Source organism: Acidithiobacillus acidisediminis (assembly GCF_023277115.1).
Classification (GTDB): domain Bacteria; phylum Pseudomonadota; class Gammaproteobacteria; order Acidithiobacillales; family Acidithiobacillaceae; genus Igneacidithiobacillus; species Igneacidithiobacillus acidisediminis.
Window position 1 is genome coordinate 908,420 of record NZ_JALQCS010000001.1, and the last position, 111,586, is coordinate 1,020,005.

114 protein-coding genes and 4 tRNA genes (1 of these 118 only partly in view) are annotated in these 111,586 nt (G+C 58.9%); 68 read left to right on the forward strand and 50 right to left on the reverse strand.

The annotated features are described in order from the left end of the window. A protein-coding gene (locus M5D89_RS04650) for a glycosyltransferase (protein WP_248884688.1) crosses the window boundary here: on the forward strand, positions 1-37 show its 3' end. The gene continues 1,097 nt to the left of window position 1, outside the view; the window shows 37 of its 1,134 coding nt (coding positions 1,098-1,134); the start codon falls outside the window, past its left edge; the stop codon is at positions 35-37. Here the strand turns inward: M5D89_RS04650 and M5D89_RS04655 are convergent. The 5 genes from M5D89_RS04655 to trmB form a co-directional block, all read right to left on the reverse strand. Further along, complete coding sequence (locus M5D89_RS04655) at positions 28-1,170, reverse strand: NAD(P)/FAD-dependent oxidoreductase (RefSeq protein ID WP_248884689.1); 1,143 nt, start codon at positions 1,168-1,170, stop codon at positions 28-30. The genes M5D89_RS04650 and M5D89_RS04655 overlap by 10 nt on opposite strands. A gap of 33 nt (positions 1,171-1,203) precedes the next feature. Continuing rightward, on the reverse strand, positions 1,204-1,689 hold the full coding sequence (locus M5D89_RS04660; protein WP_248884690.1) for a hypothetical protein: 486 nt from the start codon (positions 1,687-1,689) through the stop codon (positions 1,204-1,206). 10 nt (positions 1,690-1,699) lie between these two features. Next, positions 1,700-2,386 (reverse strand): MBL fold metallo-hydrolase, encoded by a 687-nt coding sequence (locus tag M5D89_RS04665; RefSeq protein ID WP_248884691.1) that lies wholly within the window; start codon positions 2,384-2,386, stop codon positions 1,700-1,702. A 98-nt stretch (positions 2,387-2,484) separates the two neighbouring features. After that, positions 2,485-3,183 carry a Crp/Fnr family transcriptional regulator gene (locus M5D89_RS04670; protein WP_248884692.1) on the reverse strand — a complete coding sequence of 233 codons (699 nt, stop codon included), beginning with the start codon at positions 3,181-3,183 and terminating at the stop codon, positions 2,485-2,487. After that, positions 3,180-3,875: a tRNA (guanosine(46)-N7)-methyltransferase TrmB gene (trmB, locus tag M5D89_RS04675; protein WP_248884693.1), complete on the reverse strand. Its 696-nt coding sequence runs from the start codon at positions 3,873-3,875 to the stop codon at positions 3,180-3,182. The genes M5D89_RS04670 and trmB overlap by 4 nt, the downstream gene beginning before the upstream one ends. A gap of 38 nt (positions 3,876-3,913) precedes the next feature. Here trmB and purE point away from each other — a divergent pair, with 38 nt between their 5' ends. The 3 genes from purE to M5D89_RS04690 are packed head-to-tail and all read left to right on the forward strand — an operon-like array spanning position 3,914 to position 6,414. Continuing rightward, entirely contained in the window at positions 3,914-4,414 is a 501-nt protein-coding gene (gene purE, locus M5D89_RS04680) for a 5-(carboxyamino)imidazole ribonucleotide mutase (protein WP_248884694.1), read from the forward strand. Further along, positions 4,411-5,535 carry a 5-(carboxyamino)imidazole ribonucleotide synthase gene (locus M5D89_RS04685; RefSeq protein WP_248884695.1) on the forward strand — a complete coding sequence of 375 codons (1,125 nt, stop codon included), beginning with the start codon at positions 4,411-4,413 and terminating at the stop codon, positions 5,533-5,535. The genes purE and M5D89_RS04685 overlap by 4 nt, the downstream gene beginning before the upstream one ends. Positions 5,536-5,538: 3 nt before the next feature. Then, positions 5,539-6,414, forward strand: coding sequence for a fructosamine kinase family protein (locus M5D89_RS04690; RefSeq protein WP_248884696.1), 876 nt, complete (start codon positions 5,539-5,541; stop codon positions 6,412-6,414). On the opposite strand, the gene M5D89_RS04695 is transcribed toward M5D89_RS04690, so the two are convergent. The 4 genes from M5D89_RS04695 to smpB are packed head-to-tail and all read right to left on the reverse strand — an operon-like array spanning position 6,392 to position 9,599. Continuing rightward, complete coding sequence (locus tag M5D89_RS04695; protein ID WP_248884697.1) at positions 6,392-6,919, reverse strand: disulfide bond formation protein B; 528 nt, start codon at positions 6,917-6,919, stop codon at positions 6,392-6,394. The genes M5D89_RS04690 and M5D89_RS04695 overlap by 23 nt on opposite strands. Continuing rightward, a complete protein-coding gene (locus M5D89_RS04700) occupies positions 6,889-7,500 on the reverse strand; it encodes a thioredoxin fold domain-containing protein (protein ID WP_248884698.1) in 612 nt (203 codons plus the stop codon). The genes M5D89_RS04695 and M5D89_RS04700 overlap by 31 nt, the downstream gene beginning before the upstream one ends. Beyond that, on the reverse strand, positions 7,490-9,142 hold the full coding sequence (locus tag M5D89_RS04705; protein ID WP_248884699.1) for an ArnT family glycosyltransferase: 1,653 nt from the start codon (positions 9,140-9,142) through the stop codon (positions 7,490-7,492). The genes M5D89_RS04700 and M5D89_RS04705 overlap by 11 nt, the downstream gene beginning before the upstream one ends. Further along, entirely contained in the window at positions 9,135-9,599 is a 465-nt protein-coding gene (smpB, locus tag M5D89_RS04710) for an SsrA-binding protein SmpB (RefSeq protein ID WP_215872912.1), read from the reverse strand. Before smpB ends, M5D89_RS04705 begins: the two co-directional genes overlap by 8 nt. Before the next feature lie 139 nt (positions 9,600-9,738). Between smpB and M5D89_RS04715 the strand changes: the two genes are divergently transcribed. Together M5D89_RS04715 and M5D89_RS04720 are read left to right on the forward strand one after the other, a co-directional pair. Next, complete coding sequence (locus M5D89_RS04715; RefSeq protein ID WP_248884700.1) at positions 9,739-10,893, forward strand: phospholipase D-like domain-containing protein; 1,155 nt, start codon at positions 9,739-9,741, stop codon at positions 10,891-10,893. 13 nt (positions 10,894-10,906) lie between these two features. After that, positions 10,907-11,362: a type II toxin-antitoxin system RatA family toxin gene (locus M5D89_RS04720; RefSeq protein WP_248884701.1), complete on the forward strand. Its 456-nt coding sequence runs from the start codon at positions 10,907-10,909 to the stop codon at positions 11,360-11,362. A 3-nt stretch (positions 11,363-11,365) separates the two neighbouring features. Here the strand turns inward: M5D89_RS04720 and M5D89_RS04725 are convergent, their stop codons facing one another. After that, positions 11,366-11,701: an outer membrane protein assembly factor BamE gene (locus M5D89_RS04725; protein WP_248884702.1), complete on the reverse strand. Its 336-nt coding sequence runs from the start codon at positions 11,699-11,701 to the stop codon at positions 11,366-11,368. Positions 11,702-11,768: 67 nt separating this feature from the next. Between M5D89_RS04725 and fur the strand changes: the two genes are divergently transcribed. Both fur and M5D89_RS04735 read left to right on the forward strand, forming a co-directional pair. Then, complete coding sequence (fur, locus tag M5D89_RS04730; protein WP_248884703.1) at positions 11,769-12,212, forward strand: ferric iron uptake transcriptional regulator; 444 nt, start codon at positions 11,769-11,771, stop codon at positions 12,210-12,212. Between the two features lie 151 nt (positions 12,213-12,363). After that, complete coding sequence (locus tag M5D89_RS04735) at positions 12,364-13,290, forward strand: cation diffusion facilitator family transporter (protein ID WP_248884704.1); 927 nt, start codon at positions 12,364-12,366, stop codon at positions 13,288-13,290. Positions 13,291-13,297: 7 nt separating this feature from the next. On the opposite strand, the gene proB is transcribed toward M5D89_RS04735, so the two are convergent. From proB to M5D89_RS04765, 6 genes are all read right to left on the reverse strand, one after another. After that, positions 13,298-14,422 (reverse strand): glutamate 5-kinase, encoded by a 1,125-nt coding sequence (gene proB, locus M5D89_RS04740; protein ID WP_248884705.1) that lies wholly within the window; start codon positions 14,420-14,422, stop codon positions 13,298-13,300. Further along, positions 14,419-15,546, reverse strand: a complete 1,128-nt coding sequence (gene cgtA, locus M5D89_RS04745) for an Obg family GTPase CgtA (RefSeq protein ID WP_248884706.1) — start codon at positions 15,544-15,546, stop codon at positions 14,419-14,421. The genes proB and cgtA overlap by 4 nt, the downstream gene beginning before the upstream one ends. A 51-nt stretch (positions 15,547-15,597) precedes the next feature. Further along, positions 15,598-15,855: a 50S ribosomal protein L27 gene (gene rpmA, locus M5D89_RS04750; RefSeq protein ID WP_215872921.1), complete on the reverse strand. Its 258-nt coding sequence runs from the start codon at positions 15,853-15,855 to the stop codon at positions 15,598-15,600. Between the two features lie 14 nt (positions 15,856-15,869). Next, positions 15,870-16,181, reverse strand: a complete 312-nt coding sequence (gene rplU, locus M5D89_RS04755) for a 50S ribosomal protein L21 (RefSeq protein ID WP_248884707.1) — start codon at positions 16,179-16,181, stop codon at positions 15,870-15,872. A 94-nt stretch (positions 16,182-16,275) separates the two neighbouring features. Beyond that, complete coding sequence (locus M5D89_RS04760; RefSeq protein ID WP_248884708.1) at positions 16,276-17,430, reverse strand: D-alanyl-D-alanine carboxypeptidase family protein; 1,155 nt, start codon at positions 17,428-17,430, stop codon at positions 16,276-16,278. Positions 17,431-17,442: 12 nt separating this feature from the next. After that, positions 17,443-18,915: a Do family serine endopeptidase gene (locus M5D89_RS04765; RefSeq protein WP_248884709.1), complete on the reverse strand. Its 1,473-nt coding sequence runs from the start codon at positions 18,913-18,915 to the stop codon at positions 17,443-17,445. Positions 18,916-19,053: 138 nt separating this feature from the next. Between M5D89_RS04765 and mrdA the strand changes: the two genes are divergently transcribed. After that, complete coding sequence (gene mrdA, locus M5D89_RS04770) at positions 19,054-20,904, forward strand: penicillin-binding protein 2 (protein WP_248884710.1); 1,851 nt, start codon at positions 19,054-19,056, stop codon at positions 20,902-20,904. Between the two features lie 218 nt (positions 20,905-21,122). Continuing rightward, positions 21,123-22,361, forward strand: coding sequence for a voltage-gated potassium channel protein (gene kch, locus M5D89_RS04775; RefSeq protein WP_248884711.1), 1,239 nt, complete (start codon positions 21,123-21,125; stop codon positions 22,359-22,361). 9 nt (positions 22,362-22,370) lie between these two features. Here the strand turns inward: kch and M5D89_RS04780 are convergent, their stop codons facing one another. From M5D89_RS04780 to M5D89_RS04790, 3 genes are all read right to left on the reverse strand, one after another. After that, positions 22,371-23,297: a septal ring lytic transglycosylase RlpA family protein gene (locus M5D89_RS04780; protein WP_346347703.1), complete on the reverse strand. Its 927-nt coding sequence runs from the start codon at positions 23,295-23,297 to the stop codon at positions 22,371-22,373. 257 nt (positions 23,298-23,554) lie between these two features. Next, positions 23,555-24,058 (reverse strand): hypothetical protein, encoded by a 504-nt coding sequence (locus M5D89_RS04785; RefSeq protein WP_248884713.1) that lies wholly within the window; start codon positions 24,056-24,058, stop codon positions 23,555-23,557. A gap of 13 nt (positions 24,059-24,071) precedes the next feature. Beyond that, positions 24,072-24,452 carry a YMGG-like glycine zipper-containing protein gene (locus M5D89_RS04790; protein WP_248884714.1) on the reverse strand — a complete coding sequence of 127 codons (381 nt, stop codon included), beginning with the start codon at positions 24,450-24,452 and terminating at the stop codon, positions 24,072-24,074. A gap of 139 nt (positions 24,453-24,591) precedes the next feature. On the opposite strand from M5D89_RS04790, the gene M5D89_RS04795 reads away from it, so the two are divergent. The 3 genes from M5D89_RS04795 to M5D89_RS04805 are packed head-to-tail and all read left to right on the forward strand — an operon-like array spanning position 24,592 to position 26,580. Further along, the gene (locus M5D89_RS04795) at positions 24,592-24,984 is read left to right on the forward strand and encodes a hypothetical protein (protein WP_248884715.1); all 393 of its coding nucleotides are present in this window, start codon (positions 24,592-24,594) and stop codon (positions 24,982-24,984) included. Positions 24,985-24,990: 6 nt separating this feature from the next. After that, the gene (locus tag M5D89_RS04800; RefSeq protein WP_248884716.1) at positions 24,991-25,623 is read left to right on the forward strand and encodes a GTP-binding protein; all 633 of its coding nucleotides are present in this window, start codon (positions 24,991-24,993) and stop codon (positions 25,621-25,623) included. Positions 25,624-25,680: 57 nt separating this feature from the next. Next, positions 25,681-26,580, forward strand: coding sequence for a type IV pilus assembly protein FimV (locus M5D89_RS04805; protein WP_248884717.1), 900 nt, complete (start codon positions 25,681-25,683; stop codon positions 26,578-26,580). On the opposite strand, the gene M5D89_RS04810 is transcribed toward M5D89_RS04805, so the two are convergent. The 14 genes from M5D89_RS04810 to M5D89_RS04870 all read right to left on the reverse strand — a co-directional run bounded on the left by M5D89_RS04810 (position 26,577) and on the right by M5D89_RS04870 (position 42,781). Further along, positions 26,577-28,163: a SulP family inorganic anion transporter gene (locus M5D89_RS04810; RefSeq protein ID WP_248884718.1), complete on the reverse strand. Its 1,587-nt coding sequence runs from the start codon at positions 28,161-28,163 to the stop codon at positions 26,577-26,579. The genes M5D89_RS04805 and M5D89_RS04810 overlap by 4 nt on opposite strands. A gap of 111 nt (positions 28,164-28,274) precedes the next feature. Continuing rightward, positions 28,275-30,623, reverse strand: coding sequence for a 5-methyltetrahydropteroyltriglutamate--homocysteine S-methyltransferase (gene metE / locus M5D89_RS04815; RefSeq protein ID WP_248884719.1), 2,349 nt, complete (start codon positions 30,621-30,623; stop codon positions 28,275-28,277). Positions 30,624-30,728: 105 nt separating this feature from the next. Further along, complete coding sequence (ubiE, locus tag M5D89_RS04820) at positions 30,729-31,508, reverse strand: bifunctional demethylmenaquinone methyltransferase/2-methoxy-6-polyprenyl-1,4-benzoquinol methylase UbiE (RefSeq protein WP_248884720.1); 780 nt, start codon at positions 31,506-31,508, stop codon at positions 30,729-30,731. Between the two features lie 11 nt (positions 31,509-31,519). After that, positions 31,520-32,176 carry a glutathione S-transferase family protein gene (locus M5D89_RS04825; RefSeq protein WP_248884721.1) on the reverse strand — a complete coding sequence of 219 codons (657 nt, stop codon included), beginning with the start codon at positions 32,174-32,176 and terminating at the stop codon, positions 31,520-31,522. Positions 32,177-32,197: 21 nt separating this feature from the next. Next, entirely contained in the window at positions 32,198-32,809 is a 612-nt protein-coding gene (metW, locus tag M5D89_RS04830; RefSeq protein ID WP_248884722.1) for a methionine biosynthesis protein MetW, read from the reverse strand. Continuing rightward, positions 32,806-33,957, reverse strand: coding sequence for a homoserine O-succinyltransferase MetX (metX, locus tag M5D89_RS04835; RefSeq protein ID WP_248884723.1), 1,152 nt, complete (start codon positions 33,955-33,957; stop codon positions 32,806-32,808). Before metX ends, metW begins: the two co-directional genes overlap by 4 nt. A gap of 95 nt (positions 33,958-34,052) precedes the next feature. After that, positions 34,053-34,175: a hypothetical protein gene (locus tag M5D89_RS14220; protein ID WP_283102955.1), complete on the reverse strand. Its 123-nt coding sequence runs from the start codon at positions 34,173-34,175 to the stop codon at positions 34,053-34,055. Positions 34,176-34,408: 233 nt separating this feature from the next. Continuing rightward, positions 34,409-36,025 (reverse strand): ABC transporter permease, encoded by a 1,617-nt coding sequence (locus tag M5D89_RS04840; RefSeq protein ID WP_248884724.1) that lies wholly within the window; start codon positions 36,023-36,025, stop codon positions 34,409-34,411. Further along, complete coding sequence (locus tag M5D89_RS04845; protein WP_248884725.1) at positions 36,022-36,999, reverse strand: extracellular solute-binding protein; 978 nt, start codon at positions 36,997-36,999, stop codon at positions 36,022-36,024. Before M5D89_RS04845 ends, M5D89_RS04840 begins: the two co-directional genes overlap by 4 nt. Further along, complete coding sequence (locus tag M5D89_RS04850; RefSeq protein WP_248884726.1) at positions 36,996-38,093, reverse strand: ABC transporter ATP-binding protein; 1,098 nt, start codon at positions 38,091-38,093, stop codon at positions 36,996-36,998. The genes M5D89_RS04845 and M5D89_RS04850 overlap by 4 nt, the downstream gene beginning before the upstream one ends. Before the next feature lie 267 nt (positions 38,094-38,360). Continuing rightward, complete coding sequence (locus tag M5D89_RS04855) at positions 38,361-38,570, reverse strand: hypothetical protein (RefSeq protein ID WP_248884727.1); 210 nt, start codon at positions 38,568-38,570, stop codon at positions 38,361-38,363. Between the two features lie 107 nt (positions 38,571-38,677). Beyond that, positions 38,678-38,753 (reverse strand) — tRNA-His (locus M5D89_RS04860). Positions 38,754-38,812: 59 nt separating this feature from the next. Beyond that, positions 38,813-39,928 carry a ribonucleotide-diphosphate reductase subunit beta gene (locus M5D89_RS04865; RefSeq protein ID WP_248884728.1) on the reverse strand — a complete coding sequence of 372 codons (1,116 nt, stop codon included), beginning with the start codon at positions 39,926-39,928 and terminating at the stop codon, positions 38,813-38,815. 24 nt (positions 39,929-39,952) lie between these two features. Next, complete coding sequence (locus M5D89_RS04870) at positions 39,953-42,781, reverse strand: ribonucleoside-diphosphate reductase subunit alpha (protein WP_248884729.1); 2,829 nt, start codon at positions 42,779-42,781, stop codon at positions 39,953-39,955. Positions 42,782-42,971: 190 nt separating this feature from the next. Here M5D89_RS04870 and tldD point away from each other — a divergent pair, with 190 nt between their 5' ends. The 22 genes from tldD (at position 42,972) to M5D89_RS04980 (ending at position 64,705) form a co-directional block, all read left to right on the forward strand. Beyond that, positions 42,972-44,414, forward strand: a complete 1,443-nt coding sequence (gene tldD, locus M5D89_RS04875; protein WP_248884730.1) for a metalloprotease TldD — start codon at positions 42,972-42,974, stop codon at positions 44,412-44,414. A 120-nt stretch (positions 44,415-44,534) separates the two neighbouring features. Beyond that, positions 44,535-46,457: an ATP-dependent zinc metalloprotease FtsH gene (ftsH, locus tag M5D89_RS04880; RefSeq protein WP_248884731.1), complete on the forward strand. Its 1,923-nt coding sequence runs from the start codon at positions 44,535-44,537 to the stop codon at positions 46,455-46,457. Further along, complete coding sequence (gene folP, locus M5D89_RS04885; RefSeq protein WP_346347704.1) at positions 46,454-47,299, forward strand: dihydropteroate synthase; 846 nt, start codon at positions 46,454-46,456, stop codon at positions 47,297-47,299. Before ftsH ends, folP begins: the two co-directional genes overlap by 4 nt. Positions 47,300-47,302: 3 nt before the next feature. Continuing rightward, positions 47,303-48,655 carry a phosphoglucosamine mutase gene (gene glmM / locus M5D89_RS04890; protein WP_248884732.1) on the forward strand — a complete coding sequence of 451 codons (1,353 nt, stop codon included), beginning with the start codon at positions 47,303-47,305 and terminating at the stop codon, positions 48,653-48,655. Positions 48,656-48,760: 105 nt separating this feature from the next. Then, entirely contained in the window at positions 48,761-49,525 is a 765-nt protein-coding gene (gene tpiA / locus M5D89_RS04895; protein WP_248886435.1) for a triose-phosphate isomerase, read from the forward strand. Positions 49,526-49,528: 3 nt separating this feature from the next. Continuing rightward, complete coding sequence (gene secG / locus M5D89_RS04900) at positions 49,529-49,930, forward strand: preprotein translocase subunit SecG (RefSeq protein WP_248884733.1); 402 nt, start codon at positions 49,529-49,531, stop codon at positions 49,928-49,930. A 37-nt stretch (positions 49,931-49,967) separates the two neighbouring features. Further along, a tRNA-Leu gene (locus M5D89_RS04905) sits at positions 49,968-50,052 on the forward strand. A gap of 124 nt (positions 50,053-50,176) precedes the next feature. Beyond that, on the forward strand, positions 50,177-50,533 hold the full coding sequence (locus tag M5D89_RS04910) for an NADH-quinone oxidoreductase subunit A (RefSeq protein ID WP_248884734.1): 357 nt from the start codon (positions 50,177-50,179) through the stop codon (positions 50,531-50,533). Then, positions 50,524-51,000 (forward strand): NuoB/complex I 20 kDa subunit family protein, encoded by a 477-nt coding sequence (locus M5D89_RS04915; RefSeq protein ID WP_431307148.1) that lies wholly within the window; start codon positions 50,524-50,526, stop codon positions 50,998-51,000. The genes M5D89_RS04910 and M5D89_RS04915 overlap by 10 nt, the downstream gene beginning before the upstream one ends. A 3-nt stretch (positions 51,001-51,003) precedes the next feature. After that, on the forward strand, positions 51,004-51,606 hold the full coding sequence (locus M5D89_RS04920; RefSeq protein WP_248884736.1) for an NADH-quinone oxidoreductase subunit C: 603 nt from the start codon (positions 51,004-51,006) through the stop codon (positions 51,604-51,606). Continuing rightward, positions 51,590-52,843 (forward strand): NADH-quinone oxidoreductase subunit D, encoded by a 1,254-nt coding sequence (locus tag M5D89_RS04925; RefSeq protein ID WP_248884737.1) that lies wholly within the window; start codon positions 51,590-51,592, stop codon positions 52,841-52,843. The genes M5D89_RS04920 and M5D89_RS04925 overlap by 17 nt, the downstream gene beginning before the upstream one ends. Beyond that, positions 52,840-53,334, forward strand: coding sequence for an NADH-quinone oxidoreductase subunit NuoE (gene nuoE / locus M5D89_RS04930; RefSeq protein WP_248884738.1), 495 nt, complete (start codon positions 52,840-52,842; stop codon positions 53,332-53,334). The genes M5D89_RS04925 and nuoE overlap by 4 nt, the downstream gene beginning before the upstream one ends. Beyond that, complete coding sequence (gene nuoF / locus M5D89_RS04935) at positions 53,331-54,638, forward strand: NADH-quinone oxidoreductase subunit NuoF (RefSeq protein WP_248884739.1); 1,308 nt, start codon at positions 53,331-53,333, stop codon at positions 54,636-54,638. Before nuoE ends, nuoF begins: the two co-directional genes overlap by 4 nt. Further along, entirely contained in the window at positions 54,638-56,956 is a 2,319-nt protein-coding gene (gene nuoG, locus M5D89_RS04940; RefSeq protein ID WP_248884740.1) for an NADH-quinone oxidoreductase subunit NuoG, read from the forward strand. Before nuoF ends, nuoG begins: the two co-directional genes overlap by 1 nt. A gap of 10 nt (positions 56,957-56,966) precedes the next feature. Continuing rightward, on the forward strand, positions 56,967-57,992 hold the full coding sequence (gene nuoH / locus M5D89_RS04945) for an NADH-quinone oxidoreductase subunit NuoH (RefSeq protein ID WP_248884741.1): 1,026 nt from the start codon (positions 56,967-56,969) through the stop codon (positions 57,990-57,992). A 10-nt stretch (positions 57,993-58,002) separates the two neighbouring features. Continuing rightward, positions 58,003-58,494: an NADH-quinone oxidoreductase subunit NuoI gene (gene nuoI / locus M5D89_RS04950; RefSeq protein WP_248884742.1), complete on the forward strand. Its 492-nt coding sequence runs from the start codon at positions 58,003-58,005 to the stop codon at positions 58,492-58,494. A 17-nt stretch (positions 58,495-58,511) separates the two neighbouring features. Beyond that, positions 58,512-59,111, forward strand: coding sequence for an NADH-quinone oxidoreductase subunit J (locus tag M5D89_RS04955; RefSeq protein WP_248884743.1), 600 nt, complete (start codon positions 58,512-58,514; stop codon positions 59,109-59,111). Beyond that, entirely contained in the window at positions 59,108-59,419 is a 312-nt protein-coding gene (gene nuoK / locus M5D89_RS04960) for an NADH-quinone oxidoreductase subunit NuoK (RefSeq protein WP_283102957.1), read from the forward strand. The genes M5D89_RS04955 and nuoK overlap by 4 nt, the downstream gene beginning before the upstream one ends. 1 nt (position 59,420) lies before the next feature. After that, on the forward strand, positions 59,421-61,403 hold the full coding sequence (gene nuoL / locus M5D89_RS04965; protein ID WP_248884744.1) for an NADH-quinone oxidoreductase subunit L: 1,983 nt from the start codon (positions 59,421-59,423) through the stop codon (positions 61,401-61,403). Continuing rightward, positions 61,404-62,894, forward strand: a complete 1,491-nt coding sequence (locus M5D89_RS04970; RefSeq protein ID WP_248884745.1) for an NADH-quinone oxidoreductase subunit M — start codon at positions 61,404-61,406, stop codon at positions 62,892-62,894. Between the two features lie 9 nt (positions 62,895-62,903). Beyond that, positions 62,904-64,349 carry an NADH-quinone oxidoreductase subunit NuoN gene (nuoN, locus tag M5D89_RS04975; protein WP_248884746.1) on the forward strand — a complete coding sequence of 482 codons (1,446 nt, stop codon included), beginning with the start codon at positions 62,904-62,906 and terminating at the stop codon, positions 64,347-64,349. Continuing rightward, positions 64,349-64,705, forward strand: coding sequence for a DUF2818 family protein (locus M5D89_RS04980; protein ID WP_248884747.1), 357 nt, complete (start codon positions 64,349-64,351; stop codon positions 64,703-64,705). Before nuoN ends, M5D89_RS04980 begins: the two co-directional genes overlap by 1 nt. 5 nt (positions 64,706-64,710) lie before the next feature. Here M5D89_RS04980 and M5D89_RS04985 read toward each other — a convergent pair whose 3' ends face one another. Further along, on the reverse strand, positions 64,711-65,964 hold the full coding sequence (locus tag M5D89_RS04985) for a hypothetical protein (protein WP_248883969.1): 1,254 nt from the start codon (positions 65,962-65,964) through the stop codon (positions 64,711-64,713). 141 nt (positions 65,965-66,105) lie between these two features. On the opposite strand from M5D89_RS04985, the gene M5D89_RS04990 reads away from it, so the two are divergent. The 20 genes from M5D89_RS04990 to M5D89_RS05085 all read left to right on the forward strand — a co-directional run bounded on the left by M5D89_RS04990 (position 66,106) and on the right by M5D89_RS05085 (position 84,094). Beyond that, positions 66,106-66,180: transfer RNA gene (locus tag M5D89_RS04990), tRNA-Val, on the forward strand. A 51-nt stretch (positions 66,181-66,231) separates the two neighbouring features. Continuing rightward, entirely contained in the window at positions 66,232-68,163 is a 1,932-nt protein-coding gene (gene thrS / locus M5D89_RS04995) for a threonine--tRNA ligase (RefSeq protein ID WP_248884748.1), read from the forward strand. A gap of 33 nt (positions 68,164-68,196) precedes the next feature. After that, positions 68,197-68,697, forward strand: a complete 501-nt coding sequence (gene infC, locus M5D89_RS05000; protein ID WP_431307171.1) for a translation initiation factor IF-3 — start codon at positions 68,197-68,199, stop codon at positions 68,695-68,697. Positions 68,698-68,707: 10 nt separating this feature from the next. Next, positions 68,708-68,905 carry a 50S ribosomal protein L35 gene (gene rpmI / locus M5D89_RS05005; RefSeq protein WP_215871617.1) on the forward strand — a complete coding sequence of 66 codons (198 nt, stop codon included), beginning with the start codon at positions 68,708-68,710 and terminating at the stop codon, positions 68,903-68,905. A gap of 18 nt (positions 68,906-68,923) precedes the next feature. Beyond that, positions 68,924-69,286 (forward strand): 50S ribosomal protein L20, encoded by a 363-nt coding sequence (gene rplT, locus M5D89_RS05010; protein ID WP_248884750.1) that lies wholly within the window; start codon positions 68,924-68,926, stop codon positions 69,284-69,286. Positions 69,287-69,306: 20 nt separating this feature from the next. Further along, positions 69,307-70,332, forward strand: a complete 1,026-nt coding sequence (pheS, locus tag M5D89_RS05015; RefSeq protein ID WP_248884751.1) for a phenylalanine--tRNA ligase subunit alpha — start codon at positions 69,307-69,309, stop codon at positions 70,330-70,332. Positions 70,333-70,340: 8 nt separating this feature from the next. Beyond that, on the forward strand, positions 70,341-72,701 hold the full coding sequence (gene pheT, locus M5D89_RS05020) for a phenylalanine--tRNA ligase subunit beta (RefSeq protein ID WP_248884752.1): 2,361 nt from the start codon (positions 70,341-70,343) through the stop codon (positions 72,699-72,701). A 9-nt stretch (positions 72,702-72,710) separates the two neighbouring features. After that, complete coding sequence (locus M5D89_RS05025) at positions 72,711-73,007, forward strand: integration host factor subunit alpha (RefSeq protein ID WP_248884753.1); 297 nt, start codon at positions 72,711-72,713, stop codon at positions 73,005-73,007. Beyond that, a complete protein-coding gene (locus M5D89_RS05030; protein ID WP_248884754.1) occupies positions 72,985-73,443 on the forward strand; it encodes a MerR family transcriptional regulator in 459 nt (152 codons plus the stop codon). Before M5D89_RS05025 ends, M5D89_RS05030 begins: the two co-directional genes overlap by 23 nt. Positions 73,444-73,674: 231 nt before the next feature. After that, positions 73,675-74,025, forward strand: a complete 351-nt coding sequence (locus M5D89_RS05035) for a hypothetical protein (RefSeq protein ID WP_248884755.1) — start codon at positions 73,675-73,677, stop codon at positions 74,023-74,025. A gap of 66 nt (positions 74,026-74,091) precedes the next feature. After that, positions 74,092-74,168: transfer RNA gene (locus M5D89_RS05040), tRNA-Pro, on the forward strand. Positions 74,169-74,366: 198 nt separating this feature from the next. Next, the gene (gene rfbA, locus M5D89_RS05045) at positions 74,367-75,245 is read left to right on the forward strand and encodes a glucose-1-phosphate thymidylyltransferase RfbA (protein ID WP_248884756.1); all 879 of its coding nucleotides are present in this window, start codon (positions 74,367-74,369) and stop codon (positions 75,243-75,245) included. After that, complete coding sequence (gene rfbC, locus M5D89_RS05050; protein WP_248884757.1) at positions 75,245-75,793, forward strand: dTDP-4-dehydrorhamnose 3,5-epimerase; 549 nt, start codon at positions 75,245-75,247, stop codon at positions 75,791-75,793. The genes rfbA and rfbC overlap by 1 nt, the downstream gene beginning before the upstream one ends. Before the next feature lie 13 nt (positions 75,794-75,806). Beyond that, positions 75,807-76,688, forward strand: coding sequence for a dTDP-4-dehydrorhamnose reductase (gene rfbD / locus M5D89_RS05055; RefSeq protein ID WP_248884758.1), 882 nt, complete (start codon positions 75,807-75,809; stop codon positions 76,686-76,688). Further along, positions 76,681-77,829: a dTDP-glucose 4,6-dehydratase gene (gene rfbB / locus M5D89_RS05060; protein ID WP_283102958.1), complete on the forward strand. Its 1,149-nt coding sequence runs from the start codon at positions 76,681-76,683 to the stop codon at positions 77,827-77,829. The genes rfbD and rfbB overlap by 8 nt, the downstream gene beginning before the upstream one ends. Before the next feature lie 61 nt (positions 77,830-77,890). Continuing rightward, the gene (locus tag M5D89_RS05065) at positions 77,891-79,771 is read left to right on the forward strand and encodes a diguanylate cyclase (protein WP_248884759.1); all 1,881 of its coding nucleotides are present in this window, start codon (positions 77,891-77,893) and stop codon (positions 79,769-79,771) included. Beyond that, positions 79,768-80,340, forward strand: coding sequence for a heme NO-binding domain-containing protein (locus tag M5D89_RS05070; RefSeq protein WP_248884760.1), 573 nt, complete (start codon positions 79,768-79,770; stop codon positions 80,338-80,340). The genes M5D89_RS05065 and M5D89_RS05070 overlap by 4 nt, the downstream gene beginning before the upstream one ends. Then, the gene (locus M5D89_RS05075; RefSeq protein WP_248884761.1) at positions 80,333-81,667 is read left to right on the forward strand and encodes a sensor histidine kinase; all 1,335 of its coding nucleotides are present in this window, start codon (positions 80,333-80,335) and stop codon (positions 81,665-81,667) included. The genes M5D89_RS05070 and M5D89_RS05075 overlap by 8 nt, the downstream gene beginning before the upstream one ends. Beyond that, positions 81,661-82,041 (forward strand): response regulator, encoded by a 381-nt coding sequence (locus M5D89_RS05080; RefSeq protein ID WP_248884762.1) that lies wholly within the window; start codon positions 81,661-81,663, stop codon positions 82,039-82,041. The genes M5D89_RS05075 and M5D89_RS05080 overlap by 7 nt, the downstream gene beginning before the upstream one ends. Further along, positions 82,025-84,094, forward strand: coding sequence for a putative bifunctional diguanylate cyclase/phosphodiesterase (locus M5D89_RS05085; RefSeq protein WP_248884763.1), 2,070 nt, complete (start codon positions 82,025-82,027; stop codon positions 84,092-84,094). Before M5D89_RS05080 ends, M5D89_RS05085 begins: the two co-directional genes overlap by 17 nt. Position 84,095: 1 nt before the next feature. Here the strand turns inward: M5D89_RS05085 and M5D89_RS05090 are convergent, their stop codons facing one another. The 6 genes from M5D89_RS05090 to M5D89_RS05115 form a co-directional block, all read right to left on the reverse strand. Continuing rightward, on the reverse strand, positions 84,096-84,650 hold the full coding sequence (locus M5D89_RS05090) for a YbhB/YbcL family Raf kinase inhibitor-like protein (protein ID WP_248884764.1): 555 nt from the start codon (positions 84,648-84,650) through the stop codon (positions 84,096-84,098). 75 nt (positions 84,651-84,725) lie between these two features. Beyond that, positions 84,726-85,487, reverse strand: coding sequence for an SDR family NAD(P)-dependent oxidoreductase (locus M5D89_RS05095; protein WP_248884765.1), 762 nt, complete (start codon positions 85,485-85,487; stop codon positions 84,726-84,728). Then, a complete protein-coding gene (locus M5D89_RS05100) occupies positions 85,484-86,038 on the reverse strand; it encodes a DUF3833 family protein (RefSeq protein ID WP_248884766.1) in 555 nt (184 codons plus the stop codon). The genes M5D89_RS05095 and M5D89_RS05100 overlap by 4 nt, the downstream gene beginning before the upstream one ends. Positions 86,039-86,129: 91 nt before the next feature. After that, positions 86,130-86,351 (reverse strand): hypothetical protein, encoded by a 222-nt coding sequence (locus M5D89_RS05105; protein ID WP_248884767.1) that lies wholly within the window; start codon positions 86,349-86,351, stop codon positions 86,130-86,132. 10 nt (positions 86,352-86,361) lie between these two features. Beyond that, positions 86,362-87,417 carry a CoB--CoM heterodisulfide reductase iron-sulfur subunit A family protein gene (locus M5D89_RS05110; RefSeq protein ID WP_248884768.1) on the reverse strand — a complete coding sequence of 352 codons (1,056 nt, stop codon included), beginning with the start codon at positions 87,415-87,417 and terminating at the stop codon, positions 86,362-86,364. An 84-nt stretch (positions 87,418-87,501) separates the two neighbouring features. Next, positions 87,502-88,458 (reverse strand): MerR family transcriptional regulator, encoded by a 957-nt coding sequence (locus M5D89_RS05115; RefSeq protein WP_248884769.1) that lies wholly within the window; start codon positions 88,456-88,458, stop codon positions 87,502-87,504. 85 nt (positions 88,459-88,543) lie between these two features. On the opposite strand from M5D89_RS05115, the gene M5D89_RS05120 reads away from it, so the two are divergent. From M5D89_RS05120 to M5D89_RS05135, 4 genes are read left to right on the forward strand one after another with little or no spacing between them, the layout of a single operon-like run. Further along, entirely contained in the window at positions 88,544-88,942 is a 399-nt protein-coding gene (locus M5D89_RS05120; RefSeq protein WP_248884770.1) for a PAS domain-containing protein, read from the forward strand. Then, a complete protein-coding gene (locus tag M5D89_RS05125; protein ID WP_248884771.1) occupies positions 88,939-89,271 on the forward strand; it encodes a hypothetical protein in 333 nt (110 codons plus the stop codon). The genes M5D89_RS05120 and M5D89_RS05125 overlap by 4 nt, the downstream gene beginning before the upstream one ends. Beyond that, positions 89,268-90,635 (forward strand): AMP-binding protein, encoded by a 1,368-nt coding sequence (locus M5D89_RS05130; protein ID WP_248884772.1) that lies wholly within the window; start codon positions 89,268-89,270, stop codon positions 90,633-90,635. Before M5D89_RS05125 ends, M5D89_RS05130 begins: the two co-directional genes overlap by 4 nt. After that, the gene (locus tag M5D89_RS05135) at positions 90,620-91,351 is read left to right on the forward strand and encodes an SDR family NAD(P)-dependent oxidoreductase (RefSeq protein WP_248884773.1); all 732 of its coding nucleotides are present in this window, start codon (positions 90,620-90,622) and stop codon (positions 91,349-91,351) included. The genes M5D89_RS05130 and M5D89_RS05135 overlap by 16 nt, the downstream gene beginning before the upstream one ends. A 30-nt stretch (positions 91,352-91,381) precedes the next feature. On the opposite strand, the gene M5D89_RS05140 is transcribed toward M5D89_RS05135, so the two are convergent. From M5D89_RS05140 to M5D89_RS05185, 10 genes are all read right to left on the reverse strand, one after another. Then, a complete protein-coding gene (locus M5D89_RS05140) occupies positions 91,382-91,918 on the reverse strand; it encodes a carboxymuconolactone decarboxylase family protein (RefSeq protein ID WP_248884774.1) in 537 nt (178 codons plus the stop codon). A gap of 104 nt (positions 91,919-92,022) precedes the next feature. Then, positions 92,023-92,760: an oxygen-insensitive NADPH nitroreductase gene (gene nfsA, locus M5D89_RS05145; protein ID WP_248884775.1), complete on the reverse strand. Its 738-nt coding sequence runs from the start codon at positions 92,758-92,760 to the stop codon at positions 92,023-92,025. Further along, the gene (locus M5D89_RS05150) at positions 92,757-93,251 is read right to left on the reverse strand and encodes a TspO/MBR family protein (protein WP_248884776.1); all 495 of its coding nucleotides are present in this window, start codon (positions 93,249-93,251) and stop codon (positions 92,757-92,759) included. The genes nfsA and M5D89_RS05150 overlap by 4 nt, the downstream gene beginning before the upstream one ends. Further along, positions 93,251-94,789 (reverse strand): cryptochrome/deoxyribodipyrimidine photo-lyase family protein, encoded by a 1,539-nt coding sequence (locus M5D89_RS05155; protein WP_248884777.1) that lies wholly within the window; start codon positions 94,787-94,789, stop codon positions 93,251-93,253. Before M5D89_RS05155 ends, M5D89_RS05150 begins: the two co-directional genes overlap by 1 nt. A 9-nt stretch (positions 94,790-94,798) precedes the next feature. After that, positions 94,799-95,389: a DUF3833 domain-containing protein gene (locus M5D89_RS05160; protein ID WP_248884778.1), complete on the reverse strand. Its 591-nt coding sequence runs from the start codon at positions 95,387-95,389 to the stop codon at positions 94,799-94,801. Then, on the reverse strand, positions 95,386-96,678 hold the full coding sequence (locus tag M5D89_RS05165; RefSeq protein ID WP_248884779.1) for an MFS transporter: 1,293 nt from the start codon (positions 96,676-96,678) through the stop codon (positions 95,386-95,388). The genes M5D89_RS05160 and M5D89_RS05165 overlap by 4 nt, the downstream gene beginning before the upstream one ends. Continuing rightward, on the reverse strand, positions 96,671-97,219 hold the full coding sequence (locus tag M5D89_RS05170) for a chalcone isomerase family protein (RefSeq protein WP_248884780.1): 549 nt from the start codon (positions 97,217-97,219) through the stop codon (positions 96,671-96,673). Before M5D89_RS05170 ends, M5D89_RS05165 begins: the two co-directional genes overlap by 8 nt. Next, positions 97,212-98,432, reverse strand: coding sequence for an SAM-dependent methyltransferase (locus M5D89_RS05175; protein WP_248884781.1), 1,221 nt, complete (start codon positions 98,430-98,432; stop codon positions 97,212-97,214). The genes M5D89_RS05170 and M5D89_RS05175 overlap by 8 nt, the downstream gene beginning before the upstream one ends. Then, positions 98,429-99,151, reverse strand: a complete 723-nt coding sequence (locus M5D89_RS05180) for a DUF1365 domain-containing protein (RefSeq protein WP_346347705.1) — start codon at positions 99,149-99,151, stop codon at positions 98,429-98,431. Before M5D89_RS05180 ends, M5D89_RS05175 begins: the two co-directional genes overlap by 4 nt. 17 nt (positions 99,152-99,168) lie before the next feature. Beyond that, positions 99,169-100,479 (reverse strand): NAD(P)/FAD-dependent oxidoreductase, encoded by a 1,311-nt coding sequence (locus tag M5D89_RS05185; protein ID WP_248884782.1) that lies wholly within the window; start codon positions 100,477-100,479, stop codon positions 99,169-99,171. Between the two features lie 127 nt (positions 100,480-100,606). Here M5D89_RS05185 and M5D89_RS05190 point away from each other — a divergent pair, with 127 nt between their 5' ends. From M5D89_RS05190 to M5D89_RS05230, 9 genes are all read left to right on the forward strand, one after another. Then, a complete protein-coding gene (locus tag M5D89_RS05190) occupies positions 100,607-100,753 on the forward strand; it encodes a DUF2256 domain-containing protein (RefSeq protein ID WP_248884783.1) in 147 nt (48 codons plus the stop codon). Then, positions 100,750-102,282: a cryptochrome/photolyase family protein gene (locus tag M5D89_RS05195; protein WP_248884784.1), complete on the forward strand. Its 1,533-nt coding sequence runs from the start codon at positions 100,750-100,752 to the stop codon at positions 102,280-102,282. Before M5D89_RS05190 ends, M5D89_RS05195 begins: the two co-directional genes overlap by 4 nt. Before the next feature lie 49 nt (positions 102,283-102,331). After that, positions 102,332-103,333, forward strand: a complete 1,002-nt coding sequence (locus M5D89_RS05200) for a LysR family transcriptional regulator (RefSeq protein ID WP_248884785.1) — start codon at positions 102,332-102,334, stop codon at positions 103,331-103,333. Between the two features lie 96 nt (positions 103,334-103,429). After that, positions 103,430-105,127 (forward strand): proton-conducting transporter transmembrane domain-containing protein, encoded by a 1,698-nt coding sequence (locus M5D89_RS05205; RefSeq protein WP_248884786.1) that lies wholly within the window; start codon positions 103,430-103,432, stop codon positions 105,125-105,127. Next, entirely contained in the window at positions 105,124-107,532 is a 2,409-nt protein-coding gene (locus M5D89_RS05210; protein WP_248884787.1) for a YbcC family protein, read from the forward strand. Before M5D89_RS05205 ends, M5D89_RS05210 begins: the two co-directional genes overlap by 4 nt. A gap of 150 nt (positions 107,533-107,682) precedes the next feature. Further along, positions 107,683-108,576 carry a magnesium transporter CorA family protein gene (locus M5D89_RS05215; protein ID WP_248884788.1) on the forward strand — a complete coding sequence of 298 codons (894 nt, stop codon included), beginning with the start codon at positions 107,683-107,685 and terminating at the stop codon, positions 108,574-108,576. Further along, positions 108,573-109,508 (forward strand): magnesium transporter CorA family protein, encoded by a 936-nt coding sequence (locus M5D89_RS05220; RefSeq protein WP_248884789.1) that lies wholly within the window; start codon positions 108,573-108,575, stop codon positions 109,506-109,508. The genes M5D89_RS05215 and M5D89_RS05220 overlap by 4 nt, the downstream gene beginning before the upstream one ends. Next, positions 109,499-110,455, forward strand: a complete 957-nt coding sequence (locus M5D89_RS05225) for a CorA family divalent cation transporter (RefSeq protein WP_248884790.1) — start codon at positions 109,499-109,501, stop codon at positions 110,453-110,455. Before M5D89_RS05220 ends, M5D89_RS05225 begins: the two co-directional genes overlap by 10 nt. 9 nt (positions 110,456-110,464) lie before the next feature. Continuing rightward, the gene (locus M5D89_RS05230) at positions 110,465-111,379 is read left to right on the forward strand and encodes a CorA family divalent cation transporter (RefSeq protein WP_248884791.1); all 915 of its coding nucleotides are present in this window, start codon (positions 110,465-110,467) and stop codon (positions 111,377-111,379) included. Positions 111,380-111,586: the final 207 nt, after the last annotated feature.

The following is a 111,586-nucleotide window of genomic DNA, read 5'->3' on the forward strand; positions in this document are numbered from 1 at the left end:
TCGGGGCGGCGCCTGGAAGGGGCGCACCTACCCCTGAGGCCGCGGGCGGTAAGGGGCCAGGTAGCGCCACTCGAAAGCCCGTTTGGCGAGATGCCACCACGCGCCGGGCACAACCCGGGCAAGGCTGGGGGAGCGATAGACGAGGTTGCCGCCGTCGAGACTATCGACAATGCAGATGAGCTCCTTGCGAAACTCTTCCTCTGCTCCCTGACCTTTCAGGTAGCGCAAGGCGTTGCGTACAGCGGTTTTCGCCTGCAGGTCGGCACTGTGCCCCTGTTTTGGCAGCCAGTCGGGGCTGGCGCTGTAAGAGGCCGCATCGCCGATTACGTAGACGCCGGGCACCCCGGGTACCTGGCAGTGATTGTCGGCTTGCAGGAATCCTCCGGAGGAGAGGGGTAGGGCGCTGTTGGCCGCAAAATCTGGCCCCGTCATGCCGGGCATGAAGAGGATCAGGTTGGCATCGATATCGCCGCCTCCCGTATGCACTTGTTGCGCATCAAAACCGCTGATCTTGTGCCCGAGGTGGGTATGGATCTGACGTTTTTCCATCTCTGCCAGGAGCCCGGCCACGGCCTCCGCCCCCAGACGGTTGCCGGGCTCGCGCATGGGGTTGAAAAAGGTGAGGGTGAAGGCTTCGCGTCGGCCTTGGCGGCGCAGCCAGGTATCGATGCCGAAGAGCAGCTCAAAGACCGGCCCGCCACGCACGGCACTGGGTTCCTGCGGGTTGCCGGCAAAGCCAAAGGCGATGCTGCCTCCTTGCATGGCATGCAGGCGATCTCGAATCTGCTGCGCCACCTCGATCCCATCACAAATCGCCAGGCTGTGCTCGATACCCGGCAGCTTGCGCAAGCCCCGACCGCCCGCGGCAATGAGCAACACGTCTTGCTCCAGGATCGTGCCGGTTTCGAGGGTCACGCGCCCCTGTGCATCGATGGATTGGACCTTACCGGGGACGAAGTCGATCTGTTGGCGAGCAAAGAAATCACGTAGGTCGATGCGCAGCTCTTCACCCTGGCGCAGACCCGTCGGTACCCAGATCAGGCTCGGGTAATAAATAAACTCGGGTTTGGGCGCGACCAGCCGTATCTGTAGCTCCGGATCTTGGCGGCGCAGTTCACGCACCGCTGTCAGGCCGCCGAAGCCGCTACCAATAATCGTCACTTGGGTCATTGCAAGATCCTCCTTTATCCTGTTCAGGATAGCTTAGCCCAGAACGCGCTGATAGGCCGCCGGTAGGGGACTCTCTTGTTGCGCTTGCGCGCCGCCGTGGGCGACGAAGAGGTTGATGACCTGACCGTGCGCCTGAATCAAGGTGACCACATTCGGATCGTCGCTGGTTTCTTCGATCAAGACACCATCCGGGAGCAGGGTCAGCTCCATGTGAACCTTGCCATGCTGGGCGAAGAGCTCGGCAAAGGCGGGATCCCAAAAGCGCAAGCCAAAGTTCTCTTCCAGACGTTGTTTCATGGAGGGCACATGGTCGTGCAAGAGGGCAACGATTTCCGGATCGTCCGAGCGTGTTCGCGCACGTATGCCATTGGGCAGGTACTCGAGCTCGCGTTGAATGCGCTCATGCAGAGCCAGCAGACGATGAAATACCGCCTGGTCATGCTGGTGCCGGGCAGCCCGAGCCGGGTCGCCGCCAGCACGTCCAGCACCGCGGCGCAGGGGAATCAGAGCTTCGTTCATGGTTTTCTCCTTAGTGTTCCGTGCCACAGAGCCGGTTGGCGGGTACGGCCACGTCAATCAGTTTCGGTTTGGGGAGATCCAGGTTGTGCATGATCTCGATGAATTCCTGTCGTGACTTGCCGGCAAGACGCGGGTTCAGCTGTTTTTCCTCAGCGATGCAGCTCACCCGCCGACCCTGGTAATCGTGCCCGGGATAGACCAGGGTCTCCTCCGGGAGAACAAACAGTTTTTCGGTGATGCTGTCGTAGAGGGTTCCGGCATCGCCGCCTTGGAAATCGGTACGGCCGCAGCCACCAATGAGCAAGGCATCGCCGGTAAAGACCCGATCGTGCCAGCGAAAACTCAACGACTCTGGCGTATGCCCGGGGGTAGCAAGGACGCGGATCACGTCATCGCCCAGGACCAGGAAATCGCCGTCACTCACCTGCAGATCGGCACAGTCGGCCCCGGCAAGCGCGCTCAGGACCACCTGGGCGTCGGTAACCTCGCGCAGCTTTTTCGCTGCGCTGATATGGTCGGCATGGAGGTGGGTCTCGAGGATATGGGTCAGATGCAGATCCTGCTCACGCAGGGTAGCGAGCACCGCATTCGTGGCGTCGGATACTGCATCGATGACGACGGCGTCGCGCCAGGTACTATCGGCGAGGATGTAGGTGTAAGTACTACTCTCGGGATGAAATAATTGGCGAAAGAACATCATTCACTCCTTGCCCAAGGGGCAGAACGCTCTGTGCTTGGGGGCATTGTCCTGCACCTGCCCCTCCGCTGCATTGACAAAAGTCAATCCTGAGTGAATTAGTCGGGTTTGGCTGCGGCAATGTCCTCCAGCCGGCCGCTGGCCAGAATTTCCAATTGATTGCGACTCTCCTGCAGCAGGCCTTGCCGCTTGAACTCCGCCATCAAGCGACTGACGTGCTCCACCGAGAGGCCCAGAAAGGCCGCCAGATCCTGGCGGGTCAACGGAAAGGGAAGGCTACGAAGTTGCGGATAGCGGCTGGCCCACTGCAGGAGAAAGGTGGCCAGACGGGCCTCTGCCTTTTTTGCGCCCAGTTCCACGACGCGCTCCTCACTATCGCGTAATGCCTCCTGCCAACGCCGAAAGATGGCTTCGCGAATTTTTGGCAGGCGCTCGGACAGAACTTGCAGTTCGATCAGGTCCAGGCGGCAGACCTTGCCCTGCGTCAGGCTGATGGCATCGTGGCGATGCAATTCTTCCTGCATCCCCTCAAAGCCAAAGAGATCGCCATGGTGCAGAAGACGCAGGATGACCTCCTGACCTGAGCGCAAGGGCTTGACCAGTTTTACCGCGCCCTCACGCAAGGTGTAGGCATAGCGCGCCGGATCGCCGGTGCGGTAGAGAACTTCTCCAGGCGCGCAATCGAGGTCCTGTACTTCCATGCCCAGAGTACAGAGTTCGACGGGATCGAGGCCGGCGAAGATGCTCTCGCCGCGCATCTGACAATGCAGGCAGTCGGAAAGGCGGGCTGCCTTCATGGCGCCTGCCATTGAAAACGGAGATCGAAAACAGTATGGCCGAGGGCGGTTCCGCGCCGCTCGAAGCGGGTTTGGATGCGGTTTTCCGGTGCCGGGGAGAAATTGCCCGGGCCGGCGAGATTGCGCCAGCCGGGTTCTGCTTCGACGACTTGCAGCATCTGCTGGGCGTAGGGCTCCCAGTCCGTCGCCAGTTGCAGTTCGCCGCCGGGCCGAAGGATATGCTGCAGAATCTGCACAAACTCGGATTGGATGAGGCGTCGTTTGTGGTGCCGTTTCTTGGGCCAGGGGTCGGGGAACTGAATGACGATCATGGCGAAGAGACCAGCGGGAAGGGCGCGCAACCAGGGCACGACATCGCTGTGCACGATCCGCAGGTTCTGCAGCCCCAGTTCTTCAGCCCGTAAGAGTAGCGCACCCACGCCGGGGGCATGGACCTCGGCGCCTACGCAGCCCCAATCTGGATGCTGCTGTGCAAATTGCGCCAGATGCTCCCCATTGCCAAAGCCAATCTCGAGCAGTAGCGGCGTGTTGCTAGGCCAAGGCGAGTGCCAGGGGGACTGCGCATCCACCAGATACGACTCTGCACCCTCCCGCAGGATGCGCGCCTGCGCCGTCGTCAATCGGCCTTGGCGCAGGACGAAACTCCGGATGGGGCGGATTTCGGGCTTGAGACTCTCCTTCATGCCCGGCATTATAACCAGTTTCCGGCACGAGGCCGAAGGAGAAAAGGATGCAGCAAGGGCCGCTCGTCGGCGTGGTCATGGGCAGCCAGAGCGACTGGGACGTCATGCAGCGCGCTACGGAGATTCTCACGCAGTTGCAGATCCCCTTCGAGGCGCGCGTGGTCTCCGCCCATCGCACCCCCGATCTGCTGTTTCGCTATGCCGAAGAGGCCGCCCCGCGTGGCTTGCAGGCGATCATTGCTGGGGCCGGCGGCGCTGCTCATCTGCCCGGTATGCTGGCGGCCAAAACGCTGGTTCCGGTACTTGGGGTGCCGGTCCCTTCGCGGCACCTGCAGGGGCAAGATTCCTTGCTCTCCATCGTGCAAATGCCCAAGGGGGTTCCCGTTGCCACCTTTGCCATCGGTGCTGCCGGCGCCGCCAATGCCGCACTCTTTGCGGCGGCGCAGCTGGCCTTGCAGGATTCCGACTTGCAGCAACGGCTGCAGCAGTTTCGTGCCGCACAAACCGAGCAGGCCTTGCACAGCAAGATCCCGCCGGATCCAGCATGATTGCCCCCGGCAGCACCCTCGGGGTTCTGGGTGGTGGGCAGCTGGGCTCGATGTTCGTCTTGGCCGCGCGGCGCCTCGACTATGCCGTCTGGGTCTTTGACCCCGACCCCCATGCCCCGGCAGCGGAGCTTGCCACCCGGCATTTCTGCGCCAGTTTCACCGATGCGAGCGCTCTGGCTGAATTCTGCGCGGGGGTGGCGGCCATCACCGTGGAGCGCGAGCAGATTCCCCTCTCCAGCCTGGCTTTCTGCGCAGAACAGCGGCCTCTACGGCCTGGCCTGGAGGCACTCCGCATTGCCCAGGACCGCCGCTTAGAGAAAGAATTTTTCCGCAGTTTGGGTTTGCCGACCGCGCCCTTCCTGGTCGTGGAACAGGAAGCTGACCTGCAGAGGGCAACGGGGTTGACCTTTCCCGCTATCCTCAAGACGGCGCAAGAGGGCTACGACGGGAAAGGGCAGATCGGCGTGGACGATGGCCGTGCGCTCGCGTCCGCCTGGCAACAATTGCGGCAGCGGCCGGCAATATTGGAAGAGCGGGTGCAGCTGCAACAGGAATTCTCGGTGATCCTGGCACGCAACAGCGATGGCTTTGTGGTGTTCTATCCCATCGCCGAAAATCGCCATCAGCACGGCATTCTGGACCTCAGTATCGTGCCCTGTGAACTATCTCCCGAGCATCAGGAGCAGGCCAGGGAGTGGGCCTTGCGGTTGGCGGAGGCACTGGATTATGTTGGCGTGCTTGCCGTCGAATTTTTCCTCACCCAAAACGGCAAGTTGCTCCTCAACGAGATGGCGCCGCGCCCGCACAATAGCGGACACTTCACCCTTGATGCCTGCGTCCACAGTCAATTCGATCAGCAGCTACGGGCCCTGGTGGATTTGCCGTTTGGTGATACACGCTTGCTCTCACCGGTGCTGATGCTGAATCTCCTCGGCGATCTCTGGCAGGACTCGGATATCGACTGGCAAAGCTGGCTGCGGCATCCCCAAGTAAAACCCTATCTCTATGGAAAGAAAGAGGCGCGCCCAGGGCGCAAGATGGGGCATCTCAATATCCTGGCCGAAAGCCGTGCGGCTGCCCTGCACACGGTGGCAGATTTGCGTGGCAGCGACGTGACCTAGTCCATGGACCTGGCGCGGCTGCTGGCGGAACGACTCGGTGGCGACTGGAGTGTCGAGGCGAGTGGGGCGAGCGACTTTTTTCGCTTCTATCGGGCGCGGAGTGCGGACCAAACCCTCTTTCTCAAGCTCGGACAGGAGCGTGAGCAGCTCGAAGCGGAGGCGGATGGGCTGCAGGCCCTGCGAGCGGCCGGGGCGCCAGTGCCAAAGTTCTATGGTGTATGGGACAGCGGCGGGGAGGTGGTTCTCGCGCTGCAACTGCTGAACTTCGGGCACAAGGGGCCCGATGCCTGGGGGCAGTTGGCGCGCGTGTTGGCAGACCTGCATCGCCCTGCTTGGCCCTGTTTTGGTTGGTCACGGCACAACTTTCTCGGTGCTACTTCGCAGCACAATGCGCAAACGTCCAGTACAAGCGCTGAGGACTGGATCTCTTTCTTTCGCGAGCAACGCTTGCAGGTGTTATTGGAGCAGCTCGAGCTATCGCGGGCGGAGGAACAGCTCTTCACCGGTCTCCTCGCCGCTCTGCCAGAGATATTGGGCGATCATGCCCCACAGGGGTCTCTCACCCACGGCGACCTCTGGTCTGGCAACTGGGGTGCTGGCGCCGAGGGTGGAATCTGGCTTTTTGATCCTGCCGTAGCCGTAGTCGATCGAGAAATGGATCTTGCCATGCTGGAACTCTTTGCCCAGCCGCCAGAGCTGTTTTGGCAGAGATATAGCGAGCTAGCGGCGCCGAATTTTGTCTTGGCCGCCTACGCGCGCCGTCGCCCGCTCTATCAGCTATACCACTTGCTCAACCATTGGCTGCTGTTTGGCGCCGCGTATGCTGGGCAGGCCCAGGTGGCTGCACGCGCCGCACTCAGCGGCGTCGCTTCTGGGTAAGCACTGCCACCATCAAGAGCAGCGCGCAGCCCAGAAAGAAGGCGACACTCCAGTGCGTGATCGGCCAATGCGCTAGCTTCTGTTGTCCAGCGATGGCACAGGAGCCGTGACCAGCCAGCGCTGCCGTCAGTCCGCCGCTGAGGCTGCCGGTAGAGAAATCCTGACTCGGCCAGAGTTGTATGGTGGCACAGGCCTGCACCCGGTCTGCCGCCGCATTCGCCAGATGCCATTGCCAGCCGGCCAGGGCTGCCCCGCTCAGGGCAGAGAGGCTGGCTAGAGACCAGAGCCAGCGCCGTAGGATAAAAAAACCCAGGAGAATGGCGATCATCATGAGTAAGTCTGCCAGCCGCTGATAGATGCACAGACTGCAAGGCTGGACGGCCTCGGCGAACTGCAGGTACAACACGGCTCCGAGTGCCCCCAAGCCCGCGAGCAGAGAAAGGGTGGCGAGGGCGCGAGAGAGCGCGCCGGGATTCAATGATCCCCGTGAAGGATTTCCTGCCATTGTTGCTGATCCGGAAGGGTGGGGAGATAACGGACCTGCTGTTGGTAGCGATACACCAGCAGCGGAACAGTGACATCACCTGGTGGAACATTGGGCAGGAGGGATTCCTTGCCCCAGAGAAAGGCATAGTTGCGCTGTAAAATGCCAGACTCCTTCTGCACCAGTGCCGGCGCAGCGGGGGCGATGCCGCCCATAGGCTCGCCATTGACGATGGCAAAATCCTCTTCATTTTTCTGGAGAGCGGTGCGGGGATCCTTTGCTCCCAAAATGGCCGCGGCCTTCGCTTGACTGTTCTCTGGCACCAGGAACCCGACGACCACGATGCGCAGGCGTATCTCGTTCTTCGCGACCGGATTCTGCAGCCAGGTATAGAGTTCATGACAGTAGGGACAGTTGGGATCCAGGAACAGATAGACCACCGGCCCCTTCTCACCCTCCTGAATGTACTGGGTGTGGGTCAGGGCCTGCCAGAAAGTGTCGTCATGCTCGGCATCCGCTGCCCAAACGGGAGAAAAAGAAAATCCCGCTAAGAGAACCAAGGTGCTGCAGAGCAGGAGAAGAGGGAGAAGCTTACTTTTCATCGATTCGTACCAGGGTAATTTTTTGTCGACTATAGAGCTCATAGCTGGCGTAGAGTTCCGTGCTGCTTTCTGTTGCCGTCAAATTCCGGCGCAGCGCGGGAAGGTCTTTTTGTGGCAGAACCAGGAACAAGGGTCCATGGCTATGGGCAAGAATCTCCGGGATCTGCTGTTTTGGCCGTTGTATCTGGGTCGCAGTCATGCTGCCACGCCCGGCGTAGAAGAGGTAGCTGGGTTCCCACCAGTTCCAGGTGGCGATCGTATAGGGTGCATTGCCGTCCAGACTATGCACCATTTCCCCCATGGTCACCGAAGGCTTGAGACGATTGAGGGCCGGCATCAATAACAACAGCATGCAAAAAGCCAGAGCCACGGCGCCTGCTCCTAGGCTGCCTATGACCCCGATAAATTGTCGGCGATAGACAAAAACCAGGGCTAGCAACGCGGAACCCAGATAAGGGAGGCCCAGATACGCCACCGAGCCGAGGGGAGGAATCTGTTGCGGGACCAAGCTGGCCCCGAGGCCCAGAAGGATCGCGCCGACGGCAGCCAAGGCGGCCAGGGAGGCGATAATGCCGCGACCAGAGAAGGCATGTACGCCCGTCAAGGCGATATCCATGCGCCAGGCCAGCAGGGCGAGGAGGGGCGGGTACGCCTCCCAGACATAGTTGGGCAGCTTGGTAGCGCCAAGACTGAAAAAAGCGATCCAGATCCCGGCCCAGAGACCAAAAAACAGGAGATCGGGGCGGGAGCGAAAATATTCGCGGCGCTGCAGCCACAGGGTGGCAAAAACCTGGGGAAAAAATACCGACCACGGCAGAAGACCAAGGAAGGTGGTAAAGAGATAATAGACAATGGGCCCTTGATGCCCCTGCATGGACCCCGTATAACGCGCGACATTTTGTTGCGCGAGGAAAAGCAGATCCCAGCGCCAATGGGTTTCGAGGCCTACCGCGATATACCACGGCAGGGTGAGGAGCAAAAAAATCGGCAAGCCCCAACGCAGTTGTCCCTGACGCCACAAATGGGGGAGGTCGCGGCGCAGTAGTAAGAACAGGGTAATGATCAAGCCTGGCAGCAGAAAAAAGATTGGCCCTTCGCTGAGGGTGCCTAAGCCCATGGCGCCATAAGAGAGCAGATATTGCCAGCGCCGCTCTTCGGGATAGCGATAGCCGCGCAGATAACTCAACAGGGCGACGGTGGTGAAAAGGATCACCAAAGGATCGGGTACTGCAGCACGGAAAATGATCTGACTATGTAATGCCGTGGCGGTGAACAGGCCCGTCAACAGGGCCGCACGTGCACCGAGCAGACGGCGCAGCGCCAGACTCAGGTAGAGGACGAGCAATGCCCCCAGGGTCACCGAGCCCATGCGTAGCCCCCAACTGTTCATCCCGAGGCTGCGTACCCCAAGATCCATCAACCAGTAGTTGAGAATCGGCTTGTCCGGTCGCAGATGGCCGTTGAAGGTAGGCACCACATAATTGTTATGGGCAATCATTTCCTTCAGGCACTGGGCGTTATTCGGTTCGTCGATGTCCCACAGGCTGGCATCACCGGTATGAAAGGCGAAGAGCCAGAAAGTAAAGACGAAGAGCAGCAGTGCATGCAGGAGATGCCGATCCGCTTCCTGCGTCTTAGCCATCGCGGGCGCCACCCTTGAGGATGCGGGCCTTGTCGCGTTGCCACTCGCGTTCCTTGAGCGTCGCGCGCTTGTCATGCGCCTGCTTGCCTTTTACCAAGGCGATTTCCGTTTTGGCACGGCCCTGTTTCCAATACATCGCCAGGGGGACGATGGTGAAGCCCTTCCGTTCGACTGCGCCGATCAAACGATTGATCTCCAATCGATGCATCAGCAGCTTACGGGTACGGGTAGGATCGGGCTGAATATGGGTACTGGCGGTGGGCAACGGGCTGACATGGGCCCCGAGCAGCCAAAGCTCACCATTCTTGATGACGACGTAGCTATCCTTGAGTTGCAGGCGACCAGCGCGCAGAGACTTCACCTCCCAGCCTTCGAGGGCAATTCCGGCCTCGAAACGCTCTTCGATGAAATACTCGTGTCTGGCCTCGCGATTGAGGGCAATGGTACTGCTGCTCATGCTATTCCGCATCCCCGCTGTCGAGCCGCGATCTTAGCGCAAAGCGCAGCACGACGCATCGCCGGGGCGCTTGTCTGGTCGCTTGCCAGCGCATCGGCTAGACTGCTCCCTATTCCATGCAGCGATAACGACAGAGCTCATGAACACTGGCAACCCCCGGCGTAGCCCCATCTGGATGCCAGCAGAGGATTGGCTCCTGCTGGCGGAAATGCCCGCAATTGCACGTTCTTTGGTCGCTAGATTACGTGCCGCCGAGCGGGAAATCCTCATCGAGAATTACATCTTTCAGGCTGGCGACTGGCCCGAGGAAATCCTGGATATTTTGTGTGCCAAGGCGCGAGACGGGCTGCGAGTGCACCTGCGTCTCGATGCCGTCGGAAGTTATGGCTTTCCGGAATCCTGGGTTGCGCGATTGCGCGCCGCGGGTGGCGAGTTTGAATGGTATCATCGTCTCGTTTGGCGCAGTTGGCAGAGGAGTCTGCGGCGCAGCCACCGCCGCATGGTGCTGGTGGACCAGGAGTGGGCAGCTGTAGGCGGTTTTGCCTTTGCGGATGCCTGGCTGCGCGGTGATCCCGGGCAAGTCCCCTACCGCGAGCTGCTCTATGCCTGCGCTGGGCCGGTGGTACTCCTACTGCGGCGCCTCTTTCTGAAAAATCGGCCCTTGTCGCGACAGGAACTGCGCACCGTGCCCAGTGCTGATATCGACGTGGGAGCGAATGCCGTTCTGCGCCTGTTGGCGGGGTCGCCGCCAGACCGTTACACCATTCGCCGGCGCTATTTGGCGGCGTTTCGCTCGGCGCGGGAGAGCGTCTGGATCGCCACCCCCTACTTCAACCCCGACCCGATAGTTCTGTCGGCACTCTATGGTGCCGTGCGCCGCGGTGTGGACGTGCGCGTGCTGCTCGCCGGGCGAGTAACGGATCATCCCCTTTTACGCCTGGGTATTCAGGCGTATTATCAAAAGCTGTTGCGACATCGTGTGCGCGTCTATGAATATCAGGAAAGTTTCCTGCACGCCAAATATATTTTGGTGGATGGTCAGTGGGGAACCGTGGGCTCCGCCAATCTCGATTTCTTGAGCCTGTGGTTCAACCGCGAACTGAATCTGGAGCTGAAAGGGCTGATCCCCCTGACCTTGCTGCGCACCCTGTTTCTGCGCGAATTTGCCCGTTCCCAGGAAATTTCTGTGGAGCACTGGCAACGTCGCCCCTGGTGGCGGCGTCCGCTGGAGTGGCTGTTGGCTCAGGTCGATCGTCGCATCCAGGCGCGAGCACTGGGCTCGCGTCGTTATTGAGTCGAGGAGCTCGATGCACCACATCCGTAAGACGGCGGTGCTGCCGTATAGCGCCGAAGAAATTTTTGCCTTGGTAGAAGATATCCGCAGTTACCCGCAATTCTTGCCCTGGTGTGGTGCGACGCGCATCCTCCAGGATCGCGGCGACGAAGTGGTCGCCGAGATTCGCATCGCGCACAATTCCTTTGGCAAAGCCTTTTCTACCCGTAACCGTTATCAGCGCCCGAAGCTCGCTGAGGTCCGTTTGGTGGACGGCCCATTTCGCTTTCTCGAAGGGCTCTGGCAGTTGGAGCCCGTGGACGGCGGCACCCGTGTGACCTTGGACATGCGCTTTGAGTTTGCCAGCCGCCTGATCGGCGCCTTTCTCGAACCGATCTTCAAACAGGCGGCAGAGACCATGGTGCAACGTTTTGGGCAACGTGCCCGTCAGGTTTATGGCAGTGCGCGCCTGGCGAAGAACGAAAACTGAGCCTTAGCCCTTTTCTGGTTTTGCCGCCCGCACGTCGCCATCAATGCTTTGCAGCGCGCCGTCCGCGTTGAAGTGCAAGATGATGTTGCGCACCTTGGTGCTGCCGTAGGCAGGCTTATCACTGTAACTGTACACCCATTCATTGGAGTGCCACGGATCCTGCAATAAAGGTGCGCCCAGAATGGCACTGACCTCGGCTTGGGTCATCCCCTGGTGAACTTGTGCCAGTTCCTTCTGGCTGACGACGTTCCCTTGTTGCACGTTGACGCGATAGATGCTGCAGGCACTGAGTCCGGTGCAGAGCAGGAGGATACTGGCGAGTAGAGAGAGTGTGCGCATGGTCCTTGTCTTGGGCGTACGGTGCCACTATGCTACTAAAACAGAGCGCTACTTGCCATTGGAACGAATGAATAGCGAAGAACTGAAACGCGCTGGTCTCAAGGCCACTCTGCCGCGCCTACGCATCCTGCAGATACTGGAAGCGAGTGATACCCGTCACCTCACCGCAGAAGAGGTGTATCGGCAATTACTCGATGCCGGTGAAGAGGTCGGGCTGGCTACGGTCTACCGGGTGATGACCCAGTTTGAAATGGCCGGGCTGGTGCGTCGCCATCATTTTGAAGGGGACCGCGCGGTATTCGAGCTGAATGAGAGTGGGCATCACGATCACATGGTCTGCACCGCCTGCGGAAAGGTGCTCGAGTTTTACGATCAGACGCTGGAGACTCGTCAACTACAAATCGCTGCTGAGCGTGGGTTTCACATCACCGATCACAGTCTTTCGCTCTACGGAACCTGCAAGGGGATGCAAGAGCGGGGGGTCTGTTCCTTGGAGGGACAAGGGAGCTAACGAGCTTACTCGCCCGCACGTCGGCGTAGAGCAGCGATACGCTCCTCCAGTGGATAGTTACGCATGAATCCTATTCCCTTCTCCTCCTGGGTACCGGAGGCCTGCATCGATTTGGGCAGGTGAGAAAAAGCAGCGCAGGGGAGAGTCAATAATGGAAGCGCACCATGAACACCACCATCACCATGCGCATCATCATGTACCAGGGCATTTTGGACGTGCCTTTGCCATTGGTATCGGCCTGAATCTGTCCTTCGTGTTGGCGGAAGTCGCCTTTGGCATCCTGGGCGGCTCCCTCGCCCTACTGGCCGATGCCGGTCATAATTTCGCCGATGTTTTTGGCCTGATCCTGGCCTGGACGGGCGGCAGGTTGGCGCAGCGTTCTCCCACCCTGCGCTTTACCTATGGTCTACGCGGTGCCTCGATCCTATCCGCCCTGGCGAATGCCATATTTCTCCTCCTGGTGACGGGCGGGATCGTCTGGGAGTCTGTGCTCCGCCTCTTGCATCCCGAACCGGTGCTGGCGTGGGACATCATCATTGTCGCGGCGGTGGGGGTGGTCATCAATACCGCTACCGCCCTGCTCTTCGTGGCCGGGCAGAAGACGGATCTCAACCTGCGCGCGGCCTTTCTGCATATGGCGGGCGATGCCGCGCTTTCCCTTGCGGTGGCGGGCACCGGTGTCCTAATTCTTTTGACCGGCTGGCTCTGGCCCGACGCGGCGGTCAGCATCATCGTCAGTGGCTTCATCGTCTGGTTTACCTGGGGGGTATTGCGGGAATCCATGGGCTTGGCCTTGCATGCGGTGCCGATGGGTATCGACCCTGTCGCTGTGCGCCGATTTTTGCTCAGTCAGCGGGGTGTCGAGGATGTGCATGACCTGCATATCTGGGCCATGAGTACCACGGAGAATGCGCTAACTGCCCACCTCATCATGCCCGGCGGAACTCCGGGGGACGACTTTCTGCATCATTTGGCAGAAGATCTGGACCAGCAATTTCGTATTCATCATCCCACCCTGCAGGTGGAAACCGGGGGGGGCACCCACGACTGCGCCTTGGCCCCCGACGCCCACGTCTAGGGCTCTCTCAGGGTAGAAGTGCCAGGTTGTCGCGATGGATCAGCTCGACAGCCTCCTGCTCGCCAAAGAGCTCGGCAATCTCCGCGCTGTTTTTTCCGAGTCGGGGCAAGACCTCGATGCTGGCAAAATTGATCAGACCACGGGCAATCTCTTGCCCGTTGGGATCGAAGCAGGAGACGAGATCGCCGCACTGAAAACTTCCCTCGACCGCCGTGACGCCCACCGGCAAGAGGCTGGAACCCCGCTCGCGCAAGACCCGGGCAGCGCCGGCATCGAGAAAGAGTTTCCCCATCGGATGTAGTTGGCCCAGAAGCCAGCGCTTCCGCGCCGCGAGTCGGGGGATTTGCGGGTGAAAGCGAGTGCCGAGAACTTCCCCGCGCTGCAAACGGATGAGAACCTCGGGTTCCTGCCCGCTGGCAACAATGGTACTGGTGCCGGAGCGCGCTGCGCGGGCCGCCGCAAGCACCTTGCTGCGCATGCCGCCGGTGCCGACCCCAGTGCCGGCGCCGCCCGCCATCGCCAGGAGTTCTGGATCGCCGGCACGGACTTCGGCGAGCAGTTTTCCGTTTGGGTCCAGGCGGGGATCGGCCTCATAGAGGCCCGCCTGATCGGTCAGGATGACCAGCACCTCCGCTTCGAGGAGATTGCTGACCATTGCTGCCAGAGTGTCGTTGTCCCCAAAGCGCAGCTCGGCACTGGCGACGGCGTCATTTTCGTTGATAATGGGCAAGGTACCCATCTCCAGTAGGGTGCGCAGGGTCGCCCGGGCAGAGAGATAGCGTTGGCGATCACGCAGGTCTTCATGGGTCAGGAGGACCTGGGCACCGAGCAGGCCCCCCTCTTGCAGGAAGCCCTGATAGACCTGCACGAGCGCGGCCTGACCGATGCTGGCGGCAGCCTGCAACTCCGCGAGGGCGCGCGGGCGCGTCTGCCAGCCCAGACGCTCCATCCCTGCAGCGACGGCACCGGAGCTAACCAGAATGATCTCCAACCCCTGTTTGCGGAGCGCGGTCAGCTGTGCCACCCAGGCAGCAATGGCGGGTAGATTGAGGCCTCTTCCCTCATTAGTGAGCAGGCTACTGCCGATCTTGACCACCCAACGGCGGGTCTCGGCGAGTTCTGTGCGACTCATTCCTCTTCCTCGTCCTCCCAGTCGGCGTCCCCCCAATCCTCTTCGTCCCAGTCCTGCTCCTCGGCCATTTCCTCGTCTTCTGCCCAGTCGACATCACTATGGGGTTCCGGAGCCGGCGGTAGATCGGGCAAGGCGCGCCAGATCGCCTGCGCGAGCTCCTTGCAGCCAGCACCAGTTGCTGCAGAGACAAGAAAAGCGGGACCCGCCCACTGGAGGCTTTGGCACAAGGCGCGGAATCGCTCCTCTGCCTCTTCCGGGAGCAATAAATCCGCCTTGTTGCCAATCAGCCAGCGCGGCCGGCTGGAGAGCTCGGCGCTGTACGCCGCTAGTTCTGCCTCGAGGGCGGTCACGCTCGCTGCCGGTTCCGTTTCTTCCAGGGGGGCGATATCGACCAGATGGAGCAACAGGCGGGTGCGGCGCAGATGCCGCAGGAAGCGGGTGCCCAGCCCGGCGCCTTCGGCCGCGCCAGGGATCAGGCCGGGGATATCCGCGAGGACGAAGGATTCGTGCTCGCCTACCCGCACCACACCGAGCTGGGGATGCAAGGTGGTGAAGGGATAACTGGCGACTTTCGGTTTGGCGGCGCTGACGGCGCGGATGAAGGTGCTCTTGCCCGCGTTCGGTAGCCCGAGGAGTCCGACGTCGGCGAGGAGGCGTAATTCCAGACGGAGATTGCGCTCCTCACCGATCCCGCCCTTCTCGAACTGACGCGGCGCACGATTTACACTGGTCTTGTACCAGAGGTTGCCATGGCCACCGCGTCCACCCTTGGCAATCAACAGCCTTTGCTGGTCTTCGCGTAGATCTCCGAGCAACTCGCGGGTATCTTCGTCGTAGACCAAGGTGCCGATGGGGACGGCGATTTCCAGGTCCTTGCCGGCGCGCCCGGTCATCTGCCGTCCCGCCCCGCCGTGGCCATTCTCCGCGCGATAGCGACGTTGAAAGCGAAAGTCGATCAGGGTGTTCAGGTTTTGCTGCGCGACCAGAAAGACATCACCACCGCGCCCGCCATCACCGCCGTCTGGACCGCCGAAGGGAATGAATTTCTCCCGCCGAAAGCTGACAGAGCCGTGCCCACCGTTACCGGCGCCGACCTGGATACGGACTTCGTCGAGAAATTGCATAGAAAAGCCCCGCCCCGCAGAGTCGGGGCGGGGCTATCCCGATGGCTGTTTTCAGCCGTTGATGACGCTGACGGTACGGACCTGGCGCGGTCCCTTGCGCTCGAACTGTACCACCCCATCGCTGAGGGCGAAGAGGGTGTGATCCTTGCCGATCCCGACATTGGCGCCGGGGTGATACTGCGTGCCGCGTTGGCGGATAATGATGTTACCAGCGATGACGGCCTGCCCGCCGTAACGCTTGACCCCCAGTCGCTTGGACTCGGAATCGCGGCCGTTGCGTGAGGAACCGCCTGCTTTCTTGTGTGCCATGGATCTTGTCTCCCTTACGCGTCGATGCTGGTAATCCGTACTTCGGTGAAGTACTGGCGATGACCCTGCCGCTTGCGGAAATGCTTGCGACGACGCATCTTGAAAATATGGATCTTGTCTGCCCGCCCCTGGCTGAGGATGGTCGCCTTGACCGAGGCACCAGCCAAAATTGGCTGCCCGATCTGCACCTCTTCCCCTTCGCCCAGCATCAGTACACGGTCCAGAACCAGCTCGCTACCGGCTTCGGCCTCGATCTTTTCCAAGCGCAGCTTGTCCCCGACCGCTGCTCGATATTGTTTGCCACCACTCTCGAATACCGCGTACATCAGAACCTCCACAGACTGCCGGCGGGCGTTGCCGGAAAAGGTCTAAATCATAGGGAGAAAGCCCTGTGCCGTCAAGCTGCGCTAGCTTGCCAGCTTAGAGGGCATTTTCTGCCTCGTGCCAGAGGGTGCCGACGGTTCCTGCGGGTTTGCTGCTTTGCGTGGCAAGCAGCGGCGTTTCGCCCACGACCTTGCCGTGCAGAGTGATGCGCAGTTGTCCGACGACCCCCCCAGCCGCGACGCCGTGGTCGCCTAGTTTGTCATAGCTGACACTGCGTTGCAGATTTTTCTGCTCGCCGCTGGGGACAGTCACCCAGACGTCGCGCGCCGCCCGTACGGCAAAGGCCTCGGGATCGAGCTGTGGATCGCGGTATTGGCCCAGAATGGTGCCCTCCTTCACGGCCTCCACATCCTGGGTAAAGGAGTAGCCATAATCGAGCAGGGCGACAACGTCATGGACTCCAGCTGGCCAACTGGGGGCCCCCATGACCACGGCGATCAGCCGCCGTCCATCACGAATCGCCGTTGTATCCATGCAATGCCCGGCAGCGTTGGTGTGCCCCGTCTTCAAGCCATCGATGCTTGGGTGCCCAAAGAGAGCGGGATTCCAGCTCCGCTGGGTAATGTGATTGTAGCGGTAATACTTGATCTTGGAGATCTGGATGACCTGCGGGTAATGCTGAATCAGATTGCGGGAGATGGTCGCGATATTGAGGGCGGAAAGGTGCAGTCCGGGATCCGGCAGACCATCGACATCCGTATAATGGGCGCCCTGCAGCCCCATCTTGCGCGCTTCCGCATTCATTTCGTCGACGAAGGTAGCGCGATTTCCTGCTACGGCCTGGGCGAGTGCCACGGCGGCATCGTTACCCGAGTCGATAATCAGGCCATGCATGAGCTGCTCCACCGTTACCGGAAGATTGGGCTGAATGAACATGCTGGATCCGCCGGTGTGCCAGGCGACATTGCTGACCGGAATCCGCTCGTGCCAGTGCAGGCGGCCATCCGCCAAGGCGCGATAGGTGAGGTAAGCCGTCATCAGCTTGGTCAGACTGGCGGGTGGGAGCTGTAGGTTGGGATCCTTCTCCGCGATGATGGCGCCAGTTTGAGAATCCATCAGCACATAGCTTTTGCAGTCTGGAATCGGCGGCGCCGGCGGTTGCAGGTCCGTAGCGCTAGCCAGGGGGCTGGCGAGGGGCAGAAGGGCAAACACAAGAAGGGGCGCCCGCAGGCGCCGCAAGGGGAACAGCATAGGCCGAGATCCTTAGTCTTTAGAAAGATGAATGACCACAAAGAGGCTGTTGTGCCCTTGCCGTACCAAGAGGGAGATCGGTTGGTGGGCGGGAAGTCCTTTGACGATTTCGGCCAACTGTTCTGGAGTATTGACGGGCTGCTGCGCGATCTGCTGGATGGCCATGCCTTCGTGCAGGCCGATCTGCGCTGCCGGGCCAGGATAGACACTTTCGATGAGTACCCCATGGTGGATACCCAGGCTCTTCTTCTCCGCTGCGTCAAGGGTCGTTACCCGCAGTCCGAGACGCCGAATATCGGCGGTTTTTTGCATCTCGGCATGGCGCATCTTGGAGGGCATGGTGCTAATCGTGGCGTTGATGGTTTCTGGCTTGCCATTGCGCAGGATACCGATGGGAACGGTGGTTCCGGGCAGCGTATCGCCAACCAAGGGGGGCAATTCGCCGACACTGTAGACCGGCTTGTGGTCGTAGGTGACGATGACATCACCGGTCTTGAGCCCAGCCCGTGCTGCCGCTTCCCCGGGTTCTACGTTGGCGACCAAGGCACCGACGGGTTCTTTCAGGTGCATGGCCTGGGCAATTTGTGGGGTGACATCCTGAACGTCGACACCGAGCCAGCCAAAACGCAATTTCTGGTGCGCAAGAAAGGCATCGACGGCGCGCATGGCGGTATTGATGGGGATGCTGAAGCTCAGGCCCATATAGCCGCCATCATTGGTGTAGATCTGATCATTGATACCCACTACCTGACCGGACATGTTGAAAATCGGTCCGCCAGAATTGCCAGGGTTGATGGGCACATCACTCTGAATGAAGGGGATGTACTCATCGTCATGGGGCAGGGAGCGGTCCAGGGCGCTGACCACGCCTTGAGTGACGGTATTGTAGAAGCCAAACGGCATACCAATCGCCAATAACCACTGCCCTACCTTGAGGTCTTTGGCGTTGCCCAGTTGCACCGTGGGCAGATCATGAGCATCGATCTTGAGCAAGGCCGTATCGTAACGTACCGAGAGGCCGACGATCTTGGCTGGATAGGCATGATGATTGGTCAGGGTGACAACAATGTGATGCATGCCGCGCACCACATGCCCAGCGGTAACGATGTAGCCGTTGGGCGAGATAATGAAGCCCGATCCCAAGGCTTCCTCCTTTTCCTTCTGGGGCGGCTGCGCACCCGGGAAATTCCGGAAGAATTGGTAAAACGGTGAGTTCTTCGGGAAGGGATTTTGCCCTTGCCCAGCGCCAACGATCTTGGTATCCGAGTCATCGATCTTGACGATGGCATTGCCATATTTCTCTACGATCGGGCTGAAGTCGGGCACGGGTACCATCTTCGGCCCAGGACTATGCAGTATGGGCTTGGGAATAGGCATCCCCTCATTGGCGGCAAAGGACACTCCAGCAGCAGTCAGGCCGAGGGCAAGCACGGCAGTGCTGACACCCAGGAAAATGGAACGGGATTTCACGGCTTTTGCGGTCATAAATCGGCTATTCCTCTTTTTGTTTGACGAAAGCTAAGACGGAATGGCTGCAGGGAAGTTCCCGCAGGCCCTGTTAACGGAGATGAATCTGTGTTGCGTGAGGGAACTCTTTCGCCTGTGGAGCCTCTATCTCTGCACATGGAAACGCACGCAGACGAATCACGTCGCTTTCGCCGACGTCTGGGTTGGGCGGCGCTGACTTTAGTTGCGCTACTTTTGCTGTTGTTGGGTCGGGTGGTCGTGCTGCAGGTGTTCCATTATCAACGTTTCCGCCAGCTGGCGCGTGCCAACCACACCGCGATGGTCCCGCTTGCCCCGCCGCGGGGCCTGATTTTGGCGGATCACGGTCAGATCTTGGCGGGCAATTCCGCCCACTATGTCCTCGAGCTGATTCCTGACGAGGTGCAGCATTTGCGCGCAACTTTGCAGGCGTTGCAACAGGATTTCCCACTGCCACAAAAAATGGTAACGCATCTTCTGCAGACCATTGATGATAAGCCAGCCTATTTGCCTCGCGTTCTCCTACCCAAGTTATCTCCTGCGCTGGTTGCCCGTTTCGCCGTCCGCCAGCAGAATTATCCGGGGGTACGCTTGGCCATTCGCTGGCATCGCTATTACCCCTACGGTAGTCTCTTTGCCAATACGGTTGGCTATGTCGGGCCGGTTACCCAAAAAGATCTGCAGGGCTTTGATCCGCAGCAATATCTATATCGGCGCACCATTGGCGTGAATGGGCTGGAATATACCCTGGAACGGCAATTGCGCGGCCATTTCGGCTACGATATCCGCAGTGTCAATGCCCTTGGGGATCCAGTAGCGCCCTTGCGGCGGGTGGCGCCCAAGGCTGGGGATACGGTACGCACCACCCTGCGACTGCGGGTGCAGAAGGCCGTCGCCCAGGTGATGAAGAAAGAACATTATCGCGGCGCGCTCATTGCCATTGATCCAAATACGGGTGCCATCCTTGCAAGCGTCAGCAAGCCCAGTTACAACCCCAACTGGTTTGTGGATGGCATTAGCGCCAAACATTGGCGTGCTTTGCTGCATGACCCCGATCATCCGCTCGACAACCGCGTCGTGGCCGGACTCTATCCTCCAGGCTCGACGATCAAGCCCTTCTACTCCCTGGAGGCGCTACAAAAAGCGATCATCCCGGCAAACTTCCATACCTATTGCCCGGGATACATCAAGGTGGGTGGGCATGTCTTCTGGGACTGGTATCGTGCCGGCTTTGGCGAGACCGGGCTGCGCAAGGCCCTGGCCTGGTCTGTGGATGTCTTCTTTTATAAATTGGCGATGAAAATGGGCATCCATTTGCAGGACCAGACCCTGTGGCGTTTTGGTTTTGGCAAACCGGCGCCGATCGATCTGGAAGGTAGTGCCCCAGGCTTGGTGCCCACGCCTACCTGGAAGCGAAATCATCTGCATGCCCCATGGTATACCGGTGACACCGTCATTCTGGGCATCGGTCAAGGCTATCTTTTGGTTACCCCAGTGCAACTGGTGCGCGCCGTCGCGGCCATTGCCAACGGCGGTCGCTTACCCTACCTGCATCTGGTCAAGGAGCTGCGCAACCCCAATACGGGTCAGATCCAGACACCGCAATTCCCCGCCGCACGCCAGCTGCATTTTTCCGCTGTGGCCTGGCACGCCGTGCGCGCGGGTATGCGCGCCTGTGTGACCTCGGGAACCTGCAAGACGGTAGCCTATCCAGGCCTTACGGTTGCGGGAAAGACCGGTACGGCAGAGGTGCCCATTGGCTACGCCCATGGGCACACGATCTATAATGACGATTCTCTCTTCATTGGTTGGGCGCCGTATCATCACCCGAAGATTGCCGTGGCTGCCGTGGTGGAGGATGGTGGCGGTAACGCCTGGCAGGCGCTGCCCTTGGCCAAGGCAGCCATCTTGTCCTATTTGCGTCCGAAACTGAAATTGCATACCTTTATTACCAATATCGTAGTCGATCCTGCCCAGGCGTTTGGGTGAGCTGTTAGCCGCGGAACCGAAAACTATAATTATGCTCTAATATGCTTGCACAAGCCACGATCAATAAGCGAGGAGTTCGTCATGTTTTATGCATTATTTATCATTCTCAGCCTGCTCTGGGTCATTGCCATGGTCATGGGGATGAAGAGCACCTTCACCAGCGATGATGCCAGCGATCATTCCTGATTGGTATCGCTCCGTAGCGGGATCATGACTGCATGATCCGGGCTACGGAGCTTTTTCACTTTTCTCCCTGGCAGCGTGCGCGGCGGTGGGGGACACGGGCGCGATCGTTCCTGCGCCTCGACCGTTGGTTCCCACAGATCCCCCTCGCGATCGCCGTTGCTGGCCTGGGCGGGGTACTGATTCTGCATGCACTCCCGGCGCTGCAATCTTTGATTCCGCAGTTGTCGGTCATCACCCCGAGCAGCACCTTGACTGGCCTGCCGGTGATGTCCGATTTGGGTGCCATTCCCTCCTTGGTGGTAGGGATTGTTCTCTTGATCATGGCCTTGGGGCTGTTGTTTCGCTCGCGCCTGTCCTGGGCATTGACGCTAATCATCTCCGCCGTCAGTCTGGCGCTCCTGCTCCACCATTATCAGCGGCTCAGTGTGGCCATGCTGGTTTTCAATGGCGCGATCCTGCTCGCCCTGTTGTTGTTTCGCCGCCATTTCTCGCGCTCGAGTGTGGCCGCAGGTACTCTTTTTGCGTCGTTGTCTATTGTCCTCTTGATGAGTTATGCAGTATTTGGCTCTTATGTTTTGGGGGCGGGCTTCAGTCCCAAGATTAAATCGCTGGAATCGGCTCTGTATTTTGCGGTAGTAACGATGTCGACCGTTGGCTATGGAGATATCACTCCCAAGAGTCCAGAGGCGCGTTACTTCGTCATTTCCATTATCATTCTGGGAATTACCGTCTTCGCCACCTCGATTTCTGCGGTGGTGGTACCGCTGATCAATGGGCGCATGCAGCGGCTGCTCCTGGGGGAGAAAAGATCCGACTGGAGTGACCACTATGTACTCATCGGTGATAATCTCTTTGCGCAGAATACCTATCGTGCGCTGCGCCGGCGACATTTGAAGGTATTGGTCGTCGCTCCGGCGCGCCCGGAGCCCTTGTGGCTACCCGAGGAAGACCTCTTCGTTGGTGATCCTACCGACCCGGCCGTGCTGCTTCGCGCCGGCGCCATGCGGGCGTTGGGAATTCTGGCTTTGCGCAAAGACGATAGTGAAAATGCCTTTATCGTTCTGACGGCAAAGGAAATGCAGATTCCCGGCAAGACCGTAGCGTTGGTGGGAAATCAGCGGCACCTCCAGCGCTTGCGACAAACGGGGGTGGACTTGGTGATTGCGCCTGAAGTTCTCGGTGGACAACTCTTGGTGGATAGTCTCATGGGGGTCGAATTTCAGGGCGATGCCATCTTGGACACCATCTTCAGCACTGGCGCGAAGGCCTGAGTACGTTTTTTAGCCGTCAATCTTCTGACTGAGCTGGAAATTCCCCAAATTGAGCCGTTGCAGGCTGTGCACGTAGCCAGCCGTATTGTCGGTGCTAGCCAAAGGACCAATTTTCACCGCATATCCCGTCGATTGTGGGACCAGGTGCGCGGTGGTAATGCCAAAGGCGTGTAGTTTTTGTTCTTCTCGTTTTGCCTGTTCCAGTTGCATGGGCTCTGCGCTCACCAAGTAAATCACCTTCTCCAACTGCGGACGCGCAAGCACCGCATTGGTAGCTGGTCTTGGCCTCGCCTTCGGCGCGATCGGCGTTGTCGAGATCGGTGCCTGGGGAACTGCTTGCTCGGCAAAAGTATTCGCAACTACGGAGCGCAATTGCGCGCGAGAATATGGGTTGTCGGTATGGGTACGCATGGGTGTAGGGACTGGCGGGGCTGCGGGTTGGGTGTTTTGTACCGGTAGCAACTGCGGAAGGACGGGTGGCTGATAGGGTGTTGGCGTCGGCAAGTTGCCTTGCATCGCCTGGATCCGCACGGATGCCGTGCCTTGATTGACGAGCCCCAGGGCATGGGCGCTGCCAATCGACAGATCCATGATGCGTCCGGGGACGAAGGGCCCGCGATCATTCACCAGTACCAGGATGCTGCGACCATTCTGTAAATTGGTGACGCGCACGCAAGTGGGTAGAGGTAACACGCGGCTGGCAGCCGTCAGTCGGTTGTCATGAAATGCTGTTCCCATAGCGGTGACGTGACTGGATGAGGCGATGTCATACCAAGAGGCGATGCCCGTCTGCGCATAGCCTTGGGCACTCTGCAATGGATGGTACCATTGCCCATTGATCTCATAGGGCTGGTTATATGCCGCCTGTAAATTGGGCGATGGGGCATAGCAGGTGGTGCCGGTGGAGTACGCCATGCCGGCGCGAGCACTGCGCACTGTCGATGCTATCTGGGGCGTGGATACACTGGCACAGCCGGCCAAGGTAGCAAGTCCCGCGGCGAGGCAAGACCAGCGGACAAGGCTCCTGAGTGCTGGCTCCTGCATGAATCTCTTCACCCCCATTGCAAATGACCGCAATTCGCTCATGATGCGTCTGACACAGTACGCGAAGGTTGGAACTTAGTCCAATGAAAGGTAGACGGAATTTTTGATATCTGCAAGCCAAGGTAGGGGGAGATGGTGGCCCGGCCCAGCTATTCGGTCATCGCCCAAAGCTTGCGTCGACTCTGAAGCCAGCTCTGCATGGCTTGCAGATCGCGTCGCAGCAGGCCCGCCATGATGGCGATAGACAAGCAAAATACCCCGAGCGCTGTCCACCAGAGGAAACTGGGCATACCAAAGATCAGGTTGACCAGAAATACGCCGAGCACTGGGCCAAACAGGAATAGACTGAGCATCCATTCGCGCCGCAGTAGCTCTACTCCTGCCCCGAGACGATCCAGTTGAAGTGGGCTACAGCTACCCTGTGCGCTCTTCAGGGCAAGGATTTCATTGGCATGCAGCAACACTTCGCAGGGCTCGGCAGCAGATCGGGAAGCAGCAGCGGGAACCTGCAAGAGCATCTTGCCGCCATTCACCTCTATCTGTGCCCAGCGCAGAGAGCCGGGGCCAGAAATAATGATCCCTCGTCGTTGCCAAAGCGGCACTCGGCCTTGCCAACGAAGTTGCCCGGGAACCCACGCGCTGTGTTGCGTCAATGCCCTGCCGTCCTCAGTTTGGCGTACAGGTATAGCCGGGGGGGCAGGTGGGTGGAGTTTGGTATTGTGGCGCCGTAGGCGTGCAGGTATAACCCGGCGGGCATGGCGTGGGGTTTGCTGGCGCCGCATAGTATCCTGGTTGGGGCGCCTGTGGGACCTGCTGCTCCTGGGAACGGGAGATTCCGTAGCCAGCTAGCCCACCCAAGCCTGCACCAATGGCGGCCCCCGCCAGAGGAGATCCGGTCTGATTGCCAATTACCGCGCCGGCAATCGATCCGAGAAGCGCCCCACCTGTGGTGTTTGCCGTGGTGCCGTTACTGGCGTACGGATTATTGGCGCATCCGGCCAAGGCGATAGGGATGATGATCACTGCCATCCAACGAATTGTTTCCATTTTATTGACTCCCCCAGCATCTTCTAAGCAATTAGATCTAGCGCACAGGAATGTGCTAGTCTTTCGAGTATAGCGCAACCAGAGGCATTTGCGAGCTTCTGTGGTTCGATTATAGATCCCGCGAAGTGAGGATAAGTGCATGAAAAAGAACTTTGTCATGGTGGCACTGTGGTTGGGGGTGGCCGGCCTCCTGAGTGCATGCAGTTCCACGGTTGCGCCGCAAATCAATCCAGTACCCTATTACACTTACTATCCTGCCTCTCTTGCGATGGTAGAGAGTGCGACGGAAAGGGCCCTGCCGGCGGCAGGAATGCATTTTACTGGGTCCAAAACGGTGAATGCGCAAACCGTTGAGCTGCGGGGCTACACCTCTGGGGGCGATGCGATTTTGATCACCCTGCATAGCGTGGGCACGTCGGTGACAAAATTCGAGGCACGCATCGGTCTGTATGGGCACCTGCGCGACGTGCAGGATATTGAGCATTGGGTTGGGAAATATGTAGGGCAGGCAATTTCGGCGCCTGCTGCCTGAGCGAGCATGGGGGCGGAAACCCATCCCTCCGCTTCATTGTCGATGCGCAAGGTACAGAAAATCCTGGTTGCCGGTCATGTGGGTGCGGGGAAAACCACGGTTCTGCAGACACTGTTCGGGGCGCAAGCGCTTACCACGGATGCAAGGCACAGTGAAGCGGTAGCCGACGGAAAGACGACCACCACCGTGGCCATGGATTACGGGGTGGTGGACTGTCCAGCCAGTAATGATCGTTTGCACATTTACGCTATTCCCGGTCAGGAACGATTCCAGTTCATGTGGGAGATTTTGAGCAAAAATGCCAATGGCATGTTGTTGCTGATGGATGCGCGCATTCCCAAGCCGTTGCAGGCCATCCACCTCTACCTAGACCGGATATTACCTTATTTGAATCAACCTGCTGGCGTGGTAGCGCTGAATAAATTGGCGACGGAGGAGCGTGCACAACTGGAACTCCCGCCCTATCTTCGGCATGGGGATCTACGTTTACGCCTTACCAGCACCGACGTGCGGGAATACCAAGAAGTCCTTGCCCTGTTGCGCCTGCTACTGATAGAGATGGGGCGGCGGGATGCGGAGCGTCAGGAACTCATCCCCGACGGCATACGACCATACCGACCCGACTCCACGCCGCGGTAAAATTCTCGTTTTCGACTAAGTGCTCAGCTGTACAGAGTTCAATCAGGAGCGTGATCCGTGCAGGGTTTGATGCTGATCCTGGAAATTGTGGTGGTACTGTTGGTCGCCATCGAGGTGTACATCCGTTTTACTGGGCGGCGCAAGAGCAAGAAGCGTTCGCCCGAGGCCGAATTGCCGCCGCGATCGCGCCCCGTCGAGCCGGCGCCGGCGCCACAAGGCGTGCCCGCTGCACCTGGGCAAGAGGTGCAGGAAGAGGCGCTGAGTGGCGACGATCTGCTGCAAGAGGCAGAAATCTATATGCAGTATGGACACTATTCCCAGGCAGCCACGGTGTTGCGGTGGTATGTAGACTTGCAGCCTGGTAATGGTCGAGCGATCAACCAGCTCCTGGATGCTTACCTCGCCCTGGAAGATCTGAATGCCTATGCACAATTATTGGATAGTCTCGGCGAGGCGGGGGCCGCACCTGGCGACCAGGTTTGGTGGACGCGGCGGGTGGGCGAGGGGTTGCGCCGCGATCCCGGCAACTTGGAGCTTCTCGTCCTCGCGGAAAAGATGGGTATGCCCATCCCCTCTCCGGAAGCGGAGCTGGAGGAGCCCATGACTGCGGCAAAGGCCCTTGCCCTGGTCGCGCGAAATTCCGATCCCCACTATGGTACCGCAATTCTCCTTGCAGCGATTCAAGAGGAGCCGTTGCGCTTGCCGTTGTATGCTGAACTGCTGCGCATTACCCACAAGCAGCGCGATCTTGAAGGCTACCTCAATGCCCTGATATTGATGAACTTGGCGCTGGGGGATGGAGGCCATGGTATTCGCGAACGCATGCTCCGCGCGGGTATGAACCTTGGTCCGCATCCCCTGTGGGAGCGCCTGACCGCTGCTGGAAACAATCCCGCAGCATTGAGACAGTTGGCGGCGGAGCGCAATCTCAAACTGTCCCCCCGCCTTACCCACTAGACTTTTTTCTGCAATATCGGGTTGTCAAAATGTTGTTCGCGCACGCGGATGCGCCGCAAAGACGCGGATTGCTCAAAGTTGCGAATCACCTCCAGCACGTCATGATCGATGAAGTCTACCTGTGCGCCGTCCAGGGTTACCGAGCTACCGCTGGGCAGCGTATCCAGGATGCGCGCCAGACGGGCCTTGTTGACGAAGGTGATTTCTCGCTTGAGGCATAATAGGTATTCTCCCGCCGCCGTTTCTTGCAGATCCAACGCGCTATGGTAATTGGCACGCAAAACGAAAAAGAGGCCGACGACGAGGCCGATGCCAACCCCAATCAGCAAGTCGGTAAAGAGCACAGTAAAGATCGTGATGACGAAGGGCAGGAATTGGCTCTTGCCTAATTGCGCCATATGGCGAAAGACCCGCGGGTGCGCGAGTTTGAAGCCCACCACGATCAGAATGCTGGCCAGGGCGGCGAGGGGAATCTGGTTCAGTACGCTTGCTGCCAACAGCACCGCCAGCAACAGAAAGACGCCATGCAGGAAGGCGGCGGCTTTGCTGCGGCCACCGGCAGCGATGTTGGCACTGCCACGCACAATCACTGCGGTGACGGGTAGGCCGCCAATCAGACCGCTGAGCAGGTTGGCAATCCCCTGGCCTACGAGTTCGCCATCCAGCGGTGTGCGTCGTTTGAAGGGATCCAATTTGTCTGCGGCTTCGATGGAGAGAAGACTCTCCAGGCTGGCGACAATAGCGATAGTGACGCCGACCACCCAAACCTGCTGCTTCTGGAAGGCGCTCCAGTCGGGGAAATGGAAGAGGTTGCCCAGGTCGCTCAGAGAGTGAATGACCGGCAACCGCACGAGGTATTCGGCAGACAGATGCAGCGCCGGAAGAGTGTGGGCGAAGAGGAGGTTCAATAGTGTTCCTGCCAGGACGGCAATCAAGGGACCAGAAAACCAGGTCTGCCGCTTGAGTAGGGGTACCGCATCCCAGACCAGGAGGATGAGCAGGCAGAGCAGGCTAATGAGAAGTGCGCCCCATTCGACATGGGAGAGCGCACTGATGATGCCGGAGAAGGTATTTTCTCCGCTGCCGGTGGCGAACGCCTGACTGCCAAATTGGCCGATATCGACGCCGACGGCATAAGGGAATTGCTTCATGATCAGAATGATACCGATGGCTGCGAGCATCCCTTCGATGACCGCGGAGGGGAAGAAATAGGCAATGCTCCCGGCGCGCAATAGGCCAAGCAGGATTTGTATGCCACCGGCGATGAGCACCGCGAGCAGGAAGGCCGAAAAACTCGCCAGATTCTGGATGGCGACGAGAATGATGGCGGTCAGTCCAGCGGCGGGTCCGCTCACCGAGAGCGGGGATTTGCTGAACAGTGGCACAATGATGCCGCCGATGATGCCGGCGACGATGCCGGCGAGGAGCGGCGCACCTGAGGCGAGGGCGACCCCGAGACACAGGGGGATGGCGACCAAGGCCACTACCAAGGCTGCCGGGACGTCATACCGTAGGTTCTTGAACGGTGATAGCGATACCGCTTGTGCCGGTTCCGCCGAGTTCTCGGCTGGTGTTGTCTGCATTCGTTCGCTCTCTTTGTTGGCTTTATCCGGCGCTTAGACTGTGCGATGACGGGCTGGTTCCGAAAAAAAACCCCCGCAACGCGGGGGTTGATGCCCTTCTACCAGGCTGGATCAGGCCAAGCGCTGGCGGATTTCCTTGGTCGCTTGGACCATGTTCTCCAACGCGGGGGTGACCTCTGCCCACTTGCGGGTTTTCAGGCCACAATCGGGGTTGACCCAGAGTCGCTCCGCCGGCACGACCTTGGCGGCCTTTTCCATCAACTGCACCATCTCCTCCACACTGGGAACGCGCGGGGAATGGATATCGTAGACACCCGGTCCGATTTCGTTGGGGTAGTTGAAGGTGGCGAAGGCGTCCAGGAGTTCCATCTGCGAGCGCGAGGTCTCGATGGTGATGACGTCGGCATCCATGGCGGCGATAGCCGGCAGGATATCGTTGAACTCCGAGTAGCACATGTGGGTGTGGATCTGCACATCATCGGCAGCAACCTGCGCTGAAATGCGGAAGGCACGGGAAGCCCAGGCCAGGTAGCTGTCCCAGTCCTTGCGCTTGAGGGGCAGGCCTTCCCGATAGGCGGGTTCGTCGATCTGGATGATGCCGATACCGGCGTCGATGAGGTCCTTGACCTCGTCGCGGATGGCCAGGGCAATCTGCAGGGCGGTGCGTTCCCGTGGCTGATCGTCGCGCACAAAGGACCACTGCAAGATGGTGACCGGCCCGGTGAGCATGCCCTTCATCGGCTTGCTGGTGAGGGACTGGGCGTATTTGGCCCATTCCACGGTCATCGGGTGGGGACGGGACACATCGCCAAAAATGAGCGGCGGCTTCACATAGCGGGAACCATAGCTCTGCACCCAGCCGTGGCGGGTAAAAGCAAAGCCGGCCAACTGCTCGCCAAAGTATTCCACCATGTCGTTGCGCTCTGGCTCGCCGTGTACCGGCACGTCCAGGCCCAGGCGCTCCTGCTCCTTGACCACCAAGGCCACCTCGGCCTCCATGGCTTGGTGATAGTCGGTTGCTGAGAGCTCGCCTTTGCGATGCTGCATCCGCGCCTTGCGGATCTCTGGGGTTTGGGGAAAGCTGCCGATGGTGGTGGTGGGGAAGGGGGGCAGCTTGAAGCGCGCGGCCTGCGCCTTGGCGCGTGCCGGGAATGGGCTGGCACGGTGTCCGTCGTCGTCACCTAGCTGCTGCAAGCGCGCGCTGACGGTGCTGTTGTGGATCCGCGGCGAGCTCTTGCGCGAGGCAACGGCCTTACGTGCCTCCTCCAGCTCAGCCGCAACTGCAGCCTCGCCCTGATCGAGGGCACGGGCAAGAATATGCAGCTCATCCAGCTTCTGTACCGCAAAGGCCAGCCAGGATTTGAGCTCAGCATCGAGCTCGTTTTCCTGACTCAGGTCGACCGGGCTATGCATCAGGCTGCAGGACGGGGCTACCCAGAGGCGATCGCCCAGGGCCTGGTGGGCTGGGGCGAGGAGTTCCAAGGCGGCATCGAGGTCGGTGCGCCACACGTTGCGTCCGTCTACCACCCCCAGGGACAACACCTTGTCGGCCGGATAGTCGGCGACGAAGGCATCGCGCTGGGCCGGGGCGCGGCGCAGGTCGAGATGCAGACCAGCAACCGGCAGGGCCTTGAGGCGGGCGGCATGTTCCGCGACGGATTCGAAGTAGGTGGCCAACAGGATCTTGGGGGTTTTCCCTTGACTCAACTGGGCGTAGGCCTGGTCCAGCGCCTGCAGCCATTCTGCCGGGAGATCGAGGACCAACGCCGGTTCGTCCATCTGCACCCAATCAACGCCCTGCTCCGCCAGTTTGGCGAGGATTTCGGCATAGACGGGCAGAATCTTGGGTAACAGACTCAAACGGTCAAAGCCGCTGTGGCGGGGCGCCTCGCCGTGCCCGGTGCAGCCCTCGTCATGGCGATGGCCGACCTCGCCGTGGGTGCTGTCCAAGTCCTTTTCCTTGCCCAACCACAGATAGGTGAGGGGGCCGACCAGGACGGGTTTGGCCTGCAGATCCAGGGCTTGGGCCTCTTTGACCTGCGCAAAAAGACGGTTGCTGCTGAGGCGGAAATCCATGCCCGCGTGGAATTCGGGGACGATGTAGTGGTAATTGGTGTCAAACCACTTGGTCATCTCCATAGCGGGCTGGGTCTTGGAACCACGGGCCATGGCAAAGAAGGTATCGCGATCGACTTGGCCACCGGAGAAGCCATAACGGGGGGGAATGGCACCCAGGGTGCAGCTCATGTCGAGCATCTGGTCGTAGAAGGTAAAGTCGCCCACGGGGACCAGATCGACGCCACAGGTCTGCTGAATCCGCCAGTGCCGCTCCCGGAGCTGTGCACCCCGGGCCTCCAGTTCGGCACCGTCGATCTCGCCGGACCAGTAGGCCTCAGTGGCCTTCTTCAGCTCACGCTTGTGGCCAATGCGGGGAAAACCAAGATTGTGCACCCGGGTCATGTCATCACTCCTTTGCCAAAATTGCCGCCATGATGCCCCGCCAACCGGCGGCGCTCAAGGGGAAAATTTTGACGAGGGAGATGAATCCCCTTCATGCTCGGGAATTTAGTCGAGACGGAAGCCGCGGTGGATGGCGACAATGCCGCCGGAAAGATTGTGTACGTCTACCCGGGCGAAGCCGGCATCTTCCATCATCATGCGGAAGCTTTCCTGATCGGGAAAGCGGCGAATGGACTCGACCAGATATTGATAGCTTTCGCGGTCTTTGGCGACAATTTCCCCAATTTTTGGCAACAGATTGAAGGAGTAGAGGTCATAGAGGCTTTGCAGACCGGGCCAACGGGGGTGGGAAAACTCCAGGATCAGTGCGCGGCCGCCGGTCTTGAGAACCCGATAGATCTCCGCCAAGGCACGCTCGGGATGGGTCATGTTGCGGATACCAAAGGCCAGGGTGACGAGGTCGAACTGTTGATCGGGAAACGGCAGTTCCTCAGCATTGGCCTCGACGAATTCCACTCCCGCCAGCACCCCCCTGTCGGCCAGACGTCTCTCCCCCACGGCGAGCATGTCCGGATTGATGTCCGAGACGACAATGCGGCCATGCGGTTGCAGGCGTTTGTGCATCAGCAGCGCCAGGTCGCCGGTGCCGCCTGCCAGATCCAGTACCTGCTGCCCCGGGCGCGGGCGGGCAAGGTCGATGGCATAGCGTTTCCACAGCCGATGTACACCCAGGGACATCAGGTCGTTCATCAAGTCGTAGCGGCCAGCAACGCTGCTGAAAACACCACGTACCATGCCTTCCTTCTCTGTCTCCGGGACTTCTTGGTAACCAAAGTGGGTGGTGCTGGGTTCAGGCGCGTTCTCTGGTAGATCCTGGTCCGTCATTCCTTCCTCCGTCACAATGTGCGCAGCAGCAGGCTGCCCTTTTCACTCAGATAGGTGCGGAGCAGATCAGCAAAATCTGCCCGCACCGAGCCCGCCACTTCCGGCAACTCCATCAGAACGGCGGTCCACAAGCGCAGTTTGCCCAGACTTTCCCAGCGCGGCAATGGCCGCAACGCATGCAGGATCTCCATACGCATGAACAAGGGCGCCAAGGCAGCGTCCACCAGGCTGAAGCGCTCGCCGGCGAAGAAGGGGCCATTCTTCATTGCTGCCTCTAGTCGCTCCAGCTTGTTGAAGAGCTGGCGATGTGCCGCAGTGAAACGTTCTTCCCCCTGTGCCACCATCATCTGAAATTGATCTCCCAGGGCCTCGCCCCCCAGGGCGATCCAAGACCGATGGCGCGCTCGCTCCAGCGGATCTTCGGGATGCAACGCTGGCGGGAGGGTCTCGTCGAGGTACTCGTTGATCACCTGCGACTCGAAGAGCACCGTATGCTCGTCTACCCGCAGACAGGGCACCTTGCCCAAGGGCGAGATCTGCAAAAACCAGTCGGGCTTGTGGGCCAGATCGATGTGGGTGAGGGTGAACAGCACCTCTTTGTGCAGCAGGGTAATGACCGAGCGCTGCACATAGGGGCAGAGAGGAAAACTGATCAGTTCCAGGGTCATGATGGCTCCTGCGCAGTCCGCTCAGTCTGGCCGAGCGCATCGATACAAGGCCAGTTCTGCAAGAAGATTTGGCCAGATACGGTTCGGCGCAGTACTGCGACGACGATCGTCGAGCACCATCCGCTCGCGCACCTCGATGCGATTTTCCCGACAGAGGGCGTCGAAATCGCGAATGGTACAAAGATGGATATTCGGCGTATCGTACCACGAATGCGGCAGCACGTGGGTCATCGGCATTCGTCCCCCCAAGCCCAGCTGCCAGCGGGCGCGCCAGTGCCCCATGTTGGGAAAGGTGACGATACCCTCGCGGCCGACGCGCAGCATCTCGAGCAAGAGCTCGCGGGGATAGTGCACGGCCTGGAGCGTGAGGGACAACACCACCGTATCGACGCTATTGCTGGCGAACTGGCGCAGCCCGCTATCGAGATCCTGCTGCAGAACCGAGATGCCCCGTCGCAGCGCCACGGCAATCCGTTCCTCGTCGAGCTCGATACCGTAAGCTTGGACGCCCTTTTCACGCTGCAGATAATCGAGTAACTCCCCCTCGCCGCAGCCCAGGTCCAGGACGCGACTGTTGGGTCTGATCCAGTCGGCAATGATTTGCAGATCCGCTCGCAATGGTGATGTGCTCATAGGGCCAGCTCCTCGGCGATGCGCTCCAGGTATGCCCGCATGACGCGCAGATACTGTGGAATCGGCAAAAGGAAAGAATCGTGACCATGCTGGGCCTCGATCTCGGCGTAGCTTACGGGGACACCGGCGGTATACAGGGCCTGGACGATCTCGCGCGAGCGCTCCGGCGAAAAACGCCAGTCGCTGCTGAAGGAGACCACGAGAAATTTGGCTTGCACTGCGGCAAACGTGGCGGCGAGATCCCCGCCATGTGCCGCCGCTGGGTCGAAATAGTCCAGGGCCTTGGTGATGAACAGGTAGCTATTGGCGTCGAATTGGTCGACAAAGCGTGAGCCTTGATAGCGAAGATAGCTCTCGACCTCGAAGTCGACCTCAAAGCCGTAGGACAGCGCCTTGCCACCGCGGGTCTCGCGACCAAATTTTTTTCCCATCGCATCATCGGAAAGATAGGTAATGTGCCCGATCATCCGTGCCAGAGCCAGGCCGCGTTGCGGTTTGACTCCCGCCTGGTAGTAGCGACCAGCGTGAAAGTCTGGATCACTCATGATGGCCTGACGACAGACCTCGTTGAAGCCAATGTTTTGGGCGCTCAATTTCGGCGCTGCGGCTATCACAACGGCATGGTGCAGGCGTTGGGGATGATCAATCGCCCATTGCAGTACCTGCATACCCCCGAGGCTGCCACCGATCACCGCCGCCCAACAGTCGATGCCCAAATAGTCACTCAAGGCAATCTGCGTCTGCACCCAATCGGTGACGGTGACCATGGGGAAATCCAGACCCCAAGGCTCGCCAGTAGCGGGGTTGATACTCGCTGGCCCCGTCGAGCCGCGGCAAGACCCCAGAAAGTTGCTGCATACCACGAAAAATCGTCGCGTATCGATGGGTTTGCCCGGGCCGATCATGGTATCCCACCAGCCGGGTTTGCGATCATCCAAGCTGTGATAGCCCGCCGCGTGATGATCGCCGGATAGGGCGTGGCAGATCAGGATTGCGTTACTGTGTGCGGCGTTGAGTTCGCCGTAGCACTCATAGCGCAGGGTATATCCTGGCAGAGTGCGCCCCGAGGTCAGCGCGAGAGGTTCAGGTACATGGAAATCCAGGGGTTGTACTACGCCCACCGAATCCTCGGGATTGGTCTCCGGCATCGTTGTCCTTACAGGAGTGAAGCAAGACGTGAGAGTCTACTGAGGCGCCGGTCAGGGAACAAGCAATCGCCCGTTGTTCGCGAACCGCGACGAGCTCAAGTGGTAGTACGCACCACGGCAGCGCCTGCATGTACCCCTGCTCCGACCACATCCACCGCACCATCGGCGGCGGTACCCACGGCATCCCCCACCGTCGCACAGCCGCTCAAGGCGTTCATGAATAGCAGCAGCACAGCAATCAGAGACCCATGCGCAAGGCAATCTACTCCAGTTTACCCCAGTCGTTTTGGGGCAGCTTGGCAAATTTCCCGGAGTATACCTGCTTTTTCCTCTGAAAAGAGACGGGGACGGCCTGGGCGGCCAGTAGTAGTGCCCACAGAGCGGCAAGGCTCAGGGCGGATAGGGTGCGGCGCAACGACGTGGTCAACCACTTTTTTGATGGAACCGGGGTTCAGCGACGCAGGAGCGCGCCACGCGCGAGGCCGAGGATCAGCGCTGAACTGAAGATGCCGATGACCGACATGGCCATACCGTCACCGATGATGCCCTGCCGGAAATTGCCGTAGATGTAGGTTGAGATCACCTGGGTTCCGGCGGGTTGCAGCATCAGGGATGCGACCAACTCGCGCATGGACAGGGCAAAGACCACCGTCGCGCCCCCCACCAGCATGGGCCAGGCGATGGGGACTTGCACGCGCAGGACCGTATAGAAGGGGCTACCCCCATGCACTCGGCCCGCCTGTTCCAGGTGCGGCGGGATCTGCGCCAGACCCGTGCGGGCATAGCGCAGGGCAAAGGGAAAGGTCCCGGTGGCATAGGCCACGGCAAGGATGATGGGATGACCAAAAATCGGCAGATTATTCCACGGCGCATTCCAGAACAGGATCATCCCCACCGCCAGGACCACGCCGGGGATCGCCATGGGTAGAGTGGCAAGCAGATCCACCAGGGCGGCGATGCGCCCTCCTCGGCGGACGATGTTCGCGGCCAGGAGGGCCGAGATCATGCCCGCCACGGCGACCAGGGCCGAGAGTTCCAGGCTGGTGCGCAGGGCGGCAAAGGCACTCGAGCCGTGGGATAGGACATGCTGATAGTGGTGCAGGGTGAAATTGCCCGCTTGCAGGCCCACGCTCAGGGCCTTCTCGAGGGAGATAGCGATCACCGCGCCCAGCGGCAACAGGGCAGCGATCAGCAAGAAGGCCAAAAGCGGCAGCATACTCCATAGATACCGTTGTTCTCTGGGCCGCTGCTGGATTTGGCCCTGATTGTTCTGCACCAGCGGCCGGTAGAGGAACCAGACCACCACCCCCATGGCGCAAAGTACCAGACCAATGGCCGCCGCACGGGGTAAATTCACGGGCCAGACGTTGGTGGCGGCCTCGATGCTCGTGCTCAAAACCTGGACACCGGCATAGCCGGCCAGCAGCGCCGGCACACCAAACTCTGCCGAGGTATCGAGAAAGACCAGGAGCCCGGCGGCCGCCAGGGCAGGCAGCAGCAAGGGCAGGATGGCCAGACGAAAAGCCGCCAGCGGCCCGGCACCATGTACCCGCGCCGCCTGCAGCAAGCGAAAATTGCCATTTTCCAGGCTGGCCCGGAGCATGATGTAGACCAGGGGGGTGAGATGCAACGCCATCACCATCCCCATCCCCCCCAGGGAGTACAGAAAGTGCTCCAAGGGGGTGCCAAACGCGTGGATCACCTGTTCGATCAATCCCATGGGACCGGCCAGAAGGCTCCAGGCCTCAGCGGTGAGATAGGGCGGGATCAAAAAGGGGATCAGAATGAGGGCCTCCCACAGGGGCGTGAAGCGCGGGGGGGCATAAAACAGCAAGAGGGCGAGGCCCAGCCCCATGGGCAGAGCAAAGAGCACCGCCAAACCCGCCATCCCGAGGGTTCCCGAGAGGGCCGTAAGAAAATGCCGGTCTACCCCCAACTGCAGCAAGGCCACGCCATGACTGTGGGTGGCATCGGGCTGCAGGGCCTCGTAGAGGATGCTGAGCAAGGGGGCCAGTACCAAGACCCCCAGGATCAGATAGACCAGCAGATGATTGAGCAGACGGCTCACTGGCCGAGGATGTCCTTCTTGAATTGGGCCTCGACGCCCGGTGCCTGGGCCGCCAGTTGGGTCCAGTTCACCTTCCAGGTCGGGAAGCTACCGATCTTGGCCATTACCGCCTTGGCCGGAATCCCTGCACGGGCGGGATAGAGATTGTTCTCGGCGACCAGTTTTTGACCCGCCGGTGACAGGGCAAAGTTCACAAAGGCCTCGGCCAGCTTCTTGTTCGGCGCCGATTTCAGGATCAGGATGGGGCGAGGGATGATCAGGGTGCCTTCCTTGGGGTAGATCAGGTCGACGGAGTTGCCCTGCACCTTGGCTGCCACCGCCGCGTGCCCAACACACTCCAGCATGCCGCTACGCTCACCCGCGAGCACGGGCAACAGTGCGGCATGGTTGGTACCCGGCCAGACGGTGCCATTGGCCTTGAGCTGCTGCAGATACTGCCAGCCATGATTCCCGTATTTTTCGATGAAGGCGACGAGGAAGCTGGATGCCGTGCCCGAGAGCAGCGGATTGGGGGCGGTGATGCGGTCCTTCCACTCGGGCTGGGTCAGGGCAAACCAACTGTCGGGCAACTTGGCCCCTTTGGGCAGGGCCTTGGTATTCATCACCATGGAGACCGTATCCAGACCATAGGGCAGGAAGGACGCATTTTCTTGCGCAGGTGCCACCAAGGTCTTCTCGATGGCTGACGGTCGGTAGTTGAAGACCATGCCCTGCTTAGCGAGGTCCAGACCCGCAGTCCATCCCGCGACCATCACCACGTCGGCATGGGGATGATTGGCCTCGGCGGCCAGTCGGGCCATGACCTTACCGGTGCTGGAGGTCCAGACTTCGACATGGTCACCGGTCTTCTTGCTGAAGTCCCGGGCCAAGGCCTTGGCCAGGGTGGCCGGGGCAGCACTGTACAGGGTCAGGGTAGCGGCGGAGGCCGAACCGGCAAAGGCCAAACCCATCAGGGCGAGCAGGGCGCGTTTCATGATGACTCCTTGGTAGAGGGGGTGGATTGCGGAATACACCAGCCGTGTTGCTGGCGGATTTTCCAACGGCGAGGGCCCAGGGCTCCATCGCGGGAATAGGCAAGGAACTCCTGGCCGTCGCTGGTCTGCAGTGCCAAGAGATAACGACCATCGTGCCAATGGGCATGATGCACCGTTGCCGTTGCGCCAGCGCCATCGCTGGGCTCGATCTCAATATCTCCAGGGCGCAGGAGCAGCGTGGCACGGGTGGCGCCATTGAGGGTGCGGGCAGCGGGCACTTGCAGGCGCTGCCCCTCCCAGTGCAGCAAGGCCTGTTCGCGCTGATGTTCGAGAACGGGAACCTGCAGGGCGCGGACCGAGCCACCTAGGCGGGCAACGATCAGGCTGTTCGGGCGCTGGTAGAGAGCTTCTGGGCTATCCCACTGCTCTAGACGTCCGGCATTCAGGACGCCAACTTTGGCCCCCAGGTAGAACGCCTCGCTCGGGTCGTGCGTAACGTGCAGGGCAGTGATGCCTTCATCCCGAAACAGACCATGGAGAAACTCCCGCAGATTTTCGCGCACGCCATGATCCAGGGCTGACAGGGGCTCGTCCAAGAGTACGATACGGGGCTTGGCGATGATGGCGCGGGCGATGGCCACCCGCTGCTGTTGACCGCCAGACAACTCATGCGGGCGACGCTTGGCAGCAGCCAGAGGAATCGCCATGCGCTCCAACAGCGCCTGGGCGCGTGTGCGGTCCCGCGCCAGGCCACGTGCCCGCAACGGATACAGCACATTGTCGAGGACGCTGAGGTGCGGCCAAAGGGCGGCATCCTGAAAGACCATGCCAATCCCCCGTTTTTCCGGGGCCAGCCAGATCCGCTCGTCTCCCACGGTATCGCCAGCAATGGCAATCCGCCCTCGCTGGGGACGCAAGAGCCCCGCAATGGCTGCCAGCAGCGTGCTTTTGCCAGAACCCGACTCCCCCAGCAGACAGGCGTAACTGCCGCTTTCCTGCTCCAGACTCACATCCGCCAAAACCGGCCGGCCGCCAAGCTCGACGCTGAGTTTCTGCACGCTCAGGCCGGCGGCCGAAGGCACCTCAGAAGGCATACTGGAGCATCAGCCAGTTGTTGTAGTGACCACGCATGGTGAGGGCTGGAAAGCACATGCTCCGGATCGCGAGCAAGAAATTACGGAAGCGGCGCATTTGGACCTCTTAGCGGATAATATTTAATGCCGCATGTTAGCGCCAAAATATGACAGAATGATGAAACTTTGATGAACTTTTTATGACAAGCGCAGTTTCTGTGCGAACTATGCTAGAACTTGGTTGTCGTGGAAATGGAGCCGGAGTCCTGCAGCGAGCGTGCAGTGCTTTTATTCCCCCAAGCTGTGCGCAAAGGTGGCAATGACTGGCAGGAAGCCAATGAACAGGATAAAAATAAAAGCGTAGGCAGAGCTCAGCAGGGCTACTCCGATGCTGCACTCCCAGAAACAGCCGAGGGTGAAGAGCAACCAGACGCTAAAGGCGATGGCAGCACTGTACTTTAATGCCTTGAGGAATTTGCGCTTTTCCGTTGCGTTCATCGAACCCTGCCAGTGCCGCTGATCCCGGGCTCCGGGACCCTTTACGCCCGTTGTTTCGATTGGTATGAAAAAAGGCCCTAGAAAGCATCCTAAGACCTTGTTTTGTATGGGGTGACTGATGGGGCTCGAACCCACGACAACCGGAATCACAATCCGGGGCTCTACCTACTGAGCTACAGTCACCGAAGAACGCTTATGATAGCGCTCCGCGTGCCGCTTTCGCAATATCCTCAGACTTCGGCTCAATCCCAGTTCAGCGCGCCGCCTGTCTGATATTCGGTGACCCGCGTCTCGAAGAAGTTCTTTTCCTTCTTCAGATCCATCATTTCGCTCATCCAGGGGAATGGATTCTGGATACCTTCCCACTGCGGTTTGAGGCCGATCTGACTCAGCCGCCGGTTGCCGATGAAGTGGACATAGTCCTTGAACATCGGTGCGTTCAGGCCAAGCACGCCGCGCGGCATGGTGTCATCGGCATAGGCGCATTCCAGCTCCACGCCGTGTCGAATGAGGCGGATGATTTCTTCCTGAAATTCCTCGGTCCACAAGTGCGGATTCTCGATTTTGATCTGATTGATCATATCGATACCAAAATTGCAGTGCATGGACTCGTCGCGCAGGATGTACTGGTATTGCTCGGCCGCGCCGACCATCTTGTTCTGCCGCCCCATGGCGAGGATCTGGCTGAAGCCCACATAGAAGAACATGCCTTCCATGATGGTAGCGAAGACGATCAGCGAGCGCAGGAGCAGCTGATCATTTTCTGTGGTCCCCGTCTTGAAATTCGGATCGGCGAGTACCTCGATGAAGGGAATGAGAAAATCATCCTTTGCGCGCACCGAGGGTACCTCATGGTACATATTGAAGATTTCGCCCTCGTCCAGACCCAGCGACTCGACGATGTACTGATAGGCGTGGGTGTGAATCGCCTCTTCAAAGCCTTGGCGCAGCAGATACTGGCGGCATTCCGGCGCGGTGATGTGGCGATAGGTACCCAGCACGATATTGTTGGCGGCAAGGCTGTCGGCGGTCACAAAAAATCCGAGATTGCGTTTGATGATGCGCCGCTCATCATCGCTTAACCCCTTGGGATCCTTCCATAGCGCGATGTCCCGCGCCATCTGCACTTCCTGCGGCATCCAGTGATTGGCGCAGGCCGCCAAGTACTTGTCCCAGGCCCATTGATACTTGAAGGGCACGAGCTGATTCACGTCGGCCTGGCCATTGATGATGCGTTTATCCTCAGCCCGCACACGGGCAAAGCTGTTGGCCTGGATGCCAATATCCCCTGCACCGGGCTTCTCGTGGTAAGCGGGCATGGTGACTTTTCTCGTGCTCTCGTCGTTGAATTCTAACATGTGGTTTATCTCCAATTTCTCGTCTTATTGGCAGGCTTCGCAGGTGGGATCGTCAATGGCACAAGCCTTGAGACTGCCCGGTACGGCATTCAGGGTGCCGGTCTGCACCGTCGATTTTTCGGCAGCCGTCGCGCCCAGGGACCGCAGGTAGTAGGTGGTCTTGATACCGCGGCGCCAGGCCAGACGATAGGTTTCGTCGATCTTCTTGCCAGAGGGCTGGCCAAAATACAGGTTCAGGCTTTGCGATTGGTCGAGCCATTTTTGCCGCCGCGCGCCCGCCTCGATGAGCCACTGCGGGTCCGTCTCGAAGGCGTTGGCGTATAGTGGCTTGAGCGCAGCGGGTATGCGATCGATGGGCAGAACCGAGCCGTCAAAGTACTTGAGATCGTTGACCATGACTTCGTCCCAAAGATCCAGACGCTTGAGATCTTCGACGAGAAACTGGTTGACCACGGTAAATTCGCCGGAGAGGTTGGATTTGACGTAGAGGTTCTGGTAGATCGGTTCGATTCCCTGGCTGACGCCAACAATGTTGGAAATGGTCGCTGTCGGGGCAATGGCTAGGCAGTTGCTGTTGCGCATGCCCGCGCGGACTTTCTCCCGCAGGCCTGACCAGTCGAGTTGCTGACTGCGGTCGACATCCACCCCTTCGCTGCGGCTCTGTGCCAGAATCTCGATACTATCGATCGGCAGTATCCCTTGGCTCCACAGCGAGCCCGGGAAACTTTGGTAGGCGCCGCGTTCCCGAGCGAGATCGGCCGAGGCATCGATGGCGTGGTAGCTGATCAATTCCTGGCTGATGTCGGCGAAGCGCACGGCTGCCGCAGAGGCATAGGGAATGCGCAGGGCGAGGAGGGCGTCGGAGAAGCCCATCAGCCCCAGACCCACGGGCCGGTGACGCAGGTTGCTATTGCGTGCCTTGCCGAGGGCGTAGTAGTTGATGTCGATGACATTGTCGAGCATGCGCATCGCCACCGCGATGGTCCGCGCCAATTTTTCGGTGTCGATGTAAGCGAGAATTTCCTCTGCATCCATTTCTGTGCGCAGCATGTCGGTGTTTTGCCCCGCAGGCAGGCGTAAATGGGCAAGCAGGTTGACTGACCCCAGATTGCAGACGGCAATTTCCTTGTCGCTGGTGTTGAGGGTGATCTCGGTGCAGAGATTGGAGCTATGTACCACACCAACATGCTGCTGCGGGCTGCGCAGGTTGCAGGGATCCTTGAAGGTGATCCAGGGATGCCCGGTCTCGAAGAGCATGGTCAACATCTTGCGCCAGAGCTGCAGCGCTGGAATGCGCTTGAAGAGGCCGATCTCGCCGGCATCGGCCATCCGCTCATAGGCCTCGTAGCGCGCGCGGAAGGCCGCTCCGGTCAGGTCGTGCAGGTCGGGAACATCGTTGGGGCTAAATAGGGTCCAATCGGCGCCCGCTTCGACCCGTTCCATGAACAGATCGGGGATCCAATTGGCGGTATTCATGTCGTGCGTGCGTCGTCGATCATCGCCGGTGTTCTTGCGCAGCTCCAGGAATTCCTCGATATCCAGATGCCAGGTTTCCAGGTAGGCACAGACCGCACCCTTGCGCTTGCCGCCCTGATTGACGGCAACGGCGGTGTCATTCACGACCTTGAGGAACGGCACAACGCCCTGGCTCTTGCCATTGGTGCCCTTGATGTAGGAGCCGAGGGCACGGACCCGCGTCCAGTCATTGCCTAGGCCGCCAGAGTACTTGGAGAGCAGGGCATTATCCTTGATGGACTCGTAGATGCCGTCGAGATCATCTGCCACGGTGGTGAGGAAGCAGCTCGACAACTGCGGCCGCAGGGTGCCGGAATTGAACAGGGTGGGAGTGGAACTGACGAAATCAAATTGGGAAAGCACCTGATAAAAGGCAATGGCTTGCTCCTCCCGGTCGATTTCCTCGACGGCCAGGCCCATGGCAACCCGCATCCAGAACGCTTGGGGCAGCTCGATGCGCCGCTCGCGTACATGCAAAAAGTAGCGATCATAGAGGATCTGCAGACCCAGGTACTGAAAGTTCAGGTCACGTTCTGGCCGTAGCGCCGCACTGATGCGCTCCAGGTCAAATTGCTCCAGGCGCGGGTCAATCAGTTCCTGCGCGATGCCCGTTGCCAGATAGTCGCGGAAATATTCGCCGTAGCGCTCCGCCATCTCCGCCTGAGTACAGGCCTCGCCGATGACTTCGCGCCGAATCCGATCGAGGAGCAGTCGAGCGGAAACATAGGCATAGGCAGGGTCGCGTTCGATGAGGATGCGGCTCGCGAGGATGGGGGCCTGGAACAGTTCCTCTTCACTGATTCCATTGTAGAGGTTTTTGAAGGTGGATTGCAGGATGGCCTCTACTGATACCGCTGCCCCGAGGCCGGCGCAGGCCTCTTCGATCACGGCGCGCAGACGCTGCCGATCCAGCGCTTTGCTGCTGCCATCCGCCTGTCGTACCTGCAGCTCCGCACTGCTCTCCGCTGCCTGCTGATGTCGTTGCGCCCGTTCCCGCGCCCGTTCTTCCCGATACAGCACATAAGCGCGGGCGACTTCATGTTCCCCCGCGCGCATGAGTGCCAGCTCGACCTGGTCCTGGATATCTTCGATATGAAAGGTACCGCCGCCGGGCTGGCGCCGGGCCAGGGCGTTGATGACCTGCTCCGTGAGGCGGGCGACTTGCTCACGCACCCGGGCACTGGCAGCACCATGGTTCCCTTCCACCGCAAGAAAGGCCTTGCTCATAGCTACCTGAATCTTGCTGGCATCGAAAGCGACGAGGGTACCATTGCGGCGAATGACGCGGTGATTGGATTGGGGTTGATCTGCGATGATGGCTTTGGCGGTACTGGGCATGTCGTCCTCCTGGGTGAACAGGCACAAAATATAGTTATCAAGACCCCAGTGTCAACACTATATATAGTGTTGACAAGCTGTGGATGTCCTGGGGATATTTGGTGTATATGCTGCTCAAATAAATTTAGACTTGTTCTATAACCGAGGGCGGCGCATACTCACAAACATCACTGCGTAGGAGATGTACTCGATGACCGAACACGCCCTCGACCTCGCCCGGGAAAACCTGCTGCAACCCGCAGGAATCGATGAAGTGGCACTGGATCGCATCTTTGGCCGCCTGAGTCGGCGTGCCCTCGATGATGCCGACCTGTACTTTCAGTACAGCCGCAGCGAGGCCTTCAGTTTAGAAGAAGGGGTAGTCAAATCCGGGAGCCACAGCATTCACCAAGGCGTAGGGGTGCGGGCCATTCAGGGAGAACGCCAAGGCCTGGCCTACTCCGACGAAATCGCTGTGGATGCCCTGCTCGGGGCCGCGGAGGCAGCGCGAAGCATTGCGCAGCATCCAGGCCAGGAACGCGCCTTGCAATGGCGTTCGCAGCGCGGCTTGCAGCTCTACCCCGGCACGGATCCGCTGGCGAGTATCGACAACCGCGACAAGATTGCCCTGTTGGAACGTCTGGAAGCTGCAGCGCGCGCCGCCGACCCGCGGGTTGCCCAGGTCATGGCAAGCCTCTCCGCACGCTATGAGGTGGTGTTGGTGGCGCGTCTGGATGGGAGTCTGGCTGCCGATCTTCGTCCCCTGGTGCGTCTCAATGTGACGGTGATCGCCGAAGAGAATGGGCGACGGGAGCAGGGCAGTGCTGGGGGCGGTGGTCGCCATGACTATCGCGAGTTCGTGACCAGTGATGTGGCGGAAAGCTACGCTCGCGAGGCAGTTCGGCAGGCGCTGGTAAACCTCGAGGCAGAGGCGGCGCCGGCGGGCAGTCTCGAGGTCGTGCTGGGGCCGGGCTGGCCCGGAATTCTGTTGCACGAGGCCATCGGGCATGGGCTCGAGGGGGATTTCAACCGCAAAGGAACCAGTGCCTTTTCCGGGCGCATTGGGCAGCGGGTGGCGGCTCCTGGCGTGACAGTGGTAGACGATGGCACCCTGGCAGGGCGGCGCGGCAGCCTGAATCTCGACGATGAGGGGCATCCGACGCAGTGCACGGTGTTGATCGAGGATGGCATCTTGCGTGGTTATCTGCAGGACAGTCTCAATGCCCGGCTCATGGGCGTTACCTCTACGGGCAATGGTCGGCGCGAGTCGTATGCGCACCTGCCTATGCCGCGCATGACCAACACCTACATGCGTGCCGGGCAGCACGACCCGCAGGAGATCATCGCCAGCGTCAAAAAGGGGCTGTATGCCGTGAATTTCGGCGGTGGTCAGGTGGACATCACCAGTGGAAAATTCGTGTTTTCCGCGTCTGAGGCCTATCTCATTGAAAACGGACGCATTACCCGCCCGGTGAAGGGGGCGACGCTGATCGGCAATGGCCCTGATGTATTGACTCGGGTTGAAATGATCGGCAATGACCTCCAATTAGATCCAGGGGTTGGTACTTGCGGCAAGGACGGGCAGAGTGTGCCCGTGGGCGTCGGGCAGCCGACCATGAAGATCCGTGACCTCACGGTTGGGGGAACGCAGTAGTGTTGTGTCGCTGGGTAGCGCAGAATGACGCGCTATTGTCAGCATCCCGGCAGAGGTCTAATATCCTGCATATTTGGGTATCTGTACCCAGTCTAAACTCCCGGTGGGGGAGGTGAGGAAATGAATAACGTTTTCAAGAACGTGCTTTTGTGGGTGGCGATCGGCGTCATTCTCATTTTCGTTTTTCAGAATCTGAACTCGTCGAGTTCGACGCCCGCGCAGGCGATGAATTTCTCGACCTTCGTCAATAGCGTCAAGCAGGGGCAGGTCGCGGATGTGACCATGAATGGCAACCACCTGACCGGAGCCCTGAGCTCAGGTCAGCAATTCAGCGTCTACACTCCGCCCAACGACGCACAATTGGTGCCTCAGCTCTTGGCCGCCGGCGTGAAGATCTCGGTCAAGCCGCCGGAAGGGCAGTCTCTGTTGCTGGCGTTGCTGATCAACTGGTTCCCGATGCTTTTACTCATCGCGGTATGGATTTTCTTCATGCGCCAGATGGGGGGCGGTGGTGCTGGTGGCCGCGGGGCGATGAGCTTTGGTCGTAGCCGCGCGCGCATGCTCAGTGAGGAGAACAACAAGATTACCTTTGCTGATGTGGCGGGGGTCGAAGAGGCCAAGGAAGAGGTGGCAGAAATCGTCGACTTCTTGCGTGACCCGCAGAAATTTCAGCGTCTCGGTGGACGGATCCCCAAGGGCGTCCTGCTCATGGGCTCGCCTGGATCGGGTAAGACCCTCTTGGCCCGCGCTATCGCCGGTGAGGCCAAGGTACCCTTTTTCTCCATCTCCGGCTCGGATTTCGTCGAAATGTTTGTTGGCGTCGGCGCTTCGCGCGTGCGCGATATGTTCGAACAGGCCAAGAAACATGCCCCATGCATCATCTTCATTGATGAGATCGATGCCGTGGGTCGGCAACGTGGTGCGGGCCTCGGCGGTGGCAATGACGAACGCGAGCAAACCCTGAACCAGATGCTGGTGGAGATGGATGGCTTTGAGGGTACCGAGGGCATCATTGTTATCGCGGCGACCAACCGGCCGGACGTCCTTGACCCCGCGCTTCTGCGTCCGGGCCGTTTTGACCGGCAGGTGACGGTGCCGTTGCCCGATATCCGTGGGCGCGAACAGATCCTGCAGGTGCACATGCGCAAAGTACCCTTGGCGCCGGATGTCGATGCCAAGATCATTTCGCGGGGCACCCCTGGTTTTTCCGGCGCGGACTTGGCCAACCTCGTCAATGAGGCAGCTTTGATGGCGGCTCGCAAGAGCAAGCGGCTGGTCGATATGCATGACTTTGAAGACGCCAAGGACAAGGTCATGATGGGCGCCGAGCGCAAATCGGTGGTCATGAGCGATAAACAGCGCGAGACGACGGCGTACCACGAGTCTGGACATGCCGTGGTGGCCAAGCTGCTGCCGGGGACCGATCCAGTGCACAAGGTGACCATCATCCCACGTGGCCGTGCCCTGGGTCTGACCATGCAGCTTCCTACGGAGGATCGCTTCAATTACGAGCGCCAGGAGATTTTGCACAACATCTCGATTCTCATGGGTGGTCGGATTGCGGAGGAAGTCTTCCTCAACCAGATGACCACTGGCGCGGGTAATGACATCGAGCGCGCGACGGATCTTGCCCGCAAGATGGTCACGCAATGGGGTATGTCAACGATCGGCCCGATGGTGATCGGAGAGAAGGAAGAGGAGATGTTCCTCGGTCGGGAGGTCACCAAGCACAGCAGCGTCTCGGAGCACACGGCGCAAACCGTGGATGAAGAGGTGCGGGGGATCATCCAGGAGCGCTATCAAGTGGCGCGCAAGCTCATCGAAGAAAACCGTGAGATTGTCGAGCACATGGCGCAGGCATTGCTCAAGTTTGAGACGCTGGACGCGGGGCAGGTCAATGATCTGATGGCTGGTCACGATCCACGTCCGCCGCAGGACAGCAACCCCGGTACCCCGGCGGTCAGCGGTGGTAGTGTTGGTACGCCACCAGATCACTTGCCCGGCAATCTGCCCAAGCTCAACCCTGGAGAGCATCCCGTTTGAGCACGGCCTCTGTAGCACAACGGCGCCCCTGGCTTCAGGGGCGTTCTTGTATTATGGGGATCATCAATCTCACGCCGGATTCCTTTTCCGACGGTGGGCGCCATAACTCGGTAGCGGCAGCCCTGGCGCATGCCCGGCAACTTTGGGAGGAGGGTGCAGATCTCCTGGATCTGGGGGCGGAATCCACGCGCCCCGGGGCGCCGGAATTATCGGTGGACGAAGAGCTGGACCGCCTCCTACCGGCCTTGGCCGCCATTCGCGCCGAGATTCCCCTGCCAATCTCCATCGATACGCGCAAGGCGACGGTCATGCGCGCCGCCCACGCCTTGGGTGCGACCCTGATCAACGATGTCAGCGCCCTGACCTTTGATCCGGATGCCTTGACGACGGTTGCGGAATTAGACTTGGATGTCTGTTTGATGCACATGCGCGGCACGCCGCAGACCATGCAAAATTTGGTCGTCTACGAGGATTTGCTGGGAGAGGTGAGCACTTATCTTGCTGCCCGGCGGGACGCCTGTCTGGCGATGGGAATTCCGGCGGAGCGGATCCTGCTCGATCCCGGCATCGGCTTTGCCAAAGACGACGCGGGGAATCTCACTCTGCTGCGTGGGATCGGTCAGCTCGCGCGCTTGGGGCAACCTCTTCTCCTGGGCCTCTCGCGGAAAGGCTTTTTGGGGCGGCTTGCCAATCTGGAGAGGGCAGCGGAGCGCGGCGGGGTAAGTGTTGCGGCGCTCCTCTGGACACGGCAGCGACACCGTGCGGCCGTATATCGGGTACATGACGTGGCGGCCACCCGCCAAGCCTTGGATATCTGGGACGCATTGGAGGAGACAGAATAACGTATGGCACGACGGTTTTTTGGTACCGATGGGGTGCGTGGTCGCGTTGGGGAAATGCCCATGCGCGCGGATTGGGTATTGCAATTGGGCTGGGCTGCGGGGCGGGTGCTGACCCGAGACGCGTTAGGGCGCCCGCGCGTGCTCATCGGCAAGGATACGCGCCTGTCTGGCTATCTGATCGAGTCAGCTCTGGAGTCTGGTCTTGCCGCTGCGGGGGTCGATGTCCTCCTCGTCGGGCCCCTGCCCACCCCAGCGATTGCCTATCTCACCCGCACCCTGCGCGCCCATGCTGGCATCGTGATCAGTGCTTCCCACAATCCTTATGAAGACAATGGGATCAAATTCTTCTCTGCGGATGGCTACAAATTGCCAGATGCGGTGGAAGAGGCCATCGAAGCAGAGCTCGAACACGCCATGCGCTGTGCGCAACCGCGGGACCTCGGCAAGGCGCGCCGCGTCGATGACGCTGCGGGTCGCTATGTCGAATACTGTAAGACCACCTTTCCGGCCAGCGCGGATCTGCGCGGTCTGCGGATCGTCGTCGACGCCGCCCATGGGGCCGCCTACAAAGTGGCGCCCATGGTGTTCAGCGAGCTGGGCGCACAAGTGGAAACGATTGGTTGCCAGCCGAATGGCGTCAATATCAACGCTGGTGTTGGCTCTACGGCCCCAGCCGCGATCATTGCCGCGGTGCGCGAGCGGCAGGTAGATATCGGCATCGCCCTGGATGGCGATGGTGATCGCGTCCTGCTGGTGGATGCGCAGGGGCAGACTTGGGATGGCGATGCCATTCTCTGGCTCCTGGCACAGGCCATGGCAGAGCGTGGGGAGCTGGCCGGCGTGGTGGGTACGGTGATGAGTAACCTGGGTTTGGAACGCGCACTGCAAGCGCGCGGTATTCCCTTTGCGCGCAGTGCCGTCGGCGATCGCTATGTGCTGGAGACCATGCGACAGCTGGGCTATCCCCTGGGGGGGGAAAACTCCGGACATATCATCACCCCTGCCAATACCACCGGTGATGCGATCCTTGCCGCCTTGCAGGTGCTCGCGTTCTTGCAGCGCAAGGGGAAGAGACTGCATGAGCTCAGTGGAAGCCTGGAGCTATATCCGCAGGTATTGCTGGGGCTACGTCTGGCCGACGCCAAGGAGCAGTTGCAGCGGCCTGCAGTACAGGCGTTGCTGCAGGCTGCGGAAGAGCGCCTTGCCGGGCGAGGTCGCCTCCTCGTGCGCGCCTCGGGTACCGAACCGCTGCTGCGCATCATGGTGGAAGCCGAGGAGGCGCCGCTGGCGCAAGCTGTGGCGGCAGAGCTGCAGGTGCAAATTGCAGCTTGTGTGGGCGAGCCATTGCCTGTCTGAAGTCCTGGGCAAGAGCATTCGATGCAAATTGACCCTTGCGAGGGGACTCTTTACACTCGAGCAGCAATTCATGATAGATAACCAAGGAAGGGTCACGTGCGGCCGATGATGGTAGCGGGCAATTGGAAGATGAATGGCTTGATTGCAGATGCCGAGCATCTGACCCAAGCGATTCTGGATGCTGGTCTGGCACCGGGCGCACCGGAGGTCGTCTTGTTTCCTCCATTCACGCTATTGCCCGCAGTGCATCAGGTTGCCAAGGGAAGCTCCCTGCGTTGGGGCGGCCAAAATCTCTTCTGGGAAGCGCATGGCGCCTACACGGGCGAGATTTCCGGCCCCATGTTGCGGGACAATGGCTGCCGTTACGTCTTGGTGGGGCATTCGGAACGGCGACAGATCTTTCAGGAGACGGACGCGGTGGTCCTGAAGAAGGTCAAGGCCGCATTGCAATCCGGACTGATCCCGATGGTTTGTGTCGGTGAGTCGGAGCAGGAGCGCGAGCAGGGGCGTACGGAGGAGGTCCTGCGCCGTCAGGTGGAGGCAATTTTGCCCGCCCTGGGCAGTGCTGGTCAGCAGGCCAATCTGGTCTTGGCCTACGAGCCGATCTGGGCGATTGGTACAGGTAAAACCGCAAGCCCTGAACAAGCGCAGGAAGTGCATGCATTCATTCGTGGGCTGATTGCGGTCCAGAGTCCGGAAATCGCGCGCAAGATTTTGCTGCTCTACGGTGGTAGCGTGAAGGCCAGTAATGCGCAATCCTTGTTTTCCCAAGCCGATATCGATGGTGGACTGGTTGGCGGCGCCTCACTACAGGCTGCGGAATTCATTCAAATTTGTCAGGCTGCCCATGCGGTGGCTCGGGGTCTCTGAGTTATGTATACCTTGCTGTTGATTCTTCAGGTTTTGATCTGTGTGGTGCTGGTTGGTCTCGTGCTGATCCAGAAGGGGCAGGGCGCGGATATTGGGGCGGTCTTTGGTGGCGGTGGTTCGCAGACCGTATTCGGAGCGGCAGGTGCGGGAAATTTTCTCAGCCATGTCACTGCTGCCCTGGCGGCAATCTTTTTTCTCAATAGCCTGGCTTTGGCTTATCTATCTGAGCATGAGGCGCATCAGGCTGGTGCGGGTATCGCGCTCCCCAGTGCAAGCGCAAGCAGCAGCGCGGTGGCCCAGACGACGAGCCCGGTAGCCACTACCCATAGCGTTGTCGCGAGCTCGCGAAGTGTCGCAGCGCTGGCACCAGCGGCGAGCACAAAATCTGCTATTGGCAAGCCTTGACGTCTTTGGCGGGGCATGAGAAAGTTTTGATCCACTTGCCGAAGTGGTGAAATTGGTAGACACACCGTCTTGAGGGGGCGGCGGCGCAAGCCATACCGGTTCGAGTCCGGTCTTCGGCACCAAATCACAGCCCGCGTGGCTGTTTTTTTGTCCCTGGAGTATTCCAGAGATTTGATTATATAGAGAAAAATATTTTTATAGCGACCCTGCCGGGGTTTTGACGACATTGTTGGAGGGGCCGGTCCTGTGCTCGGACATTATTTGCCTGTGCTCATATTTTTGCTGCTCGCCCTGGTGGTAGGCATCGTGCCGCTATTTTTGGGTAGCAGGCTCGGACCCAATCGGCCCGACAGCGAAAAGCTCTCCCCCTATGAGTGCGGTTTTGAGGCCTTCGAGGATGCGCGGGTCAAGTTTGATGTGCGCTATTACCTGGTAGCCATCCTCTTCATCCTCTTCGATCTGGAAATTGCCTTTTTGTTTCCCTGGGCGGTGGTCTTTGATGCGGTGGGAATGACAGGCTTCCTCGCCATGATGGTTTTTCTTGCCATTTTGGTGGTGGGTTTCGTCTATGAATGGAAGAAGGGGGCGTTGGAGTGGGAATAGAGGGCGTTCTCGAGAAGGGATTCGTGACCACCAGTATCGACACGGTGGTCAATTGGAGTCGTACTGGATCTCTCTGGCCGATGACCTTTGGCCTTGCCTGCTGTGCGGTGGAGATGATGCATGCCGGCGCGGCGCGCTACGATCTGGATCGCTTCGGCATCATCTTCCGACCCAGTCCACGACAATCCGACGTGATGATCGTTGCCGGTACCCTGGTCAACAAAATGGCGCCGGCACTGCGCAAGGTCTATGACCAGATGCCCGAACCCCGCTGGGTCGTCTCGATGGGTTCCTGTGCCAATGGCGGTGGGTATTATCATTACTCTTACAGCGTGGTGCGTGGGTGCGACCGCATTGTGCCCGTAGACGTTTATGTGCCCGGTTGTCCACCTACCGCCGAGGCACTCCTCTTTGGGCTGATCCAGTTACAGAAGAAGATCCGCCGCACCCACACCATCGCCAGGTAGCCTATGATGGAAGACTTGGAAACATTGTCCCAGCAGATGAAGGCTGGGCTGGGGCAGCGGATACGCCGGACAGATATTGCCCATGGCGAATTGACGCTGGAGTTGGCGCGTCAGGATTTCCTCGCCAGCTGCACTTGGCTGCGGGACAGTGCCGGTTTTGACCAACTCATCGATATCTGTGGCGTGGATTACGCCGAATATGGCGATGGCACTTGGGAAGGCGAACGCTTCGCCGTGGTCTATCATCTGCTTGGCATCCAGACCCGCCTACGTTTGCGGCTGCGTGTCTTTCTCGATGAAGACCTGCCCTTGATCCCTTCGGTCAACGCGATCTGGCCGGCTGCCAATTGGTTTGAACGAGAAACCTTCGACCTCTTTGGTTTCCTCTTCGAAGGCCATCCTGACCTACGCCGTATCCTGACGGATTATGGCTTTGTTGGGCATCCTTTCCGTAAGGATTTTCCCTTGGTGGGCACGGTGGAAATGCGCTATGACGCGGATCAGCGGCGGGTGATCTACGAGCCCACCCAGACGGAGGAGCGGGTGGTAGTGCCGCGGATCGTGCGCAGTGATGAGGAGGGGCGCTACGATGCCAGAAATCAGTAACTTCACCATGAACTTTGGGCCCCAGCATCCCTCGGCCCACGGCGTTCTGCGGCTGGTGCTGGAACTTGATGGCGAGGTGATCGAGCGAGCCGACCCGCACATTGGCCTGCTTCACCGCGCCACCGAGAAATTGGCGGAACACAAGACCTATCTGCAGGCGCTGCCCTATATGGATCGCCTGGACTACGTGTCGATGATGTGCAATGAGCACGCCTATTGCCGCGCCGTCGAGGGTTTACTCGGTATCGAGATCCCGCAGCGTGCGCAATACATTCGTACGATGTTCGACGAGATCACGCGGGTGCTCAATCATCTCCTCTGGCTCGGGGCCTACGCCCTGGACGTGGGCGCCATGTCGGTCTTCCTCTACTGTTTCCGGGAGCGCGAAGACCTGATGGATGTCTACGAGGCGGTCTCCGGTGCGCGGATGCATGCGGCCTACTACCGTCCGGGGGGGGTCTATCGCGATCTGCCCGAGCAGATGCCGCAGTACGAAACCTCTCCCTATCGGGATGCCAAGCGTCTGCGCGAGCTCAACGCCAATCGTCAGGGCTCTGTGCTCGATTTCATCGCCGACTTTACCCAGCGTTTCCCTGGCTACATCGACGAGTACGAGACGCTGCTCACCGATAATCGCATCTGGAAACAGCGCACCGTGGGTATCGGCGTGGTTGCTCCAGAACGCGCTATTGCCCTGGGCTTTACCGGCCCCATGCTGCGCGCCTCTGGCGTGGCCTGGGACCTGCGCCGTACTCAACCCTATGCGGCCTACGCCGATCTCGATTTCGAGATTCCCCTGGGCAAAGAGGGCGATTGTTATGATCGCTATCTGGTGCGCGTGGCGGAGATGCGAGAGAGCAACAAGATCATCGCGCAGTGTGTGGACTGGTTGCGACAGAATCCCGGCCCGGTCATCGTGGATGATTACAAGGTCGCGCCGCCACCGCGGGAAGAAATGAAAACCAGCATGGAGGCATTGATTCATCACTTCAAGCTGTTCTCCGAAGGAATGATCGTGCCGGCTGGGGAGATCTATGCAGCGGTTGAGGCGCCCAAGGGGGAGTTCGGGATCTACATGCTCTCGGATGGGGCGAACAAGCCCTACCGCATGAAGATTCGCGCGCCGGGATTTTCTCATCTCGCGGCCATGGACGAGATGGCACGTGGGCACATGATTGCCGATGTGGTGGCCATCCTGGCCACCATGGACATCGTCTTTGGGGAGATCGACCGATGAGTGCGTGGCTGTCACCATCATCTCTGGACGAAATTGCCCGCGAACGTGCCAAATATCCACCGGAGCAGGCCCGTTCCGCGCTTCTGGCGGCCCTGCGCATTGCCCAGGACGAACATGGCTATCTCCCCGACGCGCTCATCGAGCATGTCGCGGAACTCCTCGAGGTGCCGGCCATTCAGGCCTTCGAGGTGGCGACCTTCTATACCATGTACGATCTGCAGCCGGTGGGGAAGCACCAGTTTTGCGTCTGTGGTAGTGTTTCCTGCTTCTTGAATGATTCCGACGGCATCCTCGCACACCTGCAGGAACGTCTCGGTATTGGTATCGGTGAGACCACGGCCGACGGACTCTTTACCATCAAGGAAGTCGAGTGTTTGGGGGCGTGCAAGGATGCGCCGGTCATGCAACTGGCGGATCGCTATATCGAGGATCTCACTCCGGCAAAGCTGGATGCCCTGATTGCGGAATTGCGCAAGGAGGCGGACAAATGACGACAGAAGCCTATGTGAATGGGGTTACCCTGCAAAATCGTGGACTGCCCGACTCGCACCGCTTGGCGGTCTACCAAGGTACGGGCGGGTACCAGGCCTTGCGCAAGGTGGTGCTGGAGGCGATGAGCCCCGATCAGATCATCAACGAGATGAAGACCTCGGCCCTACGCGGGCGCGGTGGCGCTGGCTTTCCCACGGGTCTGAAGTGGAGTTTCATGCCCAAGGGGGTCGCCGGCATGAAATATCTGCTGTGCAACGCCGATGAGGGAGAACCTGGCACCTGCAAGGATCGCGACATCATGCGCTATGAACCGCACCGCTTGATCGAGGGGATGATCATTGCTGCCTATGCTATGGGTGCGCGCGGCGGTTATATCTATATCCGCGGCGAGTTCATCGAGCCCATTCGCATTGTCGAAGATGCCATTGCCGAGGCCTATGCAGCAGGTTTGCTCGGGCAGAATATCCTCGGTACGGAATTTTCCTTTGATCTCGCGGTACATCGCGGTGCCGGTGCCTATATCTGCGGCGAAGAGACGGCCCTGATGGAGTCGCTGGAAGGCAAGAAGGGGCAGCCGCGTTTCAAGCCGCCCTTCCCAGCGAGTTATGGCCTCTATGGGCAGCCGACCACCATCAACAACGTCGAGACCTTTGCTTCGGTGCCCGACATCATTGTCCGTGGTGGGCAATGGTTTCTCGAACTCGGCAAGCCGAACAATGGTGGGACGAAAATCTTTTCGGTGACCGGTCACGTACAGCGGCCGGGCAATTTTGAAGTACCCATGGGGACGCCTTTTGCGGATTTGCTGGCAATGGCCGGTGGTTTGCGCGCTGGGCGCAAGCTCAAGGCAGTAATCCCCGGCGGTACCAGTACCGCCATGGTCGCCGGTGCCCAGATGATGGAAGTGACCATGGATTACGATAGCATCGCCAAGGCGGGTTCCGCCCTGGGCGCAGGCTCGGTCATTGTCATCGACGATAGCGTTTGCATGGTCAAGGTGGTGGAGCGGATTACCCGCTTCTACATGCATGAATCCTGTGGTCAGTGCACCCCATGCCGCGAGGGAATGGGTTGGTTGTGGCGCGTCATGCACCGCATCGAGAATGGTCAGGGCCGGGAGTCGGATCTGGAACTGTTGCAGAATGTGGGCTCGCGGATCGAGGGTCGCACCATCTGCGCCCTTGCCGATGGTGGGGTAGCGCCGGTGACGAGCTCCCTACGCCTGTTCCCGGAGGAGTACCTGCATCATGTGCGGCATAAGACCTGTCTCGTGGGCGCCGATACTGCACGGAGAGTTGCCTGATGCCACGCATCGAGATCGATGGGCAGGAAATCGAGGTTGCTGCTGGCACCACCCTGATGGAGGCGGCGCAACAGCTTGGCATTTACATCCCCTTCTTCTGCTACCATCCCAAGCTCTCGGTGGCTGCTAACTGCCGGATGTGTCTGGTGGACGTCGAGAAGCAGGCGAAGCCCCTGCCCGCCTGTGCCACCCCGGCCAGCGATGGTATGAAGGTCGCTACCCGTTCGCGGCGGGCGAAGATGGCCCAGCAAGGGGTCCTGGAATTCCTGCTCATCAATCATCCTCTCGATTGCCCGATCTGTGATCAGGGTGGTGAATGCCCGTTGCAGGACATCACCATGGGCTACGCCAATCCCCATAGCCTCTACACGGAAGAAAAACGGGTGGTGGAAGACAAGGACATCGGGCCCTTGATCGCCACCGAGATGACCCGCTGTATCCAATGCACGCGCTGCGTGCGTTTTGGCACTGAGATTGGTGGTATCAGCGAGCTGGGAGCTACGGGGCGCGGCGAACACATGGCCATCGGTACCTATGTTGCCAAGGCCGTGCGTTCCGAATTGTCGGGTAACATGATTGATCTCTGTCCCGTCGGTGCCCTGACCAGTAAACCCTTCCGCTACAAGGCCCGCTCTTGGGAGCTCAAACATAGTAGCAGTCTCTGTCCCCACTGCTCGACCGGCTGCAATACCGACGTGCAGAGCCTCGGCAAGGAGGTCCTGCGGGTGAAGCCGCGGCTCAACGAGGCCGTCAACGAAGAATGGCTCTGCGACAAGGGGCGCTTTGCCTATGCCGGTTTGCAGGCAGCAGATCGGCTGCAGCAGCCGTTGTTGCGCATTGATGGCAGTCTGCAGCCGGTCTCTTGGGCTGAGGCCCTAGATGCCGCTGCGGCCGCCGTGCAGAAGGTCATCGGTCGTGCGGGTCCGGACGCCATAGCGGGCTTTATCAGCGCCCAGTCCAGCAACGAGGAATTGTATCTGTTCCAGGCCCTGCTACGGGCGCTGGGAGTAAGGGCCATTGAGCATCGCCTGCGCCAGACGGATTTCCGCGCTGATCCGGCCATGCCGCTCTATCCCGCGCTCAATATGAGTCTGGAACAGTTGGAGACGGAGCGGGACATCGTGCTCTGGCATGCTTACCCGCGGGAACAGCAGCCCTTGACCAACCATCGTCTGCGCAAGGCGGCGCTGGCAGGGGCGCGGATTTGGGCAATCGATAGTGTCAAACGGGAATTCAACTTTCCCTTGCAACAGCTATGGGATGCGGCGGGGGACGATCTCGCCCTGGTTCAGGAACTGCGCGATGTTCTGCGTGGCAATGCCGCATCTCGCAATACTTCCCTGCAGCCCTTGGCGAATGCCCTGCGGGCAGCAGAGAGCCCGGTTTTCCTCCTCGGCAATGGCCTGTTGCAGCACCCGCAGGCGGCGGATCTCCTGGCTACTCTGGCAGACATCGCGCAAGGGCTGGGGGCACGAATTTCCTGGCTGGCGGAAGCGGCCAACAGTGCCGGTGCTTGGTTGCTCGGCTGTGTGCCGGGGCGCAAGCTTGGTGGCGTGCCGCTGGAAGATGCCCCAGACCCTTGGTCCGAGAAGCAGGCCTTCCTGCTCCATGGCATCGAAGCCGAGGCCGACGCCATGAATGCGCCGCGTGTGCGCGCGGCCCTCGATGCGGCGGAGTGTGTCATCAGCATCAGTACTTTTCTTGGCGCCGCCGAGGACTGCGCGGATATCGTTCTTCCCCTGGCGAGCTGGGCCGAGAGTAGTGGCAGCTTCTTCAACAACGAGGGTCGTCTGCAACACTATCGTGCTGCCGTCCGGCCCCTCGGCGAGGCACGACCTGGCTGGAAGATCCTGCGGGTTTTGGCCGACCATCTCGAGTTGGCGGGCCTCGATTTTGTCGATCTCGAGGCGGTGCAGTCAGCATGGCAGGCGGCCTTGGGCGAATTCCCTCTCGATGTTCCTGGCCTGGCTATGCAGCCGAAGTTTGCCGCCGTACCAGGCGGGATTACAGATGGCTACCGCTTGCTCGGTGACTGGGGTATCTATCAGCAGGACCCCTTGGTCCGGCGCGCGGCGCCCTTGGCAAGAGAGTCCAGTTGCCGCATGCATCCCGATAGCCTAGCAGCTCTGGGAATTGTGGGGTCATTGGTGGAATTGTGTGCCGCCAATGGCGCACGGATACAGTTACCCGTTGTTGCGGATGCGGGGATTCCGGCTGGGGCCGTGTGGCTGGATCTGGGTCATCCCGAGACCCAGGCCTTGGGTGGGGTGGGGGCGGCCCTACAGGTGCAGACCCCAAGCATGCGGGCGCGGGCTTAAAGGAGGCCGGATGCACGATCTTACCCAAGCAGCATGGTGGCCGCCGGTATGGGCGCTGATCAAGATCATCATCGTCTTGGTTCCGCTCCTGCTGGCAGTGGCCTACTTGACCTTGGCCGAGCGCAAGGTGATTGGGTATATCCAGATTCGCCTGGGACCGAATCGCGTTGGGTTCCGTGGACTGTTGCAGCCCATTGCCGATGCCTTGAAGCTCCTCTTCAAGGAAGTCCTCATCCCCAGCAACGCCAACCGCTTCCTCTTTCTGGCGGCGCCGGTGCTGGCCTTTGTGCCGGCCATGTTGGTCTGGGCAGCGGTGCCCTTTGGGCCCGACGTTGCCATCAGCAATATGAACGCTGGCCTGCTCTATGTGCTGGCTGTCGCCGGTCTGGGAGTGTACGGCATTATCATTGCGGGCTGGGCATCGAACTCCAAGTATGCCTTCCTCGGTGCCCTGCGCGCAGCGGCGCAGCTAGTGGCCTATGAGATTGCCATGGGTTTTGCCCTGGTTGGGGTGCTGATGCTGGCCCAGAGCCTGAATCTGACGAAGATCGTCGAGGCCCAGGCGGGGGCCGGTTTCTGGTCCTGGTACTGGCTACCTCTCTTTCCCTTCTTCCTGGTCTACTTTATCTCTGGGGTGGCCGAGACCAACCGAGCACCTTTTGACGTAGCCGAAGGGGAATCGGAGATCGTCGCCGGTTTTCATGTCGAGTATTCTGGCATGGGCTTTGCGCTGTTCTTTTTGGCGGAATACGCCAACATGATTGTTGTTTCGATCCTGACGACGATACTGTTCCTGGGTGGTTGGTATCCGCCCTTCGACGTTGCGCCCTTTACCTGGGTGCCAGGATTGATCTGGCTGCTGCTCAAGACCGCCTTCCTGCTTTACGTCTTTCTCTGGATTCGCGCTACCTTTCCGCGCTACCGCTACGATCAGATCATGCGCCTGGGCTGGAAGGTCTTCATCCCCATCACCATTGCCTGGATCGTGGTGGTCGGCATTGCCCTCGAGACCCCGTTGCGGGCCATCCTGCGCTGAGGAAAACGTCATGGCCAGTCCTGTCACCCGTTGGTTGCAATCCTTTTTCCTACTCGAACTAGTGCGCGGTATGCACCTCACCGGCCGCTATTTCTTTGCGCGCAAGTTCACGGTCCAGTATCCCGAGGAAACGACCCCGCAATCGCCACGCTTCCGCGGCTTGCATGCCCTTCGCCGTTATGAAAATGGCGAGGAACGCTGCATTGCCTGCAAGCTCTGCGAGGCGGTTTGTCCGGCATTGGCCATCACCATCGAGAGTGAGACGCGTAGCGACGGCACGCGCCGTACCAGTCGTTATGATATCGATCTCAGCAAGTGCATTTTTTGCGGGCTGTGCGAAGAATCCTGCCCGGTGGACTCCATCGTCGAGAGTCGGGTATTGAGTTATCACGCCGAGAGCCGCAGTGAGCTGCTCTACGATAAGGGACGTCTGCTTGGCAATGGCGATCGGCTGGAAACGGAGCTAGCCAGCGATCGTCAGACTGACAGCGCCTACCGCTAGGAGAGAAAGAAAGGCCCATGCTGCTCACCACCACCGTCCTTTTTTATATTTTTTCGGCGGTACTGCTGCTTTCCGCGCTGCTGGTCATTACCGCCCGCAATCCCGTCTATTCTGCTCTCTATCTGGTGCTCGCCTTTTTCAATGCGGCGGCACTCTTCCTGTTGTTGGGGGCGGAGTTCCTTGGCCTGATCCTGATTCTGGTGTATGTCGGTGCGGTAATGGTGCTCTTTCTCTTTGTCGTGATGATGCTCGACATCAATCTCGCCCAGCTGAAGGAAGGGTTTCTGCGTTATCTTCCCTTGGGGCTGGCGGTGGCCATCGTTGGTGTGCTCGAACTGGTGGCGGTCTTCTGGACCACACCTCTCGGCCGTGTCCCTGCACCCGGGCCGATCCCTGCGAATGCCGACAATACCCGAGCGCTCGGTACGTTACTGTATACCCACTATCTGTATCCCTTTGAGATTGCTGCGGTGATCCTCTTGGTGGCGATCATCGCGGCCATTGCCTTGACCCTGCGTCGCCGTCCCGATACCAAGAGCCAGGCGGTGGGCAAGCAGGTGGCGGTGGCGGTGCGCGATCGTCTGCGCATGGTGGATTTGCGGGAGCCACGGGAATGATGGCACCAACGCTTTCCCAGTGGCTGATTCTTGGCGCCCTGCTGTTTTCCATCGGGGTGGTGGGGATTTTTCTCAACCGGAAAAACGTCATCATCCTGTTGATGGCGATCGAGATTCTGCTGCTGGCGGTCAATATCAATCTGGTCGCCTTTTCTCGCTACCTGGGCAATCTCCAGGGGCAGGTGTTCGTTTTTTTCGTACTTACCGTGGCGGCCGCCGAAGCGGCCATTGGCTTGGCGATCCTGGTGGTCTATTTCCGTAATCGCCGCAGTATCAATGTAGAAGACATCGACGACTTACGGGGCTGATATGTGGATCTTTGACTGGCTGCATAGCCTGCCACCCATCTGGGTCTATTTGTTGATTCCCCTGGCACCTCTGGCGGGGTCGCTGGTGGCCGGATTGGGTGGTTGGTTCTTGCGTGAGAAGGCGCATTGGGCGCCGATCGCTGGCGTTGCCTTTGCCCTCTACCTGGCGGTGTTTGTTTTGCTGCAGGTACTGCAGGGTCATACCTTCTACGGCAACGTCTACACCTGGGCGGTGTTCGGGAATCTGCCGGTGCCCATCGGTTTTGACATCGACAGCCTGACCGCAGTGATGCTGCTGGTGGTTACCTTCGTCTCCCTCTGCGTGCATGTCTACACCATTGGCTACATGCACGACGACCCCGGCTACGCACGCTTCTTCAGTTATATCTCCCTGTTTACCTTTAGCATGTTGATGCTGGTGATGAGCAACAACTTTCTCCAGCTCTTCTTTGGCTGGGAGGCGGTGGGACTGGTTTCCTATCTGCTGATTGGTTTCTGGTTCACGCGCGAGAGCGCCAATCAGGCAGCGCTCAAGGCCTTCTTGGTCAACCGGGTGGGAGATTTTGGTTTTCTCCTGGGGATCGCGGCGATCTATCACTACTGTGGCAGCCTCGATTACCGTACGGTTTTTGCCATGGTGCCGAGCCTCGTCGGGCACACGGTGAGCATCCTTCCCGGCCATCCCTGGTCGGTACTGACCTGGATCGCCATTTTGCTGTTCATCGGCGCCATGGGAAAATCAGCACAAGTGCCTTTGCATGTCTGGTTGCCGGAGTCCATGGAAGGTCCGACCCCCATCTCCGCACTCATCCACGCGGCAACCATGGTGACTGCCGGGATCTTCATGGTGGCGCGCATGTCGCCCATTTATGAGCAGTCAGCCACGGCCTTGAGCCTGATCCTGATCATTGGTGCGATCACCGCGCTGTTCATGGGTTTGATTGGTTTGGTGCAGAATGACATCAAGCGCATCATTGCCTATTCCACGCTCTCGCAGTTGGGCTACATGACGGCGGCACTCGGCGCCTCGGCCTTCTCGGCGGCCATCTTCCATCTCATGACCCATGCTTTCTTCAAGGCGTTACTCTTTCTTGCGGCCGGTTCCGTCATTCATGTCATGGAAAATGAGCAGGATATTCGCAAGATGGGTGGTTTACGCCGACACATGCCGATTACCTACCTCACCTTCCTGGTGGGTGGTCTGGCCCTCTCCGGTATTCCGCCTTTCGCCGGGTTCTTCAGCAAGGATCTGATCATCGAGGCGGTCGGAGACTCGAGCATAAGCGGCTCTACCTTTGCCTATGTGCTCTTGGTACTGGGTGCGCTGGTGACCTCCCTCTATACCTTCCGCATGTTTTTCCTCGTCTTTCATGGCCAGAAACGGATGGATCAGCACACTCAGGCGCATCTGCATGAGTCCCCGTGGGTGATTACCCTGCCTCTGCTGGCCTTGAGTATCCCGGCACTGCTGGCGGGTTGGCTGTTCATTGCGCCAGTGGGGCTTGGCGGCTTCCTGGATAGCTCACTGCAGATCCGTGCGCAATGGAACACGGTGGGGGAAATTGCTGCCCACTGGCACGGGGCTGGGATCTTTTTGCTGCATGGCTTGCAGGCCTGGCCCTTCTGGCTGGCCTTGCTCGGCATTGCCCTGGCGGCTTGGTTCTATCTGCTGCATGACGGCGTTCCTGCGGGCTTGCGTACGCTCCTGACTCCCGCCACTTGGGTGTTGCGCAAGAAGTATGGTTTTGATGCGTTCAATCATTGGGTCTTTGTCCGGGGTGCCTTGCTCCTCGGTCGGCGCTTCTGGCATTGGGGGGATGAGGCGCTGATCGACGGTGCCATGGTCAATGGCAGTGCGCATCTCGTGGCGCGGGCGGCACAGTCCTGGCGTCGTCTGCAGACCGGTTACATTTACCACTATGCCTTCGTCATGATCATCGGACTGGTGCTCTTCATGACCTATTTCATGATCTGGAGAGTCTGAATGGGCCATTCCTTTGGCATCCTGAGTGCCGCCATCTGGCTGCCCATTGTTGGTGGTTTCTTGGTCCTGGCAATTGGGGAACGCGCCGGCGCTATGCCGGCACGCTGGTTATCCCTGTTGGTGTCGGTGGCAACCTTCGCCGTTACGCTGCCCCTTTTCACCGGCTTTGATACGCATAGCGCGGCGATGCAATTCGTCGAACGTGTGCCCTGGATTCCGTCGTTACATATCCAGTATTTCCTCGGAATCGATGGCATTTCCCTCTGGTTTATCCTGCTCACCAGCTTTCTTACCCCGCTAGTAGTGATTGCCTCCTGGCGCAACATCTCGAATCGCATCGCCCAGTATCTGGCCGCCTTCTTGATCATGGATGGACTGATGATCGGGGTATTCTGTGCCCTCGATGCCATCCTCTTCTATGTCTTCTGGGAAGCCATGCTGATCCCGATGTTTTTGATCATTGGGGTCTGGGGTGGCCCGCGCCGGGTCTATGCCACCATCAAGTTCTTTCTGTATACCTTCCTCGGCTCGGTGCTGATGCTGGTTGCCTTCCTCTATCTCTATTTTCATAGTGGCGACAGTTTCAGCCTCCTGGCCTTTCAGCGAACCCCGTTGTCTGCAACGGCGCAGATCTGGATTTTTCTTGCCTTCCTGATCGCCTTTGCGGTGAAGATTCCCATGTGGCCGGTGCATACCTGGCTACCGGATGCCCACGTCGAGGCGCCTACCGGTGGATCGGTCATCCTGGCGGCGGTGATGTTGAAGATGGGAGCCTATGGTTTCCTGCGTCTGAGCCTGCCCATCACGCCCGATGCCAGCCATCAATTGGCCTGGTTGATGATCGTGCTGTCGCTGATTGCCATTGTATACATTGCCTTGATCGCGATTGTGCAGCAGGACATGAAGAAACTGATTGCCTATTCCTCCATTGCACACATGGGCTATGTGACCCTGGGTTTCTTCGTCTTTACCCAGACCGCGATGGAGGGGGCAATCATCCAGATGCTCTCCCATGGTTTCGTCAGCGCAGCGATGTTTCTCTGTGTTGGCGTGCTCTACGATCGGATGCACACGCGCGAGATCCAGGCCTATGGTGGCGTTGCCAATGTCATGCCAATCTTTGCCAGTTTGATGATGCTGTTTGCCATGGCCAATGTGGGTCTGCCCGGCACCTCCGGCTTCGTTGGCGAGTTCATGGTGGTCTTGGGTACCTATCAGGTACACCCCTGGCCGGCAATCATTGCCGCGACTGGGTTGATTACCGGTGCAGGGTATACCTTGTGGCTGTTTAAGCGGGTGATCTTTGGTGGAGTGGTACGGACCGAGGTTGCCGCGCTCAATGACCTGAATGGGCGGGAAATCCTGGTCCTCGGGACCCTGGCCGGTCTGGTGCTTCTCTTGGGTGTATGGCCCGCACCTTTCCTCGAAATCGTCCACCATTCCGTGGCCCACCTGCTGCAGCAAGTGGCCGTCAGTAAAGTCCCGGGTTGAGGAGACAGCATGCAGAATCCCTTGTTTCATTGGTCCTTTGCCATCCCCGAGATTTGGGTGCTGGTGATGGCCTGCGTGGTGCTCCTGGTGGACGTTTTTTTCGGCCAACGCCAGCGCGATCTTGCCTTTATCCTCAGTATTCTCACTCTGCTCGCGAGCATGGTCCTGACCTGGCTGGAGATGGGGCAGAGCGGTGCGGCTTTCTACGGTCAATTGCGCCTGGATCCATTTACCAACGTCGCAAGTTTCTTTGTCGAGTTGCTGACCTTATTGGTCCTGCTCTACTCCCGCCGCTATCTCCTGCGGCGTGGGCTGTATCGCGGCGAGGTCTTCGTCCTTTTGCTCTTTGCCTTGCTCGGGGCGATGATCTTGATTTCCGGCGCCAATCTGCTGGTACTGTATCTGGGCCTCGAACTGCTTGCCCTGAGCCAGTATGCCCTGGTGGCCTTCCAGCGCAATAACCTCAGAGCGACAGAGGCCGGGCTGAAATATTTCATTCTTGGTGCCCTGGCCTCGGCGTTGCTGCTCTACGGCATGTCCTTGCTCTATGGGCTGACGGGAACGCTGGATGTGCAGAAGATTGCGGTAGGGCTGATCAATGTCGGGGCACAGAACTTTCTGCTCGTGCTTGCCGTGGTCTTTGTCGTGGCGGGCATCGCCTTCAAATTTGGTGCGGCGCCTTTCCATATGTGGCTACCCGACGCCTATCAGGGCGCGCCGACGCCGGTCACCCTGTTCATGTCCTCGGTACCCAAGATCGCCATCTTTGCCCTCTTTCTTCGTATTCTGGTGGATGGTGGCTATGGCAGTATCGAAATTTGGCGCCAACTGTTCATTGCTCTGGTTGTGGTTTCCCTGCTGATCGGTAACGTCGTCGCCATCGCCCAGACCAACCTCAAGCGCATGCTGGCCTACTCAACCGTTGGCAATATGGGTTTCCTCGCTTTGGGGATTGTTGCCGGAACGCAGAATGGACTCGCCAGCGCCTTCTTCTATGCGGTGGTTTACGCTCTTATGGCGACGGCGGCCTTTGGGCTCCTCGTCTATCTCAGTCGCGAGGGTTTCGAGGCGGAAGAAATCAGTGATCTGCGCGGATTGGTACGGACGCGGCCATGGGCGGCTTTCCTGTTACTGATCATCATGTTCTCCCTAGCGGGGGTGCCGCCGACGATTGGCTTCTATGCCAAACTCGCGGTGTTTCAGGCCCTGGTCGAGGCACATTATATCTGGCTGGCGGTCTTTGGCGTCCTGATGGCGGTGGTCGGTGCGTTTTACTATCTGCGGGTACTCAAGGTTGCATTGTTCGATGCGCCAGCGGAAGATCTCCACTATGGTGCCGACGATGGGCTGGCGGCTTCGGTGCTTACACTGAACAGCCTCGCCTTGCTGATCCTCGGTATCGTCCCAGGCGCGTTTCTGGCGTTCTGTTTCCATGCCTTGCAGGGGGTGCTCTGATGGCTTTGCAACAATGGGCCGTTCTCTATATTTTACTGGCCTTCGTCGCCGCAAATCTGCCGTGGTTTACTCGGCATCGTTTCTTCTTTGGCAGCAGCGAGCCGGTCAAGACCTTGCCGTGGTATCTCGGCGAATGGTTTGCGCTCTACGTTCTCGTGGGCCTCATCGGTATGGGACTGGAGAGGCTGACGGATGGCCATAACCACGGTCAGGGCTGGGAGTTTTATGTGATTGCCCTGTGCATGTTTGCCGTTTTCGCCATTCCTGGCTTTCTGTGGCGCTTTAATATTGTCCCGATGCTGCGCCGATCAGTTCTTTCCAATCCAGAGATGAGCCTGAAGGAGGGGCAGGAATGAGCCTGTCAGGCGGCTGAGTGTTGGGCATTGTTGATGGAACGAAAGAGCTTTGCCCGCGCCTTTTGGAGGCAAAGAGCGGCGTCATTATCGCTCTTGGCGTAGGCGATGGCATCCAGTGCTGCGAAGGTGACGCCTGGCTTGAGGTACTGGCTGGCCTGATCCAAAGACTTGAGCTTGTCGTACGGGGTCATCATCTGTGCGTAGGGATAACGTTTCCGTAGTCGGCCTCTGGCGTCGATCTCCTCTATCGGAAAGAAGCACGGCCGATGGAAGTTCAGGTACGGGGAGAGCAGCTCCTGAGCGAAGGCGTTGACCTGTCGGGCAAAGCGCCCCGGGATGTGGGCGTAGCCCAAATGTTTGCGGACCACCGACCCGTTCTTGGACTCCACCAACGCATTGTCGTTACTGCGCCGGGCGCGGGATTTGGTGAACTGCTCGACGCGCAGTTTCTCCAGCAATCTGGCGACGCGTTGGTTGATGTATTCCGAGCCATTGTCGGAGTGAACGCCGTGTACGACAAAGGGAAAGGCGTCGATCAGGGCCTCCAGAACGGGCAGCAGGAAACGCTCGCTGATGCGTTCGACGGAGCCCACGAACTGAAACTGTGTCACTTCGTCGACGAGGTTGATATGGTACAGCCCCTTGATGCCATCCAGATCACCCTGATGGACAGAATCCACGCGCAGAAAGCCGGGCCTCCCGTCAGGGTGGGGTTTGCGCCGTTGGCCGATGGCCACCTGGACGGGTCGTGTCTTGTCCATGCTGCCACGCTGGCGTTGATAGCCCGGAGAGTGGCGGAGATTGTAGAGATGGCCGTTGGAAATCGTCGCCAGACGCTCATAGCGGGCGTCATGGAATACCCGATAAGCGCGCTCGCAGAGCTTGCGGGTGGCCGGACCCGACAAGCTATCATGCAAGGCATCTAACGCTGCCAGCGCCTGCACGTCGGCGGTGGTATAGCGACGCGGAAAGGGCTTGCTGGGCAGACCACGCCGGTCCCGGATCTGCCCGCCAGCGCGAAATTGCGAGATCAGACGGGTCACCTGCGCGCGAGACAAGCCCGTCACCTTCTCCAAGTAGCGATGCACCCATCCTCGGGCAACTTTGCCCAAGTGCGCGTACTGGAAGCGGCGCAACTCGCCAGTAATCCAATCATATGCCTCCTCTCGGGCTGGAGCGGCAAAATCGAGGCCTTGAGCGCCTTCCACAAAGGCGCGGATCTGGTCGAGGGTCTGTAGTCCCTGGGTCTTGAGTGTCACGATCATCCTCCGATGATCCCAAACTCAGACCGCTCAGGCTCATGTCACCTTGGAATCACGCTCTCCCTTCAGGCTCATCTGTCATTGGAAGAGGCTCGATCTTGACGAATGGCGGCTGATACTGATACTTTTGCCCGGCTTAGGCGCGTAGCTCAGGGGGAGAGCGCTACCTTGACACGGTAGAGGTCGGCGGTTCGAAACCGCCCGTGCCTACCACACCCGCACCAGAGGGGCCTGGCTCACTGGTGCTTTTTCTTTGGAGATGGCATGCCCGAGATTCGCCTGCCGGATGGCTCTGTGCGTTCCTTTTCGGCACCCCTCACGGGTGCGGAACTGGCGCGCGATATTGGTGCGGGCCTCGCCAAGGCGGCAGTGGGTGTGCGCGTCGACGGGCAATTGCGCGATCTCAGTACGGTCCTCGATCATGATGTCGAGGTGAGTATTGTCACCAAAGACAGTGCCGAGGGGCTGGACATCTTGCGACATTCTACAGCGCATCTGCTGGCGCAGGCGGTCAAGGAACTTTTCCCTGCGGTGCAGGTGACCATTGGTCCGGTCATCGAGAATGGCTTTTTCTATGATTTTGCAGCGCCAAAGCCGTTTACCCCGGAAGATCTCGCCGCCATCACGGCGAAAATGCACGAACTCGTCCAGGCAGATCTGCCGGTGCAACGCGAATTGGTCAGTCGCGACGCAGCGATTCAGCGTTTTCACGCCATGGGCGAAGAGTACAAAGTTCAGATTATCAAAGATATCCCTGCTGCAGAGGATTTGAGCCTCTACCGTCAGGGCGATTTCGTCGATCTTTGTCGGGGTCCCCATGTGCCACGCACCGGCGTGCTGGGGGCTTTTGCCTTGCGCAGCGTGGCCGGGGCCTATTGGCGTGGCGATTCGCGCAACCCGATGTTGCAGCGGATCTATGGCACTGCCTGGGCAACGCAGAAAGAGCTCGACGCCTTCCTGCAACAGCAGGCTGAAGCCGAACGCCGCGATCACCGCAAGATCGGCACGGAACTGGAACTTTTCTCCATCCAGGAGGACGCTGGCGGTGGCTTGGTCTTCTGGCATCCGCAAGGCGCGCGCATACGCAAGGTGATCGAGGACTTCTGGCGCGCCGCGCATGTCGATTCTGGGTACGAACTCCTGTTTACGCCACACATTGCCCATGAGGATCTCTGGTACACCTCGGGGCACAAGGATTTCTACGCAGAATCGATGTTCCAGCCGATGGAGGACGAGGGCCAGCCGTACCAGCTGAAGCCCATGAATTGCCCCTTCCACATCCTGATCTATAAGAGCAAACTGCGTTCCTACCGTGAGCTGCCCATCCGCTGGGCAGAGTTAGGCACCGTCTATCGTCACGAAATGTCTGGTGCCTTGCACGGCCTGATGCGGGTGCGCGGGTTTACTCAGGATGATGCCCATATCTTCTGTCGTCCAGATCAAATCGAATCGGAAATCGCCGGGGTCTTGCAGTTGACCCAGAAGATTCTCGGCACCTTTGGCTTTGACCGCTACGAAATCAATCTCTCCACCCGCCCTGAGGGCTCCGTTGGCAGTGACGAAATCTGGGAAACGGCCACTGCGGCATTGGAAGCGGCACTGCGGCGCGCTGGGCTAGCATATCAGGTGGATGCTGGCGGAGGCGCCTTCTACGGTCCGAAGATCGATCTGAAGATTGAAGACGCTATCGGCCGGAAATGGCAGTGCAGTACCATCCAGCTCGATTTCAATCTGCCCGAGCGTTTTGGTATGGAGTACGTCGCTGAAGACAGCAGTCGACAAGTGCCCATCATGATCCATCGCGCCATCTTTGGCTCGGTGGAACGCTTCTTTGGCGTGCTCATCGAGCACTATGAAGGCAAATTTCCTCTGTGGTTGGCGCCTACCCAAGTCGTAGTGGCCCCAATCAGCGAGCAACACAGCGCTTATGCCGAGCATGTAGCGAAGCAACTGCAAGGGTTTGGCTTACGTGCAGAAACAGACTTGAGAAGCGAGAAGATCGGCTATAAAATACGCGCCCACACTTTGCGGCGGGTGCCGTTCATGGCGGTTGTGGGCGAGCGCGAGAAGGGCGAGGGCACGATCAGCTTGCGGGATCGCGATGGGAAGGATCTTGGTTCCATCCCGGTAGAGATTTTGGGCAAGGCATTGCAGAGGTTGAATTCACGGCGGCAACAGGGTCTGGAACTGGCCTAGGGGGAGGGTAGGGCAATCGCGACGGAAAAAGAGATCCGCATCAATCGGGAAATTTTGGCGGCAAAGGTACGATTGATTGGGGATTCGGGAGAGCAGTTAGGTATCGTTTCCCTGCATGAGGCCTTGGCCGCCGCTGAAGAGGCGGACCTCGACCTCGTCGAGATTGCCCCGCAAGCCGTCCCCCCGGTTTGTCGGGTCATGGATTACGGAAAGTTCCGTTTCCAGGAAAGCAAGCGGCAGCACGAGGCGCGCAAGAAGCAAAAGCAGAGTCAGGTCAAGGAGATCAAATTTCGGCCGCGTACTGACGACGCAGATTATCAGATCAAGTTGCGCAATATCCTGCGCTTTTTGGAGGATGGTGACCGGGCCAAGATTACCTTGCGGTTTCGCGGGCGGGAAATGAGTCATCCAGAACTGGGTATGGAATTGCTCAATCGGGTCGAGGCGGATTTGCAGGAACAGGGTGTGGTCGAGCAGCGGCCACGTATGGAAGGGCGGCAGATGGTCATGGTCATCGCCCCCAAAAAGAAATAGGAGAGGCACGATGCCGAAGATGAAGACCAATCGCGGGGCCGCCAAGCGTTTCAAGCGCACCGGCTCGGGAAAATTCAAGCACCGGCAGGCGTTCTTGAATCACATCCTTACCAAGAAAAGCACCAAGCGTAAGCGCCACTTGCGCCACACCTTGGTAACGTCCGGTAGCGAGCAGGCCGCATTGCGGCGCATGCTGCCCTACGTCTGAGTATAAAGGAGCACCGAGATGCCAAGAGTCAAACGGGGCGTAACTGCCCACGCTCGCCACAAGAAGGTTCTGGCCCGCGCCAAGGGCTTCCGCGGCCAGCGCAAGAGTAATTTCCGTATTGCCAACCAGGCGGTGATGAAGGCCCTGGTCTACGCCTACCGCGATCGGCGCACCAAGAAGCGCGACTTCCGCAGTCTGTGGATTGTCCGTATCAACGCCGCGGCTCGCTCCGAGGGTTTGAGCTATAGCCGTTTCATCAACGGCTTGCAACGTGCGGGTGTCAGTCTCGACCGTAAGGTATTGGCGGATATCGCGGTGCGGGACAAGGCGGCTTTCTCCCGCTTGGTGGAAGTCGCCAAGGGTCAGCAAGACGCGGCTTGATTTCACGCGAGGAGGCTACGGTGGAGAATGCAGCGCCCCTGGCCTCGGTCGCGGAAGTGGCAGAAGCCATTGCTCGAGTCGACACGATTGTCGATCTCGAGCAATTGCGTGTGCAGTGGTTGGGCAAGAAAGGGCATCTGACGCGTGCCATGCAGGGTTTGGCTGGCCTCGACCCCGAGCAGCGTCGGGCGCGGGGCGCCGAACTCAACCAGCAAAAAAATGCCATCCAGGATTTGCTTGAGCAACGCCGCGCGGAGATCGACCAGCAGGTATTGGAGCGCCGCCTCGCCAGCGAGTCCATAGACGTCACCCTCCCTGGCAGGAATGCTGTGCAAGGAGCCCTGCATCCGGTCCGGCAAACCTTGGACTGGATCGAGGACTATTTCGCTCGTCTCGGTTTTGATGTGGCCGATGGTCCAGAACTCGAGGACGACTTTCACAATTTTACCGCCCTGAACATCCCTGAGGATCACCCTGCTCGGGCGATGCACGACACCTTCTATCTGGAAGATGGTCGTGTTCTGCGCACGCATACCTCCCCAGTTCAGGTGCGTTACCTTGCCGAGCATCAGGCGCCACTGCGCATGATCGCGACGGGGCGGGTCTATCGTCGCGATTCAGACCTTACCCATACCCCCATGTTCCACCAGGTCGAGGGCTTGTACCTGGATGAGGGCGCAAGTTTTGCCGATCTGCGCGGGCTGCTGGCGGATTTTCTCCAGGAGTTTTTTGGCAGTAGCTCTTTGCCTGTGCGTTTTCGGCCCTCGTACTTTCCGTTCACCGAGCCATCGGCGGAAGTGGATGTCGGCTGCGTGATCTGCAACGGCGAAGGCTGCCGCGTCTGCAAGAATACGGGCTGGCTGGAGGTGCTCGGCTGCGGCATGGTGCATCCCGCGGTGCTGGAGATGGCCAAGGTGGACCAAGAGCAATTTACCGGCTTTGCCTTTGGGTTGGGAGTCGAGCGTTTGACCATGCTGCGCTATGGCATCCATGACTTGCGTCTGTTCTTTGAGAACGACCTGCGCTTTTTGCGTCAGTTCGCCTAGGGATCATCATGCGCGTCGCATTGGAATGGTTGCGGGAATTTCTGGATACGGCCTATTCGCCGGAGCAGTTGGCGGATACCTTGAGCATGGGAGGGCTGGAGGTCGAGGCCATCGAAGCGGCAGCCCCGCCCTTTTCCGGTGTTGTCGTTGGGCGGGCGCAGCGGGTCTGGACGCATCCCAACGCTGAGAAGTTGCGGGTAGCAGAAGTCGATGTAGGCGTTGGCGCGCCACGGCAGATCGTCTGCGGAGCGGATAATCTACGCGAAGGGATGATGGTTGCCGTTGCCCTGCCCGGAGCAAGGTTACCGGCCATGGAAATTGCCGCTGCGGAACTGCGTGGTGTGGCCTCGGAAGGTATGTTGTGTTCTGCCGCTGAACTCGGCATGGAGGATGGCAGCGCCGGAATCCTGGAGCTGGATGCCGATGCACCCGTCGGCGCCGACCTGCGCAGCTACCTGCGACTGGATGATCCCATTTTCACCCTGGGGATCACTCCCAACCGCGGCGATGCCCTGTCCCTCTTAGGGGTGGCGCGAGATCTGGCTGCCCGCGGTGCCGGGCGCTTTGTCCCTCCTCAGCTTCCCGCTGCCCCGTGGCAGGCGCAGGAGGGGGAAACATGCGTAGAGGAATTCCCTATCCGCATTGCCGAGTCCGCGCGTGCGGCCTGTGGCAGCTATTCTGCGTTGTTGCTCGATGCATTGCCGCAGCGTTTGCCGGATCGGTGGCGCGAGCGTCTGCGCCGCAGCGGGCAAAAAATGATCTCGCCCTTGGTGGATTGGCTGAATTTGTGGATGATTGCCCTCGGGCAGCCCATGCATGCCTTTGATCGCGAGCGCCTGCAAGGAGAAATTGAGGTACGCTGGGCGCGCGATGGCGAAATCCTCGACGCCCTGGACGGGCGTGATCTTGCGCTCAGCTCGGATATGCTCGTGATCGCCGATACCCAAGGACCCGTGGCCTTGGCTGGCATCATCGGCGGTCGCCGTACGGCGATATCTGCGCATACCCGCCGGGTACTGCTCGAAGCTGCCTATTTTTCCGCGCGGGCGGTGCAGGGCCGAGCCCGGCGTTTGGGCTTGCAGACCGAGGCGGCGCAGCGGTACGAGCGCGGGGTAGATTTTCGTCTTGCGCTGCCCGCAGCCCTGGCCCTGCGTGAACGCTGTGCGATTACCAGCAGCGGCGGCGCTACCGCTCTGGGTACGCTGCCGCAGCTCGGGCAGATTCTCTTGCGACGCCAACGTATCGGTCGGATTCTGGGCGGTCCAATGGCCGCGGAGCAGGTATCCGAGCATCTACAGGCCCTGGGTTGTACCGTGCAGGCGCAGGAAGAAAACTGGCGGGTAGTGCCGCCCAGTCACCGCTATGATTTGCGTATCGAGGCGGATCTGATTGAGGAATTGGCCCGGGTAAGCGGTTATGAGCAGTTGCCCACCCGTCGCCCCCACGCCATTTTGCGTCCCCTGGACGCCTCTAACGCTAAACAGCGCCGCGCCCTCATGGCATTGCTCGCCGCGCGAGGCTATCACGAAATCATCAGCTATAGTTTTATCGCGCCGGAATTACAAGCGCGCTTCTACCCAGGAGTTGTTGCCCCAAGCTTGCAGAATCCCATCTCCGCCGATATGGCGGTGATGCGCGCCGGGCTCTGGCCGGGCTTGCTGCAGACCCTGCGTTTCAATCGGAACCGGCAACAGGAGCAGCTGCGCTTTTTTGAACTGGGGCGTAGTTTTGCCGCGGATGCGCAGCGGCTGCAGCTTGCTGGCGCGCTGTTCGGGCCGGGCACTGCAGAGTCTTGGCTGGGGAAAGCGCGGGGGAGTGATTTCTTCGACCTGAAAGGCGATGTCGAGGCCCTCCTCGGGCTCTGGCCGCAGCGGCAATTCCGTTTTGTCCGGGTCGTTGATCCGGCGCTGCACCCAGGGCAGAGCGCGGAAATCCTGCTTGCGGGACAGGCCGTTGGGCGCCTTGGCGCGTTGCATCCGCAGATTGCGGAAGCGTACGATTTTAGCGAGCCAGTTTGGCTGTTTGCGCTCGACCTAGAAAAATTGCTGGAGGCGCAGCCCGTCCCGCGTTTTCGGGGTTTATCCCCGTTTCCGTCGGTGCGCCGGGATCTCGCCCTGCTGGTACCGGAGGACATGGAGGCTGGACGGATCCTGGACATCCTCTGGTCGCTGGAATCGCCACTGTTGCAGGAGGCGGAAGTGTTCGATCGCTACTGCGGCGCCGGTTTGCCCACCGGTCAGATGGGCTTGGGCCTACGCTTGCAGTTTCAGGATCAAACGAGCACCCTCACGGAAGGACAGGTACAGGAAGAAGTGGAGCGGCTCCTCCAGGGCATGCAAAAACTCGCTCCCATTGCATTACGCATATAGAGGTGGAAGATGGCAGTAACTAAAGCAGAAATCGTCGACATGCTCTTTTCGACCATGGGCCTCAACAAGCGCGAGGCCAAAAGTGTGGTGGAATCCTTTTTTGAGGGGATCCGAGAGACCCTGGCACAGGGGGAAGAGGTCAAGCTCTCGGGCTTTGGCAATTTTTCGTTGCGCGAGAAGAACCCGCGGCCGGGACGCAACCCCAAAACTGGTGTGGAGATTACCATTACCGCGCGCCGCGTCGTGACTTTTCATCCCAGTCAGAAACTCAAGGCGCATGTAAATGGCGATGGAGCAGGGGAGTAGGGCCAAAGCTGCCAAGGCCCTGGCGCCGCTGCCTGAGATTCCGGAAAAACAATATTTTTCCATTAGTGAGGCAGCGGAGCTCTGCGGCGTCAAGGCCCACGTCCTGCGCTACTGGGAACAGGAGTTTCCGCAGCTTCGGCCACTGAAAAGGCGGGGCAATCGGCGCTATTATCAGAAGCATGATCTACTTCTCGTGCGACAGATCCGGGCCCTGCTCTATGGTGAAGGTTTCACCATCCATGGTGCGCGGGAGCGGATTGGACAACATCCGCGCCAACGCCATGAAGATCTCGACAAACAGTTGGTGTTGGATATAGAGCCCGGTGCTGAGGTGCAGGAACTGGCGGAGCAGCTCTGGCAACAGCGTTTACGATTCTTGCGTCGGGAAGTCGAGGCTCTGCAGCGGCTTTGTGCTGGGAGTGATGGGCAACCATAGTCGTCATCCACGATATTTTGACGGTGCATTTGAGTGTGTTAAGAAGCGTTTCCTTGATCTTTATTCATTCTAATATAGTATCATAACTAACTGTTTCAGTGGGAAATATTCTTCCTGATCGAGTATCTCTGGAGCGCCCTCTCAGCTTTACAAAACGATAAGAAAATATCAAAATAAATTTGTAGGCAAAAAGTCTACATAACCATAGATCATTTGAGGGAGTGTGACACGATGAAGAAAATTACGATATTGCTCGCCATGGCTTTTCTTGCCAGCCCTGCTGTATTCGCTGCTACGGCTGAGGAGGGAACTCAGGTCCATGGTAGCCAGTTGATGACCCAACAAGAGCGCCTACAGCAACGGGAGCAGATGCGCTCTGCAACTTCTGACGAAGCCCGCCAGCAGCTACGGCAGGAGAACCACGAGCGGATGCGCACACGGGCGCAGGAAGAGGGGGTGTCCATGCCCGCTGAGGTGCCCAGCCAGCGCGGCGGTATGGGACAACAAATGGGCGCAGGCATGGGCGCAGGTATGGGTGGTGGTATGGGTGGTGGTATGGGTGGTGGTCGCGGCGGGCGCTAATTCCTCCGCGCGCTACGCTCGTGGTGATTGACCGCAAACGCGAATCTGCGTAATGTTCACGAACCACGGGGCGTAGCGCAGCCTGGTAGCGCACCTGAATGGGGTTCAGGTGGTCGGAGGTTCAAATCCTCTCGCCCCGACCAATACCAAAAGCGGGTCAGACTGGTTTCGTCTGACCCACTTTTTTTGCAGCTAATTCTGCGGTCAAAAAATCAACTTTTACTTGGCTGCGCCTGCCACCGTTGTCAGCAGCCTGATTCCATCTATCTATGGACGTCAGGCGGCTATTTGGCTAGCCTTGCTAGCCAACTCCAGTGACGGCTTGCGAACAAGGAAAGGGCATGCGTAAAGGCATCATCCTGGCGGGTGGATCGGGCACTCGTCTCTACCCACTGACTCAGGTGTTGAGCAAACAGCTCATGCCCATTTATGACAAGCCGCTCATCTACTACCCCCTCTCGACCCTCATGCTTGCAGGTATCCGCGAGTTTTTGCTGATTTCTACCCCGCATGATCTGCCGCACTTTCGGCGCCTTTTGGGCGATGGCTCTGAGTGGGGAGTGCAGTTTCAATATGCCGAGCAGCCGCGCCCAGAGGGCTTGGCGCAGGCCTTGATCATTGCGGAGGAATTTCTTGCTGGCGCCGCTTCTGCCTTGATCCTGGGAGATAACCTGTTCTACGGACACGACCTGAGCGAAGCGCTGCAGCAGGTCAATCAACAGTCGGAGGGCGCCACCGTATTTGCGTATCACGTCGCCAATCCGCGTGCCTACGGGGTGGTCGAGTTCGGTCCTGACGGCCGGGCATTGTCCCTGGAAGAAAAACCCAGCCACCCGCGCTCGAACTATGCGGTAACGGGTCTGTATTTCTACGATCATCAGGCCAGTCGGATGGCGCGGGAGATTCAACCTTCGGCGCGGGGTGAGTTAGAAATCACCGAGCTCAATGCGCGTTATTTGGCAGCGGGACAGCTACAGGTGAAAATTCTAGGTCGCGGCACGGCGTGGCTGGATACCGGTACGCATAATGATTTGCTCAATGCCGGTGAATTCATTCGCACCTTGGAGCAACGCCAGGGGCTCAAGGTGGCCTGTCCGGAGGAGATTGCCTGGCGCATGGGTTACATCGACGCGGCGCAGGTGCGTCGCCTTGCCGAACCGTTACGGAAGAGCGGTTATGGCGAGTATCTCTTGCGCTGCCTGCAATTGGAGACAGCGTGATGGAATTGCAGCGTTTGGCCATTCCGGAAGTCTGCTTGCTGCGGCCGCGGGTATTTGGCGATGCGCGGGGGTTTTTTCTCGAAAGCTGGAATCGCAAGGTCTTTGCGGAGCTTGGCCTGGATCTCGATTTTGTCCAGGATAACCATTCGCGCTCGGCGCGTGGGGTGCTGCGCGGACTGCACTATCAGATCGAGCAGGCGCAGGGAAAACTGGTGCGGGTGGTCGAGGGCGAGGTTTTCGACGTAGCGGTAGATCTGCGCAAGAGTTCGGCCAGCTTTGGGCAGTGGGTGGGGGCGACCCTCTCGGCAGAAAATCAGCAAATGCTCTGGATTCCGCCAGGTTTTGCCCATGGCTTTTACGTCTGCAGTGAAACGGCTCAGTTCCTCTACAAGACCACGGACTACTACCTGCCTGCGGCAGAGCGTTGTTTGCTCTGGAGTGATCCGACCGTGAACATCTCCTGGCCGATTCCCGCTGGCGAACGGCCACTACTGGCCGCCAAGGATGCCGCTGGACTGCCTCTCGACCAGTGCGAGTGTTTTATATGACGAGGGCCGTCGGATGATTCGCGTCTGTCTCTTCGGTGCGGCGGGACAACTCGGGCGCGAGTTGCAGCGCTCCTGTCCGGCAGATGTCGCCCTCCAAGCCGTTACCCGCGATACTGTCGATCTCTCTCAGGCGACACAAATTCGGGACGCCCTGGAGCAGGGGCAGCCGACAATCATTATCAATGCGGGCGCCTATACCGCGGTAGATCGGGCCGAATCGGAGCCAGAACTTGCCTATGCCGTCAACGCCGAAGCCCCGCGGATCATCGCCGAGTGGGCGCGCGCGCGGGGCGCACGGCTCCTGCAGGTGTCCACCGATTTTGTGTTCGATGGCGCCCAGGGCCGACCCTACCAGCCTGCGGACAAGCCCGCACCGTTGGGAGTCTATGGGGCCAGCAAGGCCGCTGGTGAAGAGCATATCCGTACTATCCTTGGCGATACGGCACTTATCCTACGCACCGCCTGGGTCTACAGCGAATTTGGGCAGAACTTCGTCAAGACCATGTTGCGCTTGCTTGACGAGCGCGAGCGTTTGTCCGTGGTTGGGGACCAGATCGGTAGTCCGACCTGGGCGCGCGGTTTGGCTGGGGCATTGTGGCGCGCCGTGGCTCTACCAAGGTTTTCCGGCACGCAACACTGGACGGATGCCGGCGTGGCCTCCTGGTATGATTTTGCGGTGGCGATCCAGGAAGAGGGTTTGCGCATTGGCTTACTGCAGCGGGAGATCCCCATCCAGATGATTCCCAGCTCCGCCTATCCCACCCCAGCTCGGCGCCCGGCCTGCGCTGTATTGGACAAGAGCGAGAGCTACGCGGCCTTGGGCGCGGCGCCGCACTGGCGGATACAGTTGCAAACAATGCTGGCCGATTGGCAGAAAGGAATAAAAAATGGTTGAACCCCTGCAGGGCTCAGAGATGCGTCTCCTGGTGACGGGAGGCGCTGGCTTCATCGGTGCCAATTTCTGTCATTATTGGCACCAGCGCTTCCCTGACGGCACGCTGGTCGTGCTGGATGCCCTGACCTATGCCGGCAATCGCGCCAGTCTGCAAGCCTTGGAGGGGGTAAAGGGTTTTCGCTTTGTGCACGGCGATATCAACGATAGGGCTCTGGTAGAGAAGCTACTGCGGGAGGGGCGACTCAACGTGATCGTGCATTTTGCGGCAGAGAGTCATGTGGATCGGTCCATCCACGATCCTGATGCCTTTCTGCGTACCAACATTCTGGGCACCCACAGCCTGCTCCAGGCCGCGCGCAGTTATTGGCTGGAAGGCCCGCAGGGGCTGATATCCCATCGCTTTCATCACATTTCCACCGACGAGGTCTATGGTACCCTGGGACCGCAGGATCCTGCCTTCCGTGAGGATACCCCTTATGCCCCTAACTCGCCTTATGCGGCCAGCAAGGCAGCATCGGATCATCTCGTGCGCGCCTATCAACATACCTATGGCCTCTCCACTACAACCAGCAACTGCTCCAACAACTACGGTCCCTTTCACTTCCCGGAAAAGCTGATTCCCTTGGTAATCCTCAATATTCTGCATGGCCGTCCTCTGCCAATTTATGGGGACGGACAGCAAATCCGCGACTGGCTTTTTGTCGAGGACCATTGTCAGGGTATTGCCTTGATCCTGGAGCAAGGCAAGGAGGGGGAGAGCTACAATATTGGCGGACATAATGAGTGGGCGAACTTGGAGATCGTCCGACTTATATGTCAATTGCTCGACGAGGCCTTCGCTGCCGATGCCACCCTGGCAAAGCAGTTTCCCCATGCCGCGCCAGCGCAAGGAAAACGCTCAGAGAGTCTGATCACCTACGTGCAGGATCGCCCTGGCCATGACCGTCGTTATGCCATCGATGCGGTCAAGATCGGAGGGGAACTCGGTTATGCGCCGCAGCATAGTTTCGCCGCGGGTATTCGCAAGACGGTGGACTGGTACCTGCAAAATCGCGACTGGTGGCAGCCTCTCCTTGGCGAGGCCTATGCCGAATGGATCCAGAAGCAGTATGTGCGCGAACCTGGCGGAAGCCGCAACTAGGGTGCGCCAGATCGTCAGTGCCATGATGGAGCGGTAACGCAGCACGCGAGGGGAAGGTATCATGTCTGAAGTCATTGAAGCGGTGCTGCGCAAATTGGATCGTGCGGAGTGTCCTTCGCCTTCGCGCGTAGCCTTGGAACTGATGAGTCTGTTGGAGCAGCCGAACGCAGGGATTAACGACGCCGCCCAACTGGTTCGTCTGGATAGTGTCCTTACCGCCAAGGTGCTGGAGCTGGCCAATTCCGCTCTATACCGCGGATTGCGACCAGTTTTGGTACTGCCCGATGCACTGCTGCGTCTCGGTTTGCGCACCCTTGCGCACTTTGTTCTCAGTTTGTCGTTGATCAAGGCCCCGTGTCCGATTCCGCGTCTCGATCTTTCCCGTTATTGGGCACAGGCTCTGCTGCGCGGCCTTTTTGTCGAGGAGTTGGTGGCGCACACGGGTAGCTGGGCGCGGGCCGAGGTGTTTACCCTCGGTCTTTTGAATGATTTCGGTTACCTGGCGGAATTCTGTGTGTTCCCCGAGCGTATGGCAGAGATCGTGGATGCCGCGCCAGATGCGGCGGCGTTGCTTGCCGCAGAGCGGGAACAACTGGGTTTGGATCACGTGGAATTGACCGCTGCCCTGCTCGAGCGCTGGGGCTTCCCCGAATTAATGCTGCGCGCCGTGCGTTCCGAGCGCGATCCTGCCCCAATCGGGGAGGAGCCCCGCCTGCAGATCTTGTGCTACGTGTTGGAGGCGGGGCGGATATTTGCCGATCATTGGGACGGCATCGCTACCGAAGTGCAAATCGACCGTTTACGTTTTCTGCGTCAACAATTACAGATCAGTGACGTACAGTATCAGGAAATTCTCCAACGCCTGCAGACGGAGTGGCTGCAATGGAGCCAGTTGTTCGCAGCGCAGGTACCCGCAGACCTGGGACAGCGCTGGAGTGGCTTTGTAGAACGCATGATGCACGCGTCTGGCGAACAATCCGCCTATCGCGTGCTGGTCGTGGATGACGATGAGGCGAGTCGCCACCTCTTGCGTCGTTACCTCGAGCCCGTTGGCTACGAGGTCTATGACGCAGCGGATGTCAGCACCGCCATGCAGGTGATTGACACGCAGGGGCCACGCATTGTCCTGATTGATTGGTATCTCGGTCAGGACGATGGTCTGGAGTTCTGTCAGCGCTTGCGCTCTCGTTATGGTGCGCGGATGTATCTTGTGTTGTTGTCCGCCTTCGCGGATGAGGGCGATGGTACCCGGGCACTGGAATGTGGCGCCAACGAGTTCCTGTCCAAACCGGTATCGCGAAGGGTGCTATTGGCAAAGCTGCGAAGCGCAGTGGACAGTGTTGCGTTACTGTTGGATCTGGAAGACGCGCGGCAAAAACAACTGCGCGCGCAGGAACAGCTTCTGCACCTAACGGAGGAACTGCGGGACGAAGCCCTACGTGATGCCTTGACCGGTCTCTACAATCGCCGTGCTTGGGAGACGCTTGCGCCCGGAATCTGGCAGCGAGCGACGTCTGCGGCAACCCCGATTTCTTGCATTATACTGGATATCGACTACTTTAAGCAGGTGAATGACCAATACGGTCATGATGTCGGTGATCGCGTCCTAATGGCCCTCGCGAAGCTGCTCCTGCAGAGTACCCGCGAGACAGATCTGCTGGTGCGTCTTGGTGGAGAGGAGTTTGTCATTCTGATCGAAACGGCGGATTTGCCCGGTGTAGGACAGATGATGCAGCGTCTGGCATCGGAGATTGCGCAGCTGCAGGGAGACTTCCCGAGCATTACGGTCAGTATGGGGGCAGCAAGCAGCCATGCGAGCACGAGCTTGGACGAGCTGCTGCATGCGGCGGATCAAAACCTCCTCCAAGCCAAACGACAGGGGCGCAATCGTATCGTCTGTAGCGATGATCTTGCGCCTGCTCTTGCCAGAGAAGAATCATGATCGGCCTGATCCAGAAGGTCCTATTCGACATGATTGAAGATCAGGCAGGGGCCAGCGTATTGCAGGAATTCAAACAACGCGTAGGTCTTTCGCCAGAATTCGTGTTTCGCATCGATACCGATTATGACGACGCGCAGATGCATGAATTTTTACAAGAGACCTGCAAGTTATTGCAGGTAGATGCGGATACGGCGTTTTCCCTCTATGCCAAGTATTTTCTTGCCGCAGCATTGGAATTGTTCCCCGCATTTTTTCGTATGTCGCATTCAGCACGGGAATTTTTGGCACGCCAACCAGCCATTCACAACATCATGGCGTCTGGCCTACGGGATCCCGAGCGGCGCAAGATCATCAATGATAAATTCGCGATGATCGATCATATACAAGGACCGCTGGAAGTCAGCTATCGTTCCGAGAATCAGTGGTGTTCGCTGTTCATGGCATTGGCTCGTGAAGTGGCTGCGCACTATGGGGAATCTGTCAGTATCGAGATACCGGATTGTCGTAAACGAGGCGCTGAGCGATGCACCTTCCATCTGCAATTTGTGCGGATCTCCACAGATGACTGATGTTGCTGCGTTGCGTGCGGCACTGCGGGAAATCAGTGACCAGCTCTGTCTGGCAGTCGATGGTCGAGTGGACTTTGTGGTGCGAACGCAAGTTCAAGATATTGAGGTAGAAAAGTTAGTCATCTTGATCAATTTCTTGTTGGACGCCAGTGGTCGCCTGATTGAGGCCGAGGAGTCGCAACGTCGTAGTCTCGATGCCCGTGTCATGGAGCGCTCCGCTTTACTCAAGGCAACTTGGGATACGCTGATTGATGGTCTCGTGGTCATTGATGGTGAGGGGCAAATCCTGGATACCAATCCAGCAGCCAGAGAGTTGCTCAAGGTATCCGAAACCATGGTGGGGCGTAATATTCGCGAGTTCATGCCACCCCCGTATCGCGCGGCGCATGACGGCTATCTGCAGCGCTATCAGGAGACCGGCGAGCGCCGGGTGATTGGTATTGGGCGCGAGGTAGAGGCGGAGTGCTCCAATGGTGAGCGGATACCCGTCCGTTTGGCAGTCTCGGAAGTAGTGATTGAAGGCAAAGCGCATTTTATTGGCCTGTTGCGGGATATTCGGGCAGAACGCGCCGCTCTCGCGCGGGTGCAGCAGGCCCGTGATCGCGCTGAGGAAGCTTCTCTGGCCAAGAGTCGCTTCCTGGCGGCGATGAGTCATGAATTGCGTACCCCGCTGAATGCCGTGATTGGCTACAGTGAGTTGATTCTGGAAGAAATCAATGACGGCTTTTCGGTGCAGAATAGCTGTAAGGATCTAGAGGCGATACGCGATGCCGGCCGACACCTCCTATCGCTGATCAATGACGTGCTCGATCTGAGCCGTATCGAAGCGGGACACGTCGAGTTGCGGCTGGAAGAACTGGAGCCGAGGGCGTTAACCCGTTCCATTTTTTCGACCCTGCGCCCGGTGGTAGAGAAAAAAGGCAATCAATTTCTCCTCGATATGCCGGAGCACGTGCCAATGATGATTTCTGATCCGGGTAAGATCCGTCAGTGCTTGGTCAATCTGCTCGGTAATGCGGCAAAGTTTACCGAATCCGGCACAGTGACCTTGCGACTTTTCGACGACGCAGAGCGACAGAAAATGCTCTGGGAGGTGATCGATACCGGCATCGGGATGAGTCAGGAGCAGGTACAGCGAATCTTTGACGCCTTCACCCAGGCGGACCAAAGTATTGAACGGCGCTATGGTGGCACGGGGCTTGGTCTCACCCTGACGCGGCAGTTGGCACAGATGCTGGGTGGCGAAATTCTCGTGGAGAGTGATCTAGGCACAGGATCCCGTTTCCTCTTGGAACTTCCCGCTACAGCTGCGAATACTGAATGTTGACCGTACTGTTGGCGGAGGACGACGCGGCTAATCGGGATATGCTTAGCCGAAGATTGCAGCGGCGGGATTGTCTGGTGCTCACCGCTGTCCATGGATTGGAGGCAGTGCGCCGCGCAGCGCAGGAGAGCGTGGATATTATCCTTATGGATATCGCTATGCCCGAGCTTTCGGGCTGGGAAGCCGTTGCCCAGATCCGCGCATGTGACAACCGGACGCCGATAATCATGCTCAGTGCCCATGCCTTTGCCGAGGAGCGGGACCGGGCGCAGTCCTACGACGTCCAAGGTTATTTGAGCAAGCCCATCCAACTGGAGACGTTGATGGAACTGATGCACAAGCTTGTTGGGCCAGAGGGGAATGATGGAATCGGCTGACGCCACCTGCATTCTGATTGTGGAAGATGACGCCCCAAGTCGCGATCTACTGCGTCGTCGCTTGGAGCGGTCTGGTCTGCGGGTGATCACCGCAGCCGATGGTCCTCAGGCGTTGTCCACTGTAGCGCAGGAGCCTCCCGCGGCGGTCATCCTCGATATTGGTCTACCCGGTATGGATGGACTCGCGGTCTTGCAAGCGCTGCGGCGCCAGTATTCTGCCTTGGAACTGCCGGTGCTGATGGCTACCGCCTTTGATGCCGACGCCCATTTGCCCGAGGCGCTAGCCCTGGGCGCCAATGATTTTGTGAATAAGCCCATTGACTTCACGGTGCTGCGGGCGCGACTACAAACCCAACTGCAGTTGCGGCAGGCGACCCGCTCCCAACGCGAGCTTCTCGCCAGTCAGGAATTGATTCTGGCCGGTTCCAATGATGGGATCTGGGAGTGGGATCCGCTTCAGGACCGTATCCGAAACTCCAGGCGCTGGTATGAGGTTCTGAATGAAAATACCCCCGAACAGTTGGAAACCGATAGCTCAGCATGGTTTTCGCGGGTGCATCCGGAGGATCTCCCACGTCTGCAGGCAATGGTAGAGGAGATCATCGCTCCTGATGGAAACGCGATTTTTGCCATCGAATACCGTATTCGTGACGGGGTAGGGCGGTATCGTTGGGTACTGACGCGCGGTGCCGTGCAACGGGATAGCGACGGCACTGCCTTGCGCGCAGCGGGAACCCACTCCGATATCAGTACCCTGCGTTACTGTGATCGCAGCACCGGCTTGCCGACCAAACAAGCGCTGCTCGATACTCTTGCGCTGCTCCAACAAGAGGCAGCGAGATCGGATTCGAGCTGGGCTCTATTGTCGCTGCAATTGGATGACCGCGTTGGTTTTTTGCAGCACCTGAGCGGTGGCGAGCAGTTGATGAAGAATCTTGCGGAAAGTCTGCGGCAGATTCCGGCGGTGCATAGTTTTTCCGTCGATGATGGTTCTTATGCGCTTTTGCTTCTCCTCTATGGCGAGGGGCATGCGGATTTTCAGGCCACTATCGATGCGATCCAGGAGCTCCTGCGCACGGGATTGGTAACACCCCTCGGCCCCGTTTCGTGCCAGGGTTACATGGGGCTACACCACCAGCAGTGCGCGCTTACCGATTCTCCCGAGAAGCTATGCATGCAAGTGCGAAGGGCGGCGCAATTAGCGCGGGAACAGGGTCGCGAGATCGTGTTTGTGGATGACCAGGTGCTGGCCCAGATGGCGCGCAGCGAGAGCCTGACTCACGATCTACGCGGCGCTTTGGCGAAGAATGCGGTGCAGCCGTGGTGGCAGGCGCTCGTACATCACGACGGCAGTCTTGCGGGTTTTGAGGTCCTTGCCCGCTGGCGGAAGGCAGATAACAGCATGGTGAGCCCGGCGGAATTTATCCCGCTCTACGAAAAGGCAGGACTGATCGGGGAGTTGACCTGGCGAATGTTAGCGCAATCCTGCCAACAGTTTCGCCGCTGGCAGGATCTGGGCTTGGTCGATGAGGCGATGTATTTTGCCGTCAATGTTCCGCCGGGCCTCTTGACCACCAGTTTGCTGGGACGCCTGCAAGACATTCTCGCGGCCCATGCTTTGCATCCACAGCAGCTCTGTGTCGAGGTAACGGAATCCAGCGCTATCGTGGATTTCGCCGTTGCCACGGACACCCTGGACGCGCTCGCCAAAGCCGGCTTTCGCTTGGCTTTGGATGACTTCGGCACCGGCTACGCGTCTCTGAATACCCTGCATCGTTTACCCTTCCACACCTTGAAGATTGACCAAAGTTTCGTCCGTCAGATGGATCAGGGGCTGGAATCGCATTCCCTGATCCGTGCCATCATTCGCATGGGTCAAAGTTTGGGATTGCAGGTAGTGGCCGAGGGGGTAGAGACCGCGGAGCAGGTCGTCGCCCTCCGTGCCCTGGGCATTGATCGGATGCAGGGGTACTACTTTTGTCTGCCCAATCCCGCAGAGAAAGTGGAGGCGCAATGGCGTAGCCTCTATCCCCTACCGGATGAGGCTGTTTGAGCTAGCGAGCGGGTTTGTCCGTATCCAAAGCAAAATGCCCGCTGAACTCCGCCTGATCAAGGATATGACCCAGCGGATGAAACTCGACCGCTCTGGGATCATCGGCAGGGGGTGGCGCAATGTCGCCAGGGTCGCGTTGCTTGCGTAGCTTTTCCTTGACCTGAGCCCAAGTGGCGCCAGCGCCCAAGCCCAGGGTGGGCAGGTCCGTTGCGAGCAGCAGAAAGTCATAATACTGCAATTGATGATTGGCATCGGCTCTTGGCGGGGAATAGGCCACAGAGCCAAAATCATTTTTGCCCAACTTAGCCCCTTCGGGGAGGACTCCCCCTTCGCGTAAACCTTCCAACTGTGGCGCGAGGTCATAAACCAGCCAGTGTACGCGTTGCCCTTGTGGGGCATGCCGGTGTTCCATGAGCAGTACCAAGCTTTGTGTGCCAGCGGGCAGATGCAACCAGCTGAGCGGCGGGGTAATACCTTCGCCGGGATCACTGAAGCGTTGCGGGATCCAATCCTCGGGATCAATACCGGTGCTGAATAGTTTCATCTCTGCAGTCATCGTTGCCTCCTCATTCCGGATGAATGCGCCAAATGCTGTTTCTATTCAGTGTAGACGATGGATCATTTCTCCGCCTTACAAGCCGGTGGCGCGACGCAGAAGCGGAAAGTACCAGCGATAAGGGAGGCAGCGCAGCAGCGTGAAGCGGCGGGTGAACGCTGGTGGAAAGGCAATGACGAAACGTCGACTCTGCATCCCCTGTACCAGGGCACGTGCCGCTTCCTCCGGTTGCAAGAGATGTGGCATGGGGAAGTCGTTCTGGGCGGTGAGAGGGGTTGCGACGAAGCCTGGATGTACCACCTGCACGTGAAATCCGCGCGGCTCCAGATCCAAACGAAGGATCTCTGCCAAATGAGTAAGCGCCGCCTTGCCCGGGCCATAGTAGAGTGATTGCGGCAAGCCGCGCAGGGCCGCGATGCTCGAAACCAGTACGATTTGCCCCGGACCTCGCTCTTCCCATCCAGGCAAGGCCGCGGCCAGTGCGCGCAGTGCCCCGCGATAGTTGATGTCCAGAATCTCCTCTGCTTTCTGCAGATCCAAATCCCAGCTCCGGGCGGGGACATAGGCGCCCGCGAGGTAGAGCAGCAGATCAAGGCCGCCCCAGTGCTTCAGGATTTGCTTGTGTGCAAGTTCCAGGCTGGCAGGGTCACGAACGTCAACGGGCAGCAACAGTGAGGTTGCGTCACTGGGCAAGACCTTGGCGAGCGTGTCTGCATTACGCGCACTGAGTGCCAGCCGCGCCCCGGCGGCATGCAGTGCCTGCGCTGTTGCCGCACCGATCCCCGTGCTGGCGCCAATCAGCCAACAGCGTTTGTTTTGCCATACGGAGGTAGTCATCGATAGTCCCCTGGTGCCGGATAGGTTCGCGCCTGATCACTGCAGGCATCAGGGAGACGGTGGATTTCAATAATGGCTTCACCGACAAAAATGCCCATGAAGTGCATCCGACTATGATTGGTTACACAGGTATCGTTCAGCCGATACATCCGATCATCGGTCCGTAAATTGTAGTGCTTGTCGCCGACAGGCTGACGTACTGTATATCGCCAGTGCATGGCGTAGCCCTCTGAGCTACCCTCGGCCATGCCCACTAGATCGCCAGCATTGCCTTTTGCCGTCCCACGAAAACTGTTCTGATTCAGAATCTCCAGCTTCCAGATTCGATCCGCATGGGTCACATGGCCGTGATCATCAAGAAACGTAAAATATTCTTCCAGCGTTCCATACGATCCCGCCCATTCACCAAATAGATGCATGAAAAAACGGTTGCGCACACGACGACGGCGATCAACAAAAATCCCGCTCGCCGCGAGGGGGCCGGAAAAAAATTCATCCAAGCGAAAGGTTGGGACTGTTTGGGTGTAAGCGTGGGTCGTCTTCTGAGGCATGATCTCTCTCCTGTTGTTTGGTAATACGTCATTTGGGGATAAGTAGACGCAAAAAAGGGAGCGCAAGCGCTCCCCAATAGGCCACCAGAAGTCAGTCTCTGCGGTTTCGGATGCGGATGGGTACCAGTTCCGCCGCCGAATCCTGATGCAGAACCAGTGCGTTCATCGCATAGAACATAGCGATAATTACAGTGATCCCCGCACTGAAGTCCCAGAATGGCGCAACACTACTGCTACTGCTCGCAAATAGACCGGAGATGAACAAAAAAGCCCCAGACTTTAGCCATGAACGCAAGGCAGGATGTTGAGACATGTCAGCCTCCTTACGCGCTGAGGCGAGCCAATTGATAAAGGTCCATCACGGCGCGGGACCCCGCGGATTGACCTTGCGCAATCGAATCGTCGATCGTTTCCGGACCGGTCGCCGCACCACAGACATAAATACCCTTGCGGGTCGTACCTTGGCTGTTGGTGTACTGCTCGGCACGATCGATGAAACCATGCTTCTCCAGCCCGATGCCAAAGGTCTTGGCGATTTCCGGGTTCAGCGCGTTGGGATCCATACCGATAGCGTGCACGACCATGTCCATCGGTATCACGATGGGCCGCTTGACCAAAGTGTCCTCACCCTTCACCAACAGGCGTCCATCCGGAGACTTGGTCACTTCCGCAATCCGCGCCTTCACAAACTTGGTCTTGTACTCTTCCTGACTCTTCCAATAGAACTTGTCCTCGTACAAACCAAAGGTGCGGATGTCCATGTAGTAAATGAAGACGTCCGTGCTGGGAGAAAGCTCTTTGATTTCCATCGCTAGGTTGGCAGACACCGTACAGCAGATCTTGGAGCACCACTCCCGCCCAATCTGACGGTCACGGGAGCCAACACAAAGCAAAATAGCAACGCGCTCTGGCACCCGACCATCGGAGGGGCACTGAATCTTACCCGTAGCCACCATCTGCTCCATCTGGGAAGTGGTCAGCACGTCTTCGTACGTACCAAAACCCCACTCTGGCTTGTTGATGGAATCGAAGTGAGTGAAACCCGTTGCTAAAACGACGCTACCCGCCTCGACCTTCTCCCCATTACTCAGGGTGGCGGTAAAATTACCGGCCTCTCCATCCAACTGCGTGACCTTGGTCGACTTGTGAATACTGACGTTGCCGTCGCCATCGACCCTGCTGACCATGCGCCCGATGGCGTCCTTGGCCCACTCCCCGGAGGGCACTAGCTTAGAGTATCCAGAGATAATGGGAGCACCACCGAGAACATCTTCCTTCTCGACGATCACTGCCTTTTTGCCCATGCCTGCAACCGTTGCCGCAGCCGATAAGCCTGCCGGACCGGCGCCGACCACCAGAACTGTATCTTGAAATGCCATGACACTGCTCCTTCGTTGACCCTACGCCCGAAGCATAGGACCCGTTCTGCGACATGTCAAGCGAATGTACTATACAAATATTGATCAAGTTTCTCGTAGAGGATTCTGCCAAGCTTGAACTGCCTGCAGGAGATCGTGAAGGCGCCGAAAAACCGGTTCATTGCTGGGCTCCGCAATATCCTCGGCGCCACTTCCGCTCAGCCAGAGCGTGGTCTGTGCCGGCATTTCTGCGCGCAGGCGAGCCACGAGCTGTCGATTCGATGGGGTGACGGCGGCTGCCGAGACAGCAATCTGCAACACGGATGTCGAACAATGCCGTAGACACTCGATGACGTCCTCAACAGGCGGCTCTGTACCCAGGAACAGCACATCTGCCCCGCTGCTAAGGAGTAAGGTGCGGATCATGAGCAGTTCCAGTGGCCGATTGTCTCCGGGGAGATCAATCAGCAAGATCTGTAATCCATTCGCGTTGGGTAGAGGGAGCAGAGTAGCCGCAAATTGCAGTGTTTCCAGGAGTATCTGGCGTGCGAGCTGGCAGGTGAAAGCGGGTAGGGCGTCACCCAGTTCAGCGCGAGCCAGATCTTGCTGTAGGGGCGCGGCGATGCCGAGTACAAATTGACGTACCCCCTCAGAAGCCAATTCTTGTCGAAGCTGTCGGCGATAGTCCGCAAATTCATGGTGTTGTATAAGTTCCAGCAGTGCGTCAAGTTGGCGCGGTGCAGCGCCATTTGACTCCGCCGTGGCCGCGCTGGGCAACTCTTGAAGCAGCTGTTGCAGTTTTTCTTCTTTCGCGCCGACGACAAAGCCCGGTCGATAGCCGGCAGCCAGCAGTTTGTTAATGTCCTGCAAGCGGTCGATCTGCGCGCGGCTGTACATGCGATTGCCGCTGGTGTCGCGAGCCGGAATGGGGAACTCATAGCGCCGCTCCCACATTCGCAACAGTTCCTTGGAAATCCCGGTTTCCTGCTCGACTACACTGATCGGATATTGGCTGTCATCTTCATGCATGAGGGATAGATGTTCTCTGGTTGTATAGGACATGCTTGTTACATTGCGCTGAGCGAGCTATAGTAAGCGCAGTGCACTTGCCACGTATAGTACAAAAAAGACGAAACGAGAGGAAACGGTGAAGGAGTTCTTCCCCCAGGCTTGGCGCAACCAGCTTGCGCGCATTGATCGGCAACAGGTCGAGCAATGGTCTTTCGGTGTGATCGGTCTGGATCCTTCGGCGCGAGTGGTATTGTTCAACAAGGCGGAGGAGCGCTTGAGCGGCTTACCGAAAAGCGATGTGGTAGGCAAGGACTTTTTTGTCGAAGTGGCGCCATGCACAGCGAGCCGGCTCTTTCGCGGACGGTATCAGCGGGCTCGCGAGCTGGGCGAGTTGGATGAACATTTCTTCTACACCTTCACCTATCGGATCCGGCCAGTCTCTGCGCACATTCATATGTTGTACGACAGCAAACAGTCGCCCCTGGTTTTTATCTTTCTCGATCGGGTAGTTCCGCTTTTTGAGGATCTCGGATGAGTACCCAGTTACAAACGCGGTCTGAAGAGGACTTCCTGCTGACCTTGGATGCGCTGCAGAGACAAGGGTTTCACACTCCCGGATTGCGAGCCGAGCAGGATGTTCTGCTCTACTTTTGTCTGCAAAGCCTCTGGCAACTCCTGAATAACGCCTATCAAGGCGACGGAGAGCGCTTTCTGGAGGGGAAGCAGATTAAGCAATTGCGGGATATTGATGCGCGCATCGCCCGGTTAGAGGAGCGACTACCGCCTGCTTTAGTGGCGGAAGCTCAACATTGCTTGCGCCGTTATTTGGCCCAGCTTGACGATAGTTTGGAGACCTGGGGGTGAGTGCTCGCGCCGAACTGCTGCAGGAACTGCGCAGCGGCCTGGAACAAGGATTTTGCCTCGACTGGCATGCCGATGGCATGAGTCGTGGCTGGCCAGGATCGGCATTGTTCAGTTGGGCCGTTCGCCTACGTCAGCACTGGCATCGGCGGCTGCTGCCTCGCTCCCGCATTGCCGTAAACCTGCCTAACAGTCCCGCATATATTACGCACTGGTTGGCGGCATGGCTCGGTGACTGGGTATTTTGCCCGCTGCCGGCTTTGCCCGAAGCAGAAGAACGTCGACGCCTGGAATTGCTCGCTCCTGCACTCATCCTGCGTTGGCGTGCAGGCAAAATCGAGGAGCAATGGAATGACGAAGCCCCGAAGCAAGCAGACCCGGATGACCTAGCCTCTATTTATTGGAGTTCTGCGTCTTCAGGACCGGGTAGCGCCTACGGGCTGACCTTTTCCGCGCTTCGCTGGCAGTGGCATCAACATGCCGAAGCCCTCGGCCTCGGAAGACAGAGCCTGATCCGGAATACCCTACCCTGGAGCCATGTGTTTGCGGGTGTGCTTGAGCTCCTGCCCGCGGTGCTGGCGGGAGCGGAGATACGCGTTGCCCCCCTGACAGAATTGCGCCACGAGGAGTTCTCGCAGTTGTGTACGATTCCGCGCATTGCCGCGTGGTTGAACGATGCGCAACTGCGGAGGCTCGCCAGCGGGATTGTCGGCGGGGCTGCAATACCCGCTTCGTTGGCCGAACGCTTGCAGGGCAGTCGTTTGCGGGTGGGTTACGGACAGACAGAGGCTGGGCCAGGAGTCACCCTGGGAGAAGCGGGAAACTTCTCGGCGGGATATATCGGGTTCCCATTATCGCAAGTTGAGGTACGGGTGGCCGATACTCTGCAGTATCGCAGTCCGGGTCAGGTCTATGGACGATGGAATGGAGAACTGTGGGAAACATTGACCGACGCCGAAGGTTGGGTAGACAGCGGCGATCGGGTGATGGCCAACCCGGCAGGGGATTTCGCATGGTTGGGGCGTGACGATTCCACCTTCAAACTGGCTAATGGCGAAAGCGTCATTCAACCGGAGATGGAGGAATTGCGTCTGCAGGCAATCTACCCAACCCTGAACGAGCTCGTTCTCGGCGCGCCCGGACAAAGGCAGCTGGCGGTACTAGCGGCCGCGCCGCTGGAGGAATGGCGTCCGCTACAGTGGCGTTGGCGGGAGCGCTACCCGCTGTTCCTACTACCCCCCGCACAATGGGAAAGCTGGCGGGGCGTGTCAGGAAAGACCAGGCGCGGCGAACTCTACGCACATTGGACGGAAATTGTGGGTCAGGCGTGGCAGATTGGAGGAGTTCGACGATGGAACACTCGGTAATGATTACTGGAGCCTCTGGGGCGTTGGCGCAGGAAGTTATGCGCCAGGCCCGGGCCCGGGGATGGCGCATCATCGCGGTGTCGCGACAGGAAATGCCTGCAGATTGGGATGAAAATGAGGTCTGGTTACAGGAGGATGTTTCCTCGAGCCGCGGGGTTGAGACGGTTTTTGCCGAGTTAGGCAATCGCGGTATGGTTCCGGACTGTCTGGCGCACTTGGCTGGTTCCTTTCTGCTGGCCGGACTGGGGCAGACTTCGGAGAGTCAGTATCGCCAGTGCTTGGCCGCAAATCTGGATTCGGCTTTTTTCACCCTACGTGGCTTTGTTGCTGCTCGGCGCAAGGCCGGTGGTGGTGGCGCGGCAGTGTTTGTCTCATCCGTCGTCGCGCATATCGGGATCGCCTTTCACGAGGCAGTTGCCGCGGCCAAGGGGGGAGTGGAGGCATTGGTTTTGGCTGCTGCTGCCACCCACGCGCGCGATCAGATTCGCGTGAATGCAGTACGTTCGGGGCTGATGGATAGCAAGGCCGCCAGCCATATTCTGCGCAATGATCGTGCCAGAGAACTGGCTCGGCAGCAGTATCCCCTCGGGGAGTTGATCGCGCCCGAAGAGGTGTCGCGCAGTGTATTGTTTTTGCTCGAAGCATCGCAAATCACTGGGCAAATATTGGCAGTGGATGGGGGTTTCGGAGCCATTCGTCCCCTCGTCACATCTTGAGAAAAGAGGGGCGCGAGGCCCCTCAACGACTCAGGCGGTGGGCATGGGTGCCACGCGAAACGTCTCGAAGAGGATGTCTACCGCCGTATGTTGGGCGCCATGGGCGACCGCATCAAAAATGTCTTGATCTGTCCATCCCAAGGCACGTAGGTCGTCAACTTCGCTATCTTTCACGCCATGGGGATTGCGAACTGCGCGTAACACATAATCCAGTAGACGATTCTCCCGTGCCTCGAGAGGCCCCTCGAGAGGTTTGTTGCGGGCACGCGCAATGGCCTCTGCAGAAAGACCGGCATTGAGCAACAAACTCTGATTAAACCCGATGCAGAACTGACAATGGCCGTCCTCCGAAAGAATGTAGCGCAAGAGGGCGAGAAAGTTGGCCGAGAGGCGCGGGTGTTGACCAAAATAGCCGAGAATCTGCAGTTGAATCTGCAGGAGCTTGGGGCTGACGCCAAAGAGCTGCAGTCCCTCTGGAACAGCACCAAAGGACTGTTCGATGGCGGCGTAAAGTTCAGCGAGCTCGCCTTGGGCATCTTTTGGGGCGGTGAGATGTAGCGTTGTCATGATAAAAGCCTCCTTCTTACCATTAGGGGGATCAAAGATACCAACTAGTCGGGATGTATTCAAGGTCGATTTTGCCTCGACCTTTTCGGCTGCCTCGCAAGAGATCAGCGCCGATTGAGTCCTTTTCCCAACAAAAATTCCTGCATGTGTGGGCGCGCTTCCCTGCCCACCAGGGCTGCAACCTCGCGACTCCAGGTACTGTCTTTCTGGGTGCCGCTACGCTTGGCGTAGTACGCATGCATCTCGGTGTCGTACCCGGCAATTAGTGCAACCTCTCCGAGGTCATCGTAGCGGTTCTTTTTCAGGACTACCGGCAGAGGTAAGCGTGGTTTGACCTCGGGATCTTGGGCGGGATGGCCAATGCAAAGACCAAATACGGGATAACTTTGCTGCGGCAAGCCCAGAAGTTCAGAGATTTCGCGCGGATGATTGCGTACTGCGCCAATATAGCAGGTACCGAATCCCTGAGACTCCGCCGCAATGACACAGTTTTGCGCGAAGAGGGCGGTGTCAACCGTCGCGATCAGGAAATGTTCCGTCATTCCAGCCACAAAAGGCGTTTCGGCGCGCTCGCAAATACCCTTGGCGCGGTACAGATCCGCGACAAAAACCAGAAAAACAGCGGCGCTGCGAATTTGCTCCTGGTCACCGGCGAGTCGTGCAATGTCCTCCCGCGTCTTACCGTTTTCCACTTGAATAACCGTGCACGCCTGAATATTGCTCGAGCTGGCTGCATGTTGTCCACAACGCACGATTTCGTCGACGGTTGCGTCATCAATGGGCTCATTCCGAAATTGGCGGATGGAGCGGTGCCGCTGAAGCAAAGCAAGGACGTCGTTCACAACTTTCTCCTCTGTTCGGAAGAATGGGGTAGGCCGCGATTCAACCACCAAACACTGCCATTCAGATAGAAGGCGACACCCAACCATAGCACATAGGGCAACAGGAGAATGCCGGCAAGCAGTTCCAGTCGCAAAAAGCATAGGGTAGTGGCAAGGACAAGAGCGAGTAACAATGTTAGATCCGCCCATGCCAACAACATGCGGCGCTGACCGAAAAAGATCCAAGACCAAGCAGCGTTACTGGCGAGCTGCAGCCCATAAAGAACAAGAGCAATGGTACGGAGTTCAGAATCGGGCAACAGCCAGACGCGTGCCGCTGCAACGGCCATGAGGATATACAAACTGGTCCAGACGACGGGAAAAACCCAAGATGGCGGCGTACCACGTGGCTTGCGAAGCGTTTGATACCATGCGTCGGGCCGAAAGCGGGCACCGGTGAAAGCCGTGGCAAAACTGAGTGCGAGACTGACGACATATACCAGAATGACCATTATTGCTCGCCCTCGACAAACAGGGATAACTGCCTTTCCTCTCTAGTATGACGCCGAACTCTGCTGCCTGCATGCTTACGACTACCGTGCCGACGCAAGATCTGTTCGGCCTCGGTACGCGCATCCAGTTCGCGCCGAGCGGTGAGAATGCGTGCGCGAGCTTGCCGCGTGGCGGCGGTCAGAGAGACGATGGGTGCTGGGTAATCCCGGTCCAGACATACGCCCAGTCGCTTCGCCGTCTGCCGCGGCAAGAGCCAGGGCTGATGAATCCAGGGGGGCGACAGCGGGGCTAATTCTGGCAGCCAGCGACGCAAAAAAATGCCCTGTGGGTCGAGCTCTTGCGCTTGTTTGGTTACATTGTAGATGCGCAAGGCGTTGATACCCGTCGTGCCCGATTGCATCTGTACTTGGGGATAGTGAATTCCAGGTTCGTAATCGACAAATAGACGTGCGAGGTGCAGGGCGGGTCGCTGCCAGTGTAGCCAGAGGGCATAGGCGCTGAAGGAAACCAGCATGGCGCGCATGCGGAAGTTTAACCATCCACCAGCCTGCAAATACCGCATACAGGCATCCACCAAGGGAAAACCTGTCTGCCCCCTCTGCCATGCCTGAAAGTGTGACTCATTGAACTCGCTCTCCCGCAGCCCGCTGAGGGCGCGCTGCAGGTTTTCTCGCTCCATACGCGGCTCATCTTCCAACTTCTGCATGAAATGACCGCGCCAGGCGAGACGGGATTGCAGCGCGCGCAGGCCACGATGAGGCTCTTGGCGTTGCGCAGCCGAGATCTGCTGCACAACTTGCCGCGCACTGCAGACGCCGAGCGCGAGATAGGGAGACAGGCGCGAGCAACTTTGCGCAGCACTCACTGGGCTCGACATTCCGCCAAGATAGTGGCGATATTTCTCCGAGAGAAAGCCATCAACGAGCTGGTCGGCCGCCTCTGGACCAGAGGTGGGCAGGCGATCCTGCAGAAGGGCGTCGCTCAGGGCAAGATCCTCGCTCTCGGGAAGCTGCGCGAGGGATACACTGGCGCTTGGTAGCGTGGCTACTGCTGTCAAGTGTGCTGGCAGGGAGATGATCGGCGCCGCCATATATCGATCACGCTGGCGCTGCCAATGATCTCGATCGGGATGAGGCCTTGCGATCCCATCCTGGGGGTACTCCCACCACGGTATGCCCTTTGCACGCAGCCACGCGGCCACGCGGCGATCGCGGGCATAGGTCCAGGCGTTGCCCACCTCGATATGACTGTGCACCGCTGCGATGGATAATTCCCGGTGGATGCGCTCGAGCACCGCACAGATCTCACCCTGCTGCACGCAGAGCGTTGCGTCGAGCAGGTGTAACTCGTCGGCAAGACTGAGCAGGCTGGCGCGCAGCCACTGCCAGTGGCGTGCTGAATAATCCGGCTGCCGCCATAATTCTGGTTCAATGACATACAGCGGGAGCACGGTGCCCTGTGCTGCCGCTTGCGCAAGAGCGGCATGATCCCGCACCCGCAGATCCCGCTTGTACCAGAGCAAATGAACGCCGCCCATTCCTGGCTCTTATTCCGGCGCACTCATCGCCGCCCGGTTCGCGGCTGTATCGGGCAGTTTGTGCATTTCCAGGGTGATATCTCCGGCGTGCAATCCGTACCAGGTCACGTCGGTATGATCGATGACGACATCGGGCTGAATCATATACATCCAGTCGTCCGCATGCAGATTGTAAAAGGTCTTACCCACGGGTTGCTTGACGTTGTAACTCCAATGCAAGGCAAAACCGTAGGCATCGCCTGCCGCCTTTTTCACGTCGCCAGCGGAGCCCACGGCATAGCCAGAAAAGTGATGTCCGCCGTCATCTTGCAAATACCAAACGCGCTGCGCGTGGGTGATCTTGCCATCGTTCGCAATGTAGGTGAAATACTCGTCCAGAGTGCCTTTATTACCCTCCCAGTGCCCGAGCATGCGCACCCGAAAACGATTGACGACCTTGCCAGAGCGATTTTGAAACATGCCAGTGGCGATGAGCGGACCATTGAAAAACTGCCGCAGCGAGAAGTGCGGCTGCGTGTGGGCATAATCCTGCGGAACGGTGGCACAGCCGCTGAGGGCGGCTGCGGTGACAACGGGGGCAAGAAGATAACGCAGTTTCATGGATTGACTCCTGAGAGGGTAGAGGACAAGAGAGCGGGGTTTTCAACCCGCCGTGGCTGTAAAAGGTATATGGCACAAAACTTCAGCGAGGCTGGCACTAGGGCATATCCCAGCAGTAAGGCCCAGAGGTTTTGCCCGTCGGCGCGGTAACCAAGCCATTGCAGCAGGGGCAGGATGAAACCAGCACCGAGGGCGGTAGCCGCCTTGCCGACCCAATTGTAGAGACCAAAATACGATCCGGCCCGGGCCTCTCGGTCGTCGTCGGTATGATCGGCAAGAATGCTGGGCGGCAGTGCCTGATCGGCCCCGAGAGCCAGGCCGCTGAAGAGGCAGACGGCGGCGTAACCCCAAAGATCACCGGGCCCGAGGAGTGCAGCGCCCAGGAATGCAATCGTGGCTATGAGCATCGCCCAACGCCAGGCTCGTGCTTTGCCGCGCCGGTGCGAGTACCACAGCCATAGGGGCATACCGCCCGCCCCTGCGAGAAAGTAGAGCAGGAGAAAGGCTGGGGCCCAGTGCGGAGCGCGCAGGATTTGATCGACAAAAAAGAAAAACAGGGTTGCGGCAACGGTGTTGGCGCTTTGCGACAAGGTGTAGACGCCGAGGAGGCGGGCGGTGTGCGGCCGCCGCAGCGGTTCATAAAAACGCCACCAAGGCCCACTATCCGTTGCCGCCACCGGTCGGCGCAGGCCCGGGTTCCACAGGGGAATCGCGGCCACGAGAAGAAGCAGAGCAAAAATGATTCCAAAAAGGGGCCAGGATTGCTCCACCCCGAAGCGTTCCTGAAGCAGGTCTGGCAACACCGCGGCCAGCAGCACTCCCAGTAGGGCACCGGCTTCTCGTGCGGTGGTCAGCCAAGTTCTCCCCTGGTAGCTACGCGAGAGTTCTGCGCCCAGTGCCTGGTAATTCAAGCTGCTGACACTATAGGCCAGGTAAAAGGCGAGGAGGGCTGGGATCACCGTCCACCAGACGGAAAAGGTATGAATTGGATTAAAGAGTAGGTAAAAGCTGAGCATCAGGCCCGGCAGGCCCCAAGCGATCAGTCCCAGTCGAGCACCTTTGCGCGCGGCCCAAGTGTCACTCCACCGACCGATCAAGGGGTCGACGACCGCATCGCCCAGGCGGGCGAGCAAGAGAAAGACCCCAATACCCGCCAGGGGTAAGCCGTAGCGCGTAGCATAGAGGTGTGGCAAGAGAAGATAGACCGGCAACGCTCCGAAGGCCAGGGGTAGACCGAATGGAGCGTAGCGCAGCAGCACCGCTACGTCGGGTCGATCGTCCCTAGCCATGCAGCCCCAGAAGCCTCCGGCGCAGGCCAGGAACCCGGGTTTCCGGGTTTAGCCAAATGCCAAAGAAAGCGGGACAGAATTTCGCATTATCAATCTTGCTGTAGAGCTTTCCGTTGAAGTAAAAAGCAGTGTATTGCCCCGGCATGCACAGGCCGACGAGTTCGTCACCGGCGTGCACGTTGGGAAATGCGCTTTGCAGCTCTTGCGCGAACTGCGCCTGCAATGCAGGGCTGGGATGACTGAGGTGCCGCATTTCCCGTAACGAGGTTTTCGCCAACTCTTTGCTGCTAAATTCTCGCTCGTAGCGAATGGCCAGAGCAAAAGGCTCTGTCTGAGGATCGTAGTGGCTGCCGGTAACGTACAGCGCCGCGTTATACACCGAAAAAAGAAACCAGGAGAGATGCCCTGCTCCGAGTAAATGCAGCTTGGGCACGGTGTTCTGCAGCGCAGGGGGGAGCGGCACATGTACCCCCTCTGCCCGCGCTCCAGGGCTCAGTAGAACGGTGACCAGGAGCAGGACGGCTGGCAGCCAGCTACGCATGGCGCAGAGTCCACTGACCGACGCCAATCGAAGCCTCGGTAAAACCGGCTTCGCAATAGGCGAGGTAAAAACGCCATAATCGTTGAAATTGCTGATCATAACCCAATGCCGCCAGCTCGCCCGACTGGCTGTCAAACGTGCGACGCCACGCGCGCAGGGTGCGCGCGTAATCTTGCCCGAACTCTTTATGCTCCAGCACCTCGAGCTGCGCCTGTTCCAATTCATCGCGCATTGCCTGCGGGGAGGGCAGGAAGCCGCCAGGAAACACATGTCGACGGATGAAGTCCGAGCCGCGGCAGTACTGTGCATACAGTTCGTCGCGAATATGGATGGTCTGGATAAGCGCCCGACCGCCCGTTTTCAGCAGGCTATTGATGCGACGAAAGTAGGTAGACCACCACTCGCGCCCCACCGCCTCGAACATTTCAATGGAAACGATACCATCGTAATGTCCTTTTACCTGGCGATAATCGCAATACTCCAGTGTGCCGAGCCTTTCCAGCCCCGCCTCAGAAAGTCGGTTCTGGGCGTATCGAAGTTGCTCTTGCGAGAGGGTGATACCGTGCACCACGTATCCTTTTCGTGTGGCGTATTCGGCGAAGCCTCCCCAGCCGCAGCCAATTTCCAGGATTTTCGCGCCCGGCTGGAGTTGGAGGCGAGCTAACGCACGATCATATTTGCTTTCCTGCGCACTCTGCAGATCGAGGACTTCCGATTCGCCGAAGTACGCGCTGGAATAGCTCATACTGGGATCAAGCCATAGGCGATAAAAATCATTTCCCAGATCATAATGCTCCGCAATATTGCGGCGACTCCCTTTCTCCGAATTCGCACGGAATTGGTCCAGCAACCAGAATAGGCGCCGACGCCACCAGCTTCCCTGTATCCATGCTTCTATGGCACTGCGATTTTGTAACGCAAGGGCGAGCAATGCGGCCGGATCGTCGCTGTCCCAAAGGCCTTGGTAATAACTTTCGCCAAAGCCGATATCACCGTCACGAATGATCCGGGGTATTACGGCCCAGTCGTGGATCTGCCAGTGCGCATGGGGACCAGGCTCCGTACCGCTGAACCGCCAGCGCTCACCCTCGGGTGTTTCAATGTGCAGGGAGCCAAAGTGAAATTGCTTCTCCAAAATTTGATGTAAGAGACGAGCATGGCTACTGCGCGATTTCCTGCGCAATGGCAGGGAGGCGAGGGGGGACGTGCTCATAAACTGATCTCCTCATTCGGTGGGGAAGGCTTGCGTTGCAATCGGATACCGGAGCGCCAGAGCTTGAGTGCCTCCCAGTGAATACCGACGATGACCATCCAACTCATGAATGGATTTGCCAATATCACGCCCCAGATACTGCGAAAATTGAGGTCAAAGCGTTGGCCAGAGAGTTGCGTGACCAGGCGTACCTTGCCGTCCTGGGCGAGATAGTGGATATCGATTTGTACTCGCTGTTCCTCCGCCCGAAAGCGAAAACGGTAGCCGCCATCCACGGGAAAGAACGGCGAGACGAAGAAAGACTTTTCTGCTTCTAGCCAGTCGTGCGGACCGATGGGGTGTCCGTCTGTATGACGAACCAGATAGCTGTGGTGCTCCCCAAAGGTGTTGTTTACCTCTGCCAACACCGCCAGTAGCTGTCCGTCGCGATCCATCCCCAGCCAAAAACTTACCGGCTTGAAGGCGTAGCCCCAGAGCCGCGGATAGCAAATCAAGAGGATTTCCGCCGGATGGATACCGGCCTTAGCAAAGATTGTCTGGATCCAGTCTTCCGGAGAAGACTGATCGCGCCGTCCATGATCACCCCAACGAAAGGAGAGCGGTGTATAGCGCAGAACTCGGGGCAACTGAGCCAGCTCGGACATTTTAATGCAGAGCTGAAACCCACGGTAATGAAAGGCCCGGCGCGTCGGTTCGAGGCGCCGATGCATGATTCGCACGGGCAGGAGAGCCCTCCTCAATGCGCTTGTTGTGGCCATAATGCAGGGATCTCCCGTGTTTCGACCTGATCCGGTTGCTCCCAGGGCGCCCAGACGTTGAGGGCGTGTGCAACGGCCACGGCGCTGCGCATCCCGTCCTCGTGAAAGCCGTGACCAAGCCAGGCACCTGCGAAAAAGAGTCTCTCCTTCCCCTGCAGTGCTTGTAGGCGGCTTTGTGCCTGCAGGGCAGCGGCATCAAAAATGGGATGCGCGTACGCGATTTCCTTCCAGACTAGCTGGGGATTCGGTTCTCTCTCCGGGTTCAAGGTAACAATGACGGGATCGTGAAAGGGGAGCGGCTGAAGATGATTGATCAAATAACTGACGGAAACGGGATGCGTCCCTGATGCCGACCCCTCGGCGTGAAAATTCCACGCCGACCACGCACCGCGCCGCTGGGGCAGAAAACTGCGGTCACGGTGCAAGATGGCGCGATTGGGCTGATAGCGAATCCTCTCCAGGGCGTTACGCTGCTCCGGCCAATGAACTCCCAACAGTGCAGCAGCCTGATCACTGTGCACCGCACTCACCACCGCGTCGAATTCTTCCTCGCCAGCCGGACCATGAACCCGTACGCCATTCCTAGTAGGCTCCAGGGCATGGATCGGATAATCGTGGCGCGCATCTGCCAGACCGGCAATGATTCGCTGCACATATTCCCGGCCACCACCCGAGACGGTGCGCCATTGCGGGCGGTGCAGCACATTGAGCAAGCCATGATTGGCACAGAACTGCAAGAAAGAGCGGGCGGGATAGGCGGTCATTTGTTGCTCGGGGCAAGACCAGATCGCCGCCGCCATCGGTAATAAGTAAGCATCGCGTAACCAGGTGCCGTAGTTTCCGCGATCGAGAAATTCGCCCAGACTGAGGTCTTCGCTGGTGAGGTGGAGCCAGCGCTTGGCATCCCGATTGAAGCGCAAAATATCGCGGAGCATGCCGTAGAAGGCCGGACGCAAGAAATTTCGGCGCTGTGCGAAGAGGCTGTTGAGGCTGGTGCCGCTCCATTCAAGATCCAACGCGGGCATGCGCACGCTGAACGACATGTTGCTAGCTACCGTTTGCACGCCCAATGCCGAGAAGAAGGCCAGCAGGTGTGGGTAGGTCCAGTCATTGCAAACCAAAAAGCCAGTGTCCACCGGCGCAATGTTGCCTTCATGCTCCACATCGACCGTGTGGGTATGACCACCAAAACGTGCATCCGCTTCAAAAAGGGTCACTTGATGTCGCTGTTCCAGCAGCCAGGCACTTGCCAAGCCCGCAATACCACTCCCAATAACCGCAATACGCATCTGGGCCTCCGGTGTCCTGTCCTGTGGATACTACGCACGCCAAATCGCTTCGGATGCGACTGTCGTTGCAGTGATCTCTTAGTGTTCATATTATGTATAGTACATAAAGTGCGCAAGAGTCCTTTGGATGAAGAAATCTGAGTTGCCCAGCAAGATCTGTCCGACCTGTGGCCGGCCATTCTCCTGGAGGAAGCGGTGGAGAAAAGACTGGGAGCAGGTGAAATACTGCTCTGATTCCTGTCGTCTCCATAAACAAAAAGTTGACAGAGCATGAACATCAAGCGTTTCTTTCTGTTCCTGGGTGATCAGCTCGATCCTGATAGTCCCCTGCTCGATGATCTCGATCCAGCCCGTGATCTCTGTGTGATGATTGAGGCGCGTAGTGAGGCGGAAAACGTTTGGTCGCACCGATCACGCATCACGCTCTTCCTTTCGGCCATGCGGCACTTTGCCGCTGCCCTGCGCGAGCGCGGCCTTACCGTTGAGTATCGACGTCTTGAAGAGCATCGACGGCAGGGCCTGGTCGCGCAGCTGGAAGATTTACTGCGGGAACACGCGCCGCGGGAGCTGTGCTGCGCTCGCCCAGGCGCTTGGGCTTTGCGTGAGCAAATCCGCTCTCTCTGCGCCGGCCACGGTGTGCAATATACCGAGCGGGAAGATCGGCGCTTCCTTTTTCCTCTGGCAGAGTTCGATGCTTGGGCTGGGACTCGTCGTCAGTACCGAATGGAACACTGGTACCGGCATGCGCGCGTCCGCAGCGGAATTCTGATGGAGCAGGGTCAGCCCCGCGGCGGACGTTGGAACTACGATCAAGAAAACCGACGGAGTTTCGGACGACAAGGCCCCGGATGGCTGCCGCCGCCCCGCCGTTTTTTGCCTGACGCCATCACCCAGGAGGTGATAGGCCTCGTTGAACGGGAGTTTCCCGAGCATCCCGGAAGTCTGGAACACTTTGACTGGCCGGTAACGCCGGAGCAGGCCGAAGAGGCGCTGCAAGACTTTGTACAACAGCGCCTGCAGGGTTTTGGGGATTTTCAGGATGTGACTTGGCCGGGTGAGGCCTGGATTTACCACTCGCGTCTCTCTGCCGCCATGAATCTTGGCCTGATCCCACCGCGACAGGTGATAGATGCTGCGCTTGCACAGCTCGAGGCTGGTCGCGCAGCCCTGAACGCCGTCGAGGGATTTGTGCGCCAGATTCTCGGTTGGCGGGAATACGTGCGCGGAATTTATTGGCGCGAGATGCCGGCGTACCTGGAGCAGAATGCCCTGCAGGCAGAGCAACCGCTACCCTCTTTTTATTGGACCGCAGACACGGAAATGGCCTGCCTGCGCGATGTGTTGCAGCGCACGCTGGATTTTGCCTATGCCCACCATATCGAACGACTGATGGTTACCGGGCTTTTTGCGCTGCTCCTCGGCGTTGTGCCGAAGGAAATCCATAGGTGGTATCTCGCGGTCTATGTTGATGCCGTTGAGTGGGTGGAGTTACCCAATGTGCTCGGAATGTCGCAATATGCCGACGGCGGCATGCTCGCATCCAAGCCCTACGTCGCAACCGGGCAGTATCTGCAGCGTATGGGCGGGCATTGTCAACACTGTCGCTACGAGCCAAAGCAGGCGACTGGGGAACAGGCATGTCCCTTCACCACCCTCTATTGGGATTTTCTGCAACGGCACCGCAATCGATTTGCGGAGCATCCGCGCACGGCGCTGCAGTGGCGCAATCTAGAGCGAAAATCGGCGGCGGAATTGGCAGCCATTCGCGTGGCGGCGGAAGAACTGCGTGCACGGTTACGCTGACTTTCGTTAAGATCGGCGGCGGGATTCGCCCAAGTAGGGAACCATCCGCATGTTCACGCGTAATGCCAATCTCCCCAAACTGCTGCGCCATGTCAGCTTTCGTCAATTGCAAATCTTTCAGGCGATTGTGCAGCAGCAAAGTTTTACCAAGGCGGCAGAAAGTCTGTTCCTGGCTCAGCCCACGGTTTCGCTACAAATCAAAAAGTTGACGGAAATTGTCGGCATGCCATTGTTCGAAAACGCGTCTGGGACACTGCGTCTCACCCCGGTAGGGGAGGATTTGCTGCGCACCAGTCAGGAATTGTTCGCGCTTTTTGAAAATCTCGAATCGCAGATTGCCGATCACCAGGGGCTGCGGCGAGGCAAGCTAGCCCTCGGCGTGGTAACCACGGCCAAATATATCGCCCCAGAATTGCTTGCTGCCTTTGGCCAACAGTATCCAGGTATCCAATTCAGCATGAATGTGAGCAATCGGGATGAGATCATCCGGCGCATTCAGCAGAATACGGACGATCTGTACCTCATGGGGCAGGTGCCCGAGATTGAGGTGGATGTGGAAGCCATTCCTTTTGCCATCAATCCGCTGACGGTCATGGTCCCCAGTGACCATCCCCTGACCCAGGTATCGGGTCCTCTCCCCCTCTCGGCGATTGCGACGGCTCCTTTCCTGATTCGCGAGCCGGGTTCGGGTACCCGCAACGCGTACCTGCGCCTCTTTGCAGATCGAGGACTGAAACCCCAGGTGTTTATGGAGTTGAGCAGTAATGAAGCGATCAAGCACGCCATTGCCAGTGGGCTAGGGATTTCGATCCTCTCCATTCACTCCCTGGCCTTGGAGGGCGTGGGTGGACCGATCAGTATTCTGGATGTGGAGGGCTTTCCCATTTTGCGCCGCTGGTATCTGGTCTATCCCAGGGGTAAGCATTTGAGCCTCACCGCCCAACGCTTTCTACAATTCTCCCAGACGCAAACGGCGTTCATCAGCCAGCGCTTGGTGAATTTGTGGCCGGATCTCTCCCGTCACCTGCATGACGAGGACGATATCATTTAATTTAATAAATGTAGTAGATCTGAAAATCAAATTAGAATAAAAGATAGGCGTTGGCTATAGTTCTCCTGCTCGCAAATACGAAGGAGGACGGTAACGATGCAAAACCTTATCCCTGTGCCTTGGCTGACTGGCGCCGTTTTGAGCCTGATGCCCATGGTCTTGCTCGCGGCCGCCACACCGCGCGCTCGCAGTACCCGCAACGCGGCCCTGAGCGCAAGAAATCGGGTGCGCTGGGCGGCCGTGGCTGCGCTTCTGGCGGCACTCCTTGCCGATCTCAGTTTTTTTCTGGGCGATCGAGGGGACGTGACCTGGTTCCATTTCCCCCTGCCGGTGGTGCATTTCTCGTTGCCCATTTCCATTGCGGTCAATGGTGTGACCATGCTGCTGGCGACCCTGGTATCCTTCGTGATCCTGATGATCGCCCAGTACAGCGTGCAGTACCTGGACGGGGACCCACAACAAGCACGCTTTTCGCGCTTGTTGGCGGTGACTGGAGGATGTTTTTTACTGGTGGTGATCTCCGGCAACATTGGGCTCTTCACCGTGGCCATCTTTGCCACGGGCTTCAGTTTGCACAAATTGCTCAAGTTCTATCGCGAGCGTCCCAAGGCGATCATGGCGGCACACAAAAAGGCCTTGTTCAGTCGTACCGCTGACCTGTTCCTTTTCATCGCGACGATTCTGTTGGGCCAGACTGTGGGCAGTTTGCAGTTTTCGGCCATCGAAGCCTATGTTGCGGCGAGCCATGCTTTGCCGGCAGCGCTGCAATGGGCTGCCTGGCTGGTCATTGCTGCGGTCATCTTGAAAAGTGCCCATTTCCCGTTTCAGGGCTGGTTGATCCAGGTCATGGAGGCGCCAACACCGGTTTCGGCGCTTATGCATGCGGGGGTGGTCTACAGTGGTGCCATTGTCGCCCTGCGCTTGAGCCCGCTTCTGGTGCGGGTGCCAGAGACCTTATGGTTCCTCGGTTTCTTCGGTTTGGTTACGGTGCTGGTGGCATCCTTGGCGATGACCACTCAGGCGGCGGTCAAATCGATGTTGGCTTGGTCCACGGCGGCCCAGTTGGGATTCATGTCGCTGGAGTTGGGTTTGGGCTTGTTTCCCCTGGCGCTCTTACACTTGGTGGGGCACTCCCTCTACAAGGCGCATGCCTTTCTTTCCTCGGGTAGCGTGACCGATCAGCTACGCCAAGTGCCCGCTGGCGGGAAGAAGATTCCGGGTATGCCGAGCTGGATCAGTGCTGTCGGGCTCGCAGGAGTGATTGCTGCCACAGCCATCTGGGCCTTCGGTGAGAATCCGGCGCAGGATCGGGTGTGGTGGGCTCTGGGAGTGGTCATCGCCGTGGCTGTTGGCCAGATCCTCGTCAAGGGATTTCAGTTTGGCGATTGGCGTGATCGCCTGAATGCGGTCGCCGTCGCGGTGACTATGGCAGTGGTCTACCTGGGCCTACATACCCTGTTTGTCTGGGCATTTTCTCCCGACTTGGCGACCCCTCTGGGTACCAACAGCAGCGTTTACTTGGCCTTGATCGATGCAACCGTAGCCAGTTTCCTGCTCTTGAGTTGGGTACAGGGTCCGGGTCGGAAGTGGCTACCTCAGTCAGTGCAGTTGGCTTTATATGTGCACTTCTACAACGGCTTGTATGTCGACTATTGGGTCGATCGCTTCTCGCACAAGTTTTGGGCAGAGAAGGTGGGCGTGGAGGTGCCGCGTAAGAATCTCGCCCTGGAATCCCTCGAAGCGCTGGCGAAAAACCGTGAAGAATCTGTGTCTACTCCCGGAGGTGTGCAATGAGCAAGCAGGACAATGGAATGAGCTCCCTGATGGATCGCGTCACGCGGCGTATCGCCCCGGTCTGGCCTCTGGACAGCTTTGTCGCCGTAAACCCGTATTGGGGCTTTGCCGAGCACAGCCTACCCGAGGCAGCGGCAACCCTGCAGGGGGCGGCGGGAGAGCGGGTATTCATGGACCGACGTTGGTACGCGGAGCAGATACAACTGGGTAAGCTCAGCCTGGCAGACATCCAGCAGGCGGCCGAAGACCTGGGACTCAGCAGCGACGAAGAGGAGTGGCAGGAATACCTGCGTCAAGCGCCCGAGCCACCCTTGCGTCTGCTGACCTTGGCAGAGCTGATGGATCGGCAAGGACGCCCGGCGATCTCGCAGTTTGTCGTCGAGCAGATCAGCCACTTTCTTGCCGCCTATTACGATCGTGGCCAGTCTCTTTGGTCTTTGCCCAAAGCGGAGCAACTGGGGCTTTTCGCAAGCTGGCGGCAATATACCCTGCGGGATCGTAGTCTGCATGCCATTGGTCTGGGAGGCGCGCGCCGGAACCTTCTGGCACTGCCCAGCGATGCGGGCAGCGCCACAGCGTGGGCGATGCAGACCTTGGATCTGCCGCCTGCGACCGAGGAGACCTATCTATTGGTCTTGCTCAAGACCGTGGGAGGATGGGCCAGCTGGTGTCGTTACTTGCTTTGGCAGGCAGAATTACAGGGCGGCACCCACCAGGATCTGCGCGACCTCCTGACTATTCGTCTGGTCTGGGAGGCCCTCTTGCGGGCAGTCGCACCAGCCAAGGCCCAGGAGCGCTGGCGCCAGCAGTTGCGCGGTTGGGTCCTGTTGGATAAAGGAGAGGACTTGGAACACGCTCGGCGCAGCGAGGTCTTGTTGCGTGCCTCCGAGATGGTGTTCCGGCGCCAGGTCGCTGCCCGCATCCGCCACAAGCCTTCCCGCAAGACCAAGACTGGGGTCATACCCGAGGTGCAGGCGGCGTTTTGTATCGATGTCCGTTCCGAGGTCTATCGCCGTCACCTGGAGAGCCTCATGCCGACGTGTGAAACCATCGGTTTTGCGGGATTCTTCGGGGTGCTTCTAGACTATCGTCGCGCGGGGGATCCTGCGGCAAGAACCCAGTCGCCGGTGCTCTTGAATCCCGCGGTGCACGTGGAGGAGCAGGCGCCCGAGTCCATCGTCCGTCGCCGCTTGCGTCGGCTGCGTCGCGGTGCGGAATGGAAGCTATTCAAGCTCTCAGCCTCTTCCTGTTTTTCCTTCGTGGAAACCGCTGGAATTTCATATGTGGCGCGCTTGCTGGCCGATAGCATGGGCTGGCACCAGCCGTCCCAGGCACCCGACGACGCGGGATTGACGGCCGATGAGCGGGCCCGACTGCAATGCGTTCTGCCCGCGACCCTGAACAGCGAAGAACGGGTAGGCCTGGCGGAATTCGTGCTGCGCGGTCTGGGTCTGACCCAACGTATCGCACCCATAGTGCTCTTGGTGGGGCACGGCAGCTCGACGACCAACAATCCCCATCGTGCGGGTCTGGATTGTGGCGCCTGTGCCGGACAAACCGGAGAGGTGAATGCCAAGGCGGCGGCCAATCTGTTGAACGATCCGCAAGTGCGCGCAGGATTGCTGGCCAAGGGTTGGGCTCTCGATCCGCAGACGCGATTCGTGCCAGCACTGCATGACACCACCACTGATCGCGTCCAATTGCTCGAGGAGCCGGCTGGATTGTCCTCTCAGTCGCAGTTCGCGACGCTGCAAAAGGCCCTGGAAGAAGCGAGCGTGCTCACCCAGATGGAACGGATGCTACGTCTGGACGGCGATGTGCGCGAACCCCTGGAGGTGGCGCGGAACACCCAGTTCCGTGGTCGCGATTGGTCCCAGGTCCGACCGGAATGGGCATTGGCGGGCAATGCAGCCTTTATCGCCGCCCCGCGTTGGCGGACGCGGGAAATGAACCTCGGTGGACGCGCCTTTCTCCATGACTATGAGGCGCGTGAGGATCAGGACTTTGCCCTGCTGACGCTCATCATGACGGCACCCCTGGTGGTGGCCAATTGGATCAACCTGCAATACTACGCCTCTACTGTGGATAACCAGCGTCAAGGCTGCGGCAACAAGGTGCTGCATAATGTGGTGGGCGGTACCATCGGCGTGCTCGAGGGGAATGGAGGGGATTTGCGTATTGGCCTCGCCGAGCAGTCCATCCGCGACAGCAATGGGGCACTGCAACATGAGCCCTTGCGTCTTTCGGCTTTCATCGAAGCGCCAGCTGAGGCCATGGATCAGGTGATTGCCGACAGTGAGCCCCTCCGCAATCTGGTGGAAAACCGCTGGCTGACCGTGCTGCAGATTGGTGAAGACGGCACGCTACGTGAGCGCCGGGCGGCGGGGCAGTGGATGCAGGTGTAGATCTGTGTTGAGATTGCGGGGCATTTTTTGCGCGCAATGGTAGCCGATTGCCGGGAACGCCAAGTCTTCCCGGCAGTTTTTTGCGCGGTGCCTTCCGCTGTCTGGCTTGCCTGTGCTATAACCTGCGCGAATCAGCAGGGGTGACGATGTATGGCGAGCACGATCCTGAGAGACGCCCGGGGCGGCGTAGAGCAACTCTGGTTTCATCATCCTGCGCCCAGTATCGGGACGCTCGATGCCCTGCTTCAGAGGCTCGAACTTCCGGAAGATTTCTTCGAAGAACTCCTCGACCAGCAGCAGAGCCCTCGTCTGGAACGGATTGGTGGCTATCTCTTGCTGGTCATGCAGTTTCCGTGGCGGAGTGCGGCCGGGACGGAGTGCGTTCTGCGTCCTTTTGCCTTGCTCTGGGGAGAAGGAAAATTGTGGACCTTTGCCGAGGTCGATTGGCCATTTCTGGCGCAGTGGAATGCGCGCAAGTTCCACGATCCCCGACAAACCTTGATCTGGATCCTGCAGGTTCTGGCCTCCAGCTATCAGCAGACCGTTGAGCGATTGCGTAAGGAGATCCTGCAGGTGGAGACACGCCTCGATGCGACGCAGCGGACCGAGGACTTCTATGCCCTGCTCGCTCTCAGTAAGGCCTTGACGCAGTTTTACGTCACCTTGGCCAGCAACATCGTGGCGGTGTTCAAAGTGTCTCGCACCGCCGCCTTGCGCTGGGAAGAGGAAAACCGCTCGGCCCTGAATCGTGCCATCGCCGATTTGCAGCATGCCCGGGACCGGGCGGAAATCAGTGCCAGTACCGCCAATGACATGATGGACGCCTACGCCGGCATGGTACAAATCAACATCAATCATGGTCTCAAGATTCTCACCGTCATGGCCTTGGTGCTCTACGTGCCGAGCCTGGTAGCCACGGTTTTTGGGGTCAACGTACCGCTGTTGGAGCAGCACAGTCATTGGACGGTCTGGGTGGCGATGGGCATCGCCTTCCTGATTTCCATTGGCATGACGGTACATTTCAAACGGCGAGGATGGTTATGAAAAACCTACGTGCCGCACGGGTCATTGCCATCCGTGGAGAAGGGCGCCGCACCTATCATTGGACCAGTGTCGTTGCTCCCGATAACCAGCAGGTCAGCGAGCTCACCCAGCGCTTTCAGATCTATGAAGAATTTTTTCACGACGTGCAAGATCTGGATGAACGCCCTCGTCTCGAAAAAGAGGCCAACAACATTTTGGTGATTCTGAAGCTTCCGGTGCCGCGCACGGATCCAGACTCTGGCCGGCCGAGTTTTGCCGTGATTCCGATGGGCATCGTTTTTGGCCGCGAAGAGATCCTGACTGTGAGTTCGGAGGAACTCCCCCTATTGCGTGCCATTGAGGCACAATTGCCGCAGGAAACCGATGAACTCGATCCGCGCTGGCTGACGGTGGAAATGATTCAGCGCATGGCGCGGGCTTTCCTCGACGCTCTGCAGGTAATCAACGAGGAAATCGTGCATACGGAAAACCGCTTGCATCATTCTCAGAGCAATGATGATTTTTTCAGCATGCTCAGTTTGAACAAGATCCTCATTCGCTTTACCTCGGCCTTGCGTGGTGATATTTCGGTGCTGCAGCAGCTTCTGCGCCTGCCGGTCATCACCCAGGATGAGGAGGACTCCGAAGACCTCGCCGATGCCCTGATCGATCTGCAGCAGGCGCGGGATATGACGGAGATCTACACCTCCACCATCACCAACATGATGGATGCCTACGGTGGGGTGCTACAAACCAACGTCAGCAACACCCTGAAAGTCATTACCGGCTGGACGGTGATCATTGCCATCCCCGCCACCGTTGCCACGATTTATGGCATGAACGTACCACTGCCGCTGCAGGACTGGGCCTATGCTTGGCCGACCTTGATGGGTGGTGGATTTCTGCTTTCCCTCTTGGCGGTACTCTGGTTTCGGCGGCGACATTGGATTTGAATCCCTGGCTCTGGACCCTGTGGCGGACCCCCGCTGCGCTGCCCGCAACTGTGCCGGTGCAGGGTGCCTTTTTGCTCGGTGCGGACGGGCAAGAGGGCTGGCGAGGGTATGCGCAAGCCCTCGGCCTGCCGCCTTCCTGGTTTTTGACCGCAGCATCGGATGAGTTGCTGGCAACCTACGGTGCGCGCTTGGAACAGCCGAGCGACGGCATTTGGCATGTGCATCTGCCCTACGTGTATGAGCAGGAGGATGCCGAGGCCGGGACGGATCGCTTGCTGGAATCCGTACTCGGTATTATTGTCGCCCCCCAGAGCTTATGGGCTTTGGCCCCCGCCGAGGCGCTGACCCCCTTGTATCACGACGTTGCCGAGATGAGTGATCCAGAGAGCCGCGAGCAGGCCTTGTTGCGGGTCGTTCTGGTAGCCATTCACAGTCATGACCTCGCCGCCCAGCGCATTGTCCGCCGCCTGAAAGAGTTGCGGGCTGACCTGCGCAAGTCCATGAACAATCGTGAGCTGCAGGAGATCGTCAAACTCAATCGGAGCATGGGAGACTTGGTGGTATCTCTACGCGATCTTGGGCACACCCTGCGCACCTGGCTCTGGGAGTTGGAGGAGGGGGACCCCCTGCTGGCGGTCTTGGAGGAGTTGCAGGCAGAGCTGCGCCGGGTGGAGGATGGCGTAACCTTGATCTGGGAGCGTTATCTCTCGGTAACCAATTGCTATACCGGCATCGTGCAGAACAACTCCCATGCCGTCATGAAGGTGATGACCTTGTGGCTGGCACTACTGATGGTGCCAATTGCCCTGATCATGCCGTTTCACATGGAAACCCATCTCCCCCTGGGGCATTGGCATTTCACCTGGTATTTTCTGATTGCCTATGGCTTTGGGGCCTCCTTGTTGATTGCCTGGTGGGGTCGGCGCCATGGCTTCTTTGACATGTGAGCGGTAGCGATGCTGAAAAGGGTTCCTGGCGCTTTTCTCACCGGCAATGGTCGGAGTCGCGACTGGTTGCAGCTGCTCGCGCCCAGCGATGAGGAGTTGGAGCAGGTGGCCACTGGCCTTGGAGTGCCAGAACCTTTCCTGCGCCGGCGCCTGGAAGATAAGCCGGCCCGCCCCTTCGTGCGGGAAAAGGGCTTTCTGGCGCTGCAGTTTACCGTGCCGCATCATCATGCCCCACAGTCGAGCACCTTTGATCTCCTGCCCCTCACGTTGATTCTGGTGCCGGGAAATTTCGTTACCCTGAGTCTGGAGCCGGTGCGCTTCCTGGATGCCCTCCTGGATCCTGCCGCACCGCGCAAGCGCTGGGAACTGGTCCTGCAGATCATTCACGAAATCGCTCGTCGCTATGTGCGTATGTCGCGTGACGTGGGGCAGGAATTGGGCGAGATCGAGAGAGACTTGCGTCGGGCGCAGCGAGTCCATGTCATTTACCGCGCCCTGGCGGTCAATGATCGCCTCTTGGACCTGGATCTCGGCCTCTTGCAACTGGAGCACTTGCTGGAAGAGTTGCGCCCCTGGCTACCCCAGGATTCTGCTGATTTCCGCGAGTATTATGAAGACAGCCGTATCGAATTGCGGCAGGCGCGGGAACAGGTGGATACCGAGCAGGCGACCATCAACAGTCTGCTCAATGCCTATACCTACGTCGTCAATAATAACGTCAACAATATCTTCAAATTCATGGCCTCATTGATCATCCTTGCCACCATTCCGCTCTTTATTCCGGGTGCCGTGGCGATGAACGTGAACCTGGGGCCAATTCCGGCTTCGCATTCAGCCTTCTATTGGATTACTGGTGGCTTGATCCTTGTCGAAATGACCACGGCCTTGGTCTTTTATCGCATTGGCTGGTTTCGTTTGCGCTAGAAATCGATAAAAATCATATTCTTGTCATAAAAGTTCATCAAGATGTCACAGTGCGTTGTTACCATTCCCCAACAGTTTGCAAATCCGCCACAGTTGAGGGTATACCCGTAACATCGAGAAAACCGCTGTTTCTGGCCCTATTGGTAAGCGCCCTCGGCCAATGGATATGGGTGTGAGAAAGGTGTACTTCAACTTGTGCGTGGACAG

What these genes read in the sequence shown, in the direction of transcription:
- ubiE (WP_248884720.1), bottom strand. Translation starts at nt 31,508, where the DNA reads ATGACGGACCAGGATCTACCAGAGAACGCGCCTGAACCCAGCACCACC.
- nuoG (WP_248884740.1), top strand. Translation starts at nt 54,638, where the DNA reads ATGCCACGCATCGAGATCGATGGGCAGGAAATCGAGGTTGCTGCTGGC.
- M5D89_RS04705 (WP_248884699.1), bottom strand. Translation starts at nt 9,142, where the DNA reads ATGGCTAAGACGCAGGAAGCGGATCGGCATCTCCTGCATGCACTGCTG.
- rpmA (WP_215872921.1), bottom strand. Translation starts at nt 15,855, where the DNA reads ATGGCACACAAGAAAGCAGGCGGTTCCTCACGCAACGGCCGCGATTCC.
- M5D89_RS05210 (WP_248884787.1), top strand. Translation starts at nt 105,124, where the DNA reads ATGAGCAAGCAGGACAATGGAATGAGCTCCCTGATGGATCGCGTCACG.
- rfbD (WP_248884758.1), top strand. Translation starts at nt 75,807, where the DNA reads ATGATTCGCGTCTGTCTCTTCGGTGCGGCGGGACAACTCGGGCGCGAG.
- M5D89_RS05070 (WP_248884760.1), top strand. Translation starts at nt 79,768, where the DNA reads ATGATCGGCCTGATCCAGAAGGTCCTATTCGACATGATTGAAGATCAG.
- M5D89_RS05125 (WP_248884771.1), top strand. Translation starts at nt 88,939, where the DNA reads ATGAGTACCCAGTTACAAACGCGGTCTGAAGAGGACTTCCTGCTGACC.
- M5D89_RS04970 (WP_248884745.1), top strand. Translation starts at nt 61,404, where the DNA reads ATGGGCCATTCCTTTGGCATCCTGAGTGCCGCCATCTGGCTGCCCATT.
- rfbC (WP_248884757.1), top strand. Translation starts at nt 75,245, where the DNA reads ATGGAATTGCAGCGTTTGGCCATTCCGGAAGTCTGCTTGCTGCGGCCG.
- M5D89_RS04855 (WP_248884727.1), bottom strand. Translation starts at nt 38,570, where the DNA reads ATGAACGCAACGGAAAAGCGCAAATTCCTCAAGGCATTAAAGTACAGT.
- M5D89_RS04920 (WP_248884736.1), top strand. Translation starts at nt 51,004, where the DNA reads ATGATGGAAGACTTGGAAACATTGTCCCAGCAGATGAAGGCTGGGCTG.
- thrS (WP_248884748.1), top strand. Translation starts at nt 66,232, where the DNA reads ATGCCCGAGATTCGCCTGCCGGATGGCTCTGTGCGTTCCTTTTCGGCA.
- M5D89_RS04685 (WP_248884695.1), top strand. Translation starts at nt 4,411, where the DNA reads ATGATTGCCCCCGGCAGCACCCTCGGGGTTCTGGGTGGTGGGCAGCTG.
- M5D89_RS05195 (WP_248884784.1), top strand. Translation starts at nt 100,750, where the DNA reads ATGAACATCAAGCGTTTCTTTCTGTTCCTGGGTGATCAGCTCGATCCT.
- M5D89_RS05025 (WP_248884753.1), top strand. Translation starts at nt 72,711, where the DNA reads ATGGCAGTAACTAAAGCAGAAATCGTCGACATGCTCTTTTCGACCATG.
- tpiA (WP_248886435.1), top strand. Translation starts at nt 48,761, where the DNA reads ATGATGGTAGCGGGCAATTGGAAGATGAATGGCTTGATTGCAGATGCC.
- M5D89_RS05220 (WP_248884789.1), top strand. Translation starts at nt 108,573, where the DNA reads ATGAAAAACCTACGTGCCGCACGGGTCATTGCCATCCGTGGAGAAGGG.
- secG (WP_248884733.1), top strand. Translation starts at nt 49,529, where the DNA reads ATGTATACCTTGCTGTTGATTCTTCAGGTTTTGATCTGTGTGGTGCTG.
- M5D89_RS04725 (WP_248884702.1), bottom strand. Translation starts at nt 11,701, where the DNA reads ATGCGCACACTCTCTCTACTCGCCAGTATCCTCCTGCTCTGCACCGGA.
- M5D89_RS05165 (WP_248884779.1), bottom strand. Translation starts at nt 96,678, where the DNA reads ATGGCTAGGGACGATCGACCCGACGTAGCGGTGCTGCTGCGCTACGCT.
- rplT (WP_248884750.1), top strand. Translation starts at nt 68,924, where the DNA reads ATGCCAAGAGTCAAACGGGGCGTAACTGCCCACGCTCGCCACAAGAAG.
- M5D89_RS04810 (WP_248884718.1), bottom strand. Translation starts at nt 28,163, where the DNA reads ATGCAGACAACACCAGCCGAGAACTCGGCGGAACCGGCACAAGCGGTA.
- M5D89_RS04980 (WP_248884747.1), top strand. Translation starts at nt 64,349, where the DNA reads ATGGCTTTGCAACAATGGGCCGTTCTCTATATTTTACTGGCCTTCGTC.
- M5D89_RS04690 (WP_248884696.1), top strand. Translation starts at nt 5,539, where the DNA reads ATGGACCTGGCGCGGCTGCTGGCGGAACGACTCGGTGGCGACTGGAGT.
- nuoI (WP_248884742.1), top strand. Translation starts at nt 58,003, where the DNA reads ATGGCCAGTCCTGTCACCCGTTGGTTGCAATCCTTTTTCCTACTCGAA.
- nuoE (WP_248884738.1), top strand. Translation starts at nt 52,840, where the DNA reads ATGAGTGCGTGGCTGTCACCATCATCTCTGGACGAAATTGCCCGCGAA.
- rpmI (WP_215871617.1), top strand. Translation starts at nt 68,708, where the DNA reads ATGCCGAAGATGAAGACCAATCGCGGGGCCGCCAAGCGTTTCAAGCGC.
- rfbA (WP_248884756.1), top strand. Translation starts at nt 74,367, where the DNA reads ATGCGTAAAGGCATCATCCTGGCGGGTGGATCGGGCACTCGTCTCTAC.
- metW (WP_248884722.1), bottom strand. Translation starts at nt 32,809, where the DNA reads ATGAGCACATCACCATTGCGAGCGGATCTGCAAATCATTGCCGACTGG.
- M5D89_RS04955 (WP_248884743.1), top strand. Translation starts at nt 58,512, where the DNA reads ATGCTGCTCACCACCACCGTCCTTTTTTATATTTTTTCGGCGGTACTG.
- rplU (WP_248884707.1), bottom strand. Translation starts at nt 16,181, where the DNA reads ATGTACGCGGTATTCGAGAGTGGTGGCAAACAATATCGAGCAGCGGTC.
- pheT (WP_248884752.1), top strand. Translation starts at nt 70,341, where the DNA reads ATGCGCGTCGCATTGGAATGGTTGCGGGAATTTCTGGATACGGCCTAT.
- nuoH (WP_248884741.1), top strand. Translation starts at nt 56,967, where the DNA reads ATGCACGATCTTACCCAAGCAGCATGGTGGCCGCCGGTATGGGCGCTG.
- metX (WP_248884723.1), bottom strand. Translation starts at nt 33,957, where the DNA reads ATGCCGGAGACCAATCCCGAGGATTCGGTGGGCGTAGTACAACCCCTG.
- M5D89_RS04655 (WP_248884689.1), bottom strand. Translation starts at nt 1,170, where the DNA reads ATGACCCAAGTGACGATTATTGGTAGCGGCTTCGGCGGCCTGACAGCG.
- M5D89_RS04790 (WP_248884714.1), bottom strand. Translation starts at nt 24,452, where the DNA reads ATGGAAACAATTCGTTGGATGGCAGTGATCATCATCCCTATCGCCTTG.
- M5D89_RS04845 (WP_248884725.1), bottom strand. Translation starts at nt 36,999, where the DNA reads ATGAAACGCGCCCTGCTCGCCCTGATGGGTTTGGCCTTTGCCGGTTCG.
- nuoK (WP_283102957.1), top strand. Translation starts at nt 59,108, where the DNA reads ATGATGGCACCAACGCTTTCCCAGTGGCTGATTCTTGGCGCCCTGCTG.
- M5D89_RS05185 (WP_248884782.1), bottom strand. Translation starts at nt 100,479, where the DNA reads ATGCGTATTGCGGTTATTGGGAGTGGTATTGCGGGCTTGGCAAGTGCC.
- M5D89_RS04870 (WP_248884729.1), bottom strand. Translation starts at nt 42,781, where the DNA reads ATGCCCAGTACCGCCAAAGCCATCATCGCAGATCAACCCCAATCCAAT.
- M5D89_RS04925 (WP_248884737.1), top strand. Translation starts at nt 51,590, where the DNA reads ATGCCAGAAATCAGTAACTTCACCATGAACTTTGGGCCCCAGCATCCC.
- M5D89_RS05115 (WP_248884769.1), bottom strand. Translation starts at nt 88,458, where the DNA reads ATGTCCTATACAACCAGAGAACATCTATCCCTCATGCATGAAGATGAC.
- M5D89_RS05105 (WP_248884767.1), bottom strand. Translation starts at nt 86,351, where the DNA reads ATGTCTCAACATCCTGCCTTGCGTTCATGGCTAAAGTCTGGGGCTTTT.
- M5D89_RS05090 (WP_248884764.1), bottom strand. Translation starts at nt 84,650, where the DNA reads ATGACTGCAGAGATGAAACTATTCAGCACCGGTATTGATCCCGAGGAT.
- M5D89_RS04665 (WP_248884691.1), bottom strand. Translation starts at nt 2,386, where the DNA reads ATGTTCTTTCGCCAATTATTTCATCCCGAGAGTAGTACTTACACCTAC.
- M5D89_RS04700 (WP_248884698.1), bottom strand. Translation starts at nt 7,500, where the DNA reads ATGAAAAGTAAGCTTCTCCCTCTTCTCCTGCTCTGCAGCACCTTGGTT.
- M5D89_RS05100 (WP_248884766.1), bottom strand. Translation starts at nt 86,038, where the DNA reads ATGCCTCAGAAGACGACCCACGCTTACACCCAAACAGTCCCAACCTTT.
- nuoN (WP_248884746.1), top strand. Translation starts at nt 62,904, where the DNA reads ATGCAGAATCCCTTGTTTCATTGGTCCTTTGCCATCCCCGAGATTTGG.
- metE (WP_248884719.1), bottom strand. Translation starts at nt 30,623, where the DNA reads ATGACCCGGGTGCACAATCTTGGTTTTCCCCGCATTGGCCACAAGCGT.
- M5D89_RS14220 (WP_283102955.1), bottom strand. Translation starts at nt 34,175, where the DNA reads ATGAACGCCTTGAGCGGCTGTGCGACGGTGGGGGATGCCGTGGGTACC.
- glmM (WP_248884732.1), top strand. Translation starts at nt 47,303, where the DNA reads ATGGCACGACGGTTTTTTGGTACCGATGGGGTGCGTGGTCGCGTTGGG.
- purE (WP_248884694.1), top strand. Translation starts at nt 3,914, where the DNA reads ATGCAGCAAGGGCCGCTCGTCGGCGTGGTCATGGGCAGCCAGAGCGAC.
- smpB (WP_215872912.1), bottom strand. Translation starts at nt 9,599, where the DNA reads ATGAGCAGCAGTACCATTGCCCTCAATCGCGAGGCCAGACACGAGTAT.
- M5D89_RS04715 (WP_248884700.1), top strand. Translation starts at nt 9,739, where the DNA reads ATGAACACTGGCAACCCCCGGCGTAGCCCCATCTGGATGCCAGCAGAG.
- M5D89_RS05140 (WP_248884774.1), bottom strand. Translation starts at nt 91,918, where the DNA reads ATGACAACGCTACATCTCACCGCCCCAAAAGATGCCCAAGGCGAGCTC.
- M5D89_RS05075 (WP_248884761.1), top strand. Translation starts at nt 80,333, where the DNA reads ATGACTGATGTTGCTGCGTTGCGTGCGGCACTGCGGGAAATCAGTGAC.
- M5D89_RS05150 (WP_248884776.1), bottom strand. Translation starts at nt 93,251, where the DNA reads ATGGTCATTCTGGTATATGTCGTCAGTCTCGCACTCAGTTTTGCCACG.
- trmB (WP_248884693.1), bottom strand. Translation starts at nt 3,875, where the DNA reads ATGCCGGGCATGAAGGAGAGTCTCAAGCCCGAAATCCGCCCCATCCGG.
- M5D89_RS04670 (WP_248884692.1), bottom strand. Translation starts at nt 3,183, where the DNA reads ATGAAGGCAGCCCGCCTTTCCGACTGCCTGCATTGTCAGATGCGCGGC.
- M5D89_RS05200 (WP_248884785.1), top strand. Translation starts at nt 102,332, where the DNA reads ATGTTCACGCGTAATGCCAATCTCCCCAAACTGCTGCGCCATGTCAGC.
- mrdA (WP_248884710.1), top strand. Translation starts at nt 19,054, where the DNA reads ATGGAAACGCACGCAGACGAATCACGTCGCTTTCGCCGACGTCTGGGT.
- M5D89_RS05160 (WP_248884778.1), bottom strand. Translation starts at nt 95,389, where the DNA reads ATGAAACTGCGTTATCTTCTTGCCCCCGTTGTCACCGCAGCCGCCCTC.
- M5D89_RS05155 (WP_248884777.1), bottom strand. Translation starts at nt 94,789, where the DNA reads ATGGGCGGCGTTCATTTGCTCTGGTACAAGCGGGATCTGCGGGTGCGG.
- M5D89_RS05215 (WP_248884788.1), top strand. Translation starts at nt 107,683, where the DNA reads ATGGCGAGCACGATCCTGAGAGACGCCCGGGGCGGCGTAGAGCAACTC.
- M5D89_RS04795 (WP_248884715.1), top strand. Translation starts at nt 24,592, where the DNA reads ATGAAAAAGAACTTTGTCATGGTGGCACTGTGGTTGGGGGTGGCCGGC.
- kch (WP_248884711.1), top strand. Translation starts at nt 21,123, where the DNA reads ATGATCCGGGCTACGGAGCTTTTTCACTTTTCTCCCTGGCAGCGTGCG.
- M5D89_RS04760 (WP_248884708.1), bottom strand. Translation starts at nt 17,430, where the DNA reads ATGCTGTTCCCCTTGCGGCGCCTGCGGGCGCCCCTTCTTGTGTTTGCC.
- M5D89_RS04850 (WP_248884726.1), bottom strand. Translation starts at nt 38,093, where the DNA reads ATGCCTTCTGAGGTGCCTTCGGCCGCCGGCCTGAGCGTGCAGAAACTC.
- M5D89_RS04660 (WP_248884690.1), bottom strand. Translation starts at nt 1,689, where the DNA reads ATGAACGAAGCTCTGATTCCCCTGCGCCGCGGTGCTGGACGTGCTGGC.
- M5D89_RS05205 (WP_248884786.1), top strand. Translation starts at nt 103,430, where the DNA reads ATGCAAAACCTTATCCCTGTGCCTTGGCTGACTGGCGCCGTTTTGAGC.
- M5D89_RS05035 (WP_248884755.1), top strand. Translation starts at nt 73,675, where the DNA reads ATGAAGAAAATTACGATATTGCTCGCCATGGCTTTTCTTGCCAGCCCT.
- M5D89_RS05175 (WP_248884781.1), bottom strand. Translation starts at nt 98,432, where the DNA reads ATGAGCACGTCCCCCCTCGCCTCCCTGCCATTGCGCAGGAAATCGCGC.
- M5D89_RS04720 (WP_248884701.1), top strand. Translation starts at nt 10,907, where the DNA reads ATGCACCACATCCGTAAGACGGCGGTGCTGCCGTATAGCGCCGAAGAA.
- ftsH (WP_248884731.1), top strand. Translation starts at nt 44,535, where the DNA reads ATGAATAACGTTTTCAAGAACGTGCTTTTGTGGGTGGCGATCGGCGTC.
- M5D89_RS04865 (WP_248884728.1), bottom strand. Translation starts at nt 39,928, where the DNA reads ATGTTAGAATTCAACGACGAGAGCACGAGAAAAGTCACCATGCCCGCT.
- M5D89_RS05080 (WP_248884762.1), top strand. Translation starts at nt 81,661, where the DNA reads ATGTTGACCGTACTGTTGGCGGAGGACGACGCGGCTAATCGGGATATG.
- M5D89_RS04735 (WP_248884704.1), top strand. Translation starts at nt 12,364, where the DNA reads ATGGAAGCGCACCATGAACACCACCATCACCATGCGCATCATCATGTA.
- fur (WP_248884703.1), top strand. Translation starts at nt 11,769, where the DNA reads ATGAATAGCGAAGAACTGAAACGCGCTGGTCTCAAGGCCACTCTGCCG.
- M5D89_RS05085 (WP_248884763.1), top strand. Translation starts at nt 82,025, where the DNA reads ATGATGGAATCGGCTGACGCCACCTGCATTCTGATTGTGGAAGATGAC.
- M5D89_RS05230 (WP_248884791.1), top strand. Translation starts at nt 110,465, where the DNA reads ATGCTGAAAAGGGTTCCTGGCGCTTTTCTCACCGGCAATGGTCGGAGT.
- M5D89_RS04695 (WP_248884697.1), bottom strand. Translation starts at nt 6,919, where the DNA reads ATGGCAGGAAATCCTTCACGGGGATCATTGAATCCCGGCGCGCTCTCT.
- M5D89_RS04765 (WP_248884709.1), bottom strand. Translation starts at nt 18,915, where the DNA reads ATGACCGCAAAAGCCGTGAAATCCCGTTCCATTTTCCTGGGTGTCAGC.
- M5D89_RS05135 (WP_248884773.1), top strand. Translation starts at nt 90,620, where the DNA reads ATGGAACACTCGGTAATGATTACTGGAGCCTCTGGGGCGTTGGCGCAG.
- cgtA (WP_248884706.1), bottom strand. Translation starts at nt 15,546, where the DNA reads ATGCAATTTCTCGACGAAGTCCGTATCCAGGTCGGCGCCGGTAACGGT.
- M5D89_RS05110 (WP_248884768.1), bottom strand. Translation starts at nt 87,417, where the DNA reads ATGGCATTTCAAGATACAGTTCTGGTGGTCGGCGCCGGTCCGGCAGGC.
- rfbB (WP_283102958.1), top strand. Translation starts at nt 76,681, where the DNA reads ATGGTTGAACCCCTGCAGGGCTCAGAGATGCGTCTCCTGGTGACGGGA.
- M5D89_RS05095 (WP_248884765.1), bottom strand. Translation starts at nt 85,487, where the DNA reads ATGACTACCTCCGTATGGCAAAACAAACGCTGTTGGCTGATTGGCGCC.
- M5D89_RS05170 (WP_248884780.1), bottom strand. Translation starts at nt 97,219, where the DNA reads ATGCGTAGCTGGCTGCCAGCCGTCCTGCTCCTGGTCACCGTTCTACTG.
- nuoF (WP_248884739.1), top strand. Translation starts at nt 53,331, where the DNA reads ATGACGACAGAAGCCTATGTGAATGGGGTTACCCTGCAAAATCGTGGA.
- M5D89_RS05065 (WP_248884759.1), top strand. Translation starts at nt 77,891, where the DNA reads ATGTCTGAAGTCATTGAAGCGGTGCTGCGCAAATTGGATCGTGCGGAG.
- M5D89_RS04825 (WP_248884721.1), bottom strand. Translation starts at nt 32,176, where the DNA reads ATGACCCTGGAACTGATCAGTTTTCCTCTCTGCCCCTATGTGCAGCGC.
- proB (WP_248884705.1), bottom strand. Translation starts at nt 14,422, where the DNA reads ATGAGTCGCACAGAACTCGCCGAGACCCGCCGTTGGGTGGTCAAGATC.
- nuoL (WP_248884744.1), top strand. Translation starts at nt 59,421, where the DNA reads ATGTGGATCTTTGACTGGCTGCATAGCCTGCCACCCATCTGGGTCTAT.
- M5D89_RS05030 (WP_248884754.1), top strand. Translation starts at nt 72,985, where the DNA reads ATGGCGATGGAGCAGGGGAGTAGGGCCAAAGCTGCCAAGGCCCTGGCG.
- tldD (WP_248884730.1), top strand. Translation starts at nt 42,972, where the DNA reads ATGACCGAACACGCCCTCGACCTCGCCCGGGAAAACCTGCTGCAACCC.
- M5D89_RS04800 (WP_248884716.1), top strand. Translation starts at nt 24,991, where the DNA reads ATGGGGGCGGAAACCCATCCCTCCGCTTCATTGTCGATGCGCAAGGTA.
- M5D89_RS05190 (WP_248884783.1), top strand. Translation starts at nt 100,607, where the DNA reads ATGAAGAAATCTGAGTTGCCCAGCAAGATCTGTCCGACCTGTGGCCGG.